General features: G+C 30.5%; 101 protein-coding genes and 2 pseudogenes (2 of these 103 running past the window's edge). 77 read left to right on the top strand and 26 right to left on the bottom strand.

Features of this window, described 5'->3' with window-relative positions; translation table 11 throughout:
- From J3359_RS07130 to J3359_RS18520, 3 genes and pseudogenes are all read left to right on the top strand, one after another.
- Positions 1-2424: the 3' portion of a DUF8693 domain-containing protein gene (locus tag J3359_RS07130; protein WP_208080017.1), read on the top strand. Its footprint begins 621 nt before the window's first position; the window shows 2424 of its 3045 coding nt (coding positions 622-3045); its start codon lies beyond the left edge, outside the window; it ends in the stop codon at positions 2422-2424.
- 263 nt (positions 2425-2687) lie between these two features.
- On the top strand, positions 2688-3863 hold the full coding sequence (locus J3359_RS07125; protein ID WP_208080016.1) for an aspartyl protease family protein: 1176 nt from the start codon (positions 2688-2690) through the stop codon (positions 3861-3863).
- Between the two features lie 256 nt (positions 3864-4119).
- Positions 4120-4230, top strand: a pseudogene (locus J3359_RS18520) (hypothetical protein); the annotation flags it as partial.
- Positions 4231-4431: 201 nt separating this feature from the next.
- On the opposite strand, the gene J3359_RS07115 reads toward J3359_RS18520, so the two are convergent.
- Positions 4432-5040, bottom strand: coding sequence for a superoxide dismutase (locus J3359_RS07115; RefSeq protein WP_208080015.1), 609 nt, complete (start codon positions 5038-5040; stop codon positions 4432-4434).
- A gap of 110 nt (positions 5041-5150) precedes the next feature.
- A complete protein-coding gene (gene fbp / locus J3359_RS07110; RefSeq protein ID WP_208080014.1) occupies positions 5151-6161 on the bottom strand; it encodes a class 1 fructose-bisphosphatase in 1011 nt (336 codons plus the stop codon).
- 191 nt (positions 6162-6352) lie between these two features.
- On the opposite strand from fbp, the gene J3359_RS07105 reads away from it, so the two are divergent.
- The 3 genes from J3359_RS07105 to J3359_RS07095 all read left to right on the top strand — a co-directional run bounded on the left by J3359_RS07105 (position 6353) and on the right by J3359_RS07095 (position 10139).
- A complete protein-coding gene (locus J3359_RS07105) occupies positions 6353-6832 on the top strand; it encodes a GNAT family N-acetyltransferase (protein ID WP_208080013.1) in 480 nt (159 codons plus the stop codon).
- Positions 6833-6907: 75 nt separating this feature from the next.
- Positions 6908-8161 carry an aspartate kinase gene (locus J3359_RS07100; RefSeq protein ID WP_208080012.1) on the top strand — a complete coding sequence of 418 codons (1254 nt, stop codon included), beginning with the start codon at positions 6908-6910 and terminating at the stop codon, positions 8159-8161.
- Positions 8162-8324: 163 nt separating this feature from the next.
- Positions 8325-10139, top strand: coding sequence for a GNAT family N-acyltransferase (locus J3359_RS07095; RefSeq protein ID WP_208080011.1), 1815 nt, complete (start codon positions 8325-8327; stop codon positions 10137-10139).
- 201 nt (positions 10140-10340) lie between these two features.
- Here J3359_RS07095 and J3359_RS07090 read toward each other — a convergent pair whose 3' ends face one another.
- Positions 10341-11045, bottom strand: coding sequence for a hypothetical protein (locus J3359_RS07090; RefSeq protein ID WP_208080010.1), 705 nt, complete (start codon positions 11043-11045; stop codon positions 10341-10343).
- Positions 11046-11168: 123 nt separating this feature from the next.
- Here J3359_RS07090 and J3359_RS07085 point away from each other — a divergent pair, with 123 nt between their 5' ends.
- The 3 genes from J3359_RS07085 to J3359_RS07075 all read left to right on the top strand — a co-directional run bounded on the left by J3359_RS07085 (position 11169) and on the right by J3359_RS07075 (position 13703).
- A complete protein-coding gene (locus tag J3359_RS07085; RefSeq protein WP_208080009.1) occupies positions 11169-11528 on the top strand; it encodes a phage holin family protein in 360 nt (119 codons plus the stop codon).
- A gap of 184 nt (positions 11529-11712) precedes the next feature.
- Entirely contained in the window at positions 11713-13035 is a 1323-nt protein-coding gene (gene tig / locus J3359_RS07080; protein ID WP_208080008.1) for a trigger factor, read from the top strand.
- Between the two features lie 53 nt (positions 13036-13088).
- Positions 13089-13703, top strand: coding sequence for a hypothetical protein (locus J3359_RS07075; protein ID WP_208080007.1), 615 nt, complete (start codon positions 13089-13091; stop codon positions 13701-13703).
- A 291-nt stretch (positions 13704-13994) separates the two neighbouring features.
- Here J3359_RS07075 and J3359_RS07070 read toward each other — a convergent pair whose 3' ends face one another.
- The 4 genes from J3359_RS07070 to J3359_RS07055 are packed head-to-tail and all read right to left on the bottom strand — an operon-like array spanning position 13995 to position 18087.
- A complete protein-coding gene (locus J3359_RS07070) occupies positions 13995-15017 on the bottom strand; it encodes a UDP-glucose--hexose-1-phosphate uridylyltransferase (protein WP_208080006.1) in 1023 nt (340 codons plus the stop codon).
- Positions 15018-15037: 20 nt separating this feature from the next.
- Positions 15038-16186 carry a galactokinase gene (galK, locus tag J3359_RS07065; RefSeq protein ID WP_208080005.1) on the bottom strand — a complete coding sequence of 383 codons (1149 nt, stop codon included), beginning with the start codon at positions 16184-16186 and terminating at the stop codon, positions 15038-15040.
- Between the two features lie 12 nt (positions 16187-16198).
- Positions 16199-17089 (bottom strand): aldose 1-epimerase, encoded by an 891-nt coding sequence (locus tag J3359_RS07060; RefSeq protein ID WP_208080004.1) that lies wholly within the window; start codon positions 17087-17089, stop codon positions 16199-16201.
- Positions 17090-17091: 2 nt separating this feature from the next.
- Positions 17092-18087 carry a GntR family transcriptional regulator gene (locus J3359_RS07055; RefSeq protein WP_208080003.1) on the bottom strand — a complete coding sequence of 332 codons (996 nt, stop codon included), beginning with the start codon at positions 18085-18087 and terminating at the stop codon, positions 17092-17094.
- Between the two features lie 310 nt (positions 18088-18397).
- Here J3359_RS07055 and J3359_RS07050 point away from each other — a divergent pair, with 310 nt between their 5' ends.
- Together J3359_RS07050 and J3359_RS07045 are read left to right on the top strand one after the other, a co-directional pair.
- On the top strand, positions 18398-20497 hold the full coding sequence (locus J3359_RS07050; RefSeq protein ID WP_208080002.1) for a thioredoxin domain-containing protein: 2100 nt from the start codon (positions 18398-18400) through the stop codon (positions 20495-20497).
- Positions 20498-20762: 265 nt separating this feature from the next.
- Complete coding sequence (locus J3359_RS07045) at positions 20763-22112, top strand: DUF3472 domain-containing protein (protein ID WP_243765996.1); 1350 nt, start codon at positions 20763-20765, stop codon at positions 22110-22112.
- A gap of 457 nt (positions 22113-22569) precedes the next feature.
- Here J3359_RS07045 and J3359_RS07040 read toward each other — a convergent pair whose 3' ends face one another.
- Entirely contained in the window at positions 22570-23601 is a 1032-nt protein-coding gene (locus J3359_RS07040) for a LacI family DNA-binding transcriptional regulator (RefSeq protein ID WP_208080001.1), read from the bottom strand.
- Between the two features lie 227 nt (positions 23602-23828).
- Here J3359_RS07040 and J3359_RS07035 point away from each other — a divergent pair, with 227 nt between their 5' ends.
- The 6 genes from J3359_RS07035 (at position 23829) to tamL (ending at position 36741) form a co-directional block, all read left to right on the top strand.
- Positions 23829-24734 (top strand): nucleotidyltransferase family protein, encoded by a 906-nt coding sequence (locus J3359_RS07035; RefSeq protein ID WP_208080000.1) that lies wholly within the window; start codon positions 23829-23831, stop codon positions 24732-24734.
- Between the two features lies 1 nt (position 24735).
- The gene (locus tag J3359_RS07030; RefSeq protein ID WP_208079999.1) at positions 24736-25803 is read left to right on the top strand and encodes a phosphotransferase enzyme family protein; all 1068 of its coding nucleotides are present in this window, start codon (positions 24736-24738) and stop codon (positions 25801-25803) included.
- Between the two features lie 99 nt (positions 25804-25902).
- Entirely contained in the window at positions 25903-27207 is a 1305-nt protein-coding gene (locus J3359_RS07025) for a sugar MFS transporter (RefSeq protein ID WP_208079998.1), read from the top strand.
- A 35-nt stretch (positions 27208-27242) separates the two neighbouring features.
- A complete protein-coding gene (gene nagB, locus J3359_RS07020) occupies positions 27243-29171 on the top strand; it encodes a glucosamine-6-phosphate deaminase (protein WP_208079997.1) in 1929 nt (642 codons plus the stop codon).
- A gap of 198 nt (positions 29172-29369) precedes the next feature.
- The gene (locus J3359_RS07015) at positions 29370-34451 is read left to right on the top strand and encodes a translocation/assembly module TamB domain-containing protein (protein WP_208079996.1); all 5082 of its coding nucleotides are present in this window, start codon (positions 29370-29372) and stop codon (positions 34449-34451) included.
- 4 nt (positions 34452-34455) lie between these two features.
- Positions 34456-36741, top strand: coding sequence for a translocation and assembly module lipoprotein TamL (gene tamL, locus J3359_RS07010; RefSeq protein WP_243765995.1), 2286 nt, complete (start codon positions 34456-34458; stop codon positions 36739-36741).
- Positions 36742-36758: 17 nt separating this feature from the next.
- On the opposite strand, the gene J3359_RS07005 is transcribed toward tamL, so the two are convergent.
- A complete protein-coding gene (locus tag J3359_RS07005) occupies positions 36759-37451 on the bottom strand; it encodes a Crp/Fnr family transcriptional regulator (protein WP_208079995.1) in 693 nt (230 codons plus the stop codon).
- 105 nt (positions 37452-37556) lie between these two features.
- Here J3359_RS07005 and J3359_RS07000 point away from each other — a divergent pair, with 105 nt between their 5' ends.
- From J3359_RS07000 to J3359_RS06950, 12 genes are all read left to right on the top strand, one after another.
- A complete protein-coding gene (locus J3359_RS07000) occupies positions 37557-39932 on the top strand; it encodes a heavy metal translocating P-type ATPase (protein ID WP_208079994.1) in 2376 nt (791 codons plus the stop codon).
- A gap of 5 nt (positions 39933-39937) precedes the next feature.
- Positions 39938-40270, top strand: coding sequence for an AraC family ligand binding domain-containing protein (locus J3359_RS06995; RefSeq protein ID WP_208079993.1), 333 nt, complete (start codon positions 39938-39940; stop codon positions 40268-40270).
- Positions 40271-40272: 2 nt separating this feature from the next.
- Positions 40273-41637, top strand: coding sequence for an oxygen-independent coproporphyrinogen III oxidase (hemN, locus tag J3359_RS06990; protein WP_208079992.1), 1365 nt, complete (start codon positions 40273-40275; stop codon positions 41635-41637).
- Positions 41638-41728: 91 nt separating this feature from the next.
- Positions 41729-41905: a cbb3-type cytochrome oxidase assembly protein CcoS gene (gene ccoS, locus J3359_RS06985; RefSeq protein WP_208080427.1), complete on the top strand. Its 177-nt coding sequence runs from the start codon at positions 41729-41731 to the stop codon at positions 41903-41905.
- A gap of 10 nt (positions 41906-41915) precedes the next feature.
- Positions 41916-44111 (top strand): cytochrome-c oxidase, cbb3-type subunit I, encoded by a 2196-nt coding sequence (ccoN, locus tag J3359_RS06980; RefSeq protein WP_208079991.1) that lies wholly within the window; start codon positions 41916-41918, stop codon positions 44109-44111.
- Between the two features lie 5 nt (positions 44112-44116).
- Positions 44117-44284: a CcoQ/FixQ family Cbb3-type cytochrome c oxidase assembly chaperone gene (locus J3359_RS18285; RefSeq protein WP_207971113.1), complete on the top strand. Its 168-nt coding sequence runs from the start codon at positions 44117-44119 to the stop codon at positions 44282-44284.
- 11 nt (positions 44285-44295) lie between these two features.
- Entirely contained in the window at positions 44296-45219 is a 924-nt protein-coding gene (locus J3359_RS06975) for a cbb3-type cytochrome c oxidase N-terminal domain-containing protein (RefSeq protein ID WP_208079990.1), read from the top strand.
- Positions 45220-45254: 35 nt separating this feature from the next.
- Complete coding sequence (ccoG, locus tag J3359_RS06970; RefSeq protein WP_208079989.1) at positions 45255-46676, top strand: cytochrome c oxidase accessory protein CcoG; 1422 nt, start codon at positions 45255-45257, stop codon at positions 46674-46676.
- Between the two features lie 105 nt (positions 46677-46781).
- Positions 46782-47228: a FixH family protein gene (locus J3359_RS06965; protein ID WP_208079988.1), complete on the top strand. Its 447-nt coding sequence runs from the start codon at positions 46782-46784 to the stop codon at positions 47226-47228.
- Entirely contained in the window at positions 47228-47926 is a 699-nt protein-coding gene (locus J3359_RS06960) for a sulfite exporter TauE/SafE family protein (RefSeq protein WP_208079987.1), read from the top strand. The genes J3359_RS06965 and J3359_RS06960 overlap by 1 nt, the downstream gene beginning before the upstream one ends.
- Positions 47927-48181: 255 nt before the next feature.
- On the top strand, positions 48182-48613 hold the full coding sequence (locus J3359_RS06955; protein WP_208079986.1) for a hypothetical protein: 432 nt from the start codon (positions 48182-48184) through the stop codon (positions 48611-48613).
- A gap of 292 nt (positions 48614-48905) precedes the next feature.
- Positions 48906-49415 carry a hypothetical protein gene (locus J3359_RS06950; protein WP_208079985.1) on the top strand — a complete coding sequence of 170 codons (510 nt, stop codon included), beginning with the start codon at positions 48906-48908 and terminating at the stop codon, positions 49413-49415.
- 454 nt (positions 49416-49869) lie between these two features.
- Here the strand turns inward: J3359_RS06950 and J3359_RS06945 are convergent, their stop codons facing one another.
- From J3359_RS06945 to J3359_RS06935, 3 genes are all read right to left on the bottom strand, one after another.
- Complete coding sequence (locus tag J3359_RS06945) at positions 49870-50238, bottom strand: response regulator (protein ID WP_208079984.1); 369 nt, start codon at positions 50236-50238, stop codon at positions 49870-49872.
- A gap of 106 nt (positions 50239-50344) precedes the next feature.
- Entirely contained in the window at positions 50345-50992 is a 648-nt protein-coding gene (locus tag J3359_RS06940; RefSeq protein ID WP_208079983.1) for a response regulator, read from the bottom strand.
- A 1-nt stretch (position 50993) separates the two neighbouring features.
- A complete protein-coding gene (locus J3359_RS06935) occupies positions 50994-54023 on the bottom strand; it encodes a sensor histidine kinase (protein ID WP_208079982.1) in 3030 nt (1009 codons plus the stop codon).
- Between the two features lie 314 nt (positions 54024-54337).
- On the opposite strand from J3359_RS06935, the gene J3359_RS06930 reads away from it, so the two are divergent.
- Entirely contained in the window at positions 54338-55324 is a 987-nt protein-coding gene (locus J3359_RS06930; RefSeq protein WP_208079981.1) for a PorP/SprF family type IX secretion system membrane protein, read from the top strand.
- Here the strand turns inward: J3359_RS06930 and murI are convergent.
- The 5 genes from murI to trkA form a co-directional block, all read right to left on the bottom strand.
- The gene (gene murI, locus J3359_RS06925; protein ID WP_208079980.1) at positions 55321-56112 is read right to left on the bottom strand and encodes a glutamate racemase; all 792 of its coding nucleotides are present in this window, start codon (positions 56110-56112) and stop codon (positions 55321-55323) included. The two genes, J3359_RS06930 and murI, sit on opposite strands and share 4 nt — an antisense overlap.
- 64 nt (positions 56113-56176) lie before the next feature.
- Positions 56177-56344: a hypothetical protein gene (locus J3359_RS06920; RefSeq protein WP_208079979.1), complete on the bottom strand. Its 168-nt coding sequence runs from the start codon at positions 56342-56344 to the stop codon at positions 56177-56179.
- A gap of 20 nt (positions 56345-56364) precedes the next feature.
- Complete coding sequence (locus tag J3359_RS06915) at positions 56365-58713, bottom strand: T9SS type A sorting domain-containing protein (protein ID WP_208079978.1); 2349 nt, start codon at positions 58711-58713, stop codon at positions 56365-56367.
- 99 nt (positions 58714-58812) lie between these two features.
- The gene (locus J3359_RS06910; protein ID WP_208079977.1) at positions 58813-60312 is read right to left on the bottom strand and encodes a TrkH family potassium uptake protein; all 1500 of its coding nucleotides are present in this window, start codon (positions 60310-60312) and stop codon (positions 58813-58815) included.
- Between the two features lies 1 nt (position 60313).
- Positions 60314-61660 (bottom strand): Trk system potassium transporter TrkA, encoded by a 1347-nt coding sequence (gene trkA, locus J3359_RS06905; protein ID WP_208079976.1) that lies wholly within the window; start codon positions 61658-61660, stop codon positions 60314-60316.
- A 163-nt stretch (positions 61661-61823) separates the two neighbouring features.
- Between trkA and radC the strand changes: the two genes are divergently transcribed.
- The 4 genes from radC to J3359_RS06885 all read left to right on the top strand — a co-directional run bounded on the left by radC (position 61824) and on the right by J3359_RS06885 (position 65808).
- A complete protein-coding gene (gene radC / locus J3359_RS06900; RefSeq protein ID WP_208079975.1) occupies positions 61824-62510 on the top strand; it encodes a RadC family protein in 687 nt (228 codons plus the stop codon).
- A gap of 128 nt (positions 62511-62638) precedes the next feature.
- On the top strand, positions 62639-63943 hold the full coding sequence (locus tag J3359_RS06895; protein WP_208079974.1) for a polysaccharide deacetylase family protein: 1305 nt from the start codon (positions 62639-62641) through the stop codon (positions 63941-63943).
- 3 nt (positions 63944-63946) lie between these two features.
- Positions 63947-64822, top strand: a complete 876-nt coding sequence (locus J3359_RS06890) for a hypothetical protein (RefSeq protein WP_208079973.1) — start codon at positions 63947-63949, stop codon at positions 64820-64822.
- A gap of 5 nt (positions 64823-64827) precedes the next feature.
- Positions 64828-65808, top strand: a complete 981-nt coding sequence (locus tag J3359_RS06885) for a polysaccharide deacetylase family protein (protein WP_208079972.1) — start codon at positions 64828-64830, stop codon at positions 65806-65808.
- Between the two features lie 38 nt (positions 65809-65846).
- Here J3359_RS06885 and J3359_RS06880 read toward each other — a convergent pair whose 3' ends face one another.
- Both J3359_RS06880 and J3359_RS06875 read right to left on the bottom strand, forming a co-directional pair.
- Entirely contained in the window at positions 65847-67037 is a 1191-nt protein-coding gene (locus J3359_RS06880; protein ID WP_208079971.1) for an MATE family efflux transporter, read from the bottom strand.
- Between the two features lie 75 nt (positions 67038-67112).
- Positions 67113-68243 carry a glycosyltransferase family 4 protein gene (locus J3359_RS06875; protein WP_208079970.1) on the bottom strand — a complete coding sequence of 377 codons (1131 nt, stop codon included), beginning with the start codon at positions 68241-68243 and terminating at the stop codon, positions 67113-67115.
- Positions 68244-68320: 77 nt separating this feature from the next.
- Here J3359_RS06875 and J3359_RS06870 point away from each other — a divergent pair, with 77 nt between their 5' ends.
- From J3359_RS06870 to J3359_RS06855, 4 genes are read left to right on the top strand one after another with little or no spacing between them, the layout of a single operon-like run.
- On the top strand, positions 68321-69004 hold the full coding sequence (locus tag J3359_RS06870; RefSeq protein WP_208079969.1) for a YjjG family noncanonical pyrimidine nucleotidase: 684 nt from the start codon (positions 68321-68323) through the stop codon (positions 69002-69004).
- A gap of 12 nt (positions 69005-69016) precedes the next feature.
- Positions 69017-69574: a hypothetical protein gene (locus tag J3359_RS06865; RefSeq protein ID WP_208079968.1), complete on the top strand. Its 558-nt coding sequence runs from the start codon at positions 69017-69019 to the stop codon at positions 69572-69574.
- 1 nt (position 69575) lies between these two features.
- The gene (locus J3359_RS06860; RefSeq protein WP_208079967.1) at positions 69576-70946 is read left to right on the top strand and encodes a DUF5723 family protein; all 1371 of its coding nucleotides are present in this window, start codon (positions 69576-69578) and stop codon (positions 70944-70946) included.
- A 2-nt stretch (positions 70947-70948) separates the two neighbouring features.
- Positions 70949-71740, top strand: a complete 792-nt coding sequence (locus tag J3359_RS06855) for a hypothetical protein (protein ID WP_208079966.1) — start codon at positions 70949-70951, stop codon at positions 71738-71740.
- Here J3359_RS06855 and J3359_RS06850 read toward each other — a convergent pair.
- Positions 71737-73008 (bottom strand): replication-associated recombination protein A, encoded by a 1272-nt coding sequence (locus tag J3359_RS06850; RefSeq protein ID WP_208079965.1) that lies wholly within the window; start codon positions 73006-73008, stop codon positions 71737-71739. The genes J3359_RS06855 and J3359_RS06850 overlap by 4 nt on opposite strands.
- Before the next feature lie 76 nt (positions 73009-73084).
- On the opposite strand from J3359_RS06850, the gene J3359_RS06845 reads away from it, so the two are divergent.
- Entirely contained in the window at positions 73085-73582 is a 498-nt protein-coding gene (locus J3359_RS06845; protein WP_367890390.1) for a rhomboid family intramembrane serine protease, read from the top strand.
- A gap of 9 nt (positions 73583-73591) precedes the next feature.
- Positions 73592-73768, top strand: coding sequence for a hypothetical protein (locus J3359_RS18515; RefSeq protein ID WP_367890389.1), 177 nt, complete (start codon positions 73592-73594; stop codon positions 73766-73768).
- On the opposite strand, the gene rlmB is transcribed toward J3359_RS18515, so the two are convergent.
- From rlmB to J3359_RS06830, 3 genes are all read right to left on the bottom strand, one after another.
- Positions 73765-74508, bottom strand: coding sequence for a 23S rRNA (guanosine(2251)-2'-O)-methyltransferase RlmB (gene rlmB, locus J3359_RS06840; RefSeq protein ID WP_208079964.1), 744 nt, complete (start codon positions 74506-74508; stop codon positions 73765-73767). The genes J3359_RS18515 and rlmB overlap by 4 nt on opposite strands.
- 124 nt (positions 74509-74632) lie before the next feature.
- Positions 74633-76132 (bottom strand): RagB/SusD family nutrient uptake outer membrane protein, encoded by a 1500-nt coding sequence (locus J3359_RS06835; protein WP_208079963.1) that lies wholly within the window; start codon positions 76130-76132, stop codon positions 74633-74635.
- A gap of 16 nt (positions 76133-76148) precedes the next feature.
- Entirely contained in the window at positions 76149-79472 is a 3324-nt protein-coding gene (locus tag J3359_RS06830; RefSeq protein ID WP_208079962.1) for a SusC/RagA family TonB-linked outer membrane protein, read from the bottom strand.
- A 254-nt stretch (positions 79473-79726) separates the two neighbouring features.
- Here J3359_RS06830 and J3359_RS06825 point away from each other — a divergent pair.
- Positions 79727-80633: pseudogene (locus J3359_RS06825) on the top strand (IS982 family transposase).
- Positions 80634-80726: 93 nt separating this feature from the next.
- Here J3359_RS06825 and J3359_RS06820 read toward each other — a convergent pair.
- The 3 genes from J3359_RS06820 to J3359_RS06810 form a co-directional block, all read right to left on the bottom strand.
- On the bottom strand, positions 80727-82283 hold the full coding sequence (locus tag J3359_RS06820) for a SusD/RagB family nutrient-binding outer membrane lipoprotein (protein WP_208079961.1): 1557 nt from the start codon (positions 82281-82283) through the stop codon (positions 80727-80729).
- Between the two features lie 7 nt (positions 82284-82290).
- Positions 82291-85500 carry a SusC/RagA family TonB-linked outer membrane protein gene (locus J3359_RS06815; RefSeq protein ID WP_208079960.1) on the bottom strand — a complete coding sequence of 1070 codons (3210 nt, stop codon included), beginning with the start codon at positions 85498-85500 and terminating at the stop codon, positions 82291-82293.
- Between the two features lie 130 nt (positions 85501-85630).
- The gene (locus J3359_RS06810) at positions 85631-87295 is read right to left on the bottom strand and encodes a BamA/TamA family outer membrane protein (protein ID WP_208079959.1); all 1665 of its coding nucleotides are present in this window, start codon (positions 87293-87295) and stop codon (positions 85631-85633) included.
- 176 nt (positions 87296-87471) lie between these two features.
- On the opposite strand from J3359_RS06810, the gene rpsL reads away from it, so the two are divergent.
- From rpsL to J3359_RS06630, 36 genes are all read left to right on the top strand, one after another.
- Positions 87472-87846: a 30S ribosomal protein S12 gene (gene rpsL / locus J3359_RS06805; RefSeq protein WP_208079958.1), complete on the top strand. Its 375-nt coding sequence runs from the start codon at positions 87472-87474 to the stop codon at positions 87844-87846.
- Positions 87847-87872: 26 nt separating this feature from the next.
- Positions 87873-88352 (top strand): 30S ribosomal protein S7, encoded by a 480-nt coding sequence (rpsG, locus tag J3359_RS06800; RefSeq protein WP_208079957.1) that lies wholly within the window; start codon positions 87873-87875, stop codon positions 88350-88352.
- A gap of 5 nt (positions 88353-88357) precedes the next feature.
- The gene (gene fusA / locus J3359_RS06795) at positions 88358-90475 is read left to right on the top strand and encodes an elongation factor G (RefSeq protein WP_208079956.1); all 2118 of its coding nucleotides are present in this window, start codon (positions 88358-88360) and stop codon (positions 90473-90475) included.
- An 18-nt stretch (positions 90476-90493) separates the two neighbouring features.
- A complete protein-coding gene (gene rpsJ / locus J3359_RS06790) occupies positions 90494-90799 on the top strand; it encodes a 30S ribosomal protein S10 (RefSeq protein WP_075342599.1) in 306 nt (101 codons plus the stop codon).
- A gap of 487 nt (positions 90800-91286) precedes the next feature.
- Positions 91287-96878, top strand: coding sequence for a glycosyl hydrolase family 18 protein (locus J3359_RS06785; protein ID WP_208079955.1), 5592 nt, complete (start codon positions 91287-91289; stop codon positions 96876-96878).
- 550 nt (positions 96879-97428) lie between these two features.
- Entirely contained in the window at positions 97429-98046 is a 618-nt protein-coding gene (gene rplC, locus J3359_RS06780) for a 50S ribosomal protein L3 (protein ID WP_208079954.1), read from the top strand.
- Positions 98046-98675, top strand: a complete 630-nt coding sequence (gene rplD, locus J3359_RS06775; protein WP_208079953.1) for a 50S ribosomal protein L4 — start codon at positions 98046-98048, stop codon at positions 98673-98675. Before rplC ends, rplD begins: the two co-directional genes overlap by 1 nt.
- Positions 98676-98684: 9 nt before the next feature.
- Complete coding sequence (gene rplW, locus J3359_RS06770; protein ID WP_208079952.1) at positions 98685-98975, top strand: 50S ribosomal protein L23; 291 nt, start codon at positions 98685-98687, stop codon at positions 98973-98975.
- A 12-nt stretch (positions 98976-98987) separates the two neighbouring features.
- Positions 98988-99812: a 50S ribosomal protein L2 gene (gene rplB, locus J3359_RS06765; protein WP_208079951.1), complete on the top strand. Its 825-nt coding sequence runs from the start codon at positions 98988-98990 to the stop codon at positions 99810-99812.
- Between the two features lie 6 nt (positions 99813-99818).
- Positions 99819-100097 (top strand): 30S ribosomal protein S19, encoded by a 279-nt coding sequence (rpsS, locus tag J3359_RS06760; protein ID WP_015482224.1) that lies wholly within the window; start codon positions 99819-99821, stop codon positions 100095-100097.
- A 6-nt stretch (positions 100098-100103) separates the two neighbouring features.
- Entirely contained in the window at positions 100104-100508 is a 405-nt protein-coding gene (gene rplV, locus J3359_RS06755; RefSeq protein ID WP_208079950.1) for a 50S ribosomal protein L22, read from the top strand.
- A gap of 11 nt (positions 100509-100519) precedes the next feature.
- Positions 100520-101242 carry a 30S ribosomal protein S3 gene (gene rpsC / locus J3359_RS06750; RefSeq protein WP_208079949.1) on the top strand — a complete coding sequence of 241 codons (723 nt, stop codon included), beginning with the start codon at positions 100520-100522 and terminating at the stop codon, positions 101240-101242.
- A 22-nt stretch (positions 101243-101264) separates the two neighbouring features.
- The gene (gene rplP, locus J3359_RS06745) at positions 101265-101696 is read left to right on the top strand and encodes a 50S ribosomal protein L16 (RefSeq protein ID WP_208079948.1); all 432 of its coding nucleotides are present in this window, start codon (positions 101265-101267) and stop codon (positions 101694-101696) included.
- 12 nt (positions 101697-101708) lie between these two features.
- Positions 101709-101900, top strand: coding sequence for a 50S ribosomal protein L29 (rpmC, locus tag J3359_RS06740; protein ID WP_208079947.1), 192 nt, complete (start codon positions 101709-101711; stop codon positions 101898-101900).
- Positions 101901-101920: 20 nt separating this feature from the next.
- Positions 101921-102178, top strand: coding sequence for a 30S ribosomal protein S17 (gene rpsQ / locus J3359_RS06735; RefSeq protein ID WP_018943599.1), 258 nt, complete (start codon positions 101921-101923; stop codon positions 102176-102178).
- 1 nt (position 102179) lies between these two features.
- A complete protein-coding gene (gene rplN / locus J3359_RS06730) occupies positions 102180-102548 on the top strand; it encodes a 50S ribosomal protein L14 (protein WP_004568733.1) in 369 nt (122 codons plus the stop codon).
- 11 nt (positions 102549-102559) lie between these two features.
- The gene (gene rplX / locus J3359_RS06725) at positions 102560-102862 is read left to right on the top strand and encodes a 50S ribosomal protein L24 (protein ID WP_208079946.1); all 303 of its coding nucleotides are present in this window, start codon (positions 102560-102562) and stop codon (positions 102860-102862) included.
- An 8-nt stretch (positions 102863-102870) separates the two neighbouring features.
- Positions 102871-103422: a 50S ribosomal protein L5 gene (gene rplE, locus J3359_RS06720; protein ID WP_208079945.1), complete on the top strand. Its 552-nt coding sequence runs from the start codon at positions 102871-102873 to the stop codon at positions 103420-103422.
- A gap of 3 nt (positions 103423-103425) precedes the next feature.
- Positions 103426-103695, top strand: coding sequence for a 30S ribosomal protein S14 (rpsN, locus tag J3359_RS06715; protein WP_208079944.1), 270 nt, complete (start codon positions 103426-103428; stop codon positions 103693-103695).
- 163 nt (positions 103696-103858) lie between these two features.
- A complete protein-coding gene (gene rpsH, locus J3359_RS06710) occupies positions 103859-104257 on the top strand; it encodes a 30S ribosomal protein S8 (RefSeq protein WP_208079943.1) in 399 nt (132 codons plus the stop codon).
- A 10-nt stretch (positions 104258-104267) separates the two neighbouring features.
- Positions 104268-104813, top strand: coding sequence for a 50S ribosomal protein L6 (rplF, locus tag J3359_RS06705; RefSeq protein ID WP_208079942.1), 546 nt, complete (start codon positions 104268-104270; stop codon positions 104811-104813).
- An 11-nt stretch (positions 104814-104824) separates the two neighbouring features.
- Positions 104825-105175, top strand: a complete 351-nt coding sequence (gene rplR / locus J3359_RS06700) for a 50S ribosomal protein L18 (RefSeq protein ID WP_208079941.1) — start codon at positions 104825-104827, stop codon at positions 105173-105175.
- 3 nt (positions 105176-105178) lie between these two features.
- The gene (gene rpsE, locus J3359_RS06695) at positions 105179-105703 is read left to right on the top strand and encodes a 30S ribosomal protein S5 (protein ID WP_208080426.1); all 525 of its coding nucleotides are present in this window, start codon (positions 105179-105181) and stop codon (positions 105701-105703) included.
- Positions 105704-105714: 11 nt separating this feature from the next.
- Positions 105715-105897, top strand: coding sequence for a 50S ribosomal protein L30 (gene rpmD, locus J3359_RS06690; RefSeq protein ID WP_208079940.1), 183 nt, complete (start codon positions 105715-105717; stop codon positions 105895-105897).
- 14 nt (positions 105898-105911) lie between these two features.
- Entirely contained in the window at positions 105912-106361 is a 450-nt protein-coding gene (gene rplO, locus J3359_RS06685) for a 50S ribosomal protein L15 (protein ID WP_208079939.1), read from the top strand.
- 11 nt (positions 106362-106372) lie between these two features.
- A complete protein-coding gene (secY, locus tag J3359_RS06680) occupies positions 106373-107695 on the top strand; it encodes a preprotein translocase subunit SecY (protein ID WP_208079938.1) in 1323 nt (440 codons plus the stop codon).
- 1 nt (position 107696) lies between these two features.
- A complete protein-coding gene (gene infA / locus J3359_RS06675) occupies positions 107697-107912 on the top strand; it encodes a translation initiation factor IF-1 (protein WP_015482241.1) in 216 nt (71 codons plus the stop codon).
- Positions 107913-107968: 56 nt separating this feature from the next.
- Positions 107969-108085, top strand: a complete 117-nt coding sequence (ykgO, locus tag J3359_RS06670) for a type B 50S ribosomal protein L36 (RefSeq protein WP_004568720.1) — start codon at positions 107969-107971, stop codon at positions 108083-108085.
- Positions 108085-108450 (top strand): 30S ribosomal protein S13, encoded by a 366-nt coding sequence (rpsM, locus tag J3359_RS06665; protein WP_208079937.1) that lies wholly within the window; start codon positions 108085-108087, stop codon positions 108448-108450. Before ykgO ends, rpsM begins: the two co-directional genes overlap by 1 nt.
- Before the next feature lie 80 nt (positions 108451-108530).
- A complete protein-coding gene (gene rpsK / locus J3359_RS06660) occupies positions 108531-108914 on the top strand; it encodes a 30S ribosomal protein S11 (protein ID WP_088354704.1) in 384 nt (127 codons plus the stop codon).
- Positions 108915-109065: 151 nt separating this feature from the next.
- A complete protein-coding gene (gene rpsD, locus J3359_RS06655) occupies positions 109066-109671 on the top strand; it encodes a 30S ribosomal protein S4 (RefSeq protein ID WP_208079936.1) in 606 nt (201 codons plus the stop codon).
- Between the two features lie 92 nt (positions 109672-109763).
- Entirely contained in the window at positions 109764-110756 is a 993-nt protein-coding gene (locus J3359_RS06650; RefSeq protein WP_208079935.1) for a DNA-directed RNA polymerase subunit alpha, read from the top strand.
- A gap of 60 nt (positions 110757-110816) precedes the next feature.
- On the top strand, positions 110817-111284 hold the full coding sequence (rplQ, locus tag J3359_RS06645; protein WP_208079934.1) for a 50S ribosomal protein L17: 468 nt from the start codon (positions 110817-110819) through the stop codon (positions 111282-111284).
- 96 nt (positions 111285-111380) lie between these two features.
- Positions 111381-112499: a glutamine-hydrolyzing carbamoyl-phosphate synthase small subunit gene (gene carA, locus J3359_RS06640; RefSeq protein ID WP_208079933.1), complete on the top strand. Its 1119-nt coding sequence runs from the start codon at positions 111381-111383 to the stop codon at positions 112497-112499.
- Between the two features lie 120 nt (positions 112500-112619).
- Positions 112620-113909, top strand: coding sequence for a phosphopyruvate hydratase (gene eno / locus J3359_RS06635; RefSeq protein ID WP_208079932.1), 1290 nt, complete (start codon positions 112620-112622; stop codon positions 113907-113909).
- A 177-nt stretch (positions 113910-114086) separates the two neighbouring features.
- Positions 114087-115343, top strand: the 5' portion of a protein-coding gene (locus J3359_RS06630) for a citrate synthase (protein WP_208079931.1). Its footprint extends 30 nt past the window's final position; the window shows 1257 of its 1287 coding nt (coding positions 1-1257); its start codon is at positions 114087-114089; its stop codon lies off the right edge, out of view.

The following is a 115343-nucleotide window of genomic DNA, read 5'->3' as shown; positions in this document are numbered from 1 at the left end:
GGAGACATTGGGTCAACTTCAGGGGCTTATTATTTTGATGGAAATATTGCAGAATTGATGGTTTTCGGAAAATCTATTAACTTGGCTGAAAGAATTATTATCGAAAATTATTTAGCAGCTAAATATGGTCTTACCCTCTCTAATAATGATATATATAAAAAAGACGCATCTGGTTTTGATTTTAATGTAGCAGGAATTGGTCAGGCAAATGATGGCTCTAAACACACAGATTCTAAAGGTACTGGTATTATTAGAATAAATACACCAAGCGCATTAAGTAATGGAGATTTTTTAATTTGGGGAGAAGATAAAAAAAATGCAAATTACAATTTCTCTACCACATCAAACTATAAACAAAGACTAGACACAAAGTGGAAGGTTAGTAAAACCAATTTTACGTTCTCTGATGTAGGTGTGACTGGGAGAGTAGGTCTAGGAAACGTAACTTTAATTGTTGATGAGGCAGATTTAGATTTTTCAGGTAAATCTCCATGTAAACTACAATTAATTATTGATGATAATAGTAATTTTTCATCTATTAAAAGAACGTATACATTTACAAAATCTGGTACATCTTATATTGCTACAGATGTAAACTTAGAAAACCAAGATCATTTTACTTTAGAATATGTAGATACTATTGTTTTAGACAATACTACAGCATTTAATGGTTCAGGTGCCTTAAATAAACCAAATACTTTAGATGCTTGTTATAAATTATTAGTAAAAAATACAGTAAATGGTAACCTTAAATTAACAGAAAATGCAAATGTAAAAGAAATAGAAATAGAATCTGGAGGTAATTTAGTGGTAGATTCTGGTTTTAAATTAGAAGTAGAAGATGGCATAGTAAATAATGGAGATATTAGATTAATTGGTAGCTCTCAATTAATTCAAAAACATACAGGTACATCTTTAAATAGTGGAACAGGTAATTTATTTAAAGATCAAAATAGCGATTTAGCCAGTGTTTATAGGTATAACTATTGGTCTTCTCCAGTATCTTCAGCTGTTGGATCAAGTTCATATACTGTTGCAGGTGTAATGAAAAACGGTACGTTACCAACCTCCGTAAATTCTAACCCACCAAATTTAAATTTTACAAAAAATCTTGATGGTAATACAACACCTTTAACCATATCTAGTAATTGGATTTATGGTTATGTTAATGGAGATGGAAGTGGAACAGGATGGTCTAAAAAACAAGAATCAGGTACATTTAATGTAGGAGAAGGTTTTTTACTAAAAAGCCCAGGAGCTGCACAAAATTACACATTTAAAGGTGTACCAAATGATGGTGATATTAGTTTTTCTATAGATGCAGGTCATACAAGTTTACTTGGTAATCCATATCCTTCTGCGATAGATGCAAATTTGCTTTTTACCGAAAGCTCTAATATCGCTGCTTTGTATTTTTGGGAACATAAAAACGAATTGGTAGGAACTGGAATCGAAGGTCATTACAAAAATGGATATATTGGAGGCTATGGAACTCGAAATGCTACTATGGGTACAGCAGCAACAACTGCTGTTACAGGAACTGCAGGTTTGGGAAATGAAACGTATACAGCTCCAAAAAGATACATTCCTGTTGGGCAAGGTTTTTTTGTAGAACCCGCTTCTGGTCTTGCAGCCACTGTAAACTTTAAAAATAGCCAACGTTCTTTTGTAACAGAATCTGGCGATTCTTATTTTTTTAAATCTAAAAAGACAGCTAAAGAGCTCTATAAAAATAAGATAACCTATTTAAAAGTTGGCTTCGAAGCAAAAGACTCAAAAGACATCTATTTACACTCTCAAATAGGAATATCTTTTAAGAAAGGAAATACAAAAAACTATGATATAGGATATGATAGTAGAAAATATGAAATTAATGCTTCTGATATTTATTTTAATTTTTCTGGTATTGAAGATAATTTAGTAATTGCTGGAATAGGAGAAATTCGTAAAGATTTAGAAATACCTATTGTTGTAAAAAACGATTCAGATGCTCCAGTTTTTCTTATGATTGATGAAAAACAAAACATAAATATGCCTACTTTCTTTAAAGATGCATATACAGGTGTAACTTACGAAACTAACAAACCATTAAAGTTAAAATTGGCAAAGGGTGTTTATAAAAACCGGTTTTTTATTACTTTTTCGAAAGAGACCTTAGGAAATACAGAAATTCTTAAAGAAGAAAATTTAATAACTGTTTTTAAACAAGAAGCTAATAAGTTAGTTGTTCAAAATACATCACTATTAAAAATAAAAAATATTAAAGTTTTTAACTTGTTAGGAGCTAGTATGTTAAATTACAACACTAATAACATTGCTAATACTAAGAAAATAATTTTAAATATCAACAAAATACCCCAAGGTATTTATATTATTTCCATAAAAACAGCAAAAGGAATTATAAATAAAAAGATAATACTATAGTTAACGTTAGTTCGATATAATCTACTAATTTATTGTCACTTAAGTGAATTTGTTTTAGTTGAAATAAACCTCGAAAACGAGCTGTATGTTCAAGAAAACTGAGTTTATTTAGGTACTTTCAGAAGTACCTCTTTTATTTTTCAAGGTAAATTTGTTACGTTATTTCTGAAAGTGCCTATTAAAAAAACTTTATTAACACTAGATAACATTATTTAACAAAATTATTTGTAAAGTAGTTATAGGTTTGCAAAAAAAAACAAATAATGAAAACTACAATAACAACATTACTTTTAACCTGTCTAGTTTCTATTAATATACATACACAGGTCGCGGAAATACCTTTTAAGCTTAAAAATGCTACTATTTATGTAAAAGTAAAAATTAATAACAATACCAAAGCAAATACTTTTATTTTCGACACTGGTGCCACATCTGATTTGATAGATGCTACATCCGCAAAAGAACTTGGTTTAAAAGCAAACCATAAAGAAAATGTTTCTGGTGCTGGCGGAACAAAATCTTATGATATTATACTTTCTCAAAAACTTACACTTCAGCAAAATATAGAAATACACAACACAAATTTAGTTATTGCAGATTTAACAAGATTAAAAGAAATTGATGAAGGTGGTTTTGATGGAATTATTGGATATAGTTTACTTAAACAATACATTACAAAAATAGATTATGTAAATAAAAAAATACTATTATATAATAAAATTAAAAATGTAGATATTAAAGGATATAAAGCTATTAATTTTGAATTTGGTAACGGAATTCCTATACCTCAATTTAACGTTTCTATAGTCTTAAAAAATGGAGAATCCTACACAGATAAAATTCTTTTTGATAGTGGAGCAGCCCTAACATTGTTAATAAACACACCATATAATAAGCAACATAATATAAATAAAAAAGCAGGTAAAAGTTTAATTTCTAAGTCTGAAAACTTATATGGAGAGTCTATTTCTGAAGTAATTGCAATAGAATCTTTAAATGTAGCTGGTTATAAATTAAATGATATACCCATATCTATAGCACACGATAAAAATGGAGTAAGTAGCTATAAAAACTATTTGGGCATTTTAGGTAGTAAAATAATAAGTAGGTTTAATGTTATTTTAGACTACACAACTTCTACCTTGTATTTAAAACCTAACTCTTCTTTTAATAAAACATTTGATTTTCCTATTAGTGGCATTAGTCTTAAAAAAATTGATGATGATATTATTGTAAATAAAGTAGAGAAAACTAGCCCAGCTTACAAAAAAGGCGTTAGAAAAGGAGATAAGTTAATTGCCATAAATAAAAACTTTTCTAGAAACCTTAAAAGCTATAGGTCTTTGCTAAAAAAAGAAAATAATATAGTCCATTTAAAGCTTATTAATTTAAAAGGTAAAACAAAAAAAATTAGCTTTAAATTAAAACGATTGTTATAAATATTGATAAATTTATATATTATACCATTTCTGCATTAAAATTTCCGTAATAAAACACGCTTTTTTTCTCTTTACTACCTAAAGCTATGCTCTGTTTTTCTTTTTTGCAGATAGAAAAAAAATTATTTTCTTTTACAGCAATTTTTCAAAACAGAAATGGTATTAGGCTAATTTTTTAGAGTTTAACCAGTTTTTTACAAAGAAATCAAGTTGATATATTTGAATATAAATTTAGCTTTTAGTAAAACAAAAAAGTAAAATAATTGTTAATGTTTCTAAACTTTTATCCGCAGTTTATATTATAAAATTAGTAACCAATAAAGGCACTTTTTCAAAGAAAATATTAACAAGCTACTTTAGGTTATAAAAAGAGGCTGTCTTAAAAGTAAATTTAGCTGTCGTTTTGAGAGAAGTCGAAAAATCTAAAACATTGAAATTCAATAAATAAGATTTCTTCATTACAGTCGAAATAACAAATTATAATACTTTTAAAACAGCCTCTTCTATTTTATAATTTTTGAAATCTCATTTTAATAAAAAAATGAGATATAAAGAGCAACGATACTGTTTATTTTGCTTCTGCATATCTGCGTTCAACTTCGTTCCAGTTAATTACTTTAAAGAAAGCATTAATATAATCTGGTCTTCTGTTTTGGTAATTTAAGTAATAAGCATGTTCCCAAACATCTAAACCTAAAATTGGAGTTCCTCCACAAGAAACACCTGGCATTAAAGGATTGTCTTGATTAGGAGTAGAACAAACTTCTACTTTTCCTCCTTTATGCACACACAACCAAGCCCAACCTGAACCAAATTGAGTTGCTGCAGCTTTAGAAAAAGCATCCATAAATTTGTCTTTAGAACCAAATGCAGCTTCAATAGCATCTTTTAACTCTCCAGAAAGATATCCTTTATCTTCAGGATTCATAACAGTCCAAAACAAAGAGTGATTGTAAAAACCACCTCCATTATTTCTAACAGCATTATTACTCATATCTAAGTTCGTTAAAATATCTTCGATAGATTTTCCTTCTAAATCAGTTCCTTCTATAGCTCCGTTTAATTTTGTTGTATATCCATTATGATGTTTTGTGTGATGAATTTCCATCGTTTTTGCATCAATATGCGGTTCTAAAGCATCATAAGCATAACCTAATTCCGGTAATTTAAAAGCCATTTTTTTATTTTTTAAAGTTAATATTAGTTTTTCTGATGTAAATCTAATCAATCTATAACAGTTTCCCAAAATATTAAGGCTTTCTTAACTTATAACAGTATAAAGAGTATTTATTCGCCAAACTCTTGCATAAAAGCTTCTAACTTTTCTACCATGTTTTTACTTCCACAAATAAAAGGCACTCTTTGGTGTAATTCAGTTGGTTCTACATCCATAGTTCTTGTGTAACCATCAGAAGATTTTCCATTCGCCTGTTCTGCAATAAAAGCAATAGGGTTGCATTCGTACAATAAACGTAATTTTCCATTTGGGTTTCTAGAACCTTTAGGATACATATAAATGCCACCTTTTATCATATTTCTATGAAAATCGGAAACCAAAGAACCAATATATCTACTTGTGTAAGGTCTGTCTCCTTCTTCTTCCTGACAGTATTTAATGTATTTTTTTACACCTAAAGGAAAGTCTAAATAATTTCCTTCGTTTACAGAATACATATTTCCATCTTCAGGAAAAGTCATATTTGGGTGCGATAAATAAAAAGTGCCAATTGCAGGGTTTAATGTAAAACCATTTACACCATTTCCAGTCGTATAAACCAACATAGTAGAAGTTCCATAAACTACATAGCCAGCAGCAACTTGCTCACTTCCTTTTTGTAAAAAATCTTCTAATTGTACAGGAGTTCCAACAGGAGTTACTCTTCTGTATATTGAAAAAATGGTTCCCACAGAAACATTTACATCAATATTCGAAGAACCATCTAAAGGATCAATTAAAACAATATATTTATTTTGATGATTCTCATCAATACTATTTACACTTATAAAACTATCTTCTTCTTCACTGGCAATTCCACAAACAATATTTCTTCGAGTTAAGGTTTGTATAAACTTATCATTCGCATACACATCTAATTTTTGTTGATCTTCTCCCTGGATATTTGTGTCTCCATAAGCACCAATAATATCTACCAAACCAGCTTTATTTACTTCGTGATTTACCACTTTCGCAGCCAATCGAATTGAGTTTAAAAGACTGGAAAGTTCTCCAGAACTGTATTTAAAAGCATGCTGGTTTTCAATAATAAATTCTCCTAAAGTTTGTTTTTTTATGGTCATTTTTTAGCATATAGTTTGTGTTACAAAGATGCCATTTATTTTTAAAACTACAACGTTTTCGTGTTCGCTTTTAGGGAGGTAACCGTGTGAAGTTCGATAATTTTTAAACAAATTGAAATTAATTGTGTAAAATATTCAAATATTTTTAGAAGATAACAAAACAACTATCTTTGCCTCTAAATGAACAACAAATGAGTTTTATCATAAGAAAAGGAGAAGAAAAAGACGTACAATCTGTGTTCGATTTAATTACAGAATTGGCAGTTTTCGAGAAAGAGCCAGAAGCCGTAGAAATTACTGTAGAAGATTTATTAAAAGACGGTTTTTCTGAAACCCCAAGATTTAATTTATTTGTTGCAGAACAAGATGCTAAAATTATTGGAATAGCGTTGTTTTACGAACGATATTCAACATGGAAAGGAAAAACGATTCATTTAGAAGATTTAATAGTTACCAAAAGTAAACAGAAAATTGGTGCAGGAAAAGCATTGTATTCTGCTGTTTTAAAATATGCGCACGACAATGGTTTTAATAGAGTTGCTTGGGAAGTTATCGATTGGAACACCAATGCTATTGATTTTTATAAAAGTACAGGAGCAACCTATTTAAAAGATTGGTCTGTAGTACAAATGAACAAAGAAAATTTAACAACATATATTCAAAATAATTAAGAAAATGTCACTTCGAGTGGTTTTCGACTTTTAGAGAAAATTGTATCGAGAAGTCTTGTGTTTAATAAATCTGATATGAAAATATTTAAATTTGGAGGAGCATCCGTAAAAGATGCAACAAGTGTAAAAAATGTAGCAAACATTTTACAAAGCGAAGGAACAGAAAATACATTGGTTGTAATTTCTGCCATGGGAAAAATAACCAATGCTTTTGAAGAAGTTGTAATTGCTTACTATAATAAAACTAATAAATTATCAGAAAAATTAGGTATTATTGAAGATTTTCATAAAACAATAATGAATGATTTGTTTGAAGAAAATGAAGAAATTTACAAAGAAATAGACATTCTTTTAGGAGAATTAAGTTGGTTTTTAGCGAGGAATACTTCACAAAGATTCGATTATGTGTATGACCAAATTATTTGTTTTGGAGAATTATTATCAACCAAAATAATAAGTGCATATTTAACCAAAATAGACGTAGAAAATAACTGGTTTGATGTAAGAAATTATGTAAAAACCGATAGTAATTATAGAGATGCAAAAGTAAATTGGGAATTAACGCAAGATATTATCAATGCTAAATTAGATGCTTCAAAACTAAATATTACCCAAGGTTTTATTGCTGCAAACGATACAGAAAATACAACTACTTTAGGTAGAGAAGGATCGGATTACACAGCAGGAATTTTTGCCTATTGTTTAAATGCGGAAAATGTAACGATTTGGAAAGATGTTCCAGGAGTGTTAAATGCAGATCCAAGAGTTTTTGAAGAAACGACTTTGCTAAGACAAATTTCTTACGAAGAAGCGATTGAAATGGCATTTTACGGAGCTTCTGTAATTCACCCAAAAACTTTACAACCTTTAGAAAGAAAGGAAATTCCTTTATTGGTTCGTTCTTTTGTAAATCCAAAAGAGCTTGGAACAAGAATTTCTAAAGGATCGGATTTAGAACCTTTAATTCCTTGTTTTATTGTAAAGAAAGATCAAATTTTAGTTTCTATTTCTGCATTAGATTTCTCTTTTATGGTGGAAAATAATATCAGTTATATTTTTCAGAAATTACATGAATATCAATTAAAAGTGAATTTAATTCAAAATTCTGCGATTAGTTTTTCTGTTTGTATTGATAATAAATTCAAAAATTTCGATGCTTTTTACAACGATTTAAAAAAAGAGTTTAAAATTGATGTTCAAAAAGGAGTAGATATGTTTACTGTGCGACATTTCGACGACAAAGCCATTGAAAGCATCGAAGAAAAAGGAACATCTTTACTAACACAAGTAAATAAAGAAACGATACAAATTGTTTTGGCAACAGCATAATAATATTAAAATTAGTAAAGTAATTTTTAAGAACGGCAAAAGTACATCTGTATAATTAATTCATGTAATTCATGCAGTTCGTGTCTTTATTCGTTTTGGCAACAAATTAATATTTACATATTTCTTTTTTTAGTATGTTTGCAAATACGTCTAATAAAAACTTATGGCATTAGTAACATCTAAGGAAATTTCGCAAGTAATTGGTTTAGAGAAATTTGGTTTTCTTGGAACATTTGTTGGGTGGGTTCTTTTAAGAGTTCTTCGTATTTCGGCTATCAATAAAATTTACGAAAACAATAAAAATAAATCGGACTTAAATTTCTTAAATGGAGTTTTAGACGATTGTAATATTAAATTCGAAATTCCAGAAGAAGATTTAAAAAGAATTCCAAAAGATGGTGCTTTTATAACGGTTTCTAACCATCCTTTAGGAGGAATAGATGGTGTATTGTTGTTAAAATTATTAATAGAAAAAAGAACCGATTATAAAATAATTGCCAACTTTTTACTGCATAGAATAGAGCCATTAAAACCTTATGTAATGCCTGTAAACCCTTTTGAAACAAGAAAGGATGCAAAATCGAGTGTTAGAGGAATTAAAAGTGCATTATTACATTTAAAAGAAGGAAAACCATTGGGAATTTTCCCAGCAGGAGAAGTATCTACCTATAAAGATGGAAAATTAAAGGTAGATAAACCTTGGGAAGAAGGTGCAGTTCGCTTAATTAAAAAAGCGAATGTTCCAGTAATTCCAATTTATTTTCACGCAAAAAACAGTCGTCTTTTTTACTTTTTGTCAAGAATTTCAGACACGTTAAGAACGGCAAAATTGCCTTCGGAAGTAATTTCTCAAAATGGAAAAGTCGTAAAAGTTAGAATTGGAAAACCAATTTCGGTTACAGACCAAAATGAGTTTAAAGAAATACCTGCTTTTTATGAATTTATAAGGAAAAAAACATATATGTTAGCAAATCCTTTTGAAAAAGCCCATAAATTAATTTCTACACAGAACATAAAAATTCCTAAAAAACCAGCTAAAAAAATTGCACCTCAAAGAAATACCAATTTATTTGTTAAAGAAATAAATACGCTAAGAGAAAAAGAAGTTCGCTTATTAGAAAGTAAAAATTACGAAGTGTTTTTTGCAAGCGCAAAAGAGATTCCTAATTTATTACATGAGATTGGTAGATTACGTGAAATTACATTTAGAGAAGTTGGCGAGGGAACCAATAAAGAGATCGATTTAGATAAGTTCGATAAATATTATCACCATTTACTATTGTGGGATAGAGAGGCAAATTGTTTGGTGGGTGCGTACAGAATGGGGCTTGGAAAAGAGATTTTTAAAAAATACGGAATTAATGGTTTCTATGTTCAAACGTTGTTTAGAATTGAACCAGAATTGCACCAAATGATGGAAAACACCATTGAAATGGGTCGTGCCTTTATTATTGGCGAATATCAACAAAAACCAATGCCTTTATTTTTATTATGGAAAGGAATTGTGCACGTTACTTTACGTTATCCAGAATATAAATATTTAATGGGTGGTGTTTCTATTAGCAATCAGTTTTCAGATTTTTCTAAATCGTTAATGATTGAGTTTATGAAATCGCATTATTACGATCCATACATTGCACAATACATTTGCCCGAAGAAAGAATACAAAGTAAAATTAAAAGACGCAGATAAAGATTTTGTTTTTGATTCCACAAAGGCAGACATGCAAAAATTCGATAAAATTATTGATGAAATTGAGCCTGGAGCTTTAAGAATTCCGGTTTTAATAAAGAAATATGTGAAGCAAAATGCACGTTTGGTGGCTTTTAATGAAGACCCAAAATTCAACAATGCTGTAGATGGTTTAATGTATATTAAAGTGGCAGACATTCCAGATAGTACAGTAAAACCTGTAATGGAAGAGTTTCAAGCAGAGTTGGAAAGGAAGGCTACAGAGTTGCAGAATGCGAACAAGTAATTCAATAGCAATGGGTTTAACTCATTGAAAAAATGTTATAAATAATGCTAGCTTTAACCAAAATTATTCAAAGATAATGCGTGTTTTAGCCAAAGCCAGCTATGTAATTTACTATCAATAACCAGCTAAATCTAGTTGCAATTAAAAAGACTCTATTTTAAGAAACTCTACTATTTAATAGTAATTTTTAAAACTTTATACCTAACAAATTAGCAACAATCTACTCTGCCCTTTTTTTTCTTTTGGAGCGCGATGTAAACAAGGTAAAACCTTACTTTCAGGGCAATCTACTGCTAATTTCCATAAATTTCCAATTCCTAAACTAATTGGTTTTGCATTCGGTTTTAGGGCATAATGCAAATCAAAAAAATATTCACTTAAAAAGGCTTCAAAACCAGCATCATTTCCATCATATAATTTTTTAAGTTCTTCTCGAATTTCTGGAATAAGAATTTTTTGTGTGGCTTTCGAATTGGGAATAATATCACTAGGTTCTCCAAAATAAGTGCATAAAAAAGTGTCGACAAGAATTGGAGAGCGATCTACATGAAAAGAATAAACATCCGTTGGTAAAAAAGGAAAATCTGTATCTCTTTCGTAATTTTTAATAATGTTAAGCGTTGGTTTTGCGCCATGATCTTTTAAAACTTTTAGGTCATTTAAAAGAATTTCACGCGCAAGTTCTCCATTTTCGCTTAATTGAAGCTTAAGAAGTTCATCTTCATTTAAAATTTTTATGTTTTCTTGAAAAGATATTTTATGAACAATCTCTCCAAAATCGCCAATTAAAGCACGTTTCCAATAAATTGCATTTATTTTGTTATGAAAATCTGTAGATAAAAGATCATAAAAACTCTCAACACATTTAATTTGATTTTCAAGGGGAAGTAAACCTGTATTATTCACAAATATTTTTTTAACGAAAGTAGCAATATTAATATAAAAATAGATAACACTGCTCTTTTGTCAGTTTTTAAACTTGGTATGCTTTTCGCTATTTAATTGGGTAGAGAAATTAAATTAATTAAAATGAAAACATTTTTAAAAATATTATTAACGGCTTTGGCAGTAATTATTTTGGCGAATATTTTACCAGGAGTCTCTGTTGCAGGTTATGTATCTGCAATTATAGTAGCTGCAGTAATTGCCTTATTAAATATGATTGTAAGACCCTTATTAATCTTCTTTACATTGCCAGCAACTATCGTTACGTTTGGCTTATTTATTTTTGTAATAAATGCAATAATAATTATGTTAGCAGACAAATTAGTAGATGGTTTTGCAGTTGCTAACTTTTGGTGGGCATTGTTATTTAGTATTTTATTGTCCATTTTTAGATCTGCGTTATTCTCTTTATTAAAAGATGATAGAAAACAACTGAATTCATAAAAGAAGTATTTTAAAAGCTGCGAATTCACAATTTTTTTATTCGTGAATTTATGGCTAAAGATTAGTATACAGATTATTAAACCAATAATTTATTTCACACTGAAATAGAACCACTTAAACATTTGTGCAATCAATTAAAAAGCGTAATTTTGCACTCGATTTTTTCAAGATAAAAGACAAATAAATGAATATTACAAGAGAGAACATAGATGCGTTAAACGCAGTTGTAAAAGTTGATATTGTTGCAGACGATTATCAAACAAAAGTAAACCAATTGTTAACAGATTACCGTAAAAAGGCAGACGTTCCTGGTTTTAGAAAAGGGCATGTGCCAATGGGAATGATTAAAAAACAATATGGTAAATCTATAATGATAGATGAGGTAAACAAGCTTTTACAAGAATCTTTAAATAAATTTATTACAGAAGAAAAAATAGACATTTTAGGAAATCCGTTACCAAGAGTTCAAGACGATTTCAATTGGGATGCAGACAAATTTTCTTTTGAATTCGAATTAGGTTTAGTGCCAGAATTCGATGTAGATTTAAAGCCTAAAAAGAAAGTTACAGAATATAAAATTATTGCAACTGAAGAGTTGTTGGAGGAAGAAGTAAAGAACATTCAAACTCGTTATGGAAAAATGTCTCCTTTAGAAGAAGTAATTAAAGAAGCAAATATAACAGGAACTTTCATAAACGAAGAAAAGGAAATTAATAAAAAAGGAACTTTTTTAGTAAGCGATTTAGAAGGAAAGAAAAACGAAAAGAAACTTGTTGGCGCTAAAGTTGGCGATGTAATTGAGTTAGAAACAAAGAAATTATTCAAAGACGACCATAAATTACAGCATATTTTAGGGGTTTCTCATGAAGAAATTCACGATTTAGACATTAAAGTAACTTTAACCATCGAAGAGATTACAAAAACGGAACCTGCAGATTTGGATCAAGAATTGTTCGATAAATTATTTCCTGATGGAAGTGTAAAAACGTCATCAGAATTAAGAGAAAAAATTAAAGAAGATGCAGAAAAGCAATTCGCACAACAAGGAGACCAGCAATTGTTAAACGCAGTTACAGAACATTTAGTAGAAAATACAAAATTCGATTTACCTGCAGAATTTTTACAAAAATGGCTAGCAACTGCAGGAGAAAAAGAATTAACTCCAGAAGAAGCAAAAGCTGAATTCGAAAAATCTGAAAAAGGATTACGTTACCAATTAATCGAAGGAAAAGTTATGAAAGATAACGACATTAAATTAGATTATGCAGAATTGGTAGATTATGCAAAAGGATTTATCCGCACGCAAATGGCACAATTTGGTAATACAAATCCAGAAGAAAAAGAATTAGACGATATTGCTGGAAGAATTTTACAAAACCAAGAAGAGGCTCAAAAATTACAATCTCAATTAATTAGTCAGAAATTATTGGCTTTTTACAAAGAAAATATGAGCTTTAAATCGAAAGAAGTTTCTTACGAAGAGTTCATAAAAGAAGTTTATAAATAGTTTTTGGCACAATCATTGTTAATAGTTTTTCAAACTAAAAACATATATAAATAATGAAAATTTTAAAAATAATTTCTTTGCTATTCATTTTTGCAATAGTAGCAACCACAAAGGCACAAACAACAATATCTATAGATTCCGATGTTCAAGGAAAATCAATAACAGGTGTTTGGAAAAAAGGATTGGTAGTTTTAAAAGATGGTACTGTTAAAGAAGGAGAAACTAAAGGATATAGCTTTTCAGGAGACCAAGTTAAAACTATGAAATTTAGAGCAGACAAAGATGCTGACACTGAAAAGTTTAAAGCGAACGACTGTAAATTAATAAAATGGGGAGACACATTTATAGTTCCTGTTTTAAAAAATTTCAAAAAACCCAAAAAAGGCTATAAATTTTACGTAGCACTATATTATGGTAAAAATATATCAGTATATTTTGATCCAAAAGCAAATAAAGCAGGTTTTGGAGGAATTAATTTTGGAGAAAATTTAAGTTTTTTAGTACATAAAGACAATAAACTTACTAAAATTAAAAAATATAAATATAGAAAGCAAATTAGAAAATTATTTGGCGACAACCCAACTTGGGTAGAAAAGTCTAAAGATAAAAAATGGTTTAAATACAGAAACATTTTTGAAGTTGCAGAATTTTACGATAAAAACAAATAAGAAATACTAATTCATAAAAAAAAGGTTGTTTATAGCTATAAACAACCTTTTTTTTATGAATTAAAATTACACAATAAATAAAATTTTATATACCTTATTTTTAAAAATGAAAAGTCATAAAAGTAAAAATCACACCTTCTTAGAAGGTGTGATTTTTACTTTTCAAGGCTATTTCGCTATCTGTTTTAAATGTTTGAGACGTTTTAAATATGTAGGACTTTCAGTCCTTTGTCAAGCAAACCCCTGCACCTTTCAGTGCAGGGTGGTTTAGTTAAATTTATTTAATAATTTCTAGATTAATTCTCTTAATCTTGTCGCAGCAATTTCTGCAGTGATATCTCTTTGTGGCGATCCAAACATTTCGTAACCCACCATAAATTTCTTTACAGTTGCGCTTCTTAACAAAGGCGGATAAAAACTCATGTGCCAATGCCAATGTTTGTTTTCTTTACCATCTGTGGGTGACTGATGTATGCCAGAAGAATATGGAAAAGAAGTGTTGAACAACTTGTCATATGCTTTTGTAATTACAGAAATTGCTTCTGCGAAATTTAAAGCTTCATTTTCTGTTATTTCTGTAATATTTTTCTGTGCTTTTTTAGGAGCAATCATCACTTCAAAAGGCCAAATTGCCCAAAATGGAGTGAGCACTAAAAAATCGTCATTTTCGAAAATAATTCTTTCTTTAGCAGTTTGTTCTTGTTGTAAATAATCTCCTAAAAGACTACTTTTTTTCTCTTTATAATAGGTTAATTGTTGCTGATTTTTTTTATCAACTTCGTTAGGTAACGAGGTCTGACTCCAAATTTGTCCATGAGGATGAGGATTGCTACAACCCATTACTGCTCCTTTGTTTTCAAAAATCTGCACGTAGTTGATACCTTCAATTTCGCCAATAGAAACATATTCTTTTTGCCAAGCATGTACCACTTTTTTAATGTCAGCAACTTCCATATCTGCCAAACTTTTGGAATGATCTGGACTAAAACAAATTACTTTGCAAATTCCGTTTTCGCTTTGTGCTTTCAACAAACCATCATTTACATTAAATTTTGGCGAATCTTTTTGAAGTGCAGCAAAATCGTTCGTAAAAATAAAAACATCTTTATAATCTGGATTTATTTTGCCATTAATTCTTGTGTTTGTCGCACATAAATAGCACTTATCATCATAAGAAGGTCTTTTTTCTGTAGAAATTTCTTCATTTTGTCCTTGCCAAGGTCTTTTTGCTCTGTGAGGAGAAACCAAAACCCATTCTCCAGTTAAAATATTATATCTTTTATGCGAATAATCTTGCAAATTTGTATTTTTCATACGATTGTTTTTTTTGTTGATTATTTTACCAAATGTGTACCATTAGAAAGTTCTATAAAATACACAGAACAGTCTTTGTTGAATTTATTTTTATAAGCTAAAGAGGCAGATTTTGCAAAGTTTTTTGCTTCGTCTTTTTTAATTAAGTTAATGGTACAGCCACCAAAACCACCACCCATCATCCTTGCGCCTAAAACGTTTTTGTTTTTCTTAGCTTGGTTTACCAAAAAATCCAACTCATTGCAACTTACTTTATATTGGTGTTGCAAACCATTATGAGAACCGTAAATTAAAACACCTAGAGTTTCCAAATCGTTTTCTTCAATGGCTTTTGCTGCTTTTTGAGTTCTTTCAATTTCTTGAATTACATACAATGCTTTTTGGTAATTTTCTGATGTAACTTTGTCAATAATTTTTTCTAAATCCTCTTCAGATGCTTCTCTTAATGTTTCTACACCTAACAATTCTGCAATACTTTCACAGGCAGAGCGTCTATCGTTATAAGCACTGTTAGACAAGCTATGCTTTACATTTGTGTTGATGAGCATTAATTGATGATCTTTAAAATCGATTTTATATGGTTTCGATTTTATCGTTCTACAATCTAACAACAAAGCATTATCTTTAATACCAAACATACTTGCATATTGGTCCATAATGCCACATTTTACCCCCACATAATTGTGTTCTGCTTTTTGTGAAATTAAAATCATTTCTGTTTTTGTTAAACCTAAATCGAACAATTCGTTTAAACCAAAAACGACACTGTTTTCTAAAGCAGCAGAAGAAGACATGCCTGCACCTCCAGGAATATTTCCTTTAAAAATGATGTTAAAATTGCCAATTATTTTATTTCTATTCTGTATTTCTGCGACCACACCAAAAACATAATTTTCCCAACTACCTTCTTTAGATGGTTTTAATTTGTCTAATTCGAATTCGATTGTACTATCTAAATCCATTGCAATTGCAGTACAAGAAACAGAATCGCTTTTTTGAATTGCGGCTACAATTCCTTTATCTACAGCCGCAGGAAATACAAAACCGCCATTATAATCTGTATGTTCTCCAATAATATTTATTCTTCCTGGAGAAAATATCAATAAAGGATTCGTAGCAAATTTTTTTTGGAATTCCTCTTTTACTTCTTTAATTAATTGGTTACTCATAATCATTCGGTTTTATAAAAATTTTACACCCCAAGTTAAAGCGTAGGTTTTCTTAGCTTCTAATTCTTGCAAGCCAATTTTATTATTAAAACTGTTAGAAATTCCAGTCATAGGTTCAATGGCAATGATTGGTTTGTCTTTTGGACTGTATAATTGTAAAAAGTTTTCTTTAGCTGTCGACGATAACTCTAACTTATATTTTGGCGTAGAAAACTGCACAATATTATCTTTTAGTACAAAGCAATCGTCTAATTGTTTGTTTGCGATTTCAAATTTTGAAGCTGTTTTATGGGCTACTATTTCTTTTGTAATTAAGTTGTTATCGAAAATTATTTTTTTATTGCTTTTAAAATTGAGGAAACTGTTTTTAAAATTGTCGCAATTAAAATAAGGATGCCAGCCTAAAACAAATGGAAATGATGTTGAGTCATCGTTTTTTACAGTTATTTTTAGCTGTAATTCTTCTTCTAAAAGCGTGTAGGTTGCATAAAGCGAATATTTAAAAGGAAAGCTCTTACAGTCGTTTTTTTCTGAATAATAAATACTAACAGAAGCACTGTTAGAAGTAATTTCTTTTTCTAAAATTTTAAATTCTTTGTTAAAAACCAAACCATGTAAAGCGTTTTTACTTTTAGGTTCGTTACTTTTAAATTGATATTCTTTATTCTTGTAAGTATATTTTCCATCTTCGATTCTATTGGCAAATGGAAATAAAATGGCAGAAGAGTAACCATTTTTATAATTGAAATTGGGTTGATCTTCAATAATAGAAACTCCTTTAAATTGTAAGTTTTCTAATCTTCCACCTTCATTTAGAGAAATACGAGCAAACGAATTATTTTTAATGTTTTGTAACTTTATTAAGTTTAAACTATCTTGTTTTGTTTCTTTAATTGTAAACATTTTTATAAAGATTTTCTTAAAATTAAGGCACTCGGATTTTCGATTTTCGAGTGTTCGTTATTTAAAATCATTTGCGCCAATTTTTCTCCCATTAAATTAAAATCTGTTGAAATTGTTGTAATTCCATCTGCCACAACTTCCTTTAAAATAGTATCGTTAAAAGAAATTAAACCAATATCTTTAGATAATTGTAAGTTGTTCTCTTTTATTTTTTTAATAATTCGAATCAGGTTTTTATCATCTAAAATTAAGTACACTTCTCCTTTTTGGGGAGTTTTGTTTTCTAAGGAAGAGATTACTTGCGAAGTAAAATTATTCGCATCACAAAAAAGCTGAAAACCACTTAAAATTCCTTTTGGCTGTCTCTCTTTTGGAAACAATAAAATTAATTTTTTATAATTTTTTAACTTGATTGAAGCATTGGAAAGTCCGTTGAAAATATCTTTTTCGAAATTTTGAAAAATAACAGGATAGTCCAATAATTCAGGATGTTTTTGATCTAAAATGTAAACGTTTTCTTTGGGTAAACTTGCTACAGAAGCATTTACATTTTTTAGATTCGCTGGCATAATTACATAAGAGCTGTAATTGCCATTATTGTCGTTTATCAATTTATTAAAAATATCTTCGTTAAAATGATGAAAAAAAATATCAACCTGACAGTTATCGCCCAAACTATTTAAAAATGAATTGTATAGATCTTCTTTAAAAGAATTTAATTCATCAAAAAGTAGAAAAATTTTCTTTTTTACAAACACATCTTCAGTGCTTACAAAATACCCTTTGCCAACTACAGAATAAATGATGCCTCTTGTTTTAAGTTCGTTAAAAGCGTTTAAAACAGTGTCTCTAGATAATTTATGTTGATTTTTTATAACATTTAAAGAAGGTAATTTGTCTCCTTTTTTAAGTTTACCGCTAACAATTGCATGCTCAATAGAGGTTACAATTTGTTTGTATTTTGGAATTCCAGATTTTTTTAGAGATACCATTTTCATCTTACAAAGATATTAATAATTTACATAAATACTACTGGTAGGTACTAGTATGTTTTTATTGCTAAACTTTACATAAATGATAGTAAAGATTTGGAAGATATTTTAAGTTATTCGTCAACAAAATATGTACTAATAAAATTTTAAATGAGGCTGTCTTAAAAGTAAATTCAGTTGTTGTTTTAACTGAAGTAGAATGTTTAAAATACTGATATTTAATGAAGTTGAGTTATTCTTTACTATTTTTGTAAAATTCAAAAGCTTAATTTTTTTTTTTTAGTTAGAATAGCTTTTTGAAGAGAAACCGTAAATAATGAAGAAATTACTTATAATAACAGTTTTACTTTTTTTTATTAGTTGTAAAAAATCGAATATTAAAGAATATGCGCATACAAATAATTTGATAGGCGAAACGAGTCCGTATTTATTACAACATGCACACAATCCAGTAAATTGGCATGCCTGGAACGATAAAACACTTTCGAAAGCAAAATCGAGCAAAAAATTAATGCTTATAAGTATTGGTTATGCTTCCTGTCACTGGTGCCATGTAATGGAAGAAGAAAGTTTTAAAGATACTTTGGTTGCGAAAACCATGAATACTAATTTTATAAATATTAAGGTAGATAGAGAGGAAAGACCAGATGTAGATAAAGTTTATATGAGTGCAGTGCAATTAATGAATGGAGAAGGTGGTTGGCCATTAAATGTTGTTGCTTTGCCAGATGGAAGACCAATTTGGGGAGGAACTTATTTCGAGAAAGAACAATGGATTGGTATTTTGAATCAACTTTCGGAAGTTTATGAGAAAAATCCAGAAAAATTAATTGCTTTCGCAGATAAGTTAGAAAAAGGAATAAAATCTATAGATGTTGTAGAATTAAATTCAAAAAAAACAGATTTTACAAACGAGATTATAAAAAAATCTATTGATGTCTGGTCTGCAAATTTCGATACTTCTTTGGGAGGCTTAAAAAGCGCTCCAAAATTTATGATGCCTAATAACTATCATTTTTTATTGCGTTATGCAATTCAAAAAGAGGATAGAGAATTACAAGATTATGTAAATCTAACTTTAGAAAAGATGGCTTTTGGAGGAATTTATGATCCTATTGAAGGTGGTTTTTCTAGATATTCTGTAGACGAAAAATGGCACATTCCGCATTTCGAAAAAATGCTTTACGACAATGCACAATTGGTTAGTTTGTATTCAGATGCTTATTCGATTACCAAAAATCCGCTTTATAAAGAAGTGGTTTTAGAGACTTTAGAATATGTAAAAGCATACATGATTGGCGAGAAAGGTTCTTTTTTCTCTTCTTTAGATGCAGATAGCGAAACTGAAAATAAAGATTTAGAAGAAGGTGTTTATTATGTTTGGACGAAAAAAGAATTACAGTCTTTGTTAAATGAAGATTATTTATTGTTCGAAGATTATTACAACGTAAACGATTATGGTTTTTGGGAAAAAGAAAATTATGTTTTAATAAGAAATACGAATGATGCAGATTTTATACAAAAACACAATATTACAATTGAAGCGTTAAAAGCTAAAAAGAAAAATTGGAAAGAAACACTAAAAAAAGCAAAACAAAGTAGAAAAAAACCAAGGTTAGATGATAAAATGTTAACCTCTTGGAATGCGCTTATGTTAAATGGATTTGTAGATGCCTATCGTGTTTTTGGAGATGAAAACTATTTAAAAATTGCAGAAAAAAATGCAAATTTTATTGTCGATCATCAGCTTAAAAAAGAGGGGAGTTTGTTACATACTTATAAAGATGGAAAAAGTACAATAAATGGGTACTTGGAAGATTATGCATTTACAATTGAAGCTTTTATTAATTTATATGAAAATACCTTAGACGAAAAGTGGCTTAAAATTTCACATGATTTGGCAGATTATACATTTGCTCATTTCTTTGATGAGAATAGCAAGATGTTTTACTTCACTTCCAATAAAGATGCTTCTTTAGTTGCCAGAAGTATAGCGTTTAGGGATAATGTTATGCCTTCGAGTAACTCTGTAATGGCGAAAAACTTATTTAAATTATCGCATTATTTCGATAACAAAAACTATTTAGAAACTGCAAGAATTATGTTAAATAACGTACAACCAGAACTAGAGGAATATCCTTCTGCCTTTTCGAATTGGTTAGATTTAATGATAAATTTTTCGAACCCATATTACGAAATTGCAATTGTTGGCGAAAAGGCAAAAGACAAAGTAAAAGAATTGAATAAAAAATACATTCCTAATAAATTAATTGCTGGCAGTTTAAGAGAAAGTAATATGCCTTTGTTAGAAAATAGGTACAATCCTTTAAAAACACTAATTTATGTTTGTGTAAATAAGGCCTGTAAATTACCAGTTTCCGATGTTGAAAAGGCATTAGAGTTTATAAAAAAATAAGTTTTAAGCTTCGTTAAAATGTTTAAAATCGATGTTGTTTTTTTCTAAAAATAACTAAATACTTTCTGTGTCTGTGGCCAGAGTAAACGTATTAGAAGTTTAGCGATATAAAACACCTTTAAAAGATAAATAATTAAAAAAATAGCACTATTTTAAATAAGTCTCCTTTTTTGATGAAAATGTCGCCCATTTTTAAATAAAAATAAGTCAAATTTGTATAGAAGTTTTACTTCAATAATTACCAATCAGAAATTTTAATAAAAAAATGAATATCACCACAAAAAAAAATAGCACTGTTAAAAAAGTGTTTTCTATGTTGTTTTTACTACAAATTGTATTTTTTAATTTTTCTTGTTCAAATAGAACAAAAGAAGTTGTTTCAGCAGATATCGTTTTTACGGCAAATGTTCCAATTGGATCCAATAGTTGGGTTGCTGGAAACAAAGCAGAGGATGAAGGTATTATTAAAAAAGAAGGAATTCGTAATTGGAAATCTTTAGATAATATAATTAACACTTATGTAAGAACAGGAAGTGGAGAATTAAAAGTTGGTTTAAAATTAAAATCTCCAGATGGAAACTCTAAAATTAACGTTACCATAAACAAGATTACAAAAACAATTAACGTAGAAAATAAAGAATACAAAACGTTAGATGTAGGCGTTTTTAATGTTGATAAAGGATATGTGAAAATCGAAATTCAAGGAAAAGAAAAAGAAGGAAATATTATTGCAGATATAGATGAGGTTCTTTTTGGAGGATCAGCAATCGCAACAATTTTAGATTTTGTGCCAACAACAAACCATCATTTTGGAAGAAGAGGTCCTTCTGTACATTTTAATTATAAGCAACCAAAAAGTGGAGAAGTGCAATATTTTTATAACGAAATTACAGTGCCAACAGGAGAAGATGTATTAGGAAGCTTCTTTATGGCAAATGGACATGCACAAGGTTATTTTGGAATGCAAGTAAACTCTAAAACAGAAAGACGTGTGTTATTTTCTATTTGGAGTGCTTTTGTAACAGATGATCCAAATCAAATTCCAAAAGATTATACAGTAACAAGTTTAGGAGGTGGAGAAGGGGTAACTATTAAAAATTTTGGTGGAGAAGGTTCTGGAATACAAAGTTTTAAAAATGTAAATTGGAAAGTAGATACTACCTACAAGTTTTTATTAAAAGGAGAGCCTTCTTCAGTGGCAGGCTCTACAGATTACACTGCCTATTTTTTCGATCCATTAGTTGGAGATTGGCAAGTAATTGCAAGTTTAAGAAGACCAAAGACCTCTACTCATTTAAAAAGATTGTATTCTTTTTTAGAGAATTTTTACCCAAGTACTGGAAATCAAACCAGAAAAGCAAATTTTGGAAACCAATGGGTTTACACAACAAATAAAGAATGGGTAGAAATTACGGAAGGAAAGTTTACAGCAGATGCCACAGCAAATGCAAATGAGAGGTTAGATTATGCAGGTGGAGTTGAAGGTAACCAATTTTTCTTAAAAAATTGTGGGTTTTTTAAAGAAAATGTAACTCTAAAAACAGATTTTTCTAGACAAGCAAATGGGAAAGCTCCCAATATTAACTTCTCTAAATTGCCAAAACCTACTCTTTAAAATATAGGGCAAAAAAATTATTAATTTATTCCTTTTTTATGTATAGTTTTTTTTTCTAACAAACTATAAACGTGAGTTCGATTTAAGAGTAAATATATAACTCTACTTTAATCTATTGATAAATAGTTGTTTAGTTTTGTTTTATCATTTCCACTATAGAAGAAATCTCATAATTTTTAACTACAATTTGTAAAGTCCCTCTTTTTTGCATCATTGAAATGATATTTGTTTTCAGAATAAAAAACATTTAAGTAATTGATAAACAATTGGTAGTATATCAATCTTACGTTATAAAAAGATTTTAATTTTTACAAAGAATATATGTCTTGTTAAAGATAATTTTGCATTAAGAAAACAAGCTAAAGAAATAATCTCTATTTAAAGAAGTTAAGAGAATGTAAGTTGTAATAGCAGAAATAAAAGAATTTTAAATAATGCAAAAAGGTTTCTTGTTTCGTTATTCTAAATAACTGTCTAAGTTTTCTGCATTAATAATATCTATAGGTAATAAGCTTTTTGCAGGAATTTCTTTTCCAAAAAGCAAATGTTCAACCAAATAAGTTAATCCTAAGAAAACTTGTTTTTTAGGGTTTTGATGTATTAAAAAATTAATTCGATTCTCTTTAAGATATCGAATGTTTTCATCTAATAAATCATATCCAATAATTTTAATATTTTCTTCTTTTGTAAATTCAGCAACTCTGTATGTTTTTGAGGTAGTCACAAAAATCCCTTTTAAATTTCTAGAAATATTTAAAATATATTTTATTTTATTTTTAAGATCAGCATTTTTAGAACCATAAGTAGTTATTTGATAACTAGAGTTTGGTAATTCAAAAAAATAACTTCTAAATCCTTTTTCTTTTTGTTGCATATGTATTGCATTGTTAAAATCTTCATCGATATGAATAATAGCAATATTAGAGTTTTTAGGAATTATAATTTCCATAAGACTCGCAGCAATTCTTCCACTTTTAAACAAATCTTGTCCAACAAAATTTTGGGTATTTTCTGTTTCTAATTGATTATTAAACTTGCTTACAATAATATTAGAGGTTGCATAATTATTAACAATTTCTATGGTTTCTTTATAAAATAAAGGTGTTAATAAAACAGCATTTGGCGATAATTCTAAAACTTTTTTATTTACATCTATAAAAGTTTTAACTTCATTTGTATTAAAAAAGAAAGGTTCAATAAAAATACCAAAAGCACTAAATTCACCAATTGCTTCTTGGATACCTTCAAAACAAGGCAGCCAAAAAGAATCCTCTTTATAGTCTGGCATAATTACACAAATATGATATTCTTTCGTGTTCTTTAAACTTCTAGCTAATAAATTGGGTTTGTAATCTATTTCGTTTAAAACAGCATTTACTTTTTCTAAAGCTTTTGCAGATACTTTTCCTCGTTTATGTATAACTCTATCAACAGTTCCTTTAGAAACACCTGCTATTTCTGCAATATCCTTTATTGTGTGTTTTTTCATCTTGAAGACAAATATATACAAAAAGTTGTAGATTTATAAAAATGTGCTCGAGAACAAAAAATTATGTGTTCGAGCACAATTTTTCTCTTTTTCCTTTTTTTTTATAGTTTTATTAATTAGATTTGTGAGAATTAAAAAGGAATTTAGATTTTTAGAAAAAGGATTAAGTAGCTTTATTTTAGGGTTTTAAATCTTTTTTGGTCTAGAAAAATATAGAAAAAAATAAGATGAATAAACCAACTTTAGTCATACTAGCAGCAGGAATGGGGAGCAGATATGGAGGATTAAAACAAATGGATGTTTTTACTCCAGAAGGAGATACAATTATCGATTTTTCTTTATATGATGCAATAGCAGCTGGTTTTGGAAAGGTTGTTTTTATCATCAGGAAGAGTTTTCAAGCTGAGTTTAAAGCAACATTCGATAAGAAATTAGAGGGTAAAGTTGAAGTTGAATATGTGTATCAAGAATTAGATAATGTTCCAGAGAAATACGTAAACCCAGAAAGAATAAAACCTTGGGGAACAGGACATGCTTTATTAATGACAAAAGAGGTTGTAAAAGAAAATTTCGCGATTATAAATGCAGACGATTTTTACAGTAGGCAAGCATTTATGGCAATTGCAGAACAGTTAAGGAATACAGCTAAAAATAGCTATAACTTTAGTATGATTGCTTATTCTTTAAAAAATACAATTTCAGAAAATGGCTATGTTTCCAGAGGAGAATGTAGTGTAGACGAGCATGGTTTTTTAACAGATGTTACAGAACGAGTTCGAATCGAAAAAATAGATGGAGTTTTACAATGCGAAAATAGCAATGGAAAAATGATTCCAATAGACGAAAACACCACTGTTTCTATGAATTTTTGGGGTTTCACTCCAAAATGTTTCGAGTTTGGTGATGAATTATTCTTAGAATTTTTAGAGAAAAATAAAGAAAACTTAAAAGCAGAATTTTATTTACCAACAATTGTAAATAAAATGTTAGAAAGTAAAAAAGCATCTGTAAAAGTATTAGAATCAAGCTCTAAATGGTTTGGGGTAACTTATAATGATGATAAGGAAAAGGTGGAAAAAGCAATTAATAAATTAAAAGAAAACGGAGTCTATCCAACTAAATTATGGAGTTAATATGAATGCAGAAACTATAAAATCCATTTTTAACGAGTTCGACCATCAAGCTAATTATGTAAGTCATTCAGAATTAAACTCTGGGCACATTAACGATACTTTTTTAGTAAAAACACAGGGTTCTAAGAACTACATTCTTCAACGAATAAACCACAACATATTTAAAGATGTACCTGGTTTGGTTAATAATAAAGTTTTAACAAGCGAGCATATAAAAAGTAAATTCCCCAATCTTTCGCAAGAAGAGCTAACTAAAAAAGTAGTAAGTTTTGTTAAAACTAAAAACAGCGATTTTTACTATTTTAAAAAAGGAGGGCATTTTTGGAACGTCATGGTTTTTATTGACGACAGTGTAACACACGAAATTGTAAAAGATAAAGAAATTGCTTACGAAGGAGGAAAACTTTTAGGTGAATTTTTAAATTTAACTGCAGATTTAGATAGCAGTAAATTAATAGACGTAATTCCTAATTTTCACGATATGTCTTTTCGTTATAAGCAGTATGCATCTTCAGTACAAAGTGCTTCTAAAGACAGGTTATTTAGCGCTACTAAATACACAAAAATTGTGGCAGATTTAAAGGAGGAAATGCACATTCTTCAAAAATTGAAAGAAGCAGGGGAAATTCCTGTAAGAGTTACACATAACGATACTAAAATATCTAACTCTCTTTTTACGAAAGACAATAAAGGTATTTGTATGATAGATACAGATACAGTAATGTCAGGTATAATTCACTACGATTTTGGAGATGCAATAAGAACCATTTGTAATACTGCAGCAGAAGACGAAAAAGACTTGTCTAAAGTAGAGTTTAATATAGAATATTACAAAGCGTATGAAAAAGGCTTTTTAGAGAAATCTAAAGATTCTTTATCTAATGTGGAGTTAAAATATTTACCATTAGCAGCCAAAACAATGATTTTTATAATGGCACTTCGTTTCTTAACAGATTATTTAAATAACGATGTTTATTATAAAACCAATTACCCAGAGCACAACTTAGACAGAGCCAAAAATCAATTTAAATTGATAGAAAGTTTTTCTGAAAAAATACAAATGAATTAGTAAAAAGAAAAGTGCATGTTTATAAAAAATTAAAGTTATTAAAAGTCTAACTTTAAATTCTTGTAATTTAATAAAAACTAACCTAAAAAAATAAAAATTATGCAACAAAAAAATAACACAACTGCAATAATCATTATTGCGAGTTTATTCTTCATTTTTGGCTTTGTAACGTGGATTAATGGTGCGTTAATTCCGTTTATGAAAACCATAAACGAGTTAACAGAATCGCAATCTTATTTAGTAGCAACAGCTTCTTACATTTCGTTTGTTGTAATGGCATTGCCAGCTTCTTACATTTTAGGAAAAATTGGTTACAAAAAAGGCATGTCTTTAGGACTAATTATAATGGCAATTGGTGCTTTGGTTTTTATTCCGGCTGCAGAAGCAAGAACCTATTGGGTGTTTTTAGCAGGGATTTTTATTCAAGGAATTGGAATGACCATTTTACAAACTGCTGCAAATCCATACATAACCATTTTAGGTCCCATAGAGAGTGGTGCAAAACGTATCGCAATTATGGGAATTGCAAACAAAGTTGCAGGAGCGTTAGGATCTTTAATTTTTGGAGCTTTATTACTTTCTGGAATCGATGAAACAAAAGAAAAATTGGCAGGTGCAACTTTAGAGGAGACCAATGTGTTGTTAGATACCATGGCAGATAGTGTTTTTATGCCTTACGTTATAATGGCAATAGCCCTATTTTTATTAGGAATTTTAATAAGAAGAGCACCATTGCCACAAGTAGAAGCAACAGAAGAACCAGTTTTAGAAGAAGGGAAAACAGCAAAAACAAGTATTTTTCAATTCCCTAATCTTTGGTTAGGTGTAATTGCTTTATTCGTTTATGTGGGGGCAGAAGTTATTGCAGGAGATACCATTATCGCTTATGGAATTTCCTTAGGATTTACAGGAGAAGAAGCAAAATTCTTTACTACTTATACATTAATGGCAATGGTTGCAACTTATGCTTTAGGAGTGCTTTTAATACCTAAATATGTAAAACAAAAAACAGCGTTAATCGCCAGTGCAGTTTTAGGAATTATATTTAGTTTTTGCATCTTAAGCACTACAGGTTTTACCTCTGTATTGTTTGTAGCGGCTTTAGGTATTGCAAATGCATTGGTTTGGCCAGCAATTTGGCCTTTAACTTTAGATGGTTTAGGAAAGTTTACCAAAACAGGTTCTGCACTTTTAATTATGGCAATTTCTGGTGGGGCAATTATCCCTCCTTTGTATGGAAGAATTGTAGATGCCAATAAACACGAGTTAATTGCAAAAGGTTTGCAAGAAGCAGACGCAATTGCAACTGCTTCTACAGAAAGTTATTGGATCTTAATCCCTTGTTATGCAATTATCTTATTCTTTGCAATTTGGGGACATAAAATAAAAAATTGGAGTAAATAATTGAGATTAATTTTAATAGAGACAAGTAATACATCATGTTAAAAAGTAAAATTGACAAAGCAACTGGATTCGAGAAAAGATTCGAGAATATTGGCACTGTAGTTTTCGAAGATTCGAAAGAAGCCTCTGCACAAGTTGCAAAAGAAATCGCAGATTTAATAAAAGTAAAACAATCGCAAAAACAACCTTGTATTTTAGGTTTGGCAACAGGATCTTCTCCAAAAGGTTTGTATGCAGAATTGGTACGCTTACATAAAGAAGAAGGCTTAAGCTTTAAGAATGTAATTTCTTTTAATTTGGATGAATATTATCCAATGGAGCCAGATTCTGTAAATAGCTACGTACGATTTATGCAAGAGCAATTGTTTAATCACGTAGATATTTTACCAGAGAATTACTACATTCCAGATGGAACACTGTCGAAAGAAGAAATTAGAGATTATTGCGACCAATATGAATCGAAAATTGAAGCCTTAGGTGGTTTAGATTTGCAAATTTTAGGAATTGGAGGTAATGGACATATTGGTTTTAATGAATCTGGTTCACTTCAAAATTCCAAAACACGTTTAGTAGCCTTAGACCATATTACAAGAGTGGCAGCAAGTGGCGATTTTTCTGGATTAGAAAACACACCAAGAACAGCAATTACATTAGGGGTGAAGAAAATAATGGAAGCCAAAAGAGTTATTTTATTGGCTTGGGGAGAAAGAAAATCGAACATCATAAAAGCCTCTGTAGAAGACGAAGTTACCAGTTTAGTACCTGCATCGTATTTGCAAGAACATAGAAATGCAACTTTTATTTTAGACCAAGCAGCAGCCTCTAAATTAACAAGAATCAATACCCCTTGGTTGGTAGAAAAAATTGTTTGGACAGATCAATTAATTAGAAAAGCAGTACTAAGTTTGGCTTTAAACTTAAAAAAGCCAATTTTAATGTTAACAGATGCAGATTATATCGAGAATGGTATGAGTGATTTGTTGGCAGACTCAGGCCCAGCTTACGACATCAACATAAAAATCTTTAACAAATTACAAAACACCATTACAGGTTGGCCTGGAGGAAAACCAAATTCCGACGATAATAAAAGACCTGAAAGAGCAGAACCAGCAAAAAAACGTGTGTTAATTTTTAGTCCACATCCAGATGATGATATTATTAGTATGGGTGGTACTTTTAAAAGATTACACGAACAAGGTCACGAAGTACATGTAGGCTATCAAACTTCAGGAAACATTGCAGTTGCAGATGATGAAGCATTGCGTTTTGCAAGTTTTGTGTGCGATTATAACGAGAAATTTGGCATCGATAATTCTGAAGCAACCAAAATTTATAAAAAAGCAGCGACTTTTTTAAAGAACAAAAAGTCGAGCGAAATAGATACTCCAGAAGTGAGGTATATTAAAGGATTAATTCGAAAAGGAGAAGCAAGAGCTACTTGTCATTTTGTAGGTTTACCAGACTTAAATATTCATTTTATGAACCTTCCTTTCTATGAAACAGGAGCTATAAAGAAGAATCCAATTGGTGTTGGAGACGTAGAAATAACCAAAGATTTGATTGAAAAAATAAAACCACATCAAATTTATGCAGCAGGCGATTTGGCAGATCCTCATGGAACACACAAAGTTTGTTTAGATGCCATTTTTGCAGCAGTAAAAGAATTAAAACCTAAGAAATTCATGAAAGATTGTTGGGTTTGGTTGTACAGAGGAGCTTGGCAAGAATGGGGAATAGACGAGATTGAAATGGCAGTTCCAATGGGACCAGACCAAGTATTGGAAAAACGAAAAGGAATTTTTAAACACCAATCGCAAAAAGATGGTGTTGTTTTCCAAGGAGCAGATAGTAGAGAATTTTGGCAAAGAGCAGAAGATAGAAATAGAGAAACCGCAGAATTATACGATAAATTAGGCTTGTCTCATTACGCTGCAATGGAAGCTTTTGTAAGGTGGCATTATTAAAATTTTAGTAAGTAATATTCCAAATCCCATTATTTTAGTCGAAGATTAAAATTGATGGGATTTTTTTATGCCATTATTTTTAAAAGTTAAAAGCTAAATGTTAAAGGAGTTAAAATAACTTCTATTACAGATAATATTAATGAAATTAGCACTTTATATTTGCAATTTTAAAAATTACAGCTAAATAGCATCCCATACATGCCAAAAAAAAGGAAATATCGTTTTTTAAGAAGAACATTAAGAGTGTTTTTGGGCATACTTTTATTTCTATTTTTAATTATTCTTTTTATCCGAAGTTCTTGGGGGCAAAACATTATTGTAAATAAAGTAGTTCGTTATGTTTCCGATAAAACAAATACGAAAGTTGCAGTAGAAAAATTATTTGTTACTTTCGATGGAAGTGTACAATTAGATGGCTTGTATTTAGAAGATACCAAAGGCGACACCTTAGTCTATTCGAAATCTTTGGAAGCAAATATTCCACTCTGGGCAATAATTCGTGGAAATGGAATAGGTGTAGATAATTTAAACTTAGAAGGTTTACACGCAAATATTATAAGAAAAGACACTGTTTCTGGTTACAATTTTCAATTTTTGATAGACGCTTTTGCGCCAGAAAACCCAGCTCCAGCTGTAAAAGATTCAACTGCAAAACCTTTAGATATTGTTATTGGAGATTTGTCTTTTAAAGACATCGATTTTTTGTTGAAAGATGATGTTTTAGGATTGGATGGACGTTTTAAAGTTGGCGAATTAGAGGCGAATATGGAAAAAACGGATTTGAAGAACATGAATTTTGAAGCTTCAAATATCAAACTTTTAAACTCGAATATAAAGTTTATTCAAAATCCACCTCAAATTGTTTCTACAGAAGAGGCTCCATTACCAAAATTTACGGTTGATAATCTTACAGTTGAAAATGTAATTGCATTTTACGAATCGAAAGTAGATAATATTTCTTCAGACATACATATTGATAATTTTTATGCAGAAATCCCTCAAATAGACTTGGCAAAAAACAATATCGATTTAGATAAATTACAATTAAGTAATTCTAGAATTGCTTTAAACACAGTTTCTAAAAGAAGTGTAGCTACTCTAAAAAGTAGTAAATCCGTAAAAGTAGAATGGCCAGAATTCACTATAAATATTACAGCTATTAATATAGAAAATAATGCGATTCATTATTTTGAAGACAATACAAAACCTCAAAAAAATGCATTCAATCCGAAAGCCATTTCGTTAGAAAATGTAACTTTTAAAGGAACAGATATTTTCTTGAAAGATAAAAAAGCAGGCGCAGAAATTTCTAAGTTAAATTTTAATGAAGCTTCTGGTTTAAACTTGCATCAACTTACATTTAATTTAGAGGCAACAGACAGCAAATTAAATCTAAACGATTTAGATTTTAAATTGAATAACAATGCTCTTGTTGGGAGTGCCGATTTAAAATACGCTTCTTTAAATAAGCTTTTAGCAACACCAGAAAATACGAAAATCAACTTAAATATACCTACTTTTAAAGTGTCTTTAAATGAGCTTTTTAAATTTCAACCTTCACTTAGAAAGAATGTTTATTTAAAAAAAGCAAGTAAAAAATTAATTACAGGAAACATTCAGGCAAATGGAAGTCTGGCTTCTATGAATCTTAGAAATGCAAAAGTAAACTGGGGAAATGCTACAGAAATATCAGTAAAAGGAACGTTTAAAAATGTTACAGATTCTAACAAATTATTGGTAGATATTTCAACCTTAAAAGCGCAAACAAAACGTGCAAATATTCTTCAGTTTGTAGATGAAAAAGAATTAGGAATACAGCTTCCAGAAAATATATTGTTAACTGGAAATGCAACAGGTTCTTTGGATAATATTTCAGCAAAAGCAAAAATAACCACCACCCAAGGAATTGCTAAAATTAACGGAAACTTCAAAAATAAAAATACGATAAGTTACGATGCTGTTGTAAAAATAGAAGATTATAAAGTAAACGAATTGTTAAAGAATCCTCAATTTGGAGCATTAAGTTTCACCCTAAACTCCAAAGGAGCAGGAAAAAACTTAAATAATTTAGAGGCAACTTTAGAAGCGAATGTATCTAAATTTACCTTAAATAACTATGCAATAAAAGATTTAAGCATCCAAGGAGATGTTAAAAATGGCGAAGGAAAAATTACCTCTAAATACAAAGACGAGAATTTAAATATTGCTTTAAATGGTAAAGTGTTTTTAGACTCTATTGCATCTAAAGCAAATATTAAATTAGATGTAATTGGAGCAGATTTACAAGCCTTGGGGTTAATGAAAAGAAACGTAAAAACAGGAATGGATATTTCTTTAGACTTTAAAGGAAATAGTAAAAATTACGATATAGAAAGCAAAATTATAAACGGAGTTTTCGTGTACGATAATAGAACTTATTTGTTGGGTGCAATTGATGCAAAAGCGTATGTAGATAAAGATACAACCTCTTTTTCTGTAACCAATAAAATGCTAAATTTAGACTTAGAATCTAACACAGATCCTCAGACATTTACAAAGGCAATTGAGCGACATATTTTTAGTTATTTTTATAGAGATGAAAAAATTGGAGATTCCATTAAAAAGCCTGTAAATTTAAAATTCGAAGGAAAAATTGCACAATCCTCATTATTAAAAGATGTTTTTTTAGTGAATGTTAAAGATGTAGATACCATTGATATCGCTGTCGATTTTAACGAAAAAGACAAAAACTTAGAAGCTAAAATTACAGCTCCACATATTAATTATAGTGGAAACGAGCTAGATAGTTTAGCATTTTCTATGAATACAGATACAGATAATTTTAATTTCGATTTAGGTTTCAAACGAATTAAAGCAGGGCCTTTAGATATTCCAAGAACTTATATTACAGGAAATCAGGCAAAAAACAAATTATCTCTTAATTTTTTAGGTTCACACAAAGGAGAAAAATTAATGAATGTAAATACAAAGATATCTGGAAATAGAAACGATTTAAGGTTTACTGTTAATCCAGATAGTTTATTGTTAAATAAAGGAAAATGGAGTATTCCAAGTGATAACGAAATAGCATTAATAAATAATAAAATAGTATTTAAGAATTTTAAAATTTCCAAGGACAATCAATCTATAGAAATTACAGATAAGTTGCCTAATGTAAATAAGAAACACATTGCAATCGATTATAAAAACTTTAAAATAAACGAGGTTTTTAATTACTTAAATCCAGAAACAGAAATAGCTACAGGGGTTTTAAATGGTCGTTTTATTTTAGAAGATCCTTTTAAAGATACTGGAATTATTGCAGACTTAGATATAAGTAAATTAGAAGTTTTAAAAACGAACTTAGGAACTTTAAAGTTAGATGCTAAATCTTTAGGAAATAGCAAATATGATTTTAATGCAGCTTTAAAAGGAGGAGATGTTAATTTAGATTTAAAAGGAGATTACTTCGTAAGCAATACAAAAGCAAATTTAAACTTAGATTTGGTGATTAATGAGTTTAAAATGAAAGCATTAAATACGTTTTCGTTAGGAGAAATTAAGGAGACCAATGGAAGTTTTTCAGGAGAATTTAAAGTTACAGGAACCACTTCCAAACCAAAATATAATGGAGATATTACTTTTAAAAATGCAGGGTTTAATATTTCTAAACTCAACACCAAATTTTTACTAAACAACGAAACCTTAAAAGTAGATAATAGTGGATTAACATTATCTAATTTCAAAGTTTTAGATGCTAAGAAAAATGCATTGGTGCTTTCAGGAAAAATCGGCACAGAACGTTTTATAAATCCAACTTTCGACTTAAGTGTAGATGCTAAAAATTTCCAAGTTTTAAATGCGACCAAAGAAGATAACGAATCTTTATATGGAACAGCTACTTTTAATGCCAACGCAAAACTAACAGGAGATTTGCAAATCCCTAAATTAGATGCGAAATTAACCTTAGGAGAAGGTACAGATGTAACGTATGTGATACCTTCTGTATATGCAAATGTAGAAGAAAGAGATGGCATTGTTGCTTTCGTAAATAGAGAAAACCCAAAAGCAATTCTCACAAGAACCGAAGAACAAACAGCTACAATAACTGGTTTCGATATTTCTGCATCTTTAAAAATAGATAAAAAAGCAGCTATTACAGTAGTAATTAACAAAGATACTGGCGACAATTTTAAAGCTGTTGGTGATGGAGATTTTATCTTTACAATGGTACCAAATGGAAGAATTAATTTAACAGGAGCTTACGAAATTTCTGAAGGACATTACGAATTAAATCTATACAATTTAGTGGATAGAAAGTTTTTAATTGCCCCAGGAAGTAGAGTTAGTTGGTCTGGCGATCCTTTTGATGCAGATTTAGATGTTAAAGCAATTTATAAGTTAGAAACATCTGCTTCTCCATTAATGGCACCACAAGTTTCTGGAGCAGAAGCATCTGTAAAAAGCAAATTCAAACAAGTACTTCCTTTCGAGGTTTCTTTAAATATCGATGGCGAATTACTACAGCCCAAAATATCTTTTGGTTTAGATATGCCAGAAGAAGAAAGAGGTTCCATTGGTGGGCAAGTTTATGGGAGAGTGCAACAAGTAAACCAACAAGAAGCAGAATTAAATAAACAAGTTTTTTCTTTATTGGTATTAAATCGTTTTTATCCAGATGCAGGCAGTGATGGTAGTTCTGGAGGTTTTGCAACTGTGGCAAGAGATAATTTAAACGATGCAGTTTCTGGTCAATTAAATGCTTTTTCAAATAAAATTTTAGGAGGTTCTGGTATTGAACTCGATTTTGGTTTAAATAGTTTTACAGATTATCAAGGAGATGCACCAACAGACAGAACTCAGTTAGATATTGCTGCGCAAAAAAAATTATTTAACGATAGACTTACAGTTAGAGTTGGAAGCGAAGTAGATATCCAAGGAAGTAGTACAACAGGCGAAAAAGCTCCATTGATTGGAAATGTAAGTTTAGAGTATAAAATTACCGAAAATGGTAGATATCGTTTAAAAGGTTTTAGAGAAAGTAAGTTCGAAAATGTAATTGATGGGCAAACCATCGTAAGTGGAATTGCTTTGATTTTTACCCAAGAATTCAACCAATTTAGCGAACTTTGGGATGCGATTTTACGTTCTCCAAAGAAAAAAGAAGAAGATACAAACTCGAAAAAGAAAGAAGTAGGGAGCCAAACAAAAGCAAAAGAGAAAGAGAAAGAGAAAGAGAAAGAGAAAGAGAAAGAGAAAGAGAAAATTGCTAAAAAGAGTGTAAAGAAGCAAAAAAACTAAGTTTTTGAAAACAACATTAAAACATATCGTAATTTTATTATTCTTAGGAACAGTGCTTTATTCATGTAGCATTCAAAAATTTATTCCTGACAATGAACGTTTGTATACTGGAGCAAAAATCGAATTGAAAGCAGATTCTAGCGTTCGAAAAGTTAGTGAGTTAAAAACAGATTTAGAATCAGTTTTACGTCCAGAACCCAATTCTAAACTCTTAGGAATGCATTTGGGTTTGTATTATTACTATAAAAATCAGAAAGAAAATCCGAATTTTATAAACAGGTGGTTGTACAAACAATTTGGACAAAAACCCGTTTATCAATCTGATGTAGAGGTATATGATATGGAGGAAATTCTAAGAAATAGGCTCGAAAATCATGGTTTTTTCTACAGTAGAGTAGCATCATCTTTCAAGGAAGAAGAAAAAGAAGCTTCTGTAACTTATAGTTTAAAAATACCTGCACCTTATAAAATGGAAACTTATAAAGTAGATAGTATGGTATCTCCAATTTATACTGAAGTGAAAGAGTTATCTAAAAAATCTATTTTTAAAAAAGACATGCGTTTCGATTTGCAAAATTTAAAATTAGAACGCCAAAGATTAGATGCAGAATTAAAAAAGAAAGGATATTATAATTTTAACTCTAACTTTTTACTTTTTGAAGCAGATACCAATCAATATAAAAATAAAAGATTCGATTTATTTTTAAAGATGAAAGCAGATGTACCCAAAAAAGCGACAGTTCCTTATAAAATAGAAAGAATTAATGTATATCCAAATTACGATTTAAAAGATAGCATTAATACAGAAGGAGAACGTTATAACGAAAAAAGTTATCATCAAGATTCGGTATACTTTAAACAAAAGTATTTAGATGAATTTATCACTTTAAAAGAAGGAGAATTTTACAATCCAATTACTTCAAAAAATACAGCGAGAAGACTTTCTGGAATTGGAGTCTACAAATATGTAAACATTCAATATAAAGAACTAGATACTTCTTTAACGAATAAAATGGGTGGTTTAGAAGCAAATGTTTTTCTCTCTCCATTAACAAAACGCGCCATTAGAGCAGAGTTACAAGCAGTAACAAAATCTAATAATTTTGCTGGACCAAAGTTGGCGGTAACATATAGCAACAGAAATTTATTCAAAGGAGGAGAAACGCTAAACATAAGTTCGAATATTGGCTATGAAACGCAAATTTCTAGTGGCGATAATCTAGGGCTAAGTAGCTTAGAATTAGGTTTAAAAACGGAACTTATTTTTCCAAGAGTAATTGCGCCATTTTCATTTAAAGAAGACTTTTTCGAGTATTCGATTCCTAAAACCAAAACGAGTTTAAGTGCGACCTATTTAAGCAGAAGCAAATTATACACCTTATTATCTGGAAATTTATTTTTTGGCTATGTTTGGAATGCAAACAGGTATATTACTTACGAAATAAATCCTATTTCTGTAAATTATACACGCTTGTCGAACACCACAAAAACTTTTGAAGATATTTTAGAAAACAATCCTTTTTTACAGCGTAGTTTCGACCAACAATTTATTGCTGGGTTAACATTTTCTTTCACTTATAACGAAATGATAAATAAGAATAAGACACATCAATTTTTTGCAAACTCAACATTAGACGTAGCAGGAAATTCCATAAGTTTATTTGCAAAACAAACAGAAGCAGGGAAACCAAAAGAATTTTTAGGCTTACAATATGCACAATATGCAAAAGCAGATGTAGATTTTAGATACCACTACAATTTCGGAAGAAACAACCAGCAAACTGTGGCAACAAGACTTTTTGCGGGTTATGGTTATGCGTATGGAAACTCAGAAGTTGTTCCTTTTGTAAAGCAATATTTTTCTGGCGGTCCTTACAGTGTTCGAGCTTTTAATATTCGATCTCTGGGACCTGGAACTTATAACGAAGACAAAGATCCAAATACAAACGGAACATTTTTCGATAAAACAGGAAACATTCGTTTAGAAGCAAATATCGAATATCGTTTTCCTATTTATTCGTTTTTTAAAGGTGCTGTTTTTGCAGATGCAGGAAACGTTTGGAATTCAGAATCAAACCCAGCTTTTAACGGAAAAGATAAGTTTACCTCTAACTTTATAAAAGAATTAGGAATGGGAGCAGGAATTGGTTTGCGAGTAGATGTACAAGGTTTTGTAATACGTTTCGATTTGGCAGCTCCTTTTCACAACCCATCAGTTAAAGAAGGCGAACGTTGGAATTTTAGAGTAGATAAACCTGTACTAAACTTTGCAATTGGGTATTCTTTTTAAAACCGTTAAGTCAATTACTACTCTTTAAACCCTTGTGCAATTCTTTCTAAGCCAGAAGCATCTAAAATAGCAATACTTTTTCCTTTAAAATTAATAATTTTTTTCTTTTTAAAGTCAGATAATAAGCGAATTGCAGATTCTGTTGCAGTTCCAATAATATTTGCAATATCTTCTCGAGAAAGTTGTATGTCTATATTGCCATCTTTGTCTGTATCGAACTTTTCTTCTAAATTTAAAAGCGTTTCTGCCAAACGTTGTTTTACCGTTTTTTGAGCCATATCTACAATAACATTGTCTGCAGATTTAAGCATACCAGCCATGTCTTTTAAAATGGCCATTGTAAAATCGATATTTTTTTCTAAATCTTTTACGATTTCTTCTTTAGGTACAAAACAAATTTCCATATCGCTTAAAGCAACAGCTCTTAAATTGGCAACTTCCTCGGAAACTAAACTTCTTTCTCCTAAAATTTCTCCTTTTTTTACCAAACTAATAATTTGACTTCTTCCATTTTCGCTCATTTTAGAGACTTTACAAACACCATTTTTAATACAAAAAACACCATTTAAATGTTCTCCTTCTTCAAAAATAGATTCTCCCTTTTTAATAAATAAAGAAGTCTTGCATGCAGAAATTCTCACCAATTCTTCTTTAGAAAGATGTTTTAAGGAATTAAATTTTCGAACAATACACTGCTCACATTTACTCATAGTTGTTAAAAATAGTTGGTTATTTCAAAGATATTAAAAAACTGACAAATATCATATTTTAAATTGCTTTCTTAGCGGAACTTTGCAATAGGCAAAAGAGTAAATATGAAATCGACACAATGTTATCACTGTGGTGATTCTTGTGATGATAATTTAATTAATTTTGATGAGAAAAATTTCTGTTGCAATGGTTGTAAGACGGTTTACGAAATTTTTTCTGAAAACGATTTAACTTGTTATTACAATTTTCAAGACAATCCAGGCGCAATTCCTACTGAAATTCAGGGGAAATACGATTTTTTGGAGACAGAATCTATTGTAGAAAAATTACTCGATTTTAATGATGGAAATACACAAATTGTTACCTTATACATTCCACACATTCATTGTAGCTCTTGTATTTGGGTTTTAGAAAATTTGCACAAGTTAAAGCCAGAAATTTCTACTTCTCAAGTAGATTTTCCAAAGAAAACGGTTCGAATTACTTTCAATTTAGAAACCACCTCCTTAAAAGAAATCGTTTTACTAGTAAGCTCCATAGGTTACGAACCATATATTAGTTTAGAAGATTACGAATCTGGAAAAAAGAAAGTCGATAGAAGTTTATTATACAAATTAGGCATCGCAGGTTTTGCATTCGGAAACGTAATGTTTTTGTCTTTTCCAGAATATTTCGAAGTATCAGAATTTTGGTTAGAACAATATAAAAATATCTTTCGATGGCTAATGTTTACCTTTTCTTTGCCAGTTGTTTTTTATGCAGGAAAAGACTATTTTATTTCGGCATATAAAGGTTTACGCTCTAAAATTTTAAATATAGATGTTCCTATTGCTTTGGGAATTTCAGTACTATTTATAAGAAGCTCCGTAGAAATTATTTTCGATTTAGGAACTGGTTTTTTCGACAGCTTAACAGGCTTAGTTTTCTTTTTATTATTGGGGAAATTTTTTCAGCAAAAAACCTATAATTTCTTGTCTTTCGAACGAGATTACAAATCGTATTTTCCAATTGCAGTTACCAGAATTTCATCCGAAGGAAAAGAAGAAAATGTGCAAATTTACGATATTGAGAAAGGAGATAGATTACTCATTAGAAACCAAGAATTAATTCCTGTAGATGGAATTTTAATCAACGGAAATGCAGCAATAGATTACAGTTTTGTTACGGGAGAAGCAAATGCAGTACATAAAAAATCTGGTGACAAATTATTCGCAGGAGGAAAACAATTATATGGAGTTATAGAAATGGAGGTTTTATCTTCTGTTTCACAAAGTTATTTAACACAATTATGGAGTAACGATGTTTTTCAGAAAGACAATAAGTCACATTTTAAAACGATTACAGATACTATTAGCAAAAATTTTACAATAGCAGTCTTATTAATTGCATTTGTTTCTACAGCATATTGGTTATTTTTTGATGCCAGTAAAGCATTAAACGTATTTACAGCCGTTTTAATTATAGCCTGTCCTTGCGCAATTGCTTTGGCAGCCCCTTTTACTTTAGGGAATATGTTGCGTATATTTGGTAAACAGAAATTTTATTTAAAAAATGCTACTGTAATTGAGCAATTGGCGAAAATAGATACGCTAATTTTCGATAAAACAGGAACTTTAACAACCAATAAAGAAAGTGCAATTAATTATGAAGGTGTTGTTTTAAATGAGCAAGAAAAAAGTATTTTAAAAAGTGCTTTAAGAACTTCGAATCATCCCTTAAGTAGAAGTTTGTACCATACTTTTAATGAAGCCGAAACCATTCCTATTTCAAATTATAAGGAAATTACAGGCAAAGGAATTTTAGCAAGTTATAAAGAAATTAGTGTAAAGTTAGGAGCTGCTTCTTTTGTAAATAATAATGTTGAAAAAGCAACTTTAGATACAGCTGTTCATGTAAGTTTTAATGATGCATATAAAGGGAAGTTCGTCTTTAAAAACGCTTATAGAAAAGGAGTAAAAGCATTGTTTTTATCTTTAGAAAAAACATTTAACTTATCTGTTGTTTCTGGAGATAATGAAGGTGAAAAAACGTATTTACAAGAAAATTTACCAGAAGGAACGAATTTATTATTCAATAAAAAACCAGAAGATAAATTAAAGGTTGTAGCCAAACTTCAAAAAGAAAATAAAAAAGTAGCCATGGTTGGCGATGGTTTAAATGATGCAGGAGCTTTGGCACAAAGTAATGTTGGTATTGCCTTATCCGAAAATATAAATGTGTTTTCTCCTGCTTGTGATGGGATTTTAGATGCAGAAAAATTCAATAAAATAGGAAACTATATTAGTGCGTCAAAAAAGGCAATAAAAATAATAAAACACTGCTTTATTTTGTCTTTATGTTACAATGTGGTTGGATTGTATTTTGCAGTAACAGGACAACTAATGCCAGTTATTGCAGCGATTTTAATGCCTTTAAGCTCGATAAGTATTGTAGTTTTTACAACGATTTCAACAAATATATTAGGAAAGAAAATAAAGTAAATAGTATGAATATAGCCTCATTTTTTGAAGATATTAAATTCAGTGTAAACAAGCCAGCTTTGTCTTTGTTGTTAGATACAGATTTTTCAAAAGAAATAAGAATTGTATTTAAAGAAGGGCAAACGATGGAAGACCATCAAGCACCATTTGCAATTATTGTTCATATTGTTGAAGGAATAATCGATTTTGGAGTTAATGGAGAACTAAGAAGGTTAACTTCTGGGCATATCCTGTCTTTAAAACCACACGAAGTTCATAACTTAACAGCGATTGAAGATAGTATTGTACGTTTAACTTTATCGAAAACCGACAGTGTAAAAAGAGTAAAAGAAGTGTAACTATGAAAAAATCACTAGTTCAAAAATATAATATTCCAGGGCCAAGATATACCAGTTATCCAACAGTGCCTTACTGGAATGAAGAAGGAATAAACAAACAAGATTGGATTACTTCTTTTCAAAAATCATTTACAGAAAGTAACTCATTAGAAGGCATTAGTATTTACATTCATTTACCATTTTGCGAGAGTTTATGTACATTTTGTGCATGTCATAAACACATTACAAAACGTCACGAAGTCGAAGAAGAATATATAGAAACCGTTTTAAAAGAATGGAAGTTATATGTTGCTTTAGTAGATAAAAAACCAATTATTAAAGAGTTGCATTTAGGAGGAGGAACACCAACATTTTTCTCAAAAGAGAGTTTAAAGTATTTAATGGATGGTATTTTTTCAATTGCTGAAAAACATCCAGCACACGAGTTTAGTTTTGAAGGACATCCAAATAACACCACCAAAGCGCAATTACAAACATTATTCGATTGTGGATTTACAAGAGTAAGTTTTGGGGTGCAAGATTATAACGAAAAAGTACAAAAAGCCATTCATAGAGTACAACCTTTTGAAGCTGTTGAGCAAGTAACAAAATGGTCTAGAGAAATTGGTTACACTTCAGTAAGTCACGATTTAATTTTCGGTTTGCCATTTCAAACCAAAGAAGCTGTAATTCATACCATTAATAAAACAAAAGAGTTACAGCCAGATAGAATTTCGTTTTACAGTTATGCACATGTTCCATGGGTAAAAGGCGTAGGACAAAGAGGTTTTAATGAAGACGATTTACCAAAAAACGACGAAAAAAGAGAGTTGTACGAAATTGGAAAAGAATTATTCGCAGAATTAGACTACGAAGAAATAGGAATGGACCATTTCGCATTAAAGACAGATAGTTTGTATGAAGCGACTATTAACAAAACAATTCATAGAAATTTTATGGGATACACAGCCAATAAAACATTGTTAATGGTTGGTTTGGGAATGTCTGCAATTTCCGATTCTTGGTATGCGTTTGCACAAAATGTAAAGACAGTTAAAGAATATCAAAAATTAGTAAACGAAGGTGAAATTCCAATTTTTAGAGGACATTTATTATCCGAAGAAGATAAAATTATAAGAAAACACATTTTAAATATGATGTGTAATTTCTCTACTTCTTGGGATGCAGAAAGTATGAAAATAAAGAATATTGAAAAACATTTAAAGTTGTTAGAAGAAATGGAAAAAGATGGTTTGGTTGAGGTGCATGAAAACTCACTTTCAATTCCTGAAAAAGCAAGACCTTATGTGCGTAATATTTGCATGGCTTTCGATCTTCATCTATTAGAAAATAAACCAAAAACACAATTATTTTCGATGACAATATAGTTTTTTAACAAAAAATTAAGAAATATGACAAATGTCATATTTTAAGAATTCAATTAATATTATTTTTGATGTAATAATTATCAGGCAAGATATGAGCGTAATATACCTACTTCTTTCACTAAGTATTTTAGTGGCAATTGTATTCTTTATCGCATTTATTTATTCAGTAAGAAAAGGGCAGTATGACGATTCGTACACGCCATCTGTTCGTATGCTGTTTGATGATGAACTTGTAAAAGTAAAACAAGAAAAATTAACTAAAGATTAAATTTTAAATTATGGAAATGCAACAATTTTATTACGATAATAAAATCGTAAAAAAATTCATCTACGCAACACTACTTTGGGGTATCGTAGGTTTTAGTGTGGGTTTATTACTTGCGTTTATGTTTTTATTCCCAAACGTAACAGAAGGAATTTCGTGGTTAAGTTTTGGGCGTTTAAGACCATTACACACAAATGCAGTAATATTTGCCTTTGTTGGTAACGCGATTTACGCAGGAGTTTACTACTCATTACAACGATTGTTAAAAGCTAGAATGGCAAGTAATTTTTTGAGTAACTTCAATTTTTGGGGTTGGCAAGCAATTATTGTTGCAGCAGCAATTACACTTCCTTTAGGATATACATCTTCGAAAGAATATGCAGAATTAGAGTGGCCAATAGATATTGCGATTGCTTTAGTTTGGGTAGCATTTGGTGTAAACATGATTTGGACTATTCTAAAAAGAAGACAACGTCACTTATACGTTGCAATTTGGTTCTATTTAGGAACTTTTGTAACGGTTGCAGTGTTACATATTTTTAACAGTTTAGCATTACCAGTTAGTTTCTTAAAATCTTATTCGGCTTATGCAGGTGTGCAAGATGCACTTGTACAATGGTGGTATGGGCATAATGCTGTGGCATTTTTCTTAACAACACCATTTTTAGGATTAATGTATTATTTTGTTCCAAAAGCGGCAAACAGACCTGTATATTCTTACAGACTTTCTATTGTACACTTTTGGTCGTTAATTTTCTTATATATCTGGGCAGGACCTCACCATTTATTATACACATCTTTACCAGAATGGGCTCAAAATTTAGGAGTCGCATTCTCTGTAATGTTATTAGCACCTTCTTGGGGAGGTATGATAAACGGATTATTAACTTTACGTGGAGCTTGGGATAAAGTTCGTACTGATCCAGTTTTAAAATTTATGGTCGTTGCAATTACGGGTTATGGTATGGCAACTTTCGAAGGACCAATGCTTTCTTTGAAAAATGTAAACGCAATTGCGCATTATAGCGATTGGATTATTGCACACGTTCACGTTGGTGCTTTAGCTTGGAACGGTTTCTTTACGTTTGGTATGTTGTATTGGTTAATTCCAAGAATGTTTAAAACGAAATTATATTCTACAGGATTGGCAAATGTACATTTCTGGATAGGAACATTAGGAATCATTTTATATGCTTTACCAATGTATGTTGCAGGTTTTGTACAAGCTTCTATGTGGAAACAATTTAACCCAGATGGTTCTTTAACGTATGGTAACTTCTTAGAAACTGTAAACGAAATTATTCCAATGTATTGGATGCGTGCCATTGGTGGAACTATGTTTATTATTGGTGCAGTTATTATGTTGTACAATGTGGTTAGAACAGTAGCTTCTGGAAGCAAAGTTACAGATGAATTGGCAGAAGCTGCAGCGCTAAAAAAAGTTTCAAAATACAGAACAAAAGGAGAAGGCTGGCATACTTGGTTAGAAAGAAAACCAATAAAACTAACAATTTTTGCTACGATTGCTATTTTAATAGGTGGTATTATTCAAATTGTGCCAACATTATTGGTAAAATCGAATATTCCTACAATTAGTAGTGTAAAACCTTATACACCTTTAGAGCTGGAAGGACGAGATATTTATATTAGAGAAGGTTGTGTAGGTTGTCACTCTCAAATGGTTAGACCTTTTAGAAGTGAAGTAGAACGTTATGGAGAATACTCTAAAGCTGGAGAATTTGTGTACGATCATCCATTTTTATGGGGAAGTAAACGTACTGGACCAGATTTACATAGAGTAGGTCAAAAATATAACGATAGCTGGCACTTAAACCATATGTGGGATCCACAAAGTACGTCTCCAGGTTCTATTATGCCATCTTATAAATGGTTGATAAAAGACGAGTTAGACAAAACTTCTACAGAAGAAAAAATGGAAGTAATGGTAAGCCTTGGAGTACCTTATACTAAAGAGCAAATTGCAAACGCGCAACAAGATATGTTAAAACAAGGAACCAAAATAGAAGAGAACCTGTATGCAGATCCAGATTTTGCAAAAAGTTACGAGGCAGATAAGAAATATGCCAAAGAAAATGGAGAGCCTTTTGTAGAAATGAGAAACAGAGAAATTGTGGCTGTAATCGCATACATTCAACGTTTGGGAACAGATATTAAAGTAAAAGACGAACAGAAAATCTCTAAAAATTAGAAACTATGTTAAAATTCGTAAAAAATCATATGGAGAGTATTACTGGGATCGAGATTTATCCTTTAATATCATTATTAATATTCTTCACTTTTTTTGTTGCCTTATTTTGGTGGGTATTCACTGCAAAAAAAGAATATATTAATAAGGTTAGTAATATTCCACTAGACCAATAAAATTATTTAAAATGAAAAGATCTTTTCAATCTACAGTTTATGTAATCTTTGTAATTGTTACGTTTGTAGCACTTGCAAAGGCGTTTATGGTGTACGAAAACCCATTTAATATTTATGAAAACCCTTTAGTTTGGTTGGCTTTAATTGGTTTTGTATTAGTAGTTGTATTAAAAGAAGTGGTAAATGTGTATGCTCTAAAAAAAGCAACAGATTTACAAAACGAAAAAGATGGTATTCTTCCTGAAGCTCCAAATCTATGGATTAAGAAACTATTAGTAAAATGGACAAGAGCAAAATCTGTCGACCAAGAAGAAGACATAATTCTAGACCACAATTACGACGGAATTAGAGAATTAGACAATTCGCTTCCACCTTGGTGGGTATATATGTTTTATGCAACAATAATTTTCGCGGTCGTTTATTTAGTTAGATTCGAAGTTTTAGATGGAGACAGCCAAATTGTTGAGTATGACAAAGCTGTTGCAGAAGCAAAAAGAGAAGTAAATAAATACAGAGCAACTGCTACAGATTTAATTACTGCAGATAATGTTACGCTTTTAACAGATGCTAAAGATTTAGCGAGAGGAAAAGCCATTTTTAATTTAAATTGTGCTTCTTGTCATTTAGCTGATGGAGGAGGGCAAATTGGCCCGAACTTAACAGACGAATACTGGATTTTAGGTGGAGGAATTAAAAACGTTTTTAACACTGTACATAATGGAGGTAGAGATGGAAAAGGAATGATTGCTTGGGATAAAACCTTAAAAGCAGCAGATATTGCAAAAGTGGCAAGCTATGTAATTTCTTTACAAGGAACCACTCCTGCAAATGCCAAAGCTCCACAAGGAGAAAAATGGGTAGATCCAAATGCAGAAGCACCAAAGAAAGCAGAAGAAGGAGCAGAAGAAGTTAAAGACACAACAAAAACAGAGTAGAAATTTAATTTTAATTAGTTTTTTAATAGTTAGTAATGGAGGCACCCAAGAACGAACAATTTAGAGATAGTATTGCTACTGTAGATTCAGAAGGAAAACGTTCTTGGGTATTTCCCAAAAAACCAAGTGGAAAATTCTATAAATATAGAAGCTACGTAAGTTATTTTCTATTGGCTTTTTTGCTGTCTGCACCATTTATTAAAATTAATGGAAACCAGTTTTTGCTGTTTAATATTTTAGAAAGAAAATTCAATATCTTTAGCTTTCCATTTTGGCCACAAGACTTTTATTTATTAGTAGTTTCGATGATTGTTGGTGTAGTTTTTGTAATACTCTTTACAGTTGTTTTTGGACGTATTTTCTGTGGATGGATTTGTCCACAAACCATTTTTTTAGAAATGGTTTTCAGAAAAATAGAATATTTAATTGAAGGAGATAGAGGAAAACAAATACGATTAAGCAAACAACCTTGGAATGCAAATAAAATTAAAAAGAAAATTTTAAAGTGGTTTATTTTCTTTGTAATTTCATTTATAATTGCAAACGTCTTTTTAGCCTATTTAATTGGTGGAGATACTGTTATAGAATATATTACAGGAAACCCTTTAGATAATATTAGCACACTAATTTCATTAACAATTTTTACCTGTGTTTTCTATTTTATTTTTGCTTGGTTTAGAGAGCAAGTATGTATTATTGCTTGTCCTTATGGTCGTTTACAAGGTGTTTTGTTAGACAATAAAACCATAAATGTTACCTACGATTACAAAAGAGGAGAAAGAGAAACAGGAAGAGCAAAATTTAAGAAAAACGAAGATAGAGAAGCTGTTGGAAAAGGAGATTGTATCGACTGTAAACAATGTGTAGTTGTATGCCCAACAGGAATAGATATTAGAAATGGAACACAATTAGAGTGTGTAAACTGTACAGCTTGTATCGATGAATGTGACCATATTATGGAAAGCATTAATTTACCAAAAGGCTTAATTAGATACGCAAGTGAAGATAATATTGCAAAGAAAAAATCTTTTGAGTTTACTACAAGAATGAAAGGGTACTCTGCAGTCTTATTTATTTTAACAGGAATTTTAATAGGAATGTTATTTTTAAGAAACGATGTAGAAACGAATATATTAAGATTACCAGGACAATTATATCAACAAAAAGAAAATAATATTATTAGCAATGTTTATACATATAAAGTAATAAACAAAACAAGCGAAGATATTAAAGATGTTAGTTATAAATTATTATCACACAAAGGAACAATTAAACTAGTTTCCAATCATAATTTTATTGTACCAAAACAAGGTTTAGCAGAAGGAACTTTATTTATAGAACTAAATGCAGCTGCCTTAAAAAGCGATAAAGATAAAATTGAAATTGGTGTTTATAGTGGCGATAAATTAATTGAAACAACCAGAACGAACTTTTTAGGGCCAAGAAGTTATAAATAGTTGAGAGTTTGAAGCGTGAAGTAGGAAGTTTGGAGGTAGTGAGTTATTAATGTCATTTCGACGATAGGAGAAACTTCAAAGACATTAACTATAAAAGTATAAAATATGAAATTTAATTGGGGAACAGGTATTGTGATTGCGATTGTGGCTTTTATTAGCTTTATTTTGTATTTCGTTATTACCATGAGTACAGATAAATCTTTTACACACGATTTGGTAACAGATAAATATTATCAAAAAGAATTAAAGTTTCAAGATGAAATTGATGCACAACAAAATGCATCATCATTAAAAGAAAATATAAAAGTTACGAAAGTAAAAGAAGGTTTAAAAGTGGAGTTTCCAGAAGCTTTTATTCCCAAAGATATTCAAGGAAAAGTGTTCCTGTATAGACCATCTAATAAACATTTAGATTTTGAAATACCTATTTCAATCTCTAAAACATATTTGCTCGTGCCTGAGAAACGTTTAGTAGATGGTCGTTGGAACATGACTGTTTCATGGAAATACAAAAATAAGGAGTATTTATTTAAGAAAGAACTGATGTACTAATGTTTTTATCGGCACTAATTTTTGGGTTATTGGGTAGTTTCCATTGCATTGGTATGTGTGGCCCCATCGCTTTTATGTTGCCAGTAGATAGACAAAAACCAGTTAAAAGATTCTTTCAAATTTTAAGTTACCATTTAGGTAGATTGTTTACTTACAGCTTAATAGGGTTGTTGTTTGGCTTCTTAGGAAAAGGTTTTTTCTTCTTTGGTTTTCAACAACAATTATCGATAATTGCAGGAATAAGTATGATTTTATTTATACTATTCCCAAGAATTTTTAAAAGAATAAATTTTTCATCAAAAATAAGTAAAGTTATTTTTAAGGTAAAAAATGCGTTAGGAAAAGAATTAAAGAAAAAAGGAAACGATACCTTTTTTACGATCGGTTTTTTAAATGGCTTTTTACCTTGTGGATTGGTTTACATGGCTGTTTTTGGGGCTTTGGCAACTACAAATGCTTTCTCAGGAAGTTTATATATGTTTTTATTTGGTGTAGGCACAATTCCTTTAATGACAGCTGTTGTTTATTTGGGAAATTTCACAAAAGGAACTTTTAGAAGAAAAATACAAAAAGCAATTCCTATTGTAGTTGTTTTTATTGGTGCTTTATTTATTTTAAGAGGTTTAGGTTTGGGAATACCTTATGTTTCTCCAGCTCCAGTTTTAGAAGTTGTATCTACAAACAGTGCTTGTCACTAAAAATTTTTATTTATATTATCGTTTTAAATAAAAATAGTATAAACGATAATAATTCGATTTCTCGCCAATTTTTTATCAATAAAATAAATAGGTTGTGTCATTTTTTTATAAATTAAGAAAATTACCTATTGATTTGGTCTGCATTATAAAATACCTTTGAATCGTACAGTTAATATATATTAATTTTTTACTAATCCCCCAAATTCGTATATGTAAAATTAAAATGCATCTACAAATTGATAAAATTTAATTATTATGAAAAAAAACCACTTACTAATTGTAACGCTTTTACTTACATTTTCTTTAAATGCACAAGAACTAGCAATGGTTACTCCAATTGAATTTAATGAAAATAATACAGCCGGTATTTCCTATGATGAAATTACTCCTTTATTAGAAGAAACAACTTATACTTATAAGTATAAAGGTAAAAAAGTTATAGTTGTTTTTACAAAAGACGAACATATAGAATATTTCGAAAATAAAAAGTATTTTATTAAATCGAATATTAAGTGGACTTCTAATAGGGAATGCTATATGACATTAAAAGAGTCTAATTTGCCTAATTTCCCATTTAGAAAGGGAGCAAAATTACACATGAAAATAAAGAAAGTAAAACGAGGATATATATTCTATGAATCTACCTTGGGAGGATATACTTGGGAAGGAAAAATGAAAAAATTATAGTTCTCTATTTCGTTTTCTAACTTTTAATTTACTGTATAATAACCTGTTTGTTTTTTTAAGATAAACAGGTTATTATAATTGAAGTGGTTGCTGTAATTAAATATCTATAATAGAAATTTATTAACCTAAACCTTGCTGTCTTTCATTAAGAAAAGAACACATAAAAATAAATTAATAGAAAATACTCATAAATTAAATTTTAATTAACTTAAAATAAGTGTTTTACCTATTTTTTAAATATAATTTTGAAATAAACTAAATCTATATTTAATTATATCAATTCCCCCACAACATGAAAAAAATATTTTTATTTTTCACTTTTTTACTAACGTTTTCTATTTACGGACAAAATAATATAGAAATCTCTCTTCAACAAGATGCAAGGTTACTTTTAATAGGAGATAAAAAAGGAAATGATGCATTAACTGTTAATTTAATGACTAAATTAGAGCTACCAGTTTACAATTTCGAAAAAAGTTATTTGTTAGCTTATCTTTCTTTAGAATATGCAGATTTGGTTGTGAAAAATTATAAACGCTACTCACTTGGAGCAGGATATTCTATAAAAAACGTCTTTGAGAAAATTGGTGCAACTGCATATGCAGATTTTGGAAAAATTTACAGACAATCAGAGGGTTTTTTTAGTTTTGGTTTCAGTGGAGAGCTAAGTTATAGAATTAACGATAAGTTAAAAATTATTTGCACACAGCAATTAACATACAGAAAAGATTTAAAAGTATTATATAACTCTAAAAACGATTATGTAATTAGTGGTTTTATAGGATTAAAATATAGATTATAAACTCTCCTACATAACTTTATTTAACTTAAAAGAGCTAAAACATCCTCGATGCATTTAGCTCTTTTAAATTTACTTTACTATAAACCTGAGTTCGATTTAAGAAATAATACATGACTATATCTTAATACGTTAATAAACAGTGTTTTATACTTTATGTCATTTAGACGATTGTAGAAATCTTATAATTTATAACTACAATTTGTAAGACTCTTCTTCCTGCATCATCGAAATGACATTTATTTTTTAAGAAAAAAATAAGAAACTAGTAATCACTCAGTAGTATATCGAGCTCACTTTGTAAAGGTGTTTTAACAAGCCCATAAAACACAAAAAGCGGAACGAAAAAATAAAACGAAATTCAAAGTGATGAATTATGGCTGACAGTATAATGCTTTAAGATTGCTTAGAAAAATTTTAAAATAACTTTACTTACACATTTTTTGGTTTAGTATCGTTATTGGTTAAGTCTTTTAATATTTTCAATTAACTCATCAAATCCAGTAGATTTATCAAAAAAAGCGAGAGCTCCATACCTTAAACATGTTCTTTTAAGTTCTGTGCTTGTCGAAAAAACAAAAACTTTCTTTTTTATATTTTTTTCTGTAAACCATTTTAAAAGTTCAATACCATTTCCATCAGGTAAACTTAAGTCTAAAGTAACTAAATCGAAGTCATTATCGTTTATAAAGGAAATAGCTTCTTGTAAAGTTTTTGTTAAACGAATGTTTTTAATTCTGGTTACTTTTTTTGTAGCATTCACTATTTCCTTACCTATGTAAGGGTTGTCTTCTATTACTAATAAGTTGTTTAATTTAAATTTCAAATTATTTACAAACGGGGTAGGTTAAAACTAAATAAGTGTAAAAATAAGATTTTTGTATAAAATAATAGATAAGCAATTTACCTATTATACATTGCAAATATTGGTGTTATAAGCTGGTAAGCCCTTGTTTTATAGCGAATTTAGTTAATTCGGGTATTGTGTGTAAATCTATTTTTTTCATAATATTATTTCTATGAACATCGATAGTTTTGGAGCTTAAAAATAATATTTCTCCTATTTGTTTTGAAGAGTTACCTTCTGCAATTAACTGTAAAACTTCTTTTTCTCTTGAACTTAATTTCGATTTTTCAAGAGTGCTTCCATAGTTAAGTAAATTAAGATATTCTTGATTAATGTCTTTTGATAAGTGTTTTTTATTTTGAACTACAGTTGTAATTGCTGTAATTAGCTCTTCAGAGTCACCATCTTTTAATAAATAACCATAAGCACCAGAATTAAACATTCCTTGAATAAATTGTTTAGTGGAATGCATAGAAAGAGCTATTACTTTTATTTCTGAATTTATTTTTAAGATTTGGCTTGTTGCTTCTACTCCATTTAAATCTGGCATTGAAATATCTATTAGAACAACATCTGGCATTAATTTCGAACATATTTTTACAGCTTCTCTTCCATTAGAAGCTTCTCCAATTACTTTCATATTAGATTTCTGCTCTATAATATTTCTTAAACCATCTCTTAACAGTTTATGATCGTCAACCAATACTATTTTTATTTCGTTTGTATGGATCATTTTATTGGGGCATAAAAATTTTAATATTTGTTCCTTTATTAATTTTTGATGATATTGTAAATATACCTTTTATATTTTTTATACGTTCTTGTACAGTAAATAAACCAAAACCAGAACCAGATTGGTTTTTAAACTCATTTAATACAGAGGTGTCGAAACCAAGACCATCATCAACAATAAAAATATTTACTCCTTTTTTTGTTTTTTTAATATTTACTTTTATAAGGGAAGCACTTGCATGCTTTATAGCATTTGTTAATATTTCTTGAATACTTCTATAAAGTATTATAGATTTTAGTTCGCTAATTTTAATTGTAGAAATTGTTGTTTTAAGCCTAAATTCAATTTTATATTTATTTTGCAAATCTTCTAGCAACCAACTTAATGCATCTATAACTCCTAATTGATATAAAATTGGTGGCGAAAGTTCATAAGTAATTTTACGACTGTTTTCTAAAGCATCGGATATGTGAGATTCAATAAATTGTAAATCTTCATTAATATCATTTAATTGCGATTTTTTTTTCAGTTCTTTAATTCTCATTTTCGAGATAACTAAAGATTGGCTTAAATGATCGTGTATGTTAGAAGCAATTGCCTTTTTTTGTTGTTCCTCTATCATTGTAATCTCTGTGGTTAGTTTTTGCAGAGATGTTTGGTATTTTTGAATTTCTTCTTTAGCTAAAACCCACTGTGTAATATCTCTAGCAGAAGTAACTAAGTAATTAATTTTACCATCTTTATAAACAGGAGACGATAAAAATTCTAACCAAATAAAATGGCCATTTTTATGCAATGCTCTAAAAGGGTAAGCTTCTGTAGATGAGATGCTAAACTTTTTTTTCGTCATTACACTTTTTAAAGGTAAAACATCATCTTTATGTACGAAACCAAATGCTTGTTTACCAATAAATTCTTTTTGTTCGTAACCTAATAAGTTTTTTATAGATGGACTTACGTATTTAAAAGTACTGTCTGGTTCTTGTAAACAAATTAAATCATTAGTATTATTAGCTAACAAACTATGCATTTCTTGTGTTTGGGCTATTTTTTCTCTAATTAATTTTTGTTCTGTAATATCTTGGATAACTCCTCTTAAACCAACAGTTTCTTTGTTTTTATTTACTATGGGATATCCAATAGCATTTACCCAAAGTTTTTCTTTTTTGGTATTTTGAAACTTTAGTTCTAAATCGAATTTCGTATTATTCGCAAGGCTATTCTTCATTGCTTCTTCTAGTATTTCTGAAGAACCATCTATAAAATAGTTGTAATTTTTTTCAAAAGGAGGTATTTTACCAACGGGTAATCCGTGAAGTTTAAAAACTTGATTAGACCAACGTCTTTCTTTTGTAATTGAATTAAATTCCCAGGCACCAATTTTAGCTATTTTTCCAGATTCGTTTAAGAGAAATTCACTTCTTTCAATTTCTGAAAGTGCTTTTTTTATCTGATTTTCACTTTTCTTTAAGTTATCTTCTATCGTTTTTTGATGGGTAATGTCATTCATAACAACCAAAGCACCTAGTTTGTTTTTTAATGAATCAAAGAATGAAGCACCATTACAAATAACAAATCTTGGTTTTTGATTTTTTGCTTTAATTATAATCTCAAGATTTACAACTTTTTTTCCATTAAATGCCTGTATAAGGGGCACTTCTTCGGTTTTAAGTACTGTTTTTCCATCGATTTTAAATAAGCCATAACTTTCTGCCCATTTTTCTTGAGGAATTTTCATTACGTCTATTCCATGCCATTCCTTAGCTGCTTTATTGAATAAAACTAATTTACCTTTTTCATTACAAGCAACTATGGCTGCTGGTTGGTTTTCTGTCATTGCAATTGTAAAATCTCTTTGTTTTTTTAATTCAATTTCCGCACTTCTTATTTCTGTAACATCTTCTATAATGGTTAGTATAAATTTTTCGCTTTCGATTTGAATTATTTCTCCAGAAATTTGCCATATTCTATTTTTACCATTTTTTTTAATAAAACTCGCTTCAAACCCCTTTATTTTTCCTTTTTTTAATATTTTTTTTTCGTACTTTTTGTAATCTTTTTTATATTTCCATACACCAATTTCAGATAGTTTTAATCCTTTTAATTCTTTTGAAGTAAACCCTGTAACTTTAAGGGTAGCTCTATTTGTATTTATAATTTTAAAATCACTTAACCTTTTAAGTATAATGGAGTTAGAGCTGTTTTTAAAAACCTTAAAGAACTTGTCTTCACTTTCTCTTAATTTTATTTTGCTTTTGTACTTTTTAGAAATATCTTGTATTACACCTGCTATTTTTAAAATTTCGCCATTTGTGTTGTAAATTATTTTTGCTTTCGAGTGTACTATTTTTGTTTTTTTCTGAATATTAATTTCATATTGAATATCATATTTTTCTCCTTTTTCAATTAGATTAACCATAGCTTGCCTAACAAAATTTTGTTTTGCTATTTTTTTTTCTATATAATCTCTACTAAAATTATTTTTTTCTGGGTCAAGTCCAAAAATTCGAAGTGTTTCATCTGATCCCCATAAAAGACCAGTTTTAATGTTATATTCCCAATTGCCTACTTTGCCCATTTTTTGGGCTCTTATATATCGTTCTTCGTTTTGTTTTAATTGAAGTTGCGCTTTTTTAATTACACTTATATCATCAAAAGTAGTGTAAACTTGATAAGGTTTTTTTTCGCCTTTTCTAAATTGAGGAATTGCATCGATTTTTATCCAACGATATTCATTTTCAGCAATATTAAAAACCCCCATAATTTTATTTAAAACAGGTTTGCCTAATTTTAAAGCCAGCATACTTGGGTGTGTTTCGCCAGGGTAATTAGCACCATCTTCTTGAATAGCTTTCCAAGATGGGTCTAAAGATGTTTTACCTTTCATTTGATCTTCAGTAAGACCTAAGATTTTTAATGCAGCAGGGTTAACATTTGTTATTTCACCTTTAGAATTTTGGTAAGAAACTCCTAGGTTCATTGTTTCAAATAAGGCTTGAAATTCGTTTTGTTTTTCTTTGGGGTGTAGCATTTTTTCGAGGAGGGGTAAGAAGATTTTATAAAATAATATGTTTATATATAAACCAATTTATAGCTAAATTTTAAATGTTAAAAAAAATAATAACTAAATATAGTAAAAATATGACATCATTTTGTAAGATTTGGCTGATTATTTACAGTAATTTAAAGCTTCATATTTTATACCCTCTCAATCGTTAAATAAACAAAGAAGATAGTATCCTTTTATTTAGTAAGTTTTTATTACTTTGTTAAATATTTCTTTTAAGAACAATTTATTCTTTTAAAAATAATATATTTGAAGACCTAAAAAATTATCTAACTTTAATGAAGTTAATTTACACTTGGTTTTGCTTTTTAATTCTCGTTTTATTTACGATAAATAATCAAGCACAGGAGACATTGCCAATTTATACAGATTATTTATCTGACAATGTCTTTTTATTGCATCCATCTGCTGCAGGTATTGGTAATTCAAGTAAATTACGATTAACTGCCAGAAAGCAATGGGCAGGTGTGCCCAATGCTCCAGAATTACAAACCTTAAGTTTTCATTCTAAATTTGGCGAAGAATCGAATGCTGGTTATGGTTTAATTTTATTTAACGACGAAAACGGGTTTCATTCTCAAAAAGGGGTGCAAGGAACTTATGCGTATCATTTACCTATGAGTACTAATAAAATGTTTAAACAACTTTCTTTTGGTTTGGCATTTACTTTTGTTCAAAATCAGTCCGATCAAAGAACATTTACAGGAGACCCTGGAGTTGCAACTATTGTAGAAAGTACAAGTTATTATAATGCAGATTTTAGTGTGGCTTATCATAGAGGAGGCTTAGCCACTTACTTTACTGTTAAAAATTTATTGTTAACAGCAAAAAATAATTTAAACATTCTAGAGCCTGTAGATTTAAGAAACTATATTTTATCTGCTAGTTATTATTTTGGAAAAGAAGAAAACTTTGTACAGTGGGAGCCATCGATTATGCTTCAATATAGAGAAAGTTTAGGGCAAACAATCGCAGATTTTAATGTAAAAGCCTACAAGACATTTTCGAAGTCTCAACTTTGGGTAGCACTATCTTACAGAAGACATTTTGATTCTAATGCCATAGAAAACTCGCAATTTATAAGTCCTATTGTTGGTTTTAACTACAAAAATTTAATGTTTTCTTATACTTATACAAATCAATTAAATGATATTGTTTTGTCTAACTCTGGGTTTCATCAAATTACTTTAGGAATTAATTTATGGACCAGGAAGCCAAGAGCTGCAGCTTGCCCTAATATTAATTCGAACTATGGAAGTTTCTAAAAGTTTTTTTCGATAATACTTGTGTTTTCTCTTTCTGAAATCAATTGTTCTAAAACTTTTTTATTCTTATTAATATACAAAGTGTGTTTTGCTATATTTTTATTAGAATTTAATAAATGAAACTTTGTTAAAATAGTTTTTGTTTGTTTGGCAACTGCTTCTCCAGAATCGATAATATTTATTTTATCGCCAACAATTTCTCTAATTTGAGGAATAAGGTATGGATAATGGGTGCAGCCTAATACTAAAGAATCTATGTTTTTTTTTAATAATGGATTTAAATAAGAGTTTAAAAGTGAAGTCATTTCTTTGGAATGTAATTTTCCATTTTCAATTAGTTCTACCAAACCTTTTCCAATAATTTCTTCGATATAAATATTTTTTCTAAAGCTACTGGAAGTTTTTTCAAACAAAGAACTATTTAATGTTCCTTTTGTGGCTAAAATGCCAATTGTATTTGTTTTGGTCGTTAATGCTGCAGGTTTAATCGCAGGTTCGATTCCAATAAAAGGAATTGGATACTTTTCTCTTAAAAAATCAATTGCATTAGTGGTAGCTGTATTACAAGCAACAACAATTAGTTTGCAGTTTTGGTTTAATAAAAACTCTGTATTTTTTAGACACAAATCTATAATTTGAGTTTTAGATTTTTCGCCATAAGGTGCATTTATACTATCCGAAAGATAAATAGAATTTTCATTTGGAAGTAAAGAAATTACTTCTTTCCATATAGAAGTACCTCCAACTCCAGAGTCAAAAAAACCAATAGGATGTTTATGAATTTTCATCTATGTAAAAATAGAAAAACCTACTTAAATAAGTAGGTTTTTGTTTATGAATTCTTACACTATATTAAAATCCTGTTCCAGGAGCTTCAGGACTTTGTGCTTGTGCTTTTTGTGGATTTAAAATTATATAGGTTCCAAATGCAGTTAATGCTGCATATTTACCATAATTACTAATTTTTTTAATGGCATCTTTACGAGAAATATATTTACTGTTTTCTGTTTGTTTTTTCATCTTATTTAATTTCTCTTTAATTAATCTATAATTATTTTTCTTGTGTTTGTGCTGTTTGCTGTTTTTAATTTAACAATATACATTCCTGTTGCTAAATTTGGTAATGCAATTGTATTATTTAAATTGCCATCGAAAGTATTGGTAAATACTTGTTTTCCTAAAGTATTGTATAAACTAATGTTCGCTTTTTGCGCATTTAAACCAGTAATTTTTAAATTAGAATTTTTCGTTTTAAAAATAGCTATTTTGTCTAAATTTTCGGTATTTGTGTTTAAAACATTGGAAGTTGTTGTGTGAATGAAAAAACGATTTTCTACGACATTGTTATTAATTGTAGCAGTGTATTTACTATTAGCATTATCTAAACGTGTATAAGCTTTTGTTAATTTATCTTCTAGAAAAACCATGTAACCAGCAGGTAAATTTAAAGAGCTTGCAGTAAAAGTAATTTCCGAATTTTTTGTTGCTTTTACTCCAACAGGAATTACCATGTTTTCGTAGTTCGAAGTTGGTAGTGTTTGGATACCTAACTGCTTTCCATTATTGTTTGACACTAATTCTGTATAAAGACTAAAAGAAGTGCTAAAACCACCAAAAATAGAACTGTCATAACCATTATCGAAACCAGTTGTTTTTCCTTTTACATAATAAATATCTGTTGTTTTCTCTTTTCCATTATTTTTAACAGTTAAAGTAATTTTTTTTTCAATATTATTAGATTTGTTAAATGTACCAGAAGTTTGATGACTCTGCATTGCTTCCGTAAATTTAACTGTACCACCTCCAACTTTAGATTTTATAAAGAAAGCTTGGCCAGGAGCAATATATCTAGCAGTTATTTGGTTTTTTATTTTATAAGAAGTACTTGTTTTATCCCAAACATAAAAAGTTTGTTCTGCAAGTTCTCCTGAATTTACATTTAAAAAGGCATTTGTGGCATCTGCAGCATTATTTGCAGGAATAAAGGAAGGGTATGGATTTCCAACCAAATTAAATGCATTTCCAGTTCCTCCAGGAGGAGAATTATCTGTTATTGGAATTTCTACAAAATCTGTAGCAATAGCTCCTTTAAAACCTAAATTTCCATTTGAAGCATTTTGAATTCCTGTTGTTCCACTTGCTGCATTAGAATCTGGAAGAACAGTATATCCTTTTCCATTTACTAAGTTTATTGTGGCTAAACTATTGTTAACATCTACTTCAGCTTTAGAAAAATAATCCCAGCGTAACATAGGGTCTGTTTGAGAATTATTATATACAGCTATTCCATAATTATTTGTACTTTTTTGTAATTTATTAAAAACGGCAAAATTTCCATCTCCTGTATTCCCATCAATTTTTTCTCCAACAGTTGGAGACGAAACTAAAGTCCAACCAGATGCGTTACCATTATAAGTTTCAGTAAAGTAAAAAAAGCTATTTGCATCTGCAGAAGTATAACTTCCATTTAAAATAACAGAAGCAGCATCAATGGTTTTTGAGGCTGTAATTTTAGATTCTAAATACAAAGAACTACCAGTATTAATCGTTAAGTTTCCAGAGATGGTTAAAGAACCGCTTAAAACGGATAAGCCTTGTGGATCTGAGATTGTTAAATCTCCTGTAGAAGCAGCAATAGATGTAGTTATTTCTGGGTCTGTAGCTAAATTAGGTATAACAGCATTATATCCAAGTGTAGGAACTCCATTATCCCAATTTAAAGGATCATTCCAATTGGTATTTGTTCCAGTCCAATTTGTAGTTTTTACAGAGTAAGAGCCTAGGGTTATAGCATTCGATAATGTTGCACAAGTTGCCCCATCTAATGCATTCGCACCACCATAAGTCCAATTAGAACTCACAAACGTTCCTCCATTTGGTAAAACAAAATCTTTACGTTTTGCATAACTATCTTTATAATTCCAAGTATTATGGGCTGCAGTACCAATATCAGCAGGTATGCCAAAGGAATCTAATATCGTGTTTGTATTATCTGTTACTTGAAATGATTCATCTCCATTGATGGCAGAAAATGCTACGCTTAAAACAGTTCTACCTGGAAAAGCTTCATTAAATGTAATTTCATCACCATTAGTTATTATATAAACAAACTGATTAGAAATAGTACCTAAACCATCTAAAGCTTTTTTTACATATGAAGCAGACCCATTAGAAGATTGTCTTAAATCATATCCTGTGAAATCTACAGTTCCATCGACATAAAGTTCCACAAATCTTGGATCGGAGGCTCCACTTCCAGTATCGCAACCTGCATTTTTTAAAGTTCCATCAACAACAGTTGTAATCACAACAGTTTGGGCATTTAAGTTTGCTATTGCAAAAGAAAATAAAAATAAAAAAGTAAATTTTAATAAGTAGTTTTTCTTCATAATTTATATATTGAGATTCCTAAAGTACTAAAAATTAAGATATAACAACAAATAAAAAATAACTTAACAATAAGATAATATAAAATTATTAGAAGAAAATTAATTCTTACGCCAAAAGAATGGAGTAAATAATATTAATACTGTAAAGAGTTCTAAACGACCAATTAACATTAAAAAAGAACAAAACCATTTTGCAGCATGCGATAAATGTGCAAAATTATCAACAGGACTTACACTACCAATTGCAGGACCAATATTACCTAAAGAAGAAGCAGCAGCTCCTAATGCAGACGTAAAATCTAAACCAAATAAAGTAAGTATTACAGAAGATATAATAAATATTAGCATATAAATTATAAAGAAAGATAGGATGTTAAAAACAATGGTTTGGTTAACAGTTTTATCATCATATCTTACAGGAATTATTGCATTTGGGTGCAACGCTTTTTTAAATTCTAAAAAACTATTCTTTAGCATTATAATATGTCTAACTACTTTAATTCCTCCACTTGTAGAACCTGCAGAGCCTCCTGTAAAAAGTAAAGCAAAGAAAATTCCAGTTGCAAAAAAGTTCCACATTGTAAAATCGGCAGTTACAAAGCCTGTAGTTGTAACAACAGAAGTAACCATAAATAACGAATGTCTAATTGCACTTTCTGTTTCGCCTAAAACTTGTGGATATGCCAAAACAGATTCTAAATTAGGATCTTGAAAAAAGATTATTATTATCGTAATAATTGCACTTACCCCTAAAATACCAAATAAATAATATTTAAATTCTTCACTTTGAAAAACTCGCTGTATTTTTCCCTTTAAAGCAAAATAAGTCAATACAAAATTGGTTCCTGCAATAAACATAAATGCAATTATAATGTATTGTATTAATGGGTTTCCATTGTAAAATGCAACACTATCCGACTTTGTCGAAAAACCACCAGTACTCATAGTAGCCATTGCATGGTTTATGGCGTCAAACCAGGTCATACCAGCAAATTTTAAAAGAAAAAATTCTGTTAATGTAAGTAGTACATAAATTAAATATAATCTTTTTGCAGTATCTGTAATTCTTGGGTGCAATTTATCTGCGGAAGGTCCTGGAGCTTCTGCCATAAATAATTGCATTCCGCCAATTCCTAATAAAGGTAAAATGGCAATCGTTAAAACGATAATTCCCATTCCTCCAATCCAATGTGTTGCACTTCGCCAAAATAAAATTCCTTTCGACATATTGTCTATATCTGTTAATATAGAAGAACCTGTGGTAGAATACCCAGAAATGGTTTCGAAAAAAGCGTTTGTAATACTTGGAATTGCTCCAGATAATAAATAGGGTAACATTCCTGTAAAAGAGAGTGTTAGCCAGCCTAAGGTTACAATTAAATATCCTTCTTTTTTTTGAATATTTGTATTGCTAGGTTTGTTTAAAAAGTAAAAAAGAATTCCAATAAAAACGGTAATAATTCCTGCATTTAAGATGCCCCATTTTTCTGTTTCGTTATAATACATGCTAAAAGGCACAGCTAAAAACATAAACAGTCCATTTAAAATGGCTGTAATTCCTAGAAAGCGATAAATTATTTTTGTGTTTAAAGCGCCCATTTTATTTGAATAGTCCTTCTACAGTACTAATAGCTTCTGGCAAACAAAATACAATTACCTTATCTCCATTTTTAATTTGCATTTCTCCAAAAGACATTAAAGGGTTTCCATCTCTAATAATTCCACCAAAAACGGCTTCTCTAGGAAAGTTTAAGTCTTTAATAGGTTTGTGAGTTACTTTTGCATTTGGTCTTACTTCAAACTCAAAAACTTCTGCATCTATGTTATGTAAATTTGCCAAGGCTAAAATTTCACCTTTACGAATATGTCTAAAAATATTACTTGCTGCAATTAATTTTTTATTAATAAGAGATTCAATGCCAATGGTTTGTGAAATATCGATATAATCCATATTTTCTACCAAAGCAATGGTTTTTTTTACGCCTTTCGATTTTGCCACTAAGCAAGACATAATATTGGTTTCAGAATTTGCTGTAACCGCAATAAAAGCATCTGTTTCTCTAATATTTTCTTCCTCTAATAACTCTAAGTCGGTTCCATCTCCATTAATAATTAGAGCATTGCTTAAATCTTCTGCTAAAATTTCTGCTTTTTCTCTATTTTTTTCAATTAGCTTTACGTTAAAATTATCTTTGCATAAATTTCGAGCTGTTTTTTCTCCAATGCTACTTCCTCCTAAAATAATTACATTTTTTATGTTAAATTGTTTCTTCCCAATAATAGGGTACAAGTCTTTCATACTGTAATTAGGAACAGAAAAATATACCTGATCGTTTATTTGATATTTAGTATCTCCTCTAGGAATAATAGTTTGAGCAACGTTTTCTCTTTTAATAGCGATGGTAATAAAATCGATATTACTAAATTTTTGCTTTGCTTCTTTTACGGACAAATCTACCAAAGGCGATTTATATGTTAACGAAGTTCCCATTACATTAAAAACACCACTCTCAAATTCTACAGTGTCGTTAAAAGAAGATTGATTGAGCAACATTTTAATTTCGTTGGCTGCTAATTCTTGTGGAGAAATCATAAAATCTAATCCGAATTTCGAAAAATCAACTTCACAATTATTTAGAAACTCTGGATTATCTATTCTTGCAATGGTTTTTTTAGCACCTAAAGATTTTCCAATTACAGAGATTGTAAAATTGGTATTTTGGCTTTCGGTAACCGCAATTAATAAATCTGCAGAAGCCACACCAATTTCTTTTAACAATTGTATGGAAGTGGCATCACCTCTTTTTGTAATTACATCTAAATGATTGTTGATGTAATTTAATTTATCACCATCAAAATCTATAATGTAAGTGTCTTGAGATTCGTAAGAAAGTAGTTTTGCTAAATGAAAACCTACATCTCCAGCACCTGCTATAATAATCTTCATATTAAAATTTAGAAAATAGAGTACAAAGATACGAAACAATAGAAACACTTTTTTAAATTCCCTTTATTTTTTGAAGTTAATTGAAAATGAATTCATTATGGTTGGTTTTTAATGAGGTTTAACAATAAAAAACGTTTTTTGTATTTTTACTAAAAATAGATGTATGGAAAAATTAACGATTAAATCTTGGGCTTTAGACGATAGACCTAGAGAAAAGTTGGTTGCCAAAGGAAAAACTTCTTTATCGGATGCAGAATTAGTTGCCATTTTAATAGGTTCTGGAAATAAAAAAGAAAGTGCTGTAGGTTTGTCTAAGAGAATTTTACAATCTGTCGATGGAAATATAAATGAATTGGCAAAACTTTCGGTAGAAAAATTAATTGAGTTTAATGGAATTGGAGAAGCCAAAGCAATTTCGATTATTACAGCTTTAGAGTTAGGAAAAAGAAGACAATTTGAAAATACAGTAGAAAAACCAAAAATTTCTTGCAGTAAAGAAGCAGCAAATGTTATGCAACTTGTAATTGGCGATTTAGAACACGAAGAATTTTGGGTTTTATTCTTAAATAATTCCAACAAAGTAATGGCAAAATCGCAAGTTAGTAAAGGCGGTTTAACAACCACAATTGTAGATGTTCGTTTGCTATTTAAGCGCGCTTTAGAATTGGCATCTGTAGCCATAATTGTTTGTCATAATCATCCATCAGGAAAATTGCAACCCAGTCTTGCAGACAAACAATTAACACAAAAAATAAAAGAAGCAGGTGCAACTTTAGATATTAAATTGTTAGATCATTTAATTATTACCCAAAAAGATTATTTTAGCTTTGCAGACGAAGGGATTCTGTAGGGAATTAGGATTCAGTAAGCAGTCACAGTAAGCAGTAGCAGTAGCAGTTTACAATTGTTTAAAAATATTAGAGGCTGAGACTGAAAACTAAGACTGCCAACTGCATAATGCAGATTTAACACCAAACCATGATATTAGTTTATACACATACAATTACACCAAGAATTCGTTATATTTTTAAACATATTCTTACACGAACTCTTTTAATTCCTGTTGGTTTTACTTCGAAAGTTGAAGAGTTTGTTGCACACAATGGACCTAAAATTTCTTATACAAAAACCCCACTTGGAAACGAATTTTTTGTAAAAAGTAACGATTTAATGTTCGAACAAGGTGTAAATGATTTAGATATTAACATGCAAAAATGGGAAGAAGTTCCTTGTTTTTTTGCATCTGGAGGAAAATCGGCAATTCCTTTCGATATTTTTGCGGCGAGTTTCTATTTAATTACAAGATACGAAGAGTATTTGCCACATGTAAAAGATATCCATGGAAGATATACAGCCGAACAAAGTTTGGCATACAAAAACGGATTTTTAGAAAAGCCAGTTGTAGATATTTGGGCGTATAAATTATTAAAAGTTTTAAAAGAAAAATTTCCAGAATACGAATATAAAAGTAGAAGTTATAAATACGTTTCTACCATAGATATCGATAATGCCTATGCATATAAATACAAGAGTTTAATAAGAACTTTTGGTGGACTTTTTAACGATATTTTTAAATTTAGATTGTTAAATGTTTGGAATCGTTTGGCAGTTGTGAGTCGTTTAAAAAAAGATCCTTACGATACTTTTGCAGAAATTTTAAGAATAAAAAAACAATACAATGCAAGAACTGTTTTTTTCTGTACAGTTAGCGATTACAATACGTTCGATACCAATGTTTCTGCATCAAAAACCAAATACAAATTGCAAATAAAAGAATTGGTAGATTATGCAAGAGTTGGTTTACATCCTTCTTATTTTACAATGCAAAATCCTGGAATCTTAAAAAAGGAAAAACAACGATTGGAAAACATTACAAACATGCCAGTTTTAAGATCGAGACAACATTATTTACGCTTTAATTTACCAGATACTTACCAACAATTAATAGATTTAGAAATCGAAGAAGATTATTCTATGGGCTATGCAAGTAATGTTGGTTTTAGAGCAAGTACCTGTACACCTTTTTATTTTTACGATTTAGATTTCGAAATTCAAACACCTTTAAAAATATTTCCATTTGCTTTAATGGATGCTACCTTAAACGATTATTTAAAAATTACTCCCAAACAATCGTTAGGAAAAATTAGAGATTTAAGAAACGAAGTAAAAGCAGTAAATGGCATGTTTATTACACTTTTTCATAACGAAACATTAAGCAATTACTTGCGTTGGAAAGGTTGGAAACGTTTGTATGAATCTATGGTTAAAATTGCGACAAGCTAAAGAATGATACAGTATATAAAACGAAAAAACTTAGACGTTTTAAAATACGATACTTGTATTGAAAACTCCATTCAATCTAGAATCTATGCTTTCTCTTGGTATTTAGATCTTGTTGCAGATAATTGGGATGTGTTGGTTTTAAACGATTACCAAGCTGTAATGCCACTTCCTTGGAAACGTAAATTTGGACTTAAATACATTACACAACCTTTTTTTTGTCAGCAATTAGGAATTTTTTCTTTGCACACTATTTTTAAAGAAATGCAAGAGCGTTTTTTAAATAAAATTCCGAAAAAGTTTTTAAAAATATCTATAAATATGAATTCTAATAATTTCTCATCAGCAAAGATGATAGAAAAAAAAAATTATATTTTAAGTTTAGATGCTTCACATGATACAATTTTTAAATCTTTTTCAAAAGGAAGAAAACATGCCGTAAAAGTAGGGGAAAGAAATCAATTAGAAATAAAAGAAGTAAGTTTAGAACTTTTAATAGAAATTAAAAAAGACAATTATAATTATATGCCCTCTCCAATATATTATTTTTCAATACTAAGGAACTTGTCTAAATATATGATAGATAATAATATTGGTTATGTTCTAGGAGTTTTTAAAGATGATATTTTATTAGGAGGTGTTTTTTTATTAAAACAAAAAAATAGAATTACTTATTTATTCTCGTCGTTTACACAGTTTGGAAAAAAATTAAAAGGCCCAACTTTTATTATTAATAAGATATTAGAAAAAAATGCGAACACAAATTTAATTTTTGATTTCGAAGGTTCAAATATAAAAGGTATTGCGTCTTTTTTTAAGAGTTTTGGAGCTAAAAAAGAAAACTATTATCAAATTAATTTAACTAAATATTTTTCACAATAAAAATTATGAACTTTATGTTAGAAAATTTATTAAAAAACCTAATATCTATCTCTAAGCAACGAACGATGCTTCCTTTCTATCATAAAGTTTCTGATGAAAAACAAACCTTTGAAAATTTTTTATATACGCCTAGAAAAATTTTAAGTTTTAAAAATGATATTGCTATTTTAAATAAATATTACACCCCTATTTCAATGCAAGAATTTATAGCGGTTTCCAAATCAAGAAAAAAAAGTAAGCAAAATTATTTCCATATTACTTTTGATGATGGTTTGTCTAATTTTTATAAAGTAGTTGCGCCAATTTTATTAAAGGAAAAAATACCTGCAACAGTTTTTGTAAATTCAGATTTTATAGATAATAAAGCATTATTTTTTAGATATAAAGCAAGTTTATTATTCCAATTTTACTCGAAGTCTTCCCCTAAAATAAAAAATAAATACCACGATTTTTTTGAAGACAATCAAAAAATTAAAGAAAAACTGTTAGGTGTAAATTTTAATAATAAAGAAATTTTAGACAGATTAGCGAACGAAATAAATTATTCATTTGAAGATTATTTACAAACTGAAAAACCTTACTTAAGCTCAATAGAAATTGAGGAATTAATAGAAAAGGGTTTTACAGTTGGTGCCCATTCTAAAAACCATCCTTTGTATTCGGAAATTCCTTTTGAAACACAAATAACACAGACAAAAGATTCTTTAGATTGGTTAATTAAAAACTTTAATTTAGATTATAAAGTTTTCTCTTTTCCATTTACAGATTTAAATGTTTCTAAAAAGTTTTTTACAAAATTAAATGCTGAAAAAGTAATAGATGCTAGTTTCGGAACATCAGGAATTAAAAAAGATAATTTTGTAACAAATTTCCAACGATTATCATTTGAAATTAGAAATGAAAACGCAGAAAACTATTTATTAAAAGAATATATTAAGTATTTTTTAAAAATAGCTTTTTATAAGAATACAATGCCCAGAGATTGATAGTTTAAAAAAAACATTGTTTTGTAATACCTTTAAGATTATTGATTTTTATGTTTTTTTTGATACAAAAATAGAAACCAAATCCCAGATAAAATTCCAGTAAACCACATTAAAGAAGCAGAGGTTATTGCAGCTCCTAAAATTCCGTATTTTGGAATTAAATAGTAATTACTAATCACGTTTAAAAGTAAACTTAAAAAAGCAATATAAAAATTTATATAGGCTTTACCAATTGAAGAAAGTAAGTTTCCAAAAAGGTTTCTAAAAATAAAAATTCCTGCAATTCCCAAGATTAAAACTCTAAAAATGGTATTGTAAACGATGTAATTTGGATTAAAAATCGCTAGTATTTCTGATGAGAAGTAGCCAACAAAAAATAGCATTAAAACACTTAATACTGTAAAAAAAGAGAGGTAGCTTTTTATATAATTTAAGATGTAATTTTTATCACTAATTTTTTCGGTAATTGTTACAAAATCGGTTGTTATAAAAACTCTTGGAATAAATAACAAACTAAATGGAACTAACGAAATGTAGCGATATTTTGTAACCATTTCTGGGTCGTCTAATAAGAAACCAATCAAAAGAATGTCTACTACAATTAAAAGTTGTGTTATTACATTCGATAAACTTGCAAAAAAGCCATATTTCCAAAAAGAGAAATTTAATTGAGGTATTTTTTTTATTCTACTAAAAATAATATTTGTTTTTTTTAGAAATACAAGTGCAGTAACTAAAGGAGTAATTAAAAGTGCGAAAACATAGCCGTTTTCATCAAAAAAATACGTAAAACCAAATACTGAAACTACTAAAATGATACTGTGTAAAAATTCTGAATAAGCATAATTTTTATTATCGTGATTCAAGCGTAATTGCGCTCTAATAATTTCAAAAAGAAAAGTGGGGATAATTAATAAAGAGAAAACAATTACATATTGTTGTGTTTTTTCGAATTGAAAAGGAATAAATAGGCTTGCAATTACAACCACAAAAATAATAATTAAGGAAGCAATTAATCCGTATTTTAAAACATATAAAAAAATGGTGTTTTTCTCTTCATTGTTTTTAGAAATGGCACTAAAACGCAATAAACTTTGGTGCAATCCAAAACCACTAACAGGCAATAAAAACAATATAATATTATAAGAAAATAACACAACTCCCAAAGTTGCATCTGGTATTAATTTTAAAGCAATCCACGAAGCAAATAACGAAAATATTCTTGCCAAAACAGTTGCAACAAGAATATGGTTTCCAGCACGTTTTTTAAAATTAGATAAATATGTTTTAATGTTATTCAGTAGTTATTTTTTTAGCGATTTGTAATATAGTTTTTCGAAATCTGTTGCGATTTTTTCTTCTGAAAAATTTTCTACAACATAATTGTGCATTTTTAATTTATCAACCTTAAAATTAGTGTAAAAGTTAACTATGTTTTGTAACAAAGCAATTTCGTCTTTAGGTTGAATTAACTCACCAAAATCCTCTGGGAAAAACTCGTTGATTCCACCAACATTTGTCGAAATTACAGGAACTCCACAAGAAAAAGACTCTAAAATTACACAAGGTAAATTTTCGTAATTGCTAAACAAAATAAACAGATTACTTTCTCTTAATTCTTGGGCAACCTCTACATGCGGAATTTGATCTTTAAAAATAATATGTTTAGGATTTATTTTTAATTCATTGGCTAAATCTACATATTGTTTAGAATTTTCTCCAATGATGGTAAATTTAAAATTAGTAATTTTTTCCTGTAATTTATAAATTACTCTTAAAATTCCTTCCACATTTTTATGCTCGTTAACCATATTAGAAACATGAATAATTTTAAAAGTTGAAGAAGATTGTTCTTCAGGATAAAATAAATTAGTGTCTACCACATTTGGTACTCTATTATAATTTCCTTCAAAATTTAAAGCTTCTAAAGAATTTTTTAAATCATTAGAAACAGGACAAATAAAAGCTGCGTTTTTGGTAACTTTTCTTGAAATCAATTTTTGAATAAAAGAAATATTTCTAGCTTGTGGTGGGTGGTAACCTGTCCAATGTTCCGAAATTATATATGGTTTTTTTTGAAACCATTTTAAATACAAACTAAACATTCCGAATGGAAAAATTTCGTTTAAATGAACAACATCAACAGTTTCTACTTTTTTCAACAAAGCAAAAAATGCTTTTATAAAAAGAGAAACCTTTTTTAATTTATGGTCGGCTTTTTTAAGATATGCAATATGCGTGGTTACATTAGCCTCTTTTTTTGAGACAATTTCTATACTTTTTGTAGCATTTTTATCTGTAATAATATGTAAAACAGTTACAAAATGTTTTGTAGCTACTGCTTTTGCATGGCGCTCTATAAAGTCTCCATTATTAGAGAAAACTTTAGAAGGAAACCAACCACAAAGAAATAAAATGTGTAATTTTTTCTTCAAAAAAAAAAGTTATTATTTGTAACAAATATAACAACTTAATCCCCTTTTTATTATTTATATTTTTTTACATTTAGCAAATGAAAATTGAACATGTATTCTTTGACTTAGATCATACCTTATGGGATTTTGATAAAAATTCCGACCTAACCTTTCAAAAAGTTTTTAAACTCAATAATATTCAAGTAAATACTACTGCTTTTTTAGAAGTATATACTCCTATAAATTTAAAATATTGGAAATTATATAGAGAAGAAAAAGTATCTAAAGAAAAATTAAGATATGGCAGGCTTAAAGAAACATTTGATGCTGTAAATTATAATATTTCTGATGCCATGATTCATAAAATTGCCATAGAATATATTGTGCATTTAGCAGATTTTAATTATGTGTTTGATGGAACTTTCGAGCTTTTAAACTACTTAAAAGAAAAATACCAATTGCATATTATTACCAATGGTTTCGAAGAAATTCAAACTAAAAAAATGATAAACTCTAGAATAAACCATTATTTCGATAAAATTATTACATCAGAATCTGTGGGTGTAAAAAAACCAAATCCAAGAGTTTTTAAATATGCTTTAGAAACTGCAAATGCAGATATCGAAAAATCGATTATGATTGGCGATAACTTAGAGGCAGATGTAGAGGGTGCAATAAATATAGTGTTAAAAGCCATTCATTGTAACTTTAATAATTCTTCGATTACAAATCCTAAAATACTAACAGTTACATCGATTTTAGAATTAAAACAATATCTTTAAACCTTTATACGTTTGAAAATAATACCCCCATTTATGGTAAATTTTAAAAAAATATTCTTCCTAACAGTTTCTCTATTATTCTTTTCTTGTTACCAAAGTTTAGATTTCGATCAAATAGAAGATTATGTTATAAAACCAAGTTATACTTTTGCTTTGGCAACTTTTTCTGTAAATTCTTTGGTTTTTACATCTTCACCAATTACGGAAGTTAGAGAAAAAACTAATTTCGAAATTTTTAAAAATAGTTTTTTTAAAGACAACTCTGTAAGGTTAGACTTTGAGTTTGAGGTGATAAACGAAATTAATAGAGATTTTGTTTTAGAATTAACCTTATTAGACGAAAATGATGTTGAAATTTATAAATTACAAGATTTAAATATTGCTGCAAATAAAAGAGATTTTAAACAAAAAGAAATTATTAATATTACTTTAAACCCTAATGTTAAGGATTTTACACGTGTAGAGGTTGTTGTTCGACTAGGAGATCCAACAATTCCTATGAGTACTTTAGATAGTGGTACTATAAAATTGAAATCTGCTGCTTCTGTTTATTTAGAAAAATCGTTTTAATATGAAAAAGACACTATTATATTTTTCATTTTTAGTAAGTTTTTTTGCCAATAGCCAAAACAAACAAGTTTTATACGATTTTGCAGAGTTACCACAAGCATTGCTATTAAACCCTGCTTTAGAAACAAACTATAAATTCCATATTGGAGTTCCTTTATTATCTGGTATATCTTCAGAAGTTGGTGTTACAAATTTTGCTTTGTCAGATTTGTTTTTGCGAGATGGAAGAAGTATAAACAATAAAGTTAGCGAAGTCTTAAATAGTTTAACTTCCAGAGATTATGTAAAATTTAATGCCCAAATAGAAGTTTTAAGTGGAGGTTTTAGGTTGAACGATAAAACTTATTTTAGTGTTGGTTTTTATGAAGAAATCGATGGAATAAGTTACATTCCTAAAGACGGAATTAGACTTTTTAATGAAGGGAATGCAGCAAATATTAATGCTGTTTTTAGTGCATCTCAAATTCTTTATAAAATGGACGTTTTAGGAGTAATTCACGCAGGAATTACAAGAAAAATAGACAAAAAATTAACGATTGGTAGTCGTTTTAAAATTTATTCATCTGCATTAAATTTAGAATCTACCAATAATTCTGGAACCATTACAACTACTAGAGGTAATAACAATATTTACATTCATTATTTAAATGATATCGATGTTAATATAAGAACATCCGGTGTAATAAAAGATAACGAATATATAAAGAATCCGAACAAATATTTAAAAAACACATTTCTTGGTGGAAATTTAGGTTTAGGACTCGATTTTGGAATTACCTATAATTTTACTCCACAATTACAGTTTTCTGGAAGTCTTTTAGATGTTGGTTTTGTAAATCATAAAAAAAACATTAAAAATACATTAGTAAAAGGAAGCTTCACTTTCGAAGGCATAGAATTTAAATTCGATTCGAACAACCCAAGAAACTATTGGCAAGAATTAAGAGATGATTTTAAAGAACAGTTGCCAACTATAGAGAATAACGATTCTTACATTTCATGGAGGCCAACAAAATTAAACGCGGCATTGAAATATAGTTTTGGAGAAAAAAGAAGTAAATATTGTTACGATAATACTTATAAAGATTTTTATACAGATGCTGTTGGAGCACAATTATATTCAGTTTTTAGACCATTAAGTAAGCAATTTGCGCTTACGGGTTTTTATCAAAAATCTTTCAATAAAAATTTACACGCAAAAGTAACTTATACCATAGACGATTATTCTGCATATAACGTTGGTTTTGGACTTTCTGCAACAATTTGGAAATTAAATTTTTATGGTATTTTTGATAATATTATTCAATATCAAAATTTATCATCAGCAAATAATGCGTCCTTTCAATTAGGAATTAATCTTATATTTAATTAAAAATGAAAAAATACATCTTTACAATCGGTTTCTTATTAATATCGCTTTATACTTTTGGGCAACAGAAAAAAATAAAGAATTATAAATACATTGTAGTTCCAGAAAAATTCGAATTTCTTAAAAAAGCAGACCAATATCAAACAAGTTCGCTAACTAAATTTTTATTAGAAAAAAATGGGTTTCAGGTGTATTTAAGTTCCGAAGACTATCCTGAAGATTTACAAAAAAATAGATGTTTAGCCTTATTTGCAGATGTTGTAGATAAATCTTCTTTATTTAAAATAAAAACATTAATTCAATTAAAAGACTGTTTTAATAAAGTAGTTTACACTTCTAAAGAAGGAGGAAGTAATATAAAAAATTACAAAAAAGGGTATCAAGAAGCAATTAGAAATGCACATAAAAGTATGCGTAATATAAGATATGTTGCTCTGCCAGAAAATAACCAAAATAGTAAAGGTGAGGTTGCAAAAAAAGTTGCTGTTATTTCTAAAAAAGTAGAAAAACCAGTAAAAGTTATCTCTGAAGTATCACCCATAACTAACCAAAAACAGCCTATAAAAACTGCAAGTAATAAAGCATTAAGTGTTTTGTATGCTCAAGCAAAAGAAAATGGGTTTCAGTTAATTAATACAAAACCAGAAGTTGTGTTTTTACTATTGAATACCAATGTTAAAGAGGTTTTTATTATCAAAGATAAAAACGGAATTTTATACAAAAATGCAAATAGTTGGGTTGCAGAATATTATAAAAACGGAAAATTAATTACTGAAGAATATCTGATTAAATTTTAGTATTTATAGCGTTTCTTCCACTTTTCTTTTAAAACGTCTCTAAATTGATTTTCTCTTTGGTTATGCCCAGGTTCATATAATTTTGTGCCAGAAATTTCATGTGGCAAAAATTCTTGATCTACGAAATTATTAGGATAATTATGAGAATATAAATACTCCTTTCCATAATCTAAATCTTTCATTAGTTTAGTTGGCGCATTTCTAAGATGAAGAGGAACAGATAAATCTCCAGTTTTTCGCACTAAGTTTTGTGCTTCTCCAATCGCCATATAAGAAGCATTACTTTTTGTAGAATTCGCTAAATAAACTGCACATTGACTCAATATAATTCGAGATTCTGGATTTCCTATTACAGAAACTGCTTGGAAAGTATTGTTCGCTAAAATTAATGCAGTAGGATTTGCATTTCCTATATCTTCTGAAGCTAAAATTAGCATTCTTCTGGCAATAAACTTTACATCTTCTCCACCTTCAATCATTCTCGCCAACCAGTAAACAGCAGCATTTGGGTCGCTACCACGAATCGATTTTATAAAGGCCGAAACAATATCGTAATGTTGTTCGCCAGTTTTATCATACCTAGCTGTATTTTTCTGAATTTTAGAAAGAACCAACTCATTGGTAATTTCAATTTCGTCTTCAGAAGAGACTAACAATTCAAAAATATTTAATAATTTTCTGGCATCTCCACTCGAAACTTGCAATAATGCTTCCGTTTCTTTTAAAATTATTTTTTTTGAAGCTAAAAACTTGTCTGTTTTTATGGCTCTTTCTAAAAGCGCTACCAAATCGTTTTTATCGAAAGAATTTAAAATATATACTTGACATCTAGAGAGTAGGGCAGGTATTACTTCGAAACTTGGGTTTTCTGTAGTTGCACCAATTAAAGTTACCCAGCCTTTTTCTACAGCACCTAATAAAGAATCTTGTTGCGATTTGCTAAATCTATGAATTTCATCAATAAATAAAATAGGGTTTTTAGCTGTAAATAATCCGCCACTATTTTTCGCTTTTTCTATAACTTCTCGAACATCTTTTACACCAGAGCTAATGGCACTAAGTGTATAAAATGGTCGTTTAGATTCGGTTGCAATGATGTTTGCCAAGGTTGTTTTACCAATTCCTGGAGGTCCCCATAAAATTAATGAGGGAATGATTCCTTTTTTGATTAAATTGGTTAAAACACCATTTTTACCTACCAAATGTTGCTGACTAATATAGTCTTCTAATGTTTTAGGTCTAATTCTTTCTGCCAAAGGTTCATTCATTTTGTAAAAATAATAAAGATTTATGACAGAAGTTGTAATTTTTTATTTTGGTTGAGTTTTTGCTATTTTTAAGCAAATGAATACTGATAATAATTTAAAATTCTCAAAAAGCGTATTTCTAATACCAACAATTTATATTGTTTGTATTTGGTTATTATATTGTATTGAGATTTATTTTGGATATAATTTTAATAAATTTGGGGTGTATCCAAGAGATTTAGTGGGGTTAAGAGGGATTTTTTTAACACATTTTATTCATAGTGATGTTGGTCATTTATTTAATAATTCTATTCCTCTTTTTGTATTATTGTCTTCACTTTTCTTTTTTTACAGAGATACAGCTTTTAAAATATTACTTATAGGTGGTTTTTTTACTGGGTTTTTAACTTGGTTAATTGGGAGGGAATCCTATCATATTGGAGCAAGTGGAATTGTATATTTGCTTTTTAGTTTTGTTTTTTTTAGTGGTATTATAAAGAAGCATTATAGGTTGGTTGCACTCTCATTAATTATAATCTTTTTGTATGGAAGTATGATTTGGTACGTTTTACCTATAAAAGATGGCATGTCTTGAGAAGGACATTTGTCTGGTTTTTTAACAGGTTTGGTTTTCGCTATTATGTATCGAAAAAAAGGAATTGTAAAAAAAGAGCATCAATTTTCTAAAACAGCGTTTGATGATTTATTTGATGAGCATGGAAATTTTTCACCTCCAAAAGTAGATGAAATCGAAACAAAAGAAGATAGTAATGAATTTTAATTAATTCTTTGTCTTACACTCTCATATAAGAAAGCGCCACAAGCCACAGACACATTTAGTGATGCTATTTCACCTAACAAAGGTAATTTGGCTTTATAATCGACCATTTTTAATATAGAAGGGTTAACACCTCTATTTTCAGATCCCATAACAATTGCCAATGGTTGCTTAAAATTAATATCGAAAACAGAATCTTCTGTCTTTTCTGTAGCAGCTACAGTTTTAATCTCAGATGCTTGTAATAGAAATAAGGCATCTTTAATATGATCTACTTTACAGATAGGTACTTTAAACGCAGCACCAGCAGATGTCTTTATAGTTTCTGCATTTACAGGAGCACTCCCATTTTTTTGAATAATTATTCCATGAACTCCAGTACATTCTGCAGTTCTAATAATTGCTCCAAAATTTCGTACATCCGAAAGTTGATCTAATAATAAAAAAAGAGGAACTTCTCCACTTTCTATAGTTTTTTCAATTAGAGTTTCTAAATCATGAAACTCTACAGGAGAAATTTGTGCAACAGCACCTTGGTGATTACTGTTTTTAGACAAACGATTAAGCTTCTCTACAGGAACAATACTTGTGGTTAAGCGATGTTGTTTTATTAATTTATCTAATTGATAAAATAAATCTCCCCTTAATGCTTTTTGTAGGTATATTTTATTTATTGTAGAGCCACTTTCAATAGCTTCAATAATTGCTCTTATTCCAAAGATGTTTGTCATGTCTTTTTCCATTTGGCAAATGTATGTTAAAAATATTTTCTATTTTGAATAAGATAGTTTTATATGTTTTTTAGTATTAAAAAACCCTACATTATTTATAAATGTAGGGTAGGTTAAATAATTTAAAAGGATATTTTTACTTATTTTGTTCGGTTATGAAAGGATTATTTTGAATTTCATCTTGTGGAATTTCAAAGGTTAATCTTTCATCATTATAAGGAATTGGAGTGCCAACCAAAGATAAGTGATTAGTACCTCTTGTCATTGTTGCTTTATTACGTTTCAAAGCGAGATAAGATTTACCTTCTCCCCATAATTCTATACGAGTTTGTAGATATATTTCATCAATTAAATTTTGTCCACTTAAACCGTCTATATAACTAACATCTGGTATTCTATTTGACATTAAAGCTTTTAAGCTAATTCTAGCAGCAGCATCATTATTGGCTCTGGCATTTGCTTCGGCGTTTAATAAATATGCTTCTTCTATTCGCATATAAACATAGTCAGCTGTAACTGTTTGAGATATTCCTCCAATTTTATTTGAAGCATAGAATTTTTTAAGAGGTTGTAAATATCTACTACTAGTTTCTTTTCCAAAAAACTGAGCTTTTCTAGCATCATCAGCACTTATTTTATCAAACAATGATTTATCCATTGCTTTAAAATCTCCTGCCCAACCATAACTATATGAATAAGCGTCAATTTGTCCCCACCATGAAACTAATCCAAGACCATTAGTAGTTGTAATATCAATACCCCACATCCAACTAGCATTATTAACATCAGCGAACCCATTGGTTACATCACCTTTACTTAATATAGTATTGTTTCCTGCGTTAATAACATTTTGAGTTAAAGAAGCCATTTTTGGAAAATTAGTTCCTCTAGCACCTAAAACATAAGCATAAATAACTTGAGCGACATCTTTATTAACTTGATTTTTAGCGGTTCTATTGAAGCCTTCTAGTAAACTAATAGCATCTGTTAAATCTTTTTCCATCTGATCGTAAATTTCAGATGCTGTAGCTTTAGCTTTGTTTTCTAAAATTGGTTCTAAATATAGAGGCAATATTGGCTCATTAGCATTATACTCTTTCTCAAAGAATTGAGTCAGATAAAAATAAGAATGAGCTCTCATTGCCTTTGCTTGTCCCATTGCATATTTATTTCCTTGTAATTCAGGTACAGCATCATTACCTCCTAGGTTTTTAATTACATTGTTAGCTGATCTAACAATTCTATAATAATATCTCCAAACTCTTCTATTTTCTCCTTGAGTAAAATCTGTAGGAGCTAAAAAATTTATGATGCGACTATACCATCCATAAGTCAATACACTATATGCCATATCCCCTGAAAGTAAATCACTATATATATCATATCCTTTGTGCCCAAAGTCCTCTTGACTTGAACTACCACCAGAACCTGTTTGAATCATCTGTCCATAAATTCCATTTACGAAACCAGCAGGAACTTGATCATTTGTGGTAGCAGCATCTTCCCCTTGTTTAGAGGTAAAGCTAGCCGTTTGCTGACTGTCACCAGCGATACCACTATTATTTAATATGTCGTCGTTACAACTGAAAACTATACCTAGTAAAGCAACAGCTATTATTAATTTTATGTTTTTCATTTTTATCTTTTTTTAATTAAAATTTAACTCTAACCCCTAGAGTAATTGTTGTAGCAGGTGCATATATTCTACGGGCTGAGTTCCCATTTTCTCTTAAAGAAGGATTAAAGCCTTGTCTAGCACTTTTAATAAACAGGTTATCTCCTGAAACCCATAAATTAACAGCATCTATACCTTTGTTTGATAAAAAATTCGAAGGTAGGGTATATCCAACTCTTGCATTGTTAAGAGCCAAGAAATCTGTACTTGTAATAAATCTAGAAGAAGTACTTGTACCATTCTTAACCTCGTTATTTGATAGTAGAGGAACATTTGTTATGTCGCCTGGTTTTTGCCATCTTTTTAGTATGTCTTTATGAAAGTTATTTCCTGCAGCTCCAAATCGGTCAGATAACAACTCTCCATATTGAGCGTCATACGCATAACCTCCTAAACTATACAAAAACTGAGTAGAAAAATCAAAGCTTTTTATTTTACCAGACAGCCTGAATGCTCCTCTTAATTTTGGGATTAAATTTTTTTCTAAAAATACTTCGGTAGCGCTAGAGTATGATTTTGTAACTGTTTTTTTAATATTTGCATCAGGTACTTTTTTTCTGTACTCGAATAAAGATCCAGTGCCGTTAGCATTGCCACCATTACCATCATCAATAGAAAAACCTGTTTCACCTTTATCTACTATACCGTTATTGTTTTTATCATCATAATATTGATTCCATGTAGGCGCTCCGTCAGTAGGATCAACTCCTGCCCATTCACGCATATAAAAGTCATAGAATGAACGATCTACGGCATAAGCATAATAGCCATTTAAATCTATAACCTTTTGCTTTCCAGTAGAAACATCTAAAGGCATTGCTAACATTTTATTTTCCAAGACTTCACCATTCAGAGATAAACTTAATTTGAAATCATTTGTATTTATTATGTGCCCAGTAAGATCAAATTCAAGACCAGAGTTTAAGGCTTCTCCATCGTTAACTAGTATAGAAGAAAAACCAGCAGATGGTCCTCTAGTTTGGTCAAAGAATAAGTTATCTGTATTTTTACGGTAATAATCTAAATTCATATCTAAATAATTACCTAAACTCATTTCTATACCAGCTTGGAACATTTTAGAGGTTTCCCACGTTAAATCTGGATTTCCTGGACGTGTTTCAGGTATAGAGAGAGAACCACCAACAAACTCACGACCATAAATGGTAAACCCTGAAGATGTACTAACCCCTTCTTGATCTCCCAAAACCCCATAAGAAACTTTTGCTTTTAAAAAAGAGACAAAACTATCAGCCATAAAATCTTCTTCACTTAGTATCCAAGCAGCACCAATAGAACCAAATGTACCCCATTTGTTATTTACAAAACGTGAAGAACCATCTGTTCTAAGTGAACCTGTTAAGTAATATTTACCATTATAATTATAATTAATTTGACTAAAGTAAGATTCAATTCCAGAAGCATTCGTAGTTCCTATTGAAGGACGAGTAGCTTCTGCATAGTTTGATAATGTGTAAACTCCTGGTTGAAATACATTTTGTTTATATTCTCTTGAAAAACCTTCGCTTCTTTCGTTAGATTCGTGTGCAGCTAATAATTCTAACTCATGATCTCCAAAAGTATTTTTATACCTTAATAATTGTAAAAAACTATAATTCCAGCTTTCAAAATCTGTACGTGTAATTGTTCCTTTTGGTCCAGATCCAGTACCATATACATGATTTAATACATCTACACGCCTAGTTACTCCATATTGAGCACCATACCTTGTTTCAAAAGTAAGTTTATCTGATAATTTAAAGTTTGCAGTAAAACTACCGTTTAAACCATGGTTTTGATTGCTTAGGTGGTCTAAGGTTGCAGAACCAATAGGGTTAAGTAAGTTAGATTGTGGTCTTGGTCTTGTAAAACCATTTAAAGTCCCAGTTGCCGAACCATAATCATATTGAAACCCACCATAAACCAAGTCAGGTATTTTTTCCGCAGAATTTGGATATCTTGCAAAAACAGGGTAAATTGGGGCTGTTTTATCAGCAAATTCAAAAAGATTTTCAGAACCTTCTGTTTGCCCATTGTTGTTTGTAATAGAAAACGAATAACCAATATTTGCTGAAACATCAAGCCAATCTTTAACTTTAGAGTTTATATTAAGCCTTGTTGTATATCTCTTGAAATCTGAATTTATGATATACCCATTATCTTTTAAATATCCTATAGAGGCAAAATATCTAGTTTTTTCAGATCCTCCTCCCATTTTAAGATTTGCTTCTGTTCTTATACCATTACCAAAAGCTAAGTCGCTAAATTTCTCAGGAGTAAATAATCTTTTAACATTTTTTCTTACGGTTCTTGTGTCTGGATTTATTAATGCTGCACCAGTAGTAGCATCCCACATATTATACCCAGCACCAATACCTTCTTTACCTAAAACTCTTGCATTTGCAAATGCAATAGGATTTGCATTACCTTTAGTAACTCCTTGATTGTATAAGCCTTCCCAAACTAAACCAACATATTGTTCTGGAGAAGATATAACATCATATCTTTTAATCACTTGAGAATTAATACTAGTTTTAACATCAACTTCAATGTAAGATTCACCAGTTCTACCTTTTTTCGTAGTAATTAATACAACTCCATTTGCACCTCTAGAACCATAAATAGCGGTTGCTGTAGCGTCTTTTAAAATTGTTGTAGATAAAATGTCTGAAGGATTTATACTTGCCAAACCATTTGTAGCGGCATCATTGTTATCGGTAGTATCAGTATCTGCTGAACCACCATAGAAAGGAACACCATCTACAACGTAAAGTGGAGTACGATTTCCATTTGGAGATCCATATCCTCTAATACGAATTGTACCAACTGACCCAGGTTGTCCAGAACTATTAATTACTGTAACCCCAGCAACCTCACCTGTTAACGCTTGAGATACGTTTGAAAATGTTTTTGCCTCTAAATTCTCAACACTAATTGTTGTTGCAGTTCCAGCATACGCTTTTTTTGTAGTAGTACCATACCCAACTACTACAATTTCTTCTAAAACATTAGCATCCTCTTTCATTGTAACATTAATAACAGATGAGTTTTCAACTGTTTTCTCAGTTGTTTTGTAACCAAGATACCTAAATACTAAAACATCACCAGAGTTCGCTTTAATAGAGTATTTTCCATCAAAATTTGTTTCGGTTCCTTTATTAGTACCTTTAATTACAATACTTACCCCAGGCAAAACTCCTGATTCTTCAGAAACAGTACCCGAAACAGTTTTCTGCTGTGCAAACGATATTTGCACAACAAACGCCAGTAATAGCGTTAAAATTCCTTTAAACTTTGTCTTCATTGTATAATTATTTGAATTAATTAATCTCAAAAGTCTTAAATAAAAGTTAATAAACCAATTTTTTAACATAAAATGTTTGAAGTTAATTCAATTGTTAAGACAGAAAAAATAACCTTACCTTACAGAAGATTTATTTTTTAGGGTTACCTATTTAACGTGAGTTCGATATAAAAAGTTAAACTTTTATAGTGAAAAAAGCAGAAATTTTAGTAAATTAAGGTATTGAAAATCAATTAACTAAAATTATTCTGCTTATGATTTCTGACACTAAAATTATTGAAATTTTTTGTAATCTAGACGATTTTATGAAAGAATTTGATGCTGTTATTAACTCAAAACAGTATTTCAGACACTTCACTACCAAAAAAACGCCACCGAAAGTCAAAAATGAGTAAAAGTGAAGTGATGACCATTATGGTTATTTTTCACTTAAAATCCTACCGTAATTTAAAACACTTTTATCTTTTTTACGTGTGTAAACACATGGAAGATTTTTTTCCTGAAACCGTTTCCTATAATCGCTTTGTAGAATTACAAAAACAAGTAATTAGACCCTTAGCTGTGTATCTAAAACTTCGCGGATTAGGTAAATGCTCGGGCATATCTTTTATTGATTCTACCGCTATTAAAGTGTGTCACTACAAAAGAGAAAAACAACATCAAGTATTTAAAGGCATAGCCGAAAAAAGCTACGGAACATTGGGCTGGTTTTATGGTTTTAAGCTACATTTAGTTTGTAATGACAAAGGTCAAATAGTTGATTTTTTGATTACTAAAGCCAATGTAGATGACAGATACCCTTTGAAAAACAAAAACTTTCATGATAAAATATTTGGGAAAATATATGGCGATAAAGGCTATTTGGGAAAAGATTTATTTGACAGATTATTTGTTGACGGCATTCATCTGGTCACCAAATTGAGGAAGAATATGAAAAAGAAAGCTCTCGATTTTATGGATACAGTCTATCTTAGAAAAAGAGCTATTATTGAATCGGTAAATGATGTGTTAAAAAACACTTGTCAAATAGAACATTCTAGGCATCGATCCTTTGATAATTTTATTGGAAATTTAATCGCTGGTTTAACTGCTTATTCTTTTCTTGATACTAAACCAAGTATTAAAATTCAAAGATTTTTACCTAATTTGAGCGTTGCTTAAATCGAACTCACGTTAAAAATAAGAAATATCAGAAAAAAAAGACTGCCTTTTCAGACAGCCTCATTTACTATTTTAAAAGTATCTATGATAGATTTAGTTTACGTCCCAATATAATTTACTTTTTTGAGTATCTCCTTCTGCTCCTAGTTTAACTACAGCATCATTTCTATTATCCTTATTTAAAGATTGTAAGATTTGAGGGTAACTTAATCTAAATGGCAAATCTGTAAGTCCAGCTACTCTAGGTTCAAAAACATATGTAGTAACTCCAGCTGATGTTGCTTGATTTGCATCTAAGGTAACTGTTTCATTAACTTTTATTAAAGTACTAGGGAAACCAGTTCTTCTATATTCAGCCCAAGCGTTATGAGGTTGCATATAAGAAGCTATGTACTTTTGGTTAAGTACATTCTCTTCGTTTGCTGTAGGTAAAGAAGCCAAAAAAGACGTAATTTCTGATGCAGGAACACCCCATCTTTCCATTGATGCTCTAACTCCATTTTTGTACTCAGTATCATCCCAGTTTTTATGTTCAGAAATAATAAATGCAACTTCAGCATACTCCATTAAAACCTCTTCGTAATCTGGTTTAATAATATTACTACTTCCAAAAGAGTAATCTGTAAATTTTAATTTATTAGCTAATGGAAATGCATAAGGAATTCCAACATAGTCTGCTGGATTAGTAGATTTGGTATATGTTTTTTCTTTTATGGATTTTATGGATGCACTTTTGGGAGCAACCATTTTAAATAGCCTAGGATCTAAACCGAAGTTTCCTTTATCTCCTTTAAGTAATTCAACAAAAGGTTGGGTAACAGCAAAATCAGTTCTAGTTAGAAATGCTCTCCAAAATGGAGATGCATTAGCATCTGTAGACTCATATTGTAATTTTGCATTGTCGCTATTTGAAGTAAAAACACCTGAAGATATTGCGCTATTGATAGCGGAAATAGCAGTAGCATTATCTACTCCTCTTAATCTATTTGCTATTCTTAGTGTAAGAGAGTTTGCAAATTTTTTCCAGTTTGCACCATTTCCATTATAAATCTTGTCTCCTCCTCCTGCAAAAGCACTTTTATTAATGTTAATTTGTGCTGCAGCTTCTTTAAGTTCCTTTAGCAAATCAGCATAAATTTTTTGCTGAGAAGCAAAAATTGGTGCTATAAACTTCTCAGTGTCAAGAGCTTGAAAATCAGCATCATCACTTCCGAAAGAATAATAAGGAATATCTCCAAAAGTATCGGTTAGTTGATGGAAAATGTAACAAAGCATAATACGAGAAATTGCTATTTCATTTTCATTCTTAACTGGCGAATTTATATTAATATCTATTATTGATTTTAAATCTTGAGCAACGGTATATGATGTTGTATAATAGCTCTGTGCTGTTGATTCTCTGTAAAGATATCTATCTTCGTCTGCATAGGCAGTTTGACCCCAGTATTGCATCCAAGGTAGGGTTAAACGACCAGAAGTAAAACCACTTCTCGATCGATCTAAATATTCTTTAACAGCACTGTTAAAAATTCCACCAGTTGGTGCTATTTCGGGTCCATTTGGGTTTTTATTAATATCTGCATCCACATCACACGCAGAAAACAAAAGAATAAAAACGGTTGATAATAATAATATTATATTTTTTTTCATGGTTTTATTAAAATTTTAATTGAACATTCACTCCAAATGTCTTCGTACTAGGCAAAGATCCTCCTTCAGAACCTTGGATATTTCCACTACCTGATGTAGCTACTTCTGGGTCAAAATTTTCATTATCTAAGCCCCAAGTAAATACATTTCTTGCAAATGTAGATATTCTAAGACCAGTAATGTTATTTCCAAGCCATTTCTTAGGAACAGTATACCCAAAAGTAATTTCTCGTAATTTAAAGTAATCTGCTTTAAAAACACTAGCGGCAGCCGATCTAATGAAATAATCCTGTCCTTGTTGTTGAGCTGATATTACAGTTGTGTTAGGTGATGTGTTGGAGACAGTATATTTACTGTTGTCATTTGGATCATATGTCACTGTCCCATTAACTCCAGGTTGTATAACCCCATCCTCACGAATGTTGTTTATTGCAGTTTGTTCTAAGATACCAGAGTAGTTACCCCAAACGTTAGTAAGTGATCTATATACACCACCTTTTTGATGATCTATTAAGAAAGATAAATTAAATCCTTTGTAATTAAAGTTATTTCTCAACCCCATATTATAATCAGGTAAAATAGAACCTAAATCTTCTTGGTTTTTTGTTCTTAAGTATCTACCTTTTTCTAATACTTTGTTGCCATTGTCGTCAAAAACAAAGTTTGTACCTCTAATAATCCCATAAGGTTTTCCTACTACAGCATTTAAAGTGACTCCTTGGAAAGGAAAGCTACCTAAGACTAATGCAGATACACCCTCTGTTAACTCAATTAATTTATTATTGTTTTTTGAAAAATTCCAAGTTACATCCCATTTAAAGTCTTCTGTTTTAACTGGAGTTATATTTACTAAAGCTTCAATACCAGTGTTTTTTAACTTACCACCATTTGTAAATTTAGAAGTAAAACCAGTACTTGGATCAATTTGAACAGGTGTTATTAAGTCAGAAGTAACCTCGTTATAATAAGTCAAATCAAATGTTAAACGATTCCTAAAGAATCCCATCTCCAAACCAACTTCCCAAGTGTCTTTATTTTCAGGTTTTAGGTTTGGGTTTAGTTTAGATCCTGGTTGAGAGAAACGACTACTATTTTGGAAAGGCTGTCTCACATCAAATGTATTAATTAATCTATATGGGTCTGTATCATTTCCAACTTTTGCCCAGCCTCCTCTAAACTTACCATAATTTAACCAATCACTCTCAATAAGTTCTGAAAACACAAGACTGGCATTTACGGAAGGGTAGAAATAAGAATTATTATTTGTTGGTAATGTAGAAGTCCAATCGTTTCTACCTGTTAAGTTCAAGAAAATAAAATTATCATAACCCAAAGAAACTGAACCTAAAAGACTATTCAATCTTATTTCAGAATTGAAATTTGTAGTTGTTGCAGGGTCTACAGAGTTTGATAAATTGTAAATGTCATCAACAACTAAACCGCCATTTGTTGTAGCACTTAATCGAGTTCTATTAGCGGTTCTAGTATTTCCTCCAAAAAAAGAAGAAAGTGTTAATTTTTCATTGAAAAAGTTTTTGTCAAAATGGATTAATGCTTCATAATTTAACTCTATAAAAGTTCTATTATCTTTCTGAGCAGAAGATTGATCTGACGATCCTTTAGCAACTGTTTGATTTACTAAAAAACTATAAGTATCAGCATAGATTTTACCAGTAGCATAAAACTCATTACTAAACTTATATTTACCACCTATTGTTCCATACCAACGTGTTCTTGTATCGTCAGAAAGGTATTTATTCACAATCCAATATGGGTTGTCAGAATATCGTATTGAAGGATTGTCCCATGCCACACGATTCCATGTTCTCTGTGTTCCATCAATTAATTGATAGTTTTTTAATCTATTATAATCTAATTGTGTTTGACCAAATTGATAGAATTTTTGGATAACAGACCCACCTGCATAACCTATTTCTGGTCTATTAGTTCCTTTGGTTAAAGAAAAGTTAACAGAAGCATTGATGTCTAAATTATCAGAAATCTTTGACGAGCCCTTGAAACCAACTGTAGTTTTATTAATTTCAGAATTTGGAACAATACCTGTCGTCTTGGTATTACTTACAGATAATCTCATAGTAGATTTTTCACTTCCTTTTGTAAAAATAACGCTGTTGTTAAGCGAAATTCCAGTTTCGTAAAAATCATCAAGACTTGTTTTAGGAGCCACCCATGCTCTAGGTTTTAGATAGTCGGATGCAAACTCAGGGTCAAATGAGTCCCAATGTAACACTTTTTGATTAGGATCAAAACGAGGTCCCCAAGATTCATCGGTTGCGTAATCAACTAATTTATAAGTTGTTCCATTGATGTTTTGAGTGGCAAAAGTGCTTTGCCCTATTGTTGCTGGGTCTCCAGATCCACCACCATATAATCTTTGAATTTTTGGAGAAACAGCAACATCACTAAAAGAAAAACCTGAATTTATTGTTATAGAAGACTTACCTTCTTTACCAGATTTTGTTGTAATAAGAATTACACCATTTACAGCTCTCGAACCATAAAGAGCTGCTGCAGCACCACCCTTTAATACATTCATACTCTCAATATCATCTGGATTTACATCAAAACCAGCATCTCCAAAATCTCTACCACCTCCACCTTGTTGGGTGCTTCTAGTGTTAAAATTACTGTTGTCTAAAGGTATCCCGTCAACTACAATTAACGGAGTGTTACTTTGTGTTATAGAACCAACACCTCTTAAAACGATTCTTGCAGATCCTCCAAGGTTACCACTGTTTGTATTAATTGTTACACCAGCAACTTTTCCCGAAAGAGATGAAAGGGCGTTTTCGGCTCTTGCTTCAGTAATTTGTTCGCCACTAACTTTTTGAGTTCCATAACCAAGAGATCTTTTAGCTTTTTTACCACCTAATGCTGTAACAACAATTTCATCTAACACACTCGAATCTTCTGTCATTGTGATATTTAAGGTGTTAGATAATCCTACTTTTTTTTCAATAGATTTAAAACCCACGTAGCTAAAAACAAGTATATCACCAGTTTTTGCTTTGATTTTGAATTTTCCATCAAAATCACTACTAATACCCTTGTTAGTACCTTTGATTAAAATACTTACTCCTGGTAACACGCCTGAAGCGTCTGATACTGTTCCAGAAATAGTTCTTTCTTGTGCAAAACTTATTTGCACTACAAACGCTAAAAATAGCGTTAGAATTCCTTTAAACTTTGTTTTCATTATTTATAATATTTGAATTAATTACCTCAAATATCTAATTAATTTGTTAAATAAACAATAAGAAATGTTAATTTTTGTTAATTCAACTTGAAGTAATATCAGGTAATTTCGTTTTTAATTAATAATTTAATTAAAAATAATTAATCCAATTTAAAGATAACTGAGTCTTTTCTAGGTTAATAGTTGAAAGAGGGGTTAATTTAGAAGCTAAGCTCAAGTTAATCTGAGAATTTTTAGAAGTAAATAAATATCCAAGGCCAAAACTTAATAAATCTTTATTTTGGAGGGTTGTGTTGGTTTTTCCAAAATCTGTAATTGTGTATAAGTAGGATTTTTCTGAAGTTAAATATCTATATTCAATATTAAAGAAGGTGTAGTTTTTTGCAAAAATACTTTGTTCGTTAAAACCTCTTATGGAACTTGCTCCTCCAAGTCTAAACAATTCATTTTCGATAAAATTTGTAGAGTTTAAATATCCTGAATTATTTCTAATAAAAATAGAGTTTCTGTTGTTAATGTCTAAAAGATAAGAAGTATTTAATAGAATTTTTAATTGATTGGAGTCGTTAATGGAACTTGTTCTTTTTCCTATTGATGGATTTACTTCAAAAGAAAATTTGTTATTTCTAAAAAAATCATTTTTAGGAATGTTAAAAAAATATTTTGTTCCAAGAAAGAAATTACTGAATGTAGTAATATTATTATTTGAGATGTTAATTAGCTTCTCGGAATCCTCCATGCTAAAAGTAATTCCCAATGTCGATTTGTTGTTGATATTATAGTTTATATTGGTGTTAAATTTCGTGTTTATAAAAGTTGAGTCTTGCTTGTAAATGGAAAAAGAAGTTTCTGGAGAAATTTTAGTGCCAAATATATAAGGTAAATTAAGTGAGAGTTTAAATTCCTGTTTTTCTTCTCCAATACTGTTCCAAAACAAGTTTAAATTCTCGCCAGTGTTTAAAAGATTTCCAAGCTTCAAATCGATATGACCATTAAAAAGTAGTTTGCCATTTTCTTTGGAAGCAAAATTAACGAGTCCGTCAAAACTGCTAGCGTTCTTCTTTTTAAGATATATGTATAAGAGAGTCGAATCTTTTAAAAATAGAACCTCTGGAGGTTTAATTTCTTCTGCAAATTTTAAATTTTTGGAAAGTTCTTCAATTTTTATTAATTTATTTTTATTGAAAATAGTGGTTCGATTGATGTCGAAATAGTTTTTAACAAACGATTTAGGAAAATTTTCATACCCTTTTACAATCACTTTGTTAATTATTCTTTTTTGAGACTCTTCAATAATTAAGGTTCCATAAAGATTTTTGTTTTCGATTCTTATATTTTTTAATTTTACTTTGGAAAACAATTTTCCTGTTTTTTCTAATTTGTCAGAAAATTTAGATAGTGTTTCTTGAAGTTTTCCAATGGGGATTGTAATTTTGTTTCTTTCAATATTAAATTCCTTTAGTAAGATGTTTGGTGGTTTTCGAAAAACCAAAATAGCTTCTTCTATTTTTTTATTCAAAACAAAGAATGCAGTAAAGTTGTTTTTATCTCTTGAAACATTATTTATAATATGAGAAAAATAGCCTATTTTTTTTAAATAAGAAGAAATGTTATTTAACTCATTATATATACTTAAACTGTCTTTGTGTTTTTTTTGATACTTAATTTTATTTAAAATAGAAATGGCTGACTTGTTTTTTGAGGATAATTCCAATGTATAATTCTGTGCAAAAAGAGAATTTAAAATACTTGTTAGGAAGAAAAGAAAAATAAGTAGCGTAGTTTTTTGCTTCAAAATTTGCGATTAATAGTTGTTCAAATGTAAGTTAAAACCAGAAAAGAACATAAATAAATGGTCTTTTTGAAAAAATAACTTACTGATAATTGAATAATTAGAAATTAATTGTACATTTGCGGACTCTTAAAAAAGAGACAATGTTTAATAAAAACGTAAAACAGTAATTATTTAGTATGCCAACTATTCAACAATTAGTTCGTAAAGGAAGAACCAAAATAACTAAGAAGAGTAAATCGGCTGCTTTGTCGTCTTGTCCTCAAAGACGTGGAGTTTGTACTAGAGTTTATACTACTACACCAAAGAAACCTAATTCTGCAATGAGAAAAGTTGCCAGAGTTAGATTAACAAATGGTAATGAGATAAACGCGTACATTCCAGGTGAAGGACATAACTTACAAGAGCACTCGATAGTATTAGTTAGAGGTGGAAGGGTAAAAGATTTGCCAGGAGTTAAATATCACGTAGTACGTGGTGCATTAGATACTGCAGGAGTTGAGGGTAGAATCCAACGTAGATCTAAGTATGGAGCAAAACGCCCAAAAAAGTAAATTAGTAACTTTTTTAATGTAAAGACATGAGAAAAAGAGCAGCAAAAAAAAGAGTCTTATTACCAGACCCAAAGTTTAACGACCAGTTGGTAACTCGTTTCGTTAATAACTTAATGTGGAGTGGTAAGAAGTCAGTAGCGTTCAAAGTGTTTTACGATGCGTTAGACATCGTAGAAGAAAGAAAAGGAGAAGACGAAGAAAAATCGGCTTTAGAAATTTGGAAAGATGGTTTGTCTAATGTAATGCCTCACGTAGAAGTAAGATCTCGTAGAGTAGGTGGAGCAACATTCCAAATTCCAATGCAAATTAGACCAGATCGTAAAGTATCAATGGCTATTAAATGGATGATTTTGTATACTCGTAAGAGAAACGAAAAAACAATGGCACAGCGTTTAGCTGCCGAAATTTTAGCTGCGGCTAAAGAAGAAGGGGCTGCTGTTAAGAAACGTACAGATACTCACAAAATGGCAGAAGCTAACAAAGCATTCTCTCACTTTAGATTTTAATAGAAATGGCTAGAGATTTAAAATATACAAGAAATATTGGTATTGCAGCACATATTGATGCTGGTAAAACCACAACTACAGAACGTGTGTTGTATTATACAGGAGTTTCTCACAAGATTGGAGAAGTTCATGATGGTGCAGCTACAATGGACTGGATGGAACAAGAGCAAGAAAGAGGTATTACAATTACTTCTGCTGCAACTACTTGTACGTGGCAGTTTCCTTTAGAAAATGCACAACCAACTCCAGACACAAAAGGATATCACTTTAATATTATTGATACTCCTGGTCACGTAGATTTTACTGTCGAGGTAAACAGGTCTTTACGAGTTTTAGATGGTTTGGTGTTTTTGTTTTCAGCAGTAGATGGTGTTGAACCTCAATCTGAAACTAACTGGAGATTAGCAGACAACTATAAAGTGCCAAGAATTGGTTTTGTTAATAAGATGGACCGTCAAGGATCAGACTTTTTAGCAGTTTGTCAGCAAGTAAAAGATATGTTAAAATCAAACGCGGTACCAATCGTTTTAAATATTGGTGACGAGGATGAGTTTAAAGGAATTATAGATTTAGTAAAAAATCGTGCTATTGTTTGGCATGACGAAACTCAAGGGGCAACTTTCGATGTTATTGAAATTCCTGAAGAGTTAAAAGCTGAAGCAAAAAAATATAGAGCTTTATTAATCGAAGAGGTAGCAAGTTACGACGAGAACCTTTTAGAGAAGTTCATGGAAGATGAAGATTCTATTACAGAAGAAGAAGTGCACAAAGCATTAAGAGCTGCAGTAATGGATATGGCAATTATTCCTATGATTTGTGGTTCTGCATTTAAGAATAAAGGTGTTCAGTTTCTTTTAGATGCTGTATGTCGTTATTTACCTTCACCATTAGATAAAGAGGGTATTGTAGGTGTAAACCCAGATACAGGTAATGAAGAATTGCGTAAACCAGATGTAAAGGAGCCATTTGCTGCTTTAGCATTTAAAATTGCAACAGACCCTTTTGTAGGACGTTTAGCATTTTTTAGAGCATATTCTGGTCGTTTAGATGCAGGTTCTTATGTGTTAAATAATCGTTCAGGTAAAAAAGAACGTATTTCACGTATTTACCAAATGCATGCAAACAAGCAAAATGCAATTGATTATATCGAAGCTGGAGATATTGGAGCTGCTGTAGGTTTTAAATCTATTAAAACAGGAGACACTTTAACGGCAGAGAAACACCCAATTGTTTTGGAATCTATGGATTTTCCAGACCCAGTAATTGGTATTGCAGTGGAACCTAAGACAAAAGCAGATGTAGATAAGTTAGGTATTGGACTTGGTAAATTAGCTGAAGAAGACCCAACTTTTACAGTTAGAACAGACGAAGCTTCAGGACAGACTATTATTTCTGGAATGGGTGAGTTGCATTTAGATGTAATTGTAGATCGTTTAAAGCGTGAATTTAAAGTAGAGGTTAACCAAGGTCAACCACAAGTTGAATACAAAGAAGCTATTACAGCTTCTGCAGATCATAGAGAAGTTTATAAGAAGCAATCTGGTGGTCGTGGTAAATTTGCGGATATTGTATTTACATTAGAGCCTGCAGACGAAGGTGTTCAAGGTTTACAATTCGAATCTATCATTAAAGGTGGTAACGTTCCTAAAGAATTTATCCCTTCCATAGAAAAAGGATTTGTAGAGGCGATGAAAAATGGCCCTTTGGCAGGTTACGAAATGGATTCGATGAAAGTTACATTAAAAGATGGTTCTTTTCACGCGGTGGATTCAGATCAATTATCTTTTGAGTTAGCTGCAAAATTAGGGTTTAAGGCTGCTGCAAAAGCTGCAAAAGCTAAAATTATGGAGCCTTTAATGAAATTAGAAGTATTAACTCCTGAAGAAAATATGGGAGATATCGTTGGAGATTTGAACAGAAGAAGAGGCCAGGTTAACGATATGTCAGATAGAGCAGGAGCTAAAGTTGTAAAAGCATTAGTGCCATTATCAGAAATGTTTGGTTACGTAACAGCTTTAAGAACAATGTCTTCTGGTAGAGCAACATCTACAATGGAGTTTTCTCACTATGCAGAAACTCCATCAAATGTATCTGAGGAAGTAATTGCAAAAGCAAAAGGATAATCTACTAAAACAATTAAGATGAGTCAAAAAATTAGAATAAAATTAAAATCTTACGATTACAACTTAGTAGACAAATCTGCTGAGAAAATTGTAAAGACGGTAAAAAGTACTGGTGCTGTTGTAAACGGACCAATACCATTACCAACACATAAAAAGATTTTTACAGTGTTACGTTCTCCACACGTAAACAAAAAATCTAGAGAGCAATTTCAATTATCTGCTTACAAAAGATTATTAGATATTTATAGTTCTTCTTCGAAAACTATTGATGCTTTAATGAAATTAGAATTACCTAGCGGTGTTGAAGTTGAAATTAAGGTGTAATTTAGTATTACTAAATTTAGTAAACAAAAAAGAGACTGTCTGAAAAGGCAGTCTTTTTTTTTGCATTTTTTTTAAGATATTTTATATTTTAACGTGGATTCGATGTAAGAATCAATATATAACTCTATGTTAATATATTGATTTACAGGTACTTAAATTACTTTATTATTCCGACGATAGAAGAAATCTTATGATTTATAACTACAATTTATGAAATTTTTCTTCCTACATCATTCTTTAGGTTAACAAAATGAAATAATCCCTTAAAATAAAAACATTTAAATGCTTAATAATCAATTAGTAATGTAATTTTTTTTTTGGCTTTTTTCACAATCATTTTTTTGTTAGTTTGAGTTAAAAGTAGTTTTTTTGTTTGTGAAATTATGCATTCTGTCTATGAAACTACGTCAATCATATATTTTTTTTTTTTTAAATCAATATAGTTTGTATTATTATACTCTTATAAAAACTTTAAACCCCCAAAATCATGAGAAAATTACTACTCTGTGCTTTTTTAAGTTACATGTCTATTTTACAGGTTAATGCGCAAACGCAACCTCAACATAATAAAAAGGTTGTTGGTTATTATGCCCAATGGTCTATCTATGCAAGAGATTACAATGTTCTAGATATAGAGGCAGACAAGCTAACACATTTATTATATGCTTTTTTCGATACAAAATACAATGCAACAACAGATACTGCTTATATTGAGTCGTTAGACGATTATGCAGATTTTCAACATAATGAAAGTGGATTACACGCTTGGGATGCTCCTGTAAAAGGGAATATTGGAGACCTAAAATTGTTAAAAGAAAAATACCCACACTTAAAAATTATAATTTCTTTAGGAGGCTGGACAAAATCACAGGCATTTCCTGATATTGCAAAATCTGCTAATGCAAGAGCTACATTATCGCAAAGCATGGTAGATTTTATGACAAAATACCCTTGGATAGATGGGTTTGATTTAGATTGGGAATTTCCTGTACAAGGAGGAACAGACGGAAATGAAACTATTAATGGAGCAGCAGTACCTGCACAACCACATTATCAAGATGATCATAAAAACCTTGTTTTATTGTTAAAAGAAATGCGATCAGTTTTTAATGCTAATAGCATGCAAAACAAGTCAATTTCTATGGCAGCAGGAAATAATGTTAATAATTTATTAGCAACTCATGTAGGTCCAGGAACAGAAGCTACGCACGGAATGACAGAAAATGTTTTTGATTTTTGTGATTTCGTAACTTTTTTTGGATATGATTTTGGTGGTAATTGGTTTGATAAAACATCTTATAACGCACCATTATATGGAGGTGATCATCCAAATGACCCTTTAAATAGAGGTGCAGGAAAGCCAAATCAAGTATTAGATGGTCTCGTAAGTTTGTATTTAAATGGTTTACAAGTTCCTGTAGATAAATTAGTAATGGGGATTCCTTTTTACGGTAAACTTTTTGAAGGAGTCGCTTCTACAGGAGTAGTTCCAAATTTACCAGGTTTATATGAAAGTGCTCCAAGAGTAAATAGTTCGGCGTGTAATTTACCTCAACCACCTAAGGGAACTTGGGATGCTGTAAATTGTGAAAGTTCTGGGTCTATTGAATTTTGTGATTTATATCAAGGTTTTGGTACAAATAAACATCAATACTTAGATGCGAATAACCCAATGCAAGTATCTGCTGCAGCAGCAGCTAATGGTTGGGTAAGATATTGGGATGATACTGCAAAGGTTCCTTATTTATACAATGCAACAACTAACAAATTTATTACGTATGATGATAATCAGTCAATAGATTTAAAAGTTAAGTATGCACTTTCCAAAAATTTAGGAGGTGTAATGATTTGGGAACTGTCACAAGATGCTAGAAACAATTCAAGCAACAGTCTTCTTAAAACCATAAATAATTCTTTACAATCAGCAGAATACGATTTAACTATAAATTTTAAAGATTCATCAAATAATCCATTACAATCTGTAGTAGTAGAATTGAAAGATGAAAACAATGTGGTACTTCAAACTCTAAACTCAGATGCTTTAGGTCAAGTTGTTTTTTCTAATAAACAAGGAAATGTACCTTATAACATTACTTATAGCTTATCTGGCTATGCTTTCTTACCAAATACTATTTCTTATGCTAGTTTAGAATTTAATTCTGACAAGACTGTAAATGTAACAGGGTCAAATCAAGTTGTTTCAATAGCTGGTTCTGTTAAAGAAAATAATGTATTGTTAACTAACGTAGATGTTGTTTTGAAGAATACAACAACAGGAGAAGAATTAAGTAGAACAACATCAACAGATGGAAATTTTACTTTCAACTCGGTTATCGATGGAAATGATTATACTGTTAGAGCCGAAAAAGATTTCTACTCATTTACAGAATTAACTTACACAAATTTATCTAGCAATAAAACCAATCAATTAATAGAAGCAACCAGAAGTACTTTTACGATAAGTGGTAAAGTGCTTGCTGGTGCAAATCCTTTACAAGGCGCAACTATCTCTATATCAGGAAACAACCAAAACTATACAGGCACTACAGATGCTTTAGGTAATTACTCAATTGCAAATCTTTCTGCAGGATATGATTATACAGTAACACCAAGTTTTACCAGTAAAGTTTTATTGCCAGCAAACGTGCAAGTTAATGCGCTTAATGAGAATAAAGTTTTTAACTTTGCTGAAAATTTAGGTTTAATATATGGTACCGTTAAAAACGGAAGTACACCAGTTGCAGGCGCTAAAGTATCTTTAATATTACCTTGGACCGATAGTTCACATCCATACACAAACCTAATTGCTACAACAAATTCAGAAGGTAAATATTTTTATACAGAAACACAATTAAGCGGTTATTCGGCTATTAATTCGTTAAAATTGAATTCTTATGAGAATAATGCAGTGGTATATTTACCATCTGATCTTGCAAATTTACCAGTGCCATCTGTGGCAACTGAATATAATTTTAATTCTCAGACTGCTGTATCGCCAGAAATAACAATTAATAAGCCAAATCAATCTACAATAAGCATTGCCCCTGGTAATACTGTAGATTTAGAAGCATTAGTTGGCTTAACTTTTAATGATGGTACAACAACTATAAGTACAGTTACATTTGAAGTAGATGGAGTAACAGTTGCAAATACGAGTACAAATAATGTGTATTCAGCAGTTTGGACACCAACAAATTCAGATATAGGAAACAGTCATATATTTAAAGTAACAGCAGAAGATTCTAATGGAGTTAGTAAAACAAAAACCTTTAATTTTAGTTTAGTATGCTCAGGAGCAGGATGCTCTAATGTATCACCATCAGTCACTTTAGGTACTCCAGCAAATACAACTATAGACCAAACTTCAGGATTTCAAAATATTCCAATAACGGTAACCGTTACAGATTCAGATGGTACAATCGCTTCAGTTGCCATTAGCATTGATGGAAATACAACAGCTATGACAGCAGGAGGAAATGATACGTATACATATAACTTCACACCAACTGCTTATAAAGCATACCCCATAGTTATTACAGCTGTAGATAATAAAAATGGCTCTACAACAATAAACAAAACTTTAAATATTACAAATTCTGTAACAACATATATTATTAGCGGTACAGTTGTCACAGGAACAAATCCATTGCAAGGTGTAACAGTTACAATATCAGGCAATGGTCAAAACTACACAGATATAACAGACACTTCTGGGAACTATTCAATTGCTAACCTTTCGGCTGGATTTGATTACACAGTAACACCAAGTTTAAATAACACTGTCTTAACTCCTGCCAGTGTACAAGTTACTGCACTTAGTGAAAACAAAGTGCTTAACTTTGCTGAAGAGGTAAATACAGCTGGTACAGGCTCTATATATGGTGTGGTTAAAAATGGTAGTACTCCTATACAGGGTGCTAAAGTATCTTTAGTATTACCTTGGACAGATAATTCACATCCATATGTAAACTTAATTGCAGTTACAAATGCACAAGGTGAGTACTCTTACACAGAGGCGCAAGTAAGTGGTTATACTACTATTAGTTCTTTGAAACTAAATTCTTATGAGAATAATGGAGTAGCATATTTACCTTCGAATATTGGTAATATACCAATGCCATCTACGGCCACTGAATATAATTTTAATTCACAGCCAGTAGCACCAGAGGTTACAATTAAGCAACCAAACCAATCTACAATTAACATTGCACCTGGTGCCACTGTAAACCTAGAAGCATTAGTTGGCTTAACTTTTAATGATGGTACAACATCTATTAGCAGTGTAGCCTTTGAAGTCGACGGAGTAGCAGTAGCAAATACTAATACAAATGATGTGTATTCAGCGGTTTGGACGCCAGGAAATTCAGATATAGGAAATAGCCACGTATTTAAAGTAACAGCAGAAGACTCTAACGGAGTTAGCGTTAATGAAACGTTTAATTTTAATTTAGTATGTGCTGGGGCGAATTGCCCTAATGTTTCTCCATCAGTTACATTAAGTGCACCAACTAGTACAACTATTAATCAAAACGGAGGGTTTCAAAATATTCCAATAGCTGTAACTGTTACAGATTCAGATGGTACAATTAATTCAGTTAATATTACTATTAATGGAAGTACTGTAGCTATGACAGCTGGAGCGAATGATATTTATACATATAATTTTACACCATCTGCTTATCAAGCTTATCCAATAGTTATTACAGCTATAGATAATGAAAATGGTTCAACAACAATAAACAAAACTTTAAATATTACAAACTCTGTTTTTGTGCCATTGCCAAGTGGAAATATTGTGTTAGGTTATGCGCATTCTTGGGAGAGTGCTAGTGCACCATTTTTATATTTTAATGAGATACAGAACAAAAAATTTAATGTTGTTATGTATTCCTTTATAGAAACAGAAGGAGGAAATGGTTTTACACCTAAATTAACAATAAATTCTAATAGATATCTAACGAATGGTGTGTTTGATAGTAAGCTGTTAAAAGATGACATTAATGTATTACGAAGTAAAGGAATACCAGTAATAGCTTCTATAGGTGGTCAAAACGGTCATGTAGAACTTAGAAATACAGCAGAGAAAAATGAATTTGTGCAAGGTATTAAAGATATTATAGACGAATATCATTTTGATGGTGTTGATTTAGATTTTGAAGGTGGTTCTATGAATTTTGGAGCAGGGGCATTAACTGATTTTTCTTATCAGTCACTTACTCCTTATCCTAAATTAAAAAATGTGGTAGATGCTTTTAAAGAATTGAAACAACACTATGGAAGTAATTTTATAATGACCTGTGCTCCAGAAACATTTTATGTTCAAGTAGGACACTCAACATACAGTAGTATCGCAGGATCGTTTTTGCCAGTATTACATAATTTAAGAAACGAGTTAGACCTTGTAATGGTACAGCTGTATAACACAGGATCTGTAAATGCTTTAGACGGAACAGCCTACTCACAAGGAACCCCAGACTTTTTAACCTCAATGACAGATATGTTAATTTCAGGGTTTAATGTGTCAAATAGCGGTTTTAGTTTCCCTGGATTGCCAGCCTCTAAAATAATGGTAGCAATTCCTTCTTGTCCTGCAGCAGCACCAGCAGGTGGCTACATACAGCCAAATGAAGCAACAAAAGCATTAGATTATTTAAGATTTGGAACAAGCTTCGCAGGTAGAAATTATACACTACAAGGTAGTGCACATCCAGATTTAAGAGGTGTTATGACCTGGTCTATAAATTGGGATGCTGCAGACTGTGGTTCTGCTGATCAGTTTGCAAATAGTTATAGTAATTACTTTAACAATAATAACAAAAGCTTTAAAAAAGCATTAAGTGTTCAAGAACAAGGTTACGATGAAGTTAAAGTTTACCCTATACCTTTTGAAAACCGTTTAAATATATCTTCTCAAAAAAATATAGAAGCTATAAAAATATTTAATGTTAGTGGAACAGAAATTTTTGCACAAGATAAATTTGAAGGTTTTTTAGATGTTAGCTTCCTTAGTTCAGGAGTGTATTTCTTACAAATTCAAGTGGAAGGTAAGGTTTTTTATAAAAAAATTACCAAACAATAAACTTTTCATTTTTAATAAAATGATATAAATTAGAAGTATAATTATGGTTTAATTTTTTTATAAACGTTTATTAAAACAAACTATGTAGAATTTTTTATTCCTAATTTTTTAAAAAGATTGTTATTCTTTTATTTACTAAAGAATAACAATCTTTTTTTATTTCACAAGATTAAGTTGTTAAGAACATAACTTTGTATTACGTGTTTTATCTACGATATTTTACTTTACAGATTTATAACCCAATCATATGCTTAAAATGAATAGTAGTTTTTGTTATAAAATAATTGTAATAATTAGTTGCAGAAACAAAAAAAAGCTATTACATTTGCAAACTCTTAGAAGAAAGGTAAATAGAGTTCTCTTTTAAGAATTTACATGTCCAGAGCGTTTCGCAAAGGAAAAACGGAAAAAAACAAAATCAGCGTTGAATTTGTTTGCGCTGTTTTTTTTGAGCAAAACTCAAAGGAATTTAAAGGAAACATTTGTTTCAAATAAAAATTATTAATAGACGCGCTGGATATATTAAATCTAACGTCTTAAAATTAACAAAATGTCTGGGTTAATAGGAAGAAAAATTGGAATGACCAGCTTATTCGACGAAAACGGGAAGAATATTCCTTGTACAGTTATCGAAGCGGGTCCTTGCGTTGTTACCCAAGTCAGAACCGAAGAGGTTGACGGCTACAATGCGTTGCAGCTTGGTTTCGATGACAAAAAGGCGAAGAGTTCTAACAAATCGTTAGATGGTCACTTTAAAAAAGCTGGCACCACTGCTAAGAAAAAAGTCGTTGAATTTCAAGGATTTGAACAAGAGTATAAATTAGGAGATTCTATTACAGTAGATCATTTTACTGAAGGAGAATTTGTTGATGTATCAGGTGTATCAAAAGGTAAAGGGTTTCAAGGAGTTGTAAAACGCCATGGTTTTGCTGGGGTTGGTCAAGCTACTCACGGTCAACATAACCGTTTAAGAGCGCCAGGTTCAATTGGAGCAGCGTCATATCCTGCAAGAGTATTCAAAGGAATGCGCATGGCAGGTAGAATGGGTGGAGATAAAGTGAAAGTACAAAACTTAAGAGTATTAAAAGTAGTTACTGAAAAGAATCTACTTGTTGTTAAAGGAGCGGTTCCTGGACACAAAAATGCTTTTGTAACTATTCAGAAATAATGAAAGTAGCAGTTTTAGATATTACAGGGAAAGATACAGGTAGAAAGGTTGAGCTTTCTAAAGATGTATTCGGTTTAGAGCCTAACGATCACGCAATTTATTTAGATGTAAAGCAATACTTGGCGAACCAAAGACAAGGAACGCATAAATCTAAAGAAAGAGCAGAAATTTCAGGTTCAACAAGAAAGATAAAAAAACAAAAAGGAACAGGTACTGCAAGAGCAGGCTCTATCAAGTCTGGTGTTTTTAGAGGAGGAGGACGTATGTTCGGGCCAAGGCCAAGAAGTTATTCTTTTAAATTGAATAAAAACTTAAAGCGTTTAGCGCGAAAATCTGCTTTAAGTATTCAAACAAACGATAAAAATTTAGTAGTAATTGAAGATTTTAATTTTGATACTCCAAAGACAAAGAACTTTGTAGATGTATTAAAAGCATTAGAGTTGGATACTAAAAAATCTTTGTTTGTATTAAGTGATGAAAATACAAATGTGTATTTATCATCACGTAACTTAAAAAACTCTAAAGTAGTAAAAGCTTCAGAAATTAATACTTATGGTGTTTTAAACGCTAATAAAGTTGTTATTACTGAAGGATCTTTAGAAGGAATTAATTCAAACTTAAGCAAATAGGGATTCGAAATGAGTATTTTAATAAAACCTATTATTACGGAAAAAGCAACAAACGATAGCGAACTATATAATCGTTTCACATTTGTTGTAGAAAAGAAAGCTAATAAATTAGAAATTAAAGATGCTGTTGAAAAAGCATACGGAGTTTCTATTTTAAGCGTTAAGACTTTAAACTATCCAATTCAAAGAAATACAAAGTTTACTAAAAAAGGTTTAGTAACTGGCGTAAAGAGTGGGTATAAGAAGGCTATCGTTCAAGTAGCAGAAGGAGAAAGTATTGATTTTTATAACAATCTTTAAGAAAAGACAAAAATGTCAGTTAGAAAATTAAAACCAATAACACCAGGTCAGCGTTTTAGAGTTGTAAATGGGTTCGACACCATAACAACTGATAAGCCGGAGAAAAGTTTACTTGCTCCGAAAAAACGATCTGGAGGTCGAAACAATCAGGGGAGAATGACAACACGTAATATAGGTGGTGGTCATAAACAAAAATATCGTATTATCGATTTTAAAAGAGATAAGCAAGGTATCCCAGCAACAGTTAAAACTATAGAGTACGATCCAAATCGTACAGCATTCATTGCTTTACTTAGTTATGCTGATGGTGAAAAGCGTTATGTAATTGCACAAAACGGTTTAAAAGTAGGTCAAACTGTTGTAGCAGGAACAGGTGTTGCTCCAGAAATAGGAAATGCAATGACCTTGAACGAAATTCCTTTAGGAACTACAATTTCTTGTATAGAATTACGCCCAGGTCAAGGTGCTGTTATGGCACGTTCTGCTGGTTCTTTTGCTCAGTTAATGGCAAGAGATGGTAAGTATGCAACAGTTAAATTACCTTCAGGTGAAACAAGGTTAATCTTGTTAACTTGTATGGCTACGATTGGTGTTGTATCTAATTCAGATCACCAATTGTTAGTTTCTGGTAAAGCTGGTAGGTCTAGATGGTTAGGAAAAAGACCTAGAACAAATGCAGTAAGAATGAACCCTGTAGATCACCCAATGGGTGGTGGTGAAGGACGTGCTTCTGGAGGTCATCCAAGATCAAGAAATGGTATTCCTGCTAAAGGATTCAAAACTAGATCTAAAACCAAAGCTAGTAATAAGTATATTTTAGAACGTAGAAAGAAATAATAAGTTATGGCAAGATCATTAAAAAAAGGACCTTACGTTCACTATAAATTAGAGAAAAAAGTGTTAGCTAATGTAGAAGCTGGTAACAAAACAGTAATTAAAACTTGGTCTAGAGCAAGTATGATTACACCAGATTTTGTAGGACAAACAATTGCAGTTCATAATGGACGCCAGTTTGTACCAGTATATGTTACAGAAAACATGGTAGGGCACAAATTAGGCGAATTTTCACCAACTCGTTCTTTTAGAGGACATGCTGGTGCAAAAAATAAAGGAAAAAAATAGTAGGCAATGGGAGTTCGTAAAAAAAATATGGCAGATCAGTTAAAAGCAGACAGAAAGCAACGTGCTTTCGCGAAGCTTACTAACTGCCCTACATCACCAAGAAAAATGCGTTTAGTAGCAGATCAAATTAGAGGGGTTGAAGTTGAAAAAGCTTTACAAATCTTAAAATTCAGTCCAAAAGAAGCATCTATCAATTTAGAAAAATTGTTATTGTCTGCAATTGCAAACTGGCAAGCTAAAAACGAAGATGCAATTATAGAAGATGCAGGGTTATTCGTAAAAACTATATGTGTAGATAGCGCAGGAATGTTAAAAAGATTAAGACCAGCTCCACAAGGGCGTGCTCATAGAATTCGTAAACGTTCTAATCACGTTACTTTAGAGTTAGGAAGTAAAAATTTAAGCAATTAATCGAAGTATAAATGGGACAGAAAACAAATCCAATAGGAAATCGTTTAGGAATCATCAGAGGTTGGGAATCTAACTGGTATGGTGGAAATGACTATGGAGATAAAATTGCTGAAGATGATAAGATAAGAAAGTATATCCATGCTCGTTTATCAAAAGCAAGTGTATCAAGAGTAATTATAGAGCGTACTTTAAAACTTGTAACCGTTACTATCACTACTGCAAGACCTGGTATTATTATCGGAAAAGGTGGGCAAGAGGTAGACAAGTTAAAAGAAGAACTTAAGAAAATTACAGGTAAGGAAGTTCAAATTAATATTTTTGAGATTAAACGTCCAGAATTAGATGCAAGATTAGTTGCAACTAGTGTTGCTCGTCAAATTGAGAATAGAATTTCTTATAAGAGAGCTATTAAAATGGCAATCGCTGCAACAATGCGTATGAATGCCGAAGGAATTAAAATCCAGATTTCAGGTCGTTTAAACGGGGCTGAGATGGCGCGTTCAGAGCATTTTAAAGAAGGTAGAATTCCTCTTTCTACATTTAGAGCAGATATCGATTACGCATTAGTAGAAGCTCATACTACATATGGAAGATTAGGAGTTAAGGTATGGATTATGAAAGGTGAGGTATATGGTAAAAGAGAATTATCTCCATTAGTTGGGTTGTCTAAGAAACAATCTGGTTCTAAAGGTGGAGGTGACAGATCTAAACGTCAACCTCGTAGAAGAAAATAATTTTTAAAATTAGAAATTAAAAATGTTACAGCCAAAAAGAGTAAAATACCGTAAGGTACAGAAGGCGAAAGGAAATATGACAGGTATTTCTGGTAGAGGAAATCAACTTTCTAATGGAATGTTTGGTATCAAATCTTTAGACCAGAACTTGTTAACCTCTCGTCAAATAGAAGCAGCTCGTATCGCGGCTACTCGTCATATGAAAAGAGAAGGTCAGTTATGGATTAAAGTTTTTCCAGACAAGCCTATCACAAAGAAGCCTTTAGAGGTGCGTATGGGTAAGGGTAAAGGAGCACCAGATCATTTCGTTGCAGTTATTAAACCAGGTAGAATTTTGTTCGAAGTTGGTGGAGTACCAATGAATGTTGCAAAAGAAGCTTTACGTTTAGCGGCTCAAAAACTTCCAGTAAAAACGAAGTTTGTAATCGCAAGAGACTTTGATATTAACGCTTAATTCTAAAAAAAAATGAAACAATCAGAAATAAAAGAATTATCTACAGCTGATCTTAATGAGAAGTTTGGAGCGTTGCAAAAGAATTATACCGATCTTAAGATGGCACATGCCATAACTCCAATGGAAAACCCATTGCAGTTAAGAAGCTTAAGAAGAACTGTAGCAAGAATTGCAACAGAATTAACAAATAGAGAATTACAATAATTCTATAGTCAATTTTAAAGATGGAAAAAAGAAATCTTAGAAAAGAAAGAATTGGTGTTGTATCTAGTAACAAAATGGAGAAATCTATCGTTGTTGCAGAAACTAAAAGAGTTAAGCACCCAATGTACGGAAAGTTCGTATTAAAGACTAAGAAGTACGTTGCACACGACGAAAAGAATGATTGCAACGAAGGAGATACTGTTAGAATCATGGAAACAAGACCTATGAGTAAATCTAAACGTTGGAGATTAGTAGAAATCCTAGAAAGAGCTAAATAATATGTTACAGACAGAGTCAAGATTAAAAGTCGCAGATAATACTGGAGCAAAAGAAGTTTTAGTAATTAGAGTTTTAGGAGGAACAAGAAAACGTTACGCAAGTATTGGAGACAAAATTGTGGTATCAGTTAAATCTGCAACTCCTAACGGAACTGTAAAAAAAGGTCAAGTATCTAGAGCAGTTGTTGTAAGAACGAAGAAGGAAGTAAGACGTAAAGACGGGTCATATATCAGATTTGATGATAATGCTTGTGTACTTTTAAACCCTACAGAGGAAATGAGAGGAACACGTGTATTTGGTCCTGTAGCTCGTGAACTTCGTGAGAAGCAATTCATGAAAATAGTATCATTAGCACCTGAAGTGCTTTAAAAACTCATAAAATGAAGAAGTTTAAAATAAAATCAGGAGATACTGTAAAAGTAATTGCAGGAGATCATAAAGGATCTGAAGGAAAGGTTTTACAAATTATCAAAGATAAAGACAGAGTATTAGTAGAAGGTGTAAACTTAGTTTCTAAGCACACCAAGCCAAGTGCTCAAAGTCCTCAAGGTGGTATTGTAAAGAAAGAAGCTTCACTTCATATTTCTAACGTAATGTTGGTAGAAGATGGTGCAGCTGTAAGAGTAGGTTATAAAGTTGATGGAGATACAAAGATTAGAATCTCTAAAAAAACTAAAAAATAATAATAATCATGAGTTACGTACCAAGATTAAAAGAAGAATATAAAGAAAGAGTAATTACTGCTCTTACGGAAGAATTCAGTTATAAAAATGTAATGCAAGTACCTAAATTAGAAAAAATAGTTGTTTCTAAAGGTGTTGGTGCTGCAATTGCAGATAAGAAATTAATAGATTATGCTGTAGAAGAGTTGACTAAAATTACTGGTCAAAAAGCAGTTTCTACAATGTCTAAAAAAGATGTTGCATCATTTAAATTACGTAAAGGAATGCCAATAGGTGTAAAAGTTACGTTAAGAGGTGATAAGATGTATGAATTTTTAGATAGGTTGGTTACAGCTTCTTTACCTCGTGTAAGAGATTTTAACGGTATAAAAGCTAATGGTTTTGATGGAAGAGGTAATTACAATTTAGGTATTACAGAACAAATTATCTTCCCAGAAATAAATATTGATCAAGTGAAAAAAATCAATGGAATGGATATTACATTTGTAACATCTGCAGATACTGATAAGGAAGCAAAATCATTATTAGGAGAATTAGGTTTACCATTCAAAAAAAATTAAGAAATGGCTAAAGAATCAATGAAAGCGCGTGAGCGTAAAAGAGAACGTACTGTTGCAAAGTATGCTGAAAAAAGAAAAGCTTTAAAAGAAGCTGGAGATTATGAAGCATTACAAAAATTACCAAGAAATGCATCACCAATTAGATTACATAACAGATGTAAATTAACGGGTCGTCCAAAAGGATATATGCGTCAGTTTGGTTTGTCTCGTGTAACTTTTCGTGAAATGGCAAATCAAGGGTTAATACCAGGTGTAAGAAAAGCAAGTTGGTAGGAAATTAGAAATAAAACTTAAAAATAAAAATAGAATGTGTATCTTTGCACGCTCTATTTTTTTTGAGTATTAGAATGTTAACTGATTATAGGTTCGAATTTCACAGAGAAATCTGTAGGTACAATAGAGACTTTCGAAAACCGGAATCGCAATTTAAATAAATATGTATACAGATCCAATCGCGGATTTTCTTACAAGAGTAAGAAATGCTATCGCAGCAGGACACAGAGTAGTGGAAATTCCAGCTTCAAATTTGAAGAAGGAAATGACTAAAATTTTGTTTGATCAAGGGTATATTTTAAGCTATCAGTTCAATGACGATAAAGTTCAGGGAACAATTAAAATCGCTTTAAAGTACGACAAAGACACAAAAGAGTCAGTAATTAGAAAAATTCAACGAATTAGTACACCAGGTTTACGTAAATACGTTGGCTCTACAGAGATGCCTAGAGTGTTAAACGGACTTGGAATTGCTATTGTTTCAACATCAAAAGGTGTTATGACAAACAAAAAAGCACGTCTAGAGAATGTTGGAGGAGAAGTTTTATGTTACGTTTATTAAATCTTAAGAAATGAGTAGAATAGGAAAAAATCCCGTTAGCATTTCCCAAGGTGTAGATGTTAATGTAAAAGACAATGTTGTAATCGTAAAAGGAAAATTAGGTGAGTTAACTCAAACTATTTCAGACGGTATATCAATTAAAATTGAAGATGGTATTATCACTTTAGATAGAGCATCGGAAAGCAAAGACCATAAAGCACAACATGGTTTAATGAGAGCTTTAATCAGTAACATGATTGAAGGAGTAAGTAAAGGCTGGACTAAAGAATTAGAATTGGTAGGTGTAGGTTATAGAGCTTCAAACCAAGGACAAAAATTAGATTTAGCTTTAGGTTTCTCTCATAATATTGTTTTAGAATTGGCTCCAGAAGTTAAAGTAGAAACGGTATCAGAGAAAGGGAAAAACCCAATCATTAAATTAACTTCATTTGACAAGCAATTGGTTGGTCAAGTAGCTGCAAAGATTCGTTCTTTTAGAGCTCCAGAACCTTACAAAGGAAAAGGTGTGAAGTTTGTTGGTGAATTATTAAGAAGAAAAGCAGGTAAATCTGCATAATATATAGCAATATGGCATTATCAAAGCTACAAAGAAGAGCTAGAATAAAGCGTAGAATTAGAAAAATTGTTTCTGGTACACCTACAAAACCAAGATTATCGGTTTATAGAAGTAACAAAGAAATTTACGCGCAACTAGTAGACGATATAAATGGAGTTACTTTAGCTTCAGTTTCATCTCGAGATAAAGATATAAAAGCAAGTTCTAAAATTGAAGCTGCTACTGCAGTAGGTAAAGCAATCGCAGAAAAGGCAAATAAGGCAGGTTTAGAAACAGTTGCTTTCGATAGAAATGGTTATTTATACCATGGTAGAGTTAAAGTATTAGCAGAAGCTGCAAGAGAAGCTGGTTTAAAATTTTAAGAAATTATGCAAGGTTATAAAAACGTAGAAAGAGTTAAACCAAGTGGGTTAGAGCTTGTAGATAGATTAGTAGGTGTACAACGTGTTACCAAAGTAACGAAAGGTGGTAGAGCATTCGGTTTCTCTGCAATTGTAGTAGTTGGAGATGGTAATGGAGTTGTTGGACACGGATTAGGAAAATCTAAAGATGTTTCTTCAGCAATTGCAAAAGCAGTTGAAGATGCAAAGAAAAATTTAGTAAGAATACCAATTTTAGAGGGTACATTACCTCATGAGCAAAAAGGAAAATTTGGTGGTGCGAAAGTATTCATTAAACCTGCTTCTGCTGGTACAGGAGTTATTGCTGGTGGAGCTGTACGTGCAGTATTAGAATCTGTTGGGGTACATGATGTACTATCAAAATCTCAAGGGTCTTCTAATCCTCACAATGCTGTAAAAGCAACTTTTAATGCATTATTACAATTACGTAGTGCATCTGAAATTGCTAAGCAAAGAGGTATATCTTTAGAAAAAGTATTTAACGGATAAATCTAAGAACGATGGCAAAAATTAAAGTTACACAAGTAAAAAGTCAAATCGGGCGTCTTCAGAATCAAAAAAGAACTTTGGAGGCATTAGGTTTACGTAGAATGAACCAAACTGTAGAACATGAGGCAACTCCTACAATTATTGGTATGGTAAATACAGTTAAACACTTAGTTTCTTACGAAGAAATTAAATAAGACATTTATAAAAGATGAGTTTACATAATTTAACACCGGCAGAAGGTTCCATTAAAAAAGGAAAAAGAATTGCAAGAGGTGAAGGATCTGGAAAAGGTGGTACCGCTACAAGAGGACACAATGGACAGAAATCCCGTTCTGGTTATTCTAAGAAGATTGGTTTTGAAGGAGGGCAAATGCCGCTTCAAAGACGTGTGCCTAAATTTGGTTTTACGAATATTAATCGTAAAGAATATCAAGGAATCAATTTAGACAAGTTACAATCTTTAGTAGATAGCGGAAAGATAACAGATACAGTTAATTTAGATATTTTAATTGCCAATAGATTGGCAAGAAAAAACGACCTAGTTAAAATATTAGGTAATGGAGAGTTAAAAGCTAAATTAAACATCACTGTACATAAGTTTACTGCAACTGCAAAAGCGGCTATTGAGGCTGCTGGAGGAGAAGCAGCTACTTTATAAGAAACATAAATATGAATTTTATTAATACGCTAAAAGATATTTTTAAGATTGAAGAATTAAAAAACAAAATTCTTCTTACAATCGGTTTAATTGCTGTATATCGTTTTATGGCAGCTGTTCCATTACCTGGAATAGACCCATTACAATTAGAGGCATTAAAAGAAAGTGCATCTGGAGGTGGTCTTTTAACTCTTTTAAACGCATTTACAGGAGGAGCGTTTGCAAGAGCATCAGTAATGGCTTTGGGTATTATGCCTTATATTTCTGCATCAATTGTAGTTCAGTTAATGGGAATTGCGGTTCCATATCTACAAAAATTACAGAAAGATGGAGAAAGTGGACGTAAGAAAATTACACAAATTACAAGATGGTTAACCATTGGTATTACGTTAGTACAAGCACCAACGTATATTACAGCTATTAAAACCCAATTTGGTTTAGGCCCAGAGGCTTTTTTAGTAAGTGGTGCTACTTTTTGGGTATCATCTATTATCATTTTAACTGCAGGAACAATTTTTGCTATGTGGTTAGGTGAGCGTATTACAGATAAAGGGGTTGGTAATGGTATTTCATTATTAATTACTGTTGGTATAATTGCTAGATTTCCAGCGGCATTTTTACAAGAATTTGTTTCAAAAACAACAAATGCTGGTGCAGGAGGAATTATGATGATACTTATTGAAATTATCATTTGGTTTGTAGTAATTTTATTAACCGTGCTGTTAGTTACTGCTGTTCGAAAAATTGCAGTGCAATATGCCAGAAGAACAGTTGCAGGAAACATACAAAATGTTGCAGGATCAAGAGATTATATTCCTTTGAAATTAAATGCAGCAGGAGTTATGCCTATTATCTTTGCACAAGCAATTATGTTTTTACCAGTTGCTTTAGCTCAAAAATTTCCAGCAATTTCTAGCTTACAAGATAATTATGGTTTATGGTATAATGTAATATTTGCATTATTAATTGTTATTTTTAGTTTTTTCTATACAGCAATTACTATTCCTACAAATAAAATGGCTGAAGACTTAAAAAGAAGTGGTGGTTTTATACCAGGAATTAGACCAGGAAAAGACACCGCAGAAAAGTTGGATAGCGTTTTATCTAGAATTACGTTCCCAGGATCGTTGTTTTTGGCAGCGTTAGCAATATTACCAGCAATAGTAGTTCAGTTTGGTGTGCAACAAAGTTGGGCAATGTTTTTTGGAGGTACATCATTAATAATTATGGTAGGTGTTGCAATTGACACGATGCAACAAATTAACTCGTATTTATTAAATCGTCATTACGATGGTTTAATGAAACCGGGAAATAGCAATAGAAAATCTAAATAGTATGGCTAAGCAATCAGCAATTCAACAAGACGGAACTATAACAGAAGCATTGTCTAATGCTATGTTTCGTGTAGAATTAGAAAACGGACATATTGTAACGGCACACATATCTGGTAAAATGCGTATGCATTATATTAAACTTTTACCAGGAGATAAGGTGAAATTAGAAATGAGTCCGTACGATTTAACAAAAGCAAGAATTACCTATAGGTATTAAAAAATAAATAATTAAAAGATTAAATAATTTATTTAATCTTTATAAAATTAGAAACGATGAAAGTAAGAGCATCAGTTAAAAAAAGAAGTGCCGACTGCAAAATAGTGCGCAGAAAGGGTAGATTATATGTAATTAATAAACAAAATCCTAGATTTAAACAAAGACAAGGGTAATGGCAAGAATAGCAGGTATTGATATTCCAAAGAATAAAAGAGGAGTTATTGCTTTAACTTACATCTTTGGTATAGGAAACAGTAGAGCAAAAGCAATTTTAGCAGACGCAAAAGTAGACGAAAGTATTAAAGTTCAAGATTGGACGGATGATCAAATCGCTGCAATTAGAGAACAAGTTGGATCTTTCACCATTGAAGGAGAATTACGTTCTGAAGTACAAATTAACATCAAACGTTTGATGGATATTGGTTGTCAGAGAGGAATTCGTCATAGATTGGGGCTTCCTTTAAGAGGGCAAAGAACTAAAAACAACTCGCGTACTAGAAAAGGTAAGAGAAAAACTGTAGCTAACAAGAAAAAATAAAGTTAGATAAAGTAATAAAGATCTAAACATTAGCAAAAAGCTAAATATTAGAAAACTAAATTACTAAAACTTAAATAATTATGGCAAAAGCAAGCGCAAAAAAACGTAAAGTAATAATTGAAGCTGTTGGAGAGGCTCACGTAACTGCATCTTTCAACAATATTATTATTTCTTTAACAAATAAAAAAGGTGACGTTATTTCTTGGTCATCTGCAGGTAAAATGGGTTTTAGAGGTTCTAAAAAGAATACTCCATATGCAGCTCAATTAGCAGCAGAAGATTGTGCAAACGTAGCAAAGGAAGCTGGTTTACGTAAAGTAAAAGTTTATGTAAAAGGACCTGGTAATGGTAGAGAATCTGCTATTAGATCTATCCACAATGCAGGTATTGAAGTAACTGAAATTATCGATGTTACACCAATTCCTCATAATGGATGTCGTCCACCTAAAAGAAGAAGAGTATAAATTCAATATACGAAGTTTAAGATTAGAAGTTAAAACTTAACAACTTTTAATTTCTAATATATACATTTAACATTAAATTTTAATTTAATAGGAATCAGATTATCGAAGGAGTAAGCCTTAATTCATAATCCCTATTTATAACAACAACGAAATGGCAAGATATACAGGACCAAAAACTAAAATTGCTCGTAAATTTGGCGAAGCAATTTTTGGAGAAGACAAGAACTTCGAAAAAAGAAACTATCCTCCAGGACAGCATGGAAATGCAAGAAGAAGAGGAAAAAAATCTGAATATGCAACTCAATTAATGGAGAAGCAAAAAGCGAAATATACCTATGGTATTTTAGAGCGTCAATTCAGAAATTTATTTAAAGATGCACAGTCTTCATCTGGAATTACAGGTGAAATCTTGTTACAATTATGTGAATCTCGTTTGGACAATGTAGTTTATAGAATGGGAATTTCTAAATCTAGAAGTGGAGCACGTCAGTTAGTTTCTCACAGACATATTACAGTAAATGGAGAGTTGGTAAACATTCCATCATTTAGATTAAAAGAAGGAGATGTTGTTTCTGTAAGAGAAAAATCTAAGTCGTTAGTAGCAATTGAAGATGCTTTAGCTTCTAATAATAATGTGTTTGAATGGTTAACTTGGAATAACGACACTAAAACAGGAACTTTTGTAAAAGTACCAGAAAGATTACAAATTCCAGAAAAAATTAACGAACAGTTTATCGTAGAATTATATTCTAAATAATAAATAATCATATTGGTATTTGGCCAAAGGATTTATTAGACTTCTTCAAACTTATAAATCGCGCAACTAAATAACAATTAAAACGAAGAAATATGGCAATTTTAAATTTTCAGAAACCAGATAAAGTAATAATGATTGAATCTACAGATTTTTCTGGTAGATTCGAATTTAGACCTTTAGAACCAGGTTTTGGTTTAACAGTAGGTAACGCTTTAAGAAGAGTGCTTTTATCATCTTTAGAAGGTTTTGCAATTACATCTTTAAGAGTAGATGGTGTAGAACATGAGTTCTCTACAGTTCCTGGAGTTGTAGAAGATGTAACAGAAATTATCTTAAACTTAAAACAAGTTCGTTTTAAGAAACAAATAGATGATACTGATAGAGAAACTGTATCTGTATCTGTATCTGGGCAAGAGCAGTTTACTGCAGGTGATTTACAAAAATTTATTTCAGGTTTTCAGGTTTTAAACCCAGATTTAGTGATCTGTAACATGGATAAATCTGTAAAATTAAATGCAGAAATTACAATAGAAAAAGGTAGAGGATTTGTTCCTGCAGAGGAAAATAAAAAAGCAACTGCTCCAATTGGAACTATCTTTACAGATTCTATTTATACGCCAATAAAAAACGTAAAGTATTCAATTGAAAACTTTCGTGTAGAGCAAAAAACGGATTACGAAAAATTAGTTTTCGATATCGATACTGATGGATCAATCAATCCAAAAGATGCATTAACTGAAGCTGCAAAAATATTAATCCACCACTTTATGTTATTCTCAGATGAGCGTATCACTTTAGAGGCAGATGAAATTGCGCAAACAGAAACGTATGATGAAGAATCATTACACATGCGTCAGTTATTAAAAACTAGATTAATCGATATGGATTTATCTGTAAGAGCTTTAAATTGTTTAAAAGCTGCAGAAGTAGATACATTAGGAGATTTAGTTTCTTTTAACAAAAGCGACTTAATGAAGTTCCGTAACTTTGGTAAAAAATCATTAACAGAACTAGAAGAATTAGTTATTGTTAAAGGTTTAAACTTTGGTATGGACTTAAGCAAATATAAATTAGATAGAGATTAATCTTTCATATTTTGCTCCTCAAAGCGGGTTGAGCAAGATGAAAGTATAAAACAAACGTTCATGAGACACGGAAAGAAATTTAACCACTTAGGAAGAAAAACAGCGCATAGAAAAGCGATGTTAGCAAATATGACTTGTTCTTTAATAGAGCACAAGCGTATTAACACAACAGTTGCAAAAGCAAAAGCATTGCGTTTATTCGCAGAGCCTTTGATTACGAAGTCTAAAGCAGATACAACTCATAACAGACGTATTGTTTTTAGTTATTTACGCGATAAATTTGCAGTTACAGAATTATTTAAAGAAATTTCTGTAAAAATTGGTGATAGACCAGGAGGTTATTTGCGTATTATTAAATTAGGAAATCGTCAAGGAGATAATGCCCCTATGGCAATGATAGAGTTTGTTGATTACAACGAAATTTATAATCCTAAAGGTAAAAAAGCTAAGAAAACTACTCGTAGAGGAAGAAGCAAGAAAGCAACTGCTCCACAAGTAGAAGGAACAGAAGAAAAATCTGAAGAATAGAAAAAAATGAAAATTTTTTAAACTATATAAAAGGGATAAGCGTTTACGTTTATCCCTTTTTTTATATTTTTACAACATCAAACACAACAACAATCTATGAAATATCAAACACGAAAGAAAGCCTTAGTTTTATTGGCAGACGGAACTATTTTTTATGGTAAATCTGTAGGTATAGAAGGAACAGCTACAGGAGAAATTTGCTTTAACACAGGAATGACAGGTTACCAAGAAATTTTTACAGATCCATCTTATTTTGGACAAATAATGGTAATGGCAAATGCACATATTGGAAATTATGGTGTAAATAATAAAGAAGTAGAATCAAACGGAATTAAAATTTCAGGATTAATTTGTAGAAATTTTAGTTTTACACATTCTAGAGTAGATTCAGACGGAAATTTAAAAGATTGGTTTGAAGCACATAATTTAGTAGGTATTTCGGACGTTGATACAAGAGCTTTAGTAGCATATATTAGAGATAATGGAGCAATGAATGCAATTATTTCTACAGATGTAAATAATATTGATGCTCTAAAAAAGCAGTTAGCAGAAGTACCAAGTATGAAAGGCTTAGAATTAGCTTCTAAAGTATCTACAAAAGAACCCTATTTTGTTGGAGATGAAAATGCTGAAATTAAAATAGCTGCTTTAGATATTGGTATCAAGAAAAACATTTTAAGAAACCTTTCGAAAAGAGGCGCTTACATAAAAGTGTATCCATATAACTCTTCCTTTAAAGATTTGGCTTCATTTAATCCTGATGGATATTTTATTTCAAATGGACCAGGAGATCCAGAACCATTAAAAGAAGCACAAGAGGTGGCTAAAGAAATTATCAAAAGAAATTTACCTTTATTTGGAATTTGTTTAGGACATCAAGTAATTGCTTTGGCAAATGGTATTTCTACGTATAAAATGCATAATGGACACAGAGGAATTAATCATCCTGTGAAAAATTTATTGACAGGTAAAGGAGAAATTACTTCACAAAACCACGGTTTTGCCATTAATAGAGAAGAAACAGAAGCAAATGCAGATGTAGAAATTACGCATGTTCACTTAAACGATCATACAGTAGCTGGTATTCGAATGAAAGAAAAAGCTGTATTTTCTGTGCAATACCACCCAGAAGCTAGTCCAGGACCACATGATTCCGAATATTTATTTGACCAATTTATGGAAACGATTAAAAATCATAGCAAGGTACCTGCTTAACTGTAGAATGTTATGTTTTTACTGAAAACGTTTTCGTAAGAAACTCTTTAAAATCAATAGAATCAGTAGCTTTTTTGTAATTTAGCATCAAAGTAAAAAATAACTAAATAACAAGATATAATGAGCATTATTATTAGCGTTCACGCACGTCAAATTTTCGATTCAAGAGGTAACCCAACAATAGAAGTAGATGTAACTACCGAAAATGGTATTTTAGGTAGAGCAGCAGTGCCATCTGGAGCTTCTACAGGAGAACACGAAGCTGTTGAGTTAAGAGATGGAGGAAAAGATTACATGGGAAAAGGTGTTTTAAAAGCCGTTAAAAATGTAAATGATGAAATCGCTTCAGAATTGTTAGGTGTTTCTGTTTTCGAACAAAATGCAATCGATCAATTAATGGTAGATTTAGACGGAACCCCAAACAAATCTAAATTGGGTGCAAATGCTATTTTAGGAGTTTCTTTAGCAGTTGCAAAAGCAGCTGCAAACGAACTTGGAATGCCTTTATATAGATATGTTGGTGGTGTCTCTGCAAATACGTTACCAGTTCCAATGATGAATATTATCAACGGAGGTTCTCATTCAGATGCTCCAATTGCATTTCAAGAATTTATGGTAATGCCAGTAAAAGCGACATCTTTTACTCATGCAATGAAAATGGGATCGGAAATTTTTCATAACTTAAAGAAAGTTTTACACGATAGAGATTTATCTACAGCAGTTGGAGATGAAGGAGGTTTTGCCCCAAATTTAGCAGGTGGAACAGAAGATGCTTTAGATACCATTAAAAAAGCAGTAGATAATGCAGGTTATACTTTAGGAGACGATGTTATGATTGCTTTAGATTGTGCTGCCGCAGAATTTTATGTAAATGGAGCTTACGATTATACTAAATTTGAAGGAAGTAAAGGAAAAGTAAGAACAAGTAACGAGCAGGCAGATTATTTAGCTGAATTAGTAGAAAAATATCCAATTATTTCTATAGAAGATGGAATGGACGAAAATGACTGGGATGGATGGAAATATTTAACAGAAAAAATTGGAGATAAAGTGCAATTAGTTGGAGACGATTTATTTGTTACCAATGTAGAACGTTTATCAAAAGGAATTAAAAACGGAATTGCAAATTCAATTTTAATTAAAGTAAATCAAATAGGTACTTTAACAGAAACAATTGCAGCAGTAAATATGGCTAAAAACGCTGGTTTTACTTCAGTAATGTCTCACAGATCTGGTGAAACAGAAGACAATACAATTGCAGATTTAGCAGTTGCTTTAAATTGTGGACAAATTAAAACAGGTTCTGCCTCACGTTCCGATAGAATGGCGAAATACAACCAATTATTAAGAATTGAAGAAGAATTAGGTAATGTTGCTTATTTTCCTAAAGAAAATGCGTTTAAAATTTAATTTTTTAGACTTATAAAATTAAGAGCCTCATAAGAAATTATGAGGTTTTTTTATGAATTTATTAGATAAGTTAATATTATTTTAAAATATTAAAAATCTATATCTCCAGCTTTAAAAATTATTTAAAAATTGGTATCTTCGTGAGCGTAGAAAAATATATAAAAAACCCATTTATAAATGTCAGAGATAGCAAAATTACAGATTGGAGAAAATTCGTACGAATTCCCTCTTGTGAAAGGAACAGAAAATGAAGTTGCAATAGATATAAAAGCTTTAAGAGCTGCAACAAATGGTGTTATTACAATAGATCCAGGGTACAAAAATACAGGTTCTTGCGAAAGTGCCATTACATTTTTAGACGGAGAAAAAGGAATTTTAAGATATAGAGGATATTCAATTGAAGAATTAGCGGAAAAAGCAGATTTCTTAGAAGTTGCGTATGCTTTAATTTTCGGAGATTTACCAACAAAAGCACAATTAGATAAATTTCATGCAGATATTAAAACAAAATCTGTCGTTGATGACGATATTAAGAAAATATTAGATGCCTTTCCTAAGACTGCACATCCAATGGGAATTTTATCTTCACTAACAAGTGCTTTAACAGCATTTAATCCTTCGTCCGTAAATGTAGATTCAGAAGAAGAAATGTACAATGCTATTGTTAAAATAATGGCAAAATTTCCAGTTTTAGTTGCTTGGACAATGCGTAAACAAAAAGGACTACCTTTAAATTATGGTTCTAAATCTTTAGGTTATGTAGAGAATATTATGCGAATGATGTTCGAAGAACCAAATGAAGACTATGTAATGAACCCGATTATTAAAGATGCATTAGACAAACTACTAATTTTACACGCAGATCACGAGCAAAACTGTTCTACCTCTACAGTTAGAATTGTTGGTTCTTCTCACGCAGGTTTGTTTGCTTCTTTAGCTTCAGGAATTTCTGCACTTTGGGGGCCACTTCATGGAGGTGCTAACCAAGCAGTTTTAGAAATGTTAGAAGCAATTAAGGCAGATGGTGGAGATACTAAAAAATATATGGCGAAAGCAAAAGACAAGTCAGATCCTTTTAGATTAATGGGTTTTGGACATAGAGTCTATAAAAATTTCGACCCAAGAGCAAAAATCATCAAAAAAGCAGCAGACGAAGTTTTAAAAGATTTAGGTGTAGAAGACCCTATTTTAGATATTGCCAGAGGATTAGAGCAAGAAGCTTTAAATGACCCATATTTCGTGGACAGGAAATTATACCCAAATGTAGATTTTTACTCAGGTATTATATACAGAGCTATGGGAATTCCTGTGGAAATGTTTACAGTAATGTTTGCAATGGGCCGTTTACCAGGTTGGATTGCTCAGTGGAAAGAAATGCGTTTGAATAAAGAACCAATAGGTCGTCCACGTCAAATTTATACTGGTGAGAATTTA

The organism is Polaribacter cellanae (assembly GCF_017569185.1).
Taxonomy (GTDB): Bacteria; Bacteroidota; Bacteroidia; order Flavobacteriales; family Flavobacteriaceae; genus Polaribacter; species Polaribacter cellanae.
The sequence above is the reverse complement of the archived record's forward strand: the minus strand, read 5'-3'. Positions and strand labels throughout refer to the sequence as shown.

Bases quoted from the DNA above. Each gene is read 5' to 3' on its own strand.
- J3359_RS06920 (WP_208079979.1), bottom strand. From the start codon at position 56,344: ATGAAAAAACAAACAGAAAACAGTAAATATATTTCTCGTAAAGATGCC.
- secY (WP_208079938.1), top strand. From the start codon at position 106,373: ATGAATTTTATTAATACGCTAAAAGATATTTTTAAGATTGAAGAATTA.
- J3359_RS06855 (WP_208079966.1), top strand. From the start codon at position 70,949: ATGAAAAAATACATCTTTACAATCGGTTTCTTATTAATATCGCTTTAT.
- J3359_RS07070 (WP_208080006.1), bottom strand. From the start codon at position 15,017: ATGAAAAATACAAATTTGCAAGATTATTCGCATAAAAGATATAATATT.
- J3359_RS06965 (WP_208079988.1), top strand. From the start codon at position 46,782: ATGAAATTTAATTGGGGAACAGGTATTGTGATTGCGATTGTGGCTTTT.
- J3359_RS07075 (WP_208080007.1), top strand. From the start codon at position 13,089: ATGAAAATTTTAAAAATAATTTCTTTGCTATTCATTTTTGCAATAGTA.
- J3359_RS06940 (WP_208079983.1), bottom strand. From the start codon at position 50,992: ATGATCCATACAAACGAAATAAAAATAGTATTGGTTGACGATCATAAA.
- J3359_RS07115 (WP_208080015.1), bottom strand. From the start codon at position 5,040: ATGGCTTTTAAATTACCGGAATTAGGTTATGCTTATGATGCTTTAGAA.
- J3359_RS06935 (WP_208079982.1), bottom strand. From the start codon at position 54,023: ATGCTACACCCCAAAGAAAAACAAAACGAATTTCAAGCCTTATTTGAA.
- rpsJ (WP_075342599.1), top strand. From the start codon at position 90,494: ATGAGTCAAAAAATTAGAATAAAATTAAAATCTTACGATTACAACTTA.
- J3359_RS06820 (WP_208079961.1), bottom strand. From the start codon at position 82,283: ATGAAAAAAAATATAATATTATTATTATCAACCGTTTTTATTCTTTTG.
- J3359_RS06915 (WP_208079978.1), bottom strand. From the start codon at position 58,713: ATGAAGAAAAACTACTTATTAAAATTTACTTTTTTATTTTTATTTTCT.
- rplP (WP_208079948.1), top strand. From the start codon at position 101,265: ATGTTACAGCCAAAAAGAGTAAAATACCGTAAGGTACAGAAGGCGAAA.
- J3359_RS07005 (WP_208079995.1), bottom strand. From the start codon at position 37,451: ATGAGTAAATGTGAGCAGTGTATTGTTCGAAAATTTAATTCCTTAAAA.
- J3359_RS06960 (WP_208079987.1), top strand. From the start codon at position 47,228: ATGTTTTTATCGGCACTAATTTTTGGGTTATTGGGTAGTTTCCATTGC.
- rplQ (WP_208079934.1), top strand. From the start codon at position 110,817: ATGAGACACGGAAAGAAATTTAACCACTTAGGAAGAAAAACAGCGCAT.
- fusA (WP_208079956.1), top strand. From the start codon at position 88,358: ATGGCTAGAGATTTAAAATATACAAGAAATATTGGTATTGCAGCACAT.
- J3359_RS06885 (WP_208079972.1), top strand. From the start codon at position 64,828: ATGAACTTTATGTTAGAAAATTTATTAAAAAACCTAATATCTATCTCT.
- J3359_RS06785 (WP_208079955.1), top strand. From the start codon at position 91,287: ATGAGAAAATTACTACTCTGTGCTTTTTTAAGTTACATGTCTATTTTA.
- J3359_RS06950 (WP_208079985.1), top strand. From the start codon at position 48,906: ATGAAAAAAATATTTTTATTTTTCACTTTTTTACTAACGTTTTCTATT.
- rplW (WP_208079952.1), top strand. From the start codon at position 98,685: ATGAGTATTTTAATAAAACCTATTATTACGGAAAAAGCAACAAACGAT.
- rplO (WP_208079939.1), top strand. From the start codon at position 105,912: ATGAGTTTACATAATTTAACACCGGCAGAAGGTTCCATTAAAAAAGGA.
- J3359_RS07030 (WP_208079999.1), top strand. From the start codon at position 24,736: ATGAATGCAGAAACTATAAAATCCATTTTTAACGAGTTCGACCATCAA.
- murI (WP_208079980.1), bottom strand. From the start codon at position 56,112: ATGAAAATTCATAAACATCCTATTGGTTTTTTTGACTCTGGAGTTGGA.
- ccoS (WP_208080427.1), top strand. From the start codon at position 41,729: ATGAGCGTAATATACCTACTTCTTTCACTAAGTATTTTAGTGGCAATT.
- rpsQ (WP_018943599.1), top strand. From the start codon at position 101,921: ATGGAAAAAAGAAATCTTAGAAAAGAAAGAATTGGTGTTGTATCTAGT.
- J3359_RS07050 (WP_208080002.1), top strand. From the start codon at position 18,398: ATGAAGAAATTACTTATAATAACAGTTTTACTTTTTTTTATTAGTTGT.
- rplN (WP_004568733.1), top strand. From the start codon at position 102,180: ATGTTACAGACAGAGTCAAGATTAAAAGTCGCAGATAATACTGGAGCA.
- rplE (WP_208079945.1), top strand. From the start codon at position 102,871: ATGAGTTACGTACCAAGATTAAAAGAAGAATATAAAGAAAGAGTAATT.
- rplC (WP_208079954.1), top strand. From the start codon at position 97,429: ATGTCTGGGTTAATAGGAAGAAAAATTGGAATGACCAGCTTATTCGAC.
- J3359_RS07055 (WP_208080003.1), bottom strand. From the start codon at position 18,087: ATGAAAATGGTATCTCTAAAAAAATCTGGAATTCCAAAATACAAACAA.
- rpsG (WP_208079957.1), top strand. From the start codon at position 87,873: ATGAGAAAAAGAGCAGCAAAAAAAAGAGTCTTATTACCAGACCCAAAG.
- rpsC (WP_208079949.1), top strand. From the start codon at position 100,520: ATGGGACAGAAAACAAATCCAATAGGAAATCGTTTAGGAATCATCAGA.
- J3359_RS06895 (WP_208079974.1), top strand. From the start codon at position 62,639: ATGATATTAGTTTATACACATACAATTACACCAAGAATTCGTTATATT.
- J3359_RS06955 (WP_208079986.1), top strand. From the start codon at position 48,182: ATGAAAAAAAACCACTTACTAATTGTAACGCTTTTACTTACATTTTCT.
- J3359_RS06975 (WP_208079990.1), top strand. From the start codon at position 44,296: ATGAAAAGATCTTTTCAATCTACAGTTTATGTAATCTTTGTAATTGTT.
- J3359_RS07025 (WP_208079998.1), top strand. From the start codon at position 25,903: ATGCAACAAAAAAATAACACAACTGCAATAATCATTATTGCGAGTTTA.
- J3359_RS06860 (WP_208079967.1), top strand. From the start codon at position 69,576: ATGAAAAAGACACTATTATATTTTTCATTTTTAGTAAGTTTTTTTGCC.
- rplX (WP_208079946.1), top strand. From the start codon at position 102,560: ATGAAGAAGTTTAAAATAAAATCAGGAGATACTGTAAAAGTAATTGCA.
- J3359_RS06835 (WP_208079963.1), bottom strand. From the start codon at position 76,132: ATGAAAAACATAAAATTAATAATAGCTGTTGCTTTACTAGGTATAGTT.
- J3359_RS06995 (WP_208079993.1), top strand. From the start codon at position 39,938: ATGAATATAGCCTCATTTTTTGAAGATATTAAATTCAGTGTAAACAAG.
- tig (WP_208080008.1), top strand. From the start codon at position 11,713: ATGAATATTACAAGAGAGAACATAGATGCGTTAAACGCAGTTGTAAAA.
- rpsD (WP_208079936.1), top strand. From the start codon at position 109,066: ATGGCAAGATATACAGGACCAAAAACTAAAATTGCTCGTAAATTTGGC.
- J3359_RS06930 (WP_208079981.1), top strand. From the start codon at position 54,338: ATGAAGTTAATTTACACTTGGTTTTGCTTTTTAATTCTCGTTTTATTT.
- J3359_RS06870 (WP_208079969.1), top strand. From the start codon at position 68,321: ATGAAAATTGAACATGTATTCTTTGACTTAGATCATACCTTATGGGAT.
- J3359_RS07095 (WP_208080011.1), top strand. From the start codon at position 8,325: ATGGCATTAGTAACATCTAAGGAAATTTCGCAAGTAATTGGTTTAGAG.
- rplR (WP_208079941.1), top strand. From the start codon at position 104,825: ATGGCATTATCAAAGCTACAAAGAAGAGCTAGAATAAAGCGTAGAATT.
- J3359_RS06850 (WP_208079965.1), bottom strand. From the start codon at position 73,008: ATGAATGAACCTTTGGCAGAAAGAATTAGACCTAAAACATTAGAAGAC.
- ykgO (WP_004568720.1), top strand. From the start codon at position 107,969: ATGAAAGTAAGAGCATCAGTTAAAAAAAGAAGTGCCGACTGCAAAATA.
- J3359_RS06890 (WP_208079973.1), top strand. From the start codon at position 63,947: ATGATACAGTATATAAAACGAAAAAACTTAGACGTTTTAAAATACGAT.
- J3359_RS07085 (WP_208080009.1), top strand. From the start codon at position 11,169: ATGAAAACATTTTTAAAAATATTATTAACGGCTTTGGCAGTAATTATT.
- J3359_RS07060 (WP_208080004.1), bottom strand. From the start codon at position 17,089: ATGTTTACAATTAAAGAAACAAAACAAGATAGTTTAAACTTAATAAAG.
- rplD (WP_208079953.1), top strand. From the start codon at position 98,046: ATGAAAGTAGCAGTTTTAGATATTACAGGGAAAGATACAGGTAGAAAG.
- eno (WP_208079932.1), top strand. From the start codon at position 112,620: ATGAGCATTATTATTAGCGTTCACGCACGTCAAATTTTCGATTCAAGA.
- J3359_RS06830 (WP_208079962.1), bottom strand. From the start codon at position 79,472: ATGAAGACAAAGTTTAAAGGAATTTTAACGCTATTACTGGCGTTTGTT.
- J3359_RS18285 (WP_207971113.1), top strand. From the start codon at position 44,117: ATGTTAAAATTCGTAAAAAATCATATGGAGAGTATTACTGGGATCGAG.
- J3359_RS07035 (WP_208080000.1), top strand. From the start codon at position 23,829: ATGAATAAACCAACTTTAGTCATACTAGCAGCAGGAATGGGGAGCAGA.
- rplF (WP_208079942.1), top strand. From the start codon at position 104,268: ATGAGTAGAATAGGAAAAAATCCCGTTAGCATTTCCCAAGGTGTAGAT.
- radC (WP_208079975.1), top strand. From the start codon at position 61,824: ATGGAAAAATTAACGATTAAATCTTGGGCTTTAGACGATAGACCTAGA.
- rpsH (WP_208079943.1), top strand. From the start codon at position 103,859: ATGTATACAGATCCAATCGCGGATTTTCTTACAAGAGTAAGAAATGCT.
- fbp (WP_208080014.1), bottom strand. From the start codon at position 6,161: ATGACCATAAAAAAACAAACTTTAGGAGAATTTATTATTGAAAACCAG.
- rpmD (WP_208079940.1), top strand. From the start codon at position 105,715: ATGGCAAAAATTAAAGTTACACAAGTAAAAAGTCAAATCGGGCGTCTT.
- J3359_RS07040 (WP_208080001.1), bottom strand. From the start codon at position 23,601: ATGAAAAAACACACAATAAAGGATATTGCAGAAATAGCAGGTGTTTCT.
- J3359_RS06815 (WP_208079960.1), bottom strand. From the start codon at position 85,500: ATGAAAACAAAGTTTAAAGGAATTCTAACGCTATTTTTAGCGTTTGTA.
- J3359_RS06650 (WP_208079935.1), top strand. From the start codon at position 109,764: ATGGCAATTTTAAATTTTCAGAAACCAGATAAAGTAATAATGATTGAA.
- J3359_RS06910 (WP_208079977.1), bottom strand. From the start codon at position 60,312: ATGGGCGCTTTAAACACAAAAATAATTTATCGCTTTCTAGGAATTACA.
- J3359_RS07100 (WP_208080012.1), top strand. From the start codon at position 6,908: ATGAAAATATTTAAATTTGGAGGAGCATCCGTAAAAGATGCAACAAGT.
- J3359_RS07000 (WP_208079994.1), top strand. From the start codon at position 37,557: ATGAAATCGACACAATGTTATCACTGTGGTGATTCTTGTGATGATAAT.
- J3359_RS06845 (WP_367890390.1), top strand. From the start codon at position 73,085: ATGAATACTGATAATAATTTAAAATTCTCAAAAAGCGTATTTCTAATA.
- rpsS (WP_015482224.1), top strand. From the start codon at position 99,819: ATGGCAAGATCATTAAAAAAAGGACCTTACGTTCACTATAAATTAGAG.
- trkA (WP_208079976.1), bottom strand. From the start codon at position 61,660: ATGAAGATTATTATAGCAGGTGCTGGAGATGTAGGTTTTCATTTAGCA.
- J3359_RS07045 (WP_243765996.1), top strand. From the start codon at position 20,763: ATGAATATCACCACAAAAAAAAATAGCACTGTTAAAAAAGTGTTTTCT.
- J3359_RS07125 (WP_208080016.1), top strand. From the start codon at position 2,688: ATGAAAACTACAATAACAACATTACTTTTAACCTGTCTAGTTTCTATT.
- J3359_RS07015 (WP_208079996.1), top strand. From the start codon at position 29,370: ATGCCAAAAAAAAGGAAATATCGTTTTTTAAGAAGAACATTAAGAGTG.
- J3359_RS07105 (WP_208080013.1), top strand. From the start codon at position 6,353: ATGAGTTTTATCATAAGAAAAGGAGAAGAAAAAGACGTACAATCTGTG.
- rlmB (WP_208079964.1), bottom strand. From the start codon at position 74,508: ATGGAAAAAGACATGACAAACATCTTTGGAATAAGAGCAATTATTGAA.
- infA (WP_015482241.1), top strand. From the start codon at position 107,697: ATGGCTAAGCAATCAGCAATTCAACAAGACGGAACTATAACAGAAGCA.
- rpsM (WP_208079937.1), top strand. From the start codon at position 108,085: ATGGCAAGAATAGCAGGTATTGATATTCCAAAGAATAAAAGAGGAGTT.
- nagB (WP_208079997.1), top strand. From the start codon at position 27,243: ATGTTAAAAAGTAAAATTGACAAAGCAACTGGATTCGAGAAAAGATTC.
- rplV (WP_208079950.1), top strand. From the start codon at position 100,104: ATGGGAGTTCGTAAAAAAAATATGGCAGATCAGTTAAAAGCAGACAGA.
- ccoN (WP_208079991.1), top strand. From the start codon at position 41,916: ATGGAAATGCAACAATTTTATTACGATAATAAAATCGTAAAAAAATTC.
- rpsK (WP_088354704.1), top strand. From the start codon at position 108,531: ATGGCAAAAGCAAGCGCAAAAAAACGTAAAGTAATAATTGAAGCTGTT.
- rpsL (WP_208079958.1), top strand. From the start codon at position 87,472: ATGCCAACTATTCAACAATTAGTTCGTAAAGGAAGAACCAAAATAACT.
- hemN (WP_208079992.1), top strand. From the start codon at position 40,273: ATGAAAAAATCACTAGTTCAAAAATATAATATTCCAGGGCCAAGATAT.
- carA (WP_208079933.1), top strand. From the start codon at position 111,381: ATGAAATATCAAACACGAAAGAAAGCCTTAGTTTTATTGGCAGACGGA.
- rpmC (WP_208079947.1), top strand. From the start codon at position 101,709: ATGAAACAATCAGAAATAAAAGAATTATCTACAGCTGATCTTAATGAG.
- galK (WP_208080005.1), bottom strand. From the start codon at position 16,186: ATGAGTAACCAATTAATTAAAGAAGTAAAAGAGGAATTCCAAAAAAAA.
- rplB (WP_208079951.1), top strand. From the start codon at position 98,988: ATGTCAGTTAGAAAATTAAAACCAATAACACCAGGTCAGCGTTTTAGA.
- ccoG (WP_208079989.1), top strand. From the start codon at position 45,255: ATGGAGGCACCCAAGAACGAACAATTTAGAGATAGTATTGCTACTGTA.
- rpsN (WP_208079944.1), top strand. From the start codon at position 103,426: ATGGCTAAAGAATCAATGAAAGCGCGTGAGCGTAAAAGAGAACGTACT.